Here is a 111,792-nt window from a genome sequence, read left to right as displayed (position 1 = left end):
AAGCCCTTGCGCACCGGCTTGCCGGTTTCTTCCATCAGCTGCTGCACTTCGGCCAGGGTCAGCGAGGCCGGTTCGCGATCCTTGGGGATCTTGCCGTTCATCCTGCCGTCGCTGATATACGGGCCGAAACGGCCGTTCAGCACCTGGATGTCGCTGCCCTCGAACTCCTTGATGATCCGGTTGCGCGCGATCTCTTCCTTCTCTTCGATCAGGAACACGGCGCGCGCCAGGTCGATGGTGTACGGGTCGTCCTCCTTCTTCAGCGAGGCATAGGTGCTGCCGCGCTTGGCGAACGGGCCGAAGCGGCCGATGCCGACGCTGACCGGCTCGCCGTTGTCCTCGCCCAGTGCGCGCGGCATCAGGAACAGCTCCAGCGCGTCTTCCAGGGAAATGGTGTGCATCGACTGGCCGGGGCGCAGCGAAGCGAACTTCGGCTTCTCCTCGGCATCCTCGGCGGTGCTGCCGATGGCGGCATAGGGCCCGAAGCGGCCCAGCCGCACGCTGACCGGCTTGCCGGTCTTGGGGTCGGTGCCGAGCTCGCGCGCGCCACTGGCCTCCGCGCGGTCGACCGATTCCTTCTTGTCTTCGACCAGTTCCTTGAACGGTTCCCAGAAGCGGGCCATCAGCGGGATCCAGTCTTCTTCGCCACGCGAGACGGCATCGAGCTCGTCTTCAAGCTTGGCGGTGAAGTCGTAATCCACGTACCGGGTGAAGTGGCTGGACAGGAACTTGGACACCGCGCGACCCACATCGGACGGGCGGAAGCTGCGGCCTTCCATTTCCACGTACTTGCGGAACAACAGGGTCTGGATGATCGAGGCGTAGGTCGAGGGACGGCCGATGCCGTACTCTTCCAGCGCCTTCACCAGCGCCGCTTCGGTGTAGCGCGGCGGCGGCTGGGTGAAATGCTGTTCGGCCTGGATGCGTTCCAGCGGCACGCGGTCGCCGGGCTTCATCGCCGGCAGCTTGCGGCCTTCGTCCTCGTCCTCGGCACTCTTGTTGTCCTTGCCTTCCTCGTACACGGCCAGGAAGCCGGGCACGACCACGGTGGTGCCGCTGGCACGGAACACGTGTTCGCTGCCGGCCGACAGGTCGACGCTGACCGTGTTGAGCGTGGCCGGAATCATCTGGCAGGCCACTGCACGCTTCCAGATCAGTTCGTACAGGCGGCGCTCGTCGTCGGTGAGGAAGCGGGCGACCTGGGCCGGGGTGCGCAGGGCCGAGGTCGGGCGCACCGCTTCGTGCGCCTCCTGGGCGTTCTTCGACTTGGTCTGGTAGGTGTTGGGCTGGTCCGGCAGCGAGGCGATGCCGTAATCACGGGCGATCACGTCGCGGATCTCGGCCAGCGCATCCTGCGACAGGTTCACCGAGTCGGTACGCATGTACGAGATCAGGCCGACGGTGCCTTCGTCACCAATCGCCACGCCTTCATACAGCTTCTGCGCCACCTGCATGGTCTTGCGGGTGGTGAAGCCGAGCTTGCGCGAGGCTTCCTGCTGCAGGGTGGAGGTGGTGAACGGCGGCGCCGGGCGGCGCTTGCGCTCCTTGCTGGCCACGTCGGTGACGTGCAGCGAGCCCTGCGCGGCCTGCTGGATGCGCATCCGCGCCGCTTCAGCGGTGTCGCCATCGGTGATGGTGAACTGCTCGAACTTCTGCCCGTCCAGCTTGATCAGCTTGGCGTTGAAGTGCTGCGACGGGTGCGCGCACTCGGCGGCGATCGACCAGTACTCGCGGGCGATGAAGGCTTCGATCTCTTCCTCGCGCTCGACGATCATGCGCAGCGCCGGGCTCTGCACGCGGCCGGCGGACAGGCCGCGCTGGACCTTGCGCCACAGCACCGGCGACAGGTTGAACCCGACCAGGTAATCCAGCGCGCGGCGCGCCTGCTGGGCGTCGACCAGGTCGCTGGCGATTGCGCGCGGCTGGCTGATCGCTTCCTTGATGGCGCGCGGGGTGATCTCGGTGAACACCACGCGCTGCATCGGCTTGTCCTTGACCAGCCCGCGTTCCTTCAGGATCTCGGCGATGTGCCAGCTGATCGCTTCACCCTCGCGATCCGGGTCGGTCGCCAGCAGGATGTCGTCGGCGCCCTTGGCGGCCTTGGCGATCGCATCGACATGCTTTTCGTTCTTGTCGATCACGTCGTAGTGCATGGCGAACCCGTTGTCCGGGTCGACTGCGCCTTCCTTCGGGATCAGGTCGCGCACGTGCCCATACGAGGCCAGGACCGTGTAGTCCTTGCCGAGGTATTTGTTGATCGTCTTGGCCTTGGCCGGCGATTCGACGATGAGCAGGTGCTTGGGCATGTCAGGAAAGGTCTGTGGGCGGACCGGGGGAGAGGGGCCGCTAGGGTGGAGCAAACGGCCGCATTAGTGAAGCGGCCACGGGCAAATCCATAAACTGAACGCCCGGTAATGTGCCGGGCGTTCAGGTTTCACCTTATTAGAGGAATCACGCCCGGCCAGCCCATGTCAAGCAGCCAGGCGTGAGGATGGCCGTTCATGAGGCCATCTTGGCGATGAAGCCAACCGCGAACACCATGAGCGCCAGGCCCACCAGCGACAGCAGGCCGGTCAGTACGAGCACCAGCACGGTCACCGTGCCCAGCTCCCGGCGCTGCAGCTGCGGCTGGTCGGTGTAGGCCCAGCGGTCGACCACCAGGGTGTCGCAGATCATGTCGTGCAGGCTCTGCTTGCGCTCGGTGAAGGCGGCCATCAGGAAACCGATGCCGAGGGTGAAGGTGCTGAGCACCGCGGCCCAGTAGCGACCAAATGCGCGGGCCTTGGTCAGGCGCTCGCCATTGCTGCGCACGACCTTGATGCCGACCGCCATCTTGCCCAGCGTGGCACCGCCCTGCGAGGCATGGAACCAGGTGTAGTACGCCATGCCGATGGCCAGGTTGATCAGGGCACTGGCCAGCTGGGCCACGATTTCGATGGCCGATTCGCCGCTGCCCACCGCACCCATGCTGGCACCAAGCATCACACCGAGGATGGCGCCGATGATGCCGCCGGGGATGGCCAGCACGAAGTAGTCGATCATGTAGGCCGCCACGCGCTTCCAGAAGCCCGCGTAGACCACTTCGCCGCCCATCACCGGCTGGGCATGGCCGCCGCCGCCGAGCGCCGCAGGGGCGCTGTAGGGCGAACTGCTGAGGGCGCCGGTGCCAGGCAGTGGCGCCGTACCGTTGTCGATGGCGGCATAGTCGCCACGCAGGTCGAAGCCGCCACTGCCGGTGGCCGTGCTGGCGTCGGCCAGTGTCTGCAGTCCCAGTTCGTCGACCACCTGGCTCAGCGCAGCCCACTGCGCCATGCCTTCGCGCCAGACCAGGGTGTCCAGGTTCAGCTGGCCGCGCTGGAAGCGCTGGCGGATCTCCTGGACCGGCAGCGGGCCCTGGCGTTGCTGTCCTTCGGCGTAGTACCACTCAGTCATTGCATGTTCCCTGTTGAATCATCCTTGGAGGTGCTGGCGTGCGCGTGGCTCAGCCGCGGCACGTCGGCGGCAGGTACTTGTCGTTGCTTTCGCCACTGCATTCCCAGCGGCCGCTGTCGCGATCGTATTCCAGCCACAGCAGGTCGCCATCAAGGCTCTTGCCGGGCAACGCCAGGGTGGCTTCGATGCCGCAGTGGCCATTGTTGAAGCGACCGATGTTCACCGCCGACAGCCCTGCATGGGCGAAGTCACCCGGGGCCGGGAAGCCGGCGTCGTTGGCACCGGGGCAACGGCCTTCGTCATCGGCGAAATGCTGCACCTGGTCCTTCAACGGCTGCAGCGCGGTCACTGCGCCGGCGACCTTGGCGCGCACGGTGTAGTCGTTGTAGGCGGGCAGCGCGATGGCAGCCAGGATGGCCACGATCGGGACCAGCACCAGCAGCAGGCCGCCGCCGATGATGGCGGTCAGGGCGCAGCCGGACAGCTTCTTCTTCGGCGCCGGCAGGGCGGTGGCCGATGCACTGGTGGTGTAGGGCGTGGACGGCGGCAGTACCGGCGGCTGCGGCGGAGGCGGTGCCACCGGTTCCGGATCGGGCTCGGGTTCCACCGGCGGTGCGGCAGCGTCCAGCGCCGGCACGATCAGGCCGAGTTCGTCGACCACGGTGCGCAACGGCTGCCATTGCGGCAGGCCGTCGCGCCAGACCAGGGTGTCCAGGGAGATCTGGTTGTTGCGGAACAACTCGACCAACTGTTCCGCCGGCAGCGGACCCTGCTGCCGGTTGCCTTCTGCATGGAACCACTCGCTCACGGGGACGCTCCTGAATGCGCTATGCCCCCAAGTGTACGGTCAGTGCAGGGGTTCTGGCTCGTCCATGAACATCTGCGTCTCCATCCAGGCGTACGCCGCCTCGGAGCCGGGCTGGTTGAACAGCACCATCAGCACGACCCACTTCAGGTCGTCCAGGTCCAGTTCGTCCTGGTCCAGGGCCATGGCCCGGTCCAGCACCAGCTCGCGCTGGTCGGCGTCGAGGATGCCGTGCTGTTCCAGGTACAGCAGGAAACCACGGCATTCCACGTCCAGCTTGTCCAGCTCGGGGCCGTGGTAGACGCGCACGGGGCCATCGACCCGTGCCTGGGCCACGCTCGGCCGCTGCGCGGCCAGGGCATCGAGCCAGTCGAATGCCTTGTTGATCTCGGTTGGGCTGAAACCGGCCTGGATCAGGCCGTTCTGGAGCGAATCGCGGTCACGGATCAGGTCCGCATCTTCGCTGAAATAGTGTTCAAACAGGTACAGCAGTACGTCCAGGATGCTCTCTTTCATTGCCCCTCGGCCTGCGTCGCGCGACGCTGTGGAGGTGAAGAAACTAGGGAGTTCGACAGTAGCGGCCGTGTACGCACACCACGATTCCCGCCAGTTCCATGGCCAGCAGCATGGAGGACACCTGGGGCGCCGTCAATCCACAGCGCGTGATCAGTGAATCCATACCGCTTGGGTTGTGGTCCAGGGCCCGCCACAAGCACTGGTAGTCAGGGTCGTCGGCCCAGCGCGCCGGCAGGAGTACCGACGGTGCCTGTTCAGTGGGGGGGGCGAGCCGTGATTGCAAGCCCGGCAGCTGCTGGCGAAGGGCGGGCGCCAGCAGTTCAAGGACCTCCTCCGGGCGCTCGACCAGTGCGGCACCCTCGCGGATCAACCGGTGGCAGCCCGCGGCGCGTGGGTTGAGTACCGAACCGGGCAGGGCACAGACCTCGCGGCCGGCCTCGGCGGCCAGGCGTGCGGTGATCAATGCGCCGGAGCGCTGGGCGGCCTCGACCACCACCGTCGCCAGCGCCAGCCCGGCCACCAGGCGGTTGCGGGCTGGAAAGTGACCGGGGCGTGCCGGTGTGCCCGGCAGGTACTCGCTGAGCACCGCGCCTTCGGCGGCGATCCGGGCCTGCAGCCTGGCGTGGCTGTCCGGGTAAGCCCGGTCCGGGCCGGTGCCGATCACCGCCACGGTGCAGCCCCCGGCGTCCAACGTGGCCTGGTGAGCGGCCGCGTCGATGCCTGCCGCCAGGCCGCTGGTCACCGCCAGCCCGGCTTCGACGAAGCAGCCGGCAAACCGGGCGGCCAGGGCGCGTCCGCCTGGCGTCGGCGAGCGGCTGCCGACCAGCGCCACCGACGGGCGCCAGGCCAGGCTGGGGTCGCCGGCGATGAACAGCGCCAGGGGTGGGTTCGGGACATCCAGCAGGGGCGGGGGGAATGCCGGATCGGTGAAGGCCAGCAGGTGCTGGTTGTCGTCTTCCAGCCAGCGCCGTGCCACGGCCCAGGCCCGGGTGTCCGGGCATTCCAGCGCGGCGCACTGCTCGGGCGTGCAGCCGTGCGCGCGCCAGTTCGCGGCGCCCTGCGCGATCGCAATCTCCACGCTGCCTGCGGCCTGCAGCAGGGCCCGCCGTGGCGCCAGCGCGCCGCCTGCCATCAACAGGCGCAGCAGCGCCTCGTCAGCTTGGTTGGTCATCTCCCCACTATCGAGCGCATACAACAAAGGCGCCCTAGGGCGCCTTCGCATGTGGCTGTCAGGTTTTGCCGGAGGTGCCTGCCGGCCAGCGGCCGGCACTACCTGCAGTGGCCGGGCAACACGGGACTGCTTACTTCGCGTCCGGGTGCAGTGCGTTGAACCCCACACGTACCGGCTTCACGCCCTGCATCACCAGCGCGTAGCTGACGTTGTCGAAGGTACGGAACACCATGGCGTGCGCGGCGTATTCGTCCGGCAGCGAAACCCGGCCGGCGCCGGTGCTGAGCGAATCGTCCATGCGCGACGAGGTCGGGTACTTCATGCGGTGCGCCACGTGGCGGCCCGGGCGCCACAGCGAGAACACGGTGCCGTTGTCCACGCCCTGGGCGCGACCTGCGGAAATCGCGATCACATCGCGCGGGCCAGCGGCGGTGAACATGTCGGTGACGGCCAGCACGCGCACATCGACGCCCTCGACACCGGCGGCCGGGACATGGGGGACGAACTGCAGGTCGTACGGCTTGGCCTCGACCGGGACCAGGCGGTCGCCGGCACGCACCTCGCGGCCGCCTTCGTTCTTGTCCAGCACCAGGGTGGACGCCTCGACCTTGCCGCCGGCGACATGGGTGATGGTGCCGGTGGCGACCTGGGCCAGCTCATAGCCGAGTATGCCGCGGCGGTGGTTGGGGGCGTTGTAGGCCCGCCACAGGTTGCCGCTGCCGGGGGTGACGTCGCCGTTGGCGGTCAGGTCCTCGGTCGGCTTGGGCTGGGCGTAGCGCACGGTCGGGCGGACCACGGCCCAGCGCTGGCCCAGCTGGGCGTCGGCCAGGCGCACGTAGACCGCACTGCCGCTGGTGACGCGCAGGCGTTCTTCTTCCAGGCCGGCCACATAGGGTAGCTGCTCGATGCTGTCGACCACGCTCAGCTGCTTCAGGAACGGCTCGACCTGGGCCAGCGGAATGGCATCGATCGGGGCTTCCTGGCGCGGGCCGGGCTTGGCAGCGACGGTCACCCGGTCCAGATAGGCCAGGCTGAGCACGTCACCGGGATAGATCAGGTGCGGATTGGCGATCTGCGGATTGGCCTGCCAGATCTCCGGCCACAGCCACGGCTTCTGCAGGAAACGTGCGGCGATATCCCACAACGTATCCCCTTTTCGGACCACATAGGTGTCCGGGTGCCCGCCATTCACTTCCACGGCGGTAGCATAGGCAGCCACGGTCAGCATCGCCGCGGCGACGACCGTACGAAAACGAAGCAACATAGGTGTGAAGCCCTGATTCCCCAACAGGTCCGCGCACTATAGTCCAGAAACCGGGGCGCAAGGCAAGCGTTGGAGCTAGAATCTGCGACGTATGCCGGCGTGCCGGCCCCCTATCCGGAAACAGCCATGGCCCTTCTCCCCATTCTCGAGTTCCCCGATCCGCGCCTGCGTACCAAGGCTGCGTTGATCGAAGCCGCCGAAGTCACCACGCCGGCCTTCCAGGAACTGATCGACAACATGTTCCTGACCATGTACGACGCCCCGGGCATCGGCCTGGCCGCCACCCAGGTGGACGTGCACAAGCGCTTCATGGTCATCGACGTCAGCGAAGAAAAGAATGAACCGCATGTGTTCATCAACCCGGAAATCGTCGCCAAGGACGGAGGCCGGGTGTACCAGGAGGGTTGCCTGTCGGTTCCGGGCATCTTCGCCGACGTGACCCGCGCCGATACCATCACCGTGAAGTACCTGGACCGCAACGGCCAGGAACAGCAGCTGGAAGCCGGCGAAGTGCTGGCCACCTGCATCCAGCACGAGATGGATCACCTGGACGGCAAGCTGTTCATCGACTATCTGTCGCCGCTCAAGCGCGAGATGGTGCGCAAGAAGCTGGCCAAGCAGCGCAAGCACGTGGCGTGATCGCCAATCCGGGCCGCCCTTCGGGTGGCCCGTGCCTGCGCGACGCGCGCGGGCTGTACGGCGCCGGCCGACGGCGCCGTTTTCTTTCCTGCACGAATCCATCCTGCAAGTGGGGTAGCCATGAGGATTGTCTTTGCCGGTACGCCGGAATTCGCGGTGTCGTCGCTGCGCGCGGCTGCGCGCCACCATGAGGTCGTGGCCGTCTACACCCAGCCTGATCGTCCGGCCGGCCGTGGCCGTGGCCTGGCGCCGTCGCCGGTCAAGCTTGAAGCCGTGGCCCGTGGCATTCCGGTCTACCAGCCCGAATCGCTGAAGGATGAAGCCGCCCAGCAGCAGCTGCGCGACCTGCAGCCGGACCTGATGGTGGTGGTGGCCTATGGCCTGATCCTGCCCAAGGCGGTGCTGGCCATTCCGACCCACGGCTGCTGGAACGTGCATGCCTCGCTGCTGCCGCGCTGGCGCGGTGCCGCGCCGATCCAGCGCGCGATCCAGGCCGGCGATGCAAAGACCGGCGTCTGCCTGATGCAGATGGAGGCCGGCCTGGATACCGGCCCGGTGCTGCTGCACCAGGAGCTGCCGATCGCGGCCACCGATACCGGTGGCCAGCTGCATGACAAGCTGGCGGAACTGGGCGCGCAGGTGCTGTCCGACGGCCTGGGCCTGCTGCGGGCCGGCATCAAGCCGATCGCGCGGCCGCAGCCGGAGCAGGGCGTGACCTATGCGCACAAGCTGGACAAGGCCGAGGCCCGTCTGGACTGGGCGCTGGATGCAGGGGCGCTGGCACGCACCGTGCGCGCCTTCAATCCGTGGCCGATCGCCGAGGCGACGCTGGCTGGCGAGCGGGTGCGCATCCATGGCGCGGTGGCGCTGGATGAGGCCCACGGCCAGGCGCCGGGCACGGTGCTGGCGGCCAGCCGCGATGGCATCGACATCGCCTGTGGCCAGGGCGCCCTGCGCCTGCGTGTGCTGCAGCGGGAAGGTGGCAAGGCGATTACTGCGGCCGACTACCTCAACGCCCGCCGCGATCTGCGCGTGGGGGCATAAGCGGTGTCGAAGCAGAACGATTTCTCCATCGCCAAGGCGGCGCCGGGCGCGGCCACGCGCATGCTGGCCGCACGTGTGCTGGCACAGGTGTTCACCCGTGGCCGTTCGCTGAAGGCCGAACTGGCCTGGGCGCTGCCGAAGCTGGCCGACAGCCGCGACCGCGCGCTGCTGGAAGCCCTGTGTTTCGCCGTCCTGCGCCGCCGCAGCACCTATGACGCGGCGCTGCAGTCGTGGATGCAGAAGCCGCTGTCGGCGCGTGATGCCGATCTGCGCACGCTGCTGATGGTCGGGTTCGCCCAGCTGGACGTGCTGGAGCTGCCGGCGCACGCGGCGCTGTCGGCCACCGTCGATGCCGCGCGTGCACTGGGCCGTGAGCGCCAGGCGGGCCTGGTCAATGCGATCCTGCGCCGCGCGCAGCGCGAAGGTTTCCCGGAGCAGCCAGCGCGCGATGCCTTCCCGGAATGGCTGGCCGATGCGGTGGAACGCGATTGGCCGGCACAGGCCGACGCGATCTTCAGCGCCAGCCTGCAACCGGCGCCACTGTGGCTGCGCGCCAACCGCCAGCAGGGCGGTCGTGACAAGGCACTGGCCGCGCTGGCCGAAGCCGGCATTGCCGCAGAAGCCAGTCCGCTCAGTGCCGACGCGTTGCGCCTGGCCTCTCCGGTTGCCGTGAATCAGCTGCCCGGCTTCGCCGAGGGCGCGATCTCGGTGCAGGACCTGTCGGCGCAGTGTGCCGCCGATGCGCTGGCCCCGGTGGCCGGTGCCCGCGTGCTGGACGCTTGTGCGGCACCCGGCGGCAAGTCGGCGCATCTGCTCGAGCGCGACCCCAGCCTGCGCCTGCTGGCGCTGGATATCGACGCGCGCCGCCTGGCCCGTGCACGCGATACCTACACCCGTACCGGCGTGGGCGAGCATGCGCAGACCCTGGCGGCAGATGCCAGTGATCCGGGCGCCTGGTGGGATGGCGTGCCGTTCGACGCGATCCTGCTTGATGCGCCGTGCTCGGCGACCGGCGTGATCCGCCGCCAGCCGGATGTGATGTTCCACCGTCGCGCCGAAGACATCGATGCACTGGTCGGCGTGCAGGCGCGCCTGCTGGAAGCCTGCTGGTCGATGCTGCGCCCGGGCGGCGTGCTGTTGTATGCCACCTGTTCGATCCTGCGCGCCGAGAACATCGATCAGGTGCGCGCGTTCCTGAAGTGGCATCCGGATGCCGTGGCGCAGCCGCTGGGCGATGCATTCGGCGTGGATTGCGAAGGGGTGGCGCGCCAGCGGCTGCCGGGTGAAAACGATGCTGACGGTTTCTTCTACGCGCGTCTGTTAAAAGCAGCCTGACCCCCGCTGCCGTTTCGAGTCCCATGCTGAAAGCCCACGCGTCGCGCCAGACGTGGTTGTTGGTGGTGATGGCCCTGCTGGTGCTGGGGGCCGGCCTGGGCCTCCGTGATCCGTGGCCCTCGGATGAGCCACGTTTCGCGCTGGTGGCCAAGCAGATGGTCGACAGTGGCTACTGGTTGTTCCCGCATCGCGGCCCCGAGCTCTATTCGGACAAGCCGCCGATGCTGATGTGGTTGCAGGCGGCGATGTACAGCCTGGTCGGCCACTGGCGGGTGGCGTTCCTGCTGCCCTCGCTGCTGGCCGCGCTGGGCACGCTGTGGTGCGTGGTCGATCTCGGCCGCCGCCTGTGGACGCGGCAGGTGGGGCTGTACGCGGGCTGGGCACTGCTGTTCGCGCTGCACTTCACCTTCCAGGCGAAGAAGGCGCAGATCGATCCGCTGGTGGTGCTGTTCATCACCCTGGCCAACTACGGCCTGCTGCGCCATCTGCTGCTGGGTCCGGCCTGGCACTGGTGGTGGCTGGGCTGGTTCTTTGCCGGCGTCGGTGTGATCACCAAGGGCGTAGGCGTGCTGGCGCTGATGATGATCGCGCCGGCGGCAGTCGCATCCGTGCTGCACTGGCCGCGGGTACGCCTGCACGTGCGCGACCTGCGTTTCTGGCTGGCACCGTTGGCCTTCCTGCTGGCGGTGTCGCTGTGGCTGGCGCCGATGCTGCTGGCAGGCTTTGCCACCGGTTCGGAGCCGTACCGCGCCTACATGGACGACATCCTGTTCCGGCAGACCGCGCGGCGCTATACGCAGTCCTGGGACCATCACCAGCCGTGGTGGTACTTCCTGGCGATCATGCCGTCGATGTGGATTCCCGCGTTCCTGCTGCTGCCCTGGGCGCTTCCGGCCTGGTTCCGGCGGCTGCGCCGGCGCGATGCGCGCTACCTGCTGCCGTTGGCCTGGTGGCTGCTGGTCGTGCTGTTCTTCTCCCTTCCGCACGGCAAGCGCGACGTCTACATCCTGCCGGCATTGCCAATGTTCTGCCTGGCGTTGGCGCCGTTGCTGCCCGGGTTGCTGAGGCGGCGCGATGTGCAGCGCGTGCTGGGCGCATTCACCGCGTTGCTGGCACTGGCGCTGGGGCTGGTGGGTGCGCTGGCGCTGCTGGGTGATCCGGATTTCGAAGTGCGCCTTACCCATGGCCGCGGGTTGCTTCCCGGTGCCACCGATTCGCTGGCCTGGGCGGCGCTGGCGATGGCGGTCTGGTCGGCCTTGAGCCTGTGGGTGTGCGGGCGCCAGCGTCGGCACGTTGCCCTGGTCTCTACCCTGGCAGGAGTCTGGGTGCTGTACAGCCTGGTCGGTTATCCGGTGTTGAACGACTCCAGCTCGGCCCGTGGCCTGATGCGCGAAGTGAGTGCACGCATCGGCCCGCAGGCCGAGCTGGGACTGGTGGCATGGAAAGAGCAGAACCTGCTGATGGCCGATCGCCCGGCGGCCACCTTTGGATTCGAAGCACGTTGGCATCAACAGCTGCAGGCGGCCGTGCGCTGGCAGCGGCTGGTTCCGCAGCAACGCTGGCTGCTGGTGAACGAGGATGCGATGCAGGCCTGCATCGATCGTGCGCGGGCCGAGATGGCGGGCATTTCCAATCGTCGCCGCTGGTGGCTGGTGCCTGCCGATGCGGTCGCCGGCGACTGCCGGCCGTCAGTGGCGGAACTCGAGCACGAGCGCCGTCTGCAGGGGCCCGGCATCACCGATTGAGCGTTCGGGGAACGTGGCTCAGGTGCTGGCCAGGGCGGCGTGATAGCTGGCCAGCGTGGCGTCGGCGAATGTCTGCAGGCCGAACTCCCGCTGTGCATGGCGGCGTGCTGCGCGGCCCTGTTCCGGCAGCGCATCGCGCTGTGCGTACAGCGCCTGTACCTGGGCGGCGATGGCGTCGATGTCGCGTGTGGCAACCACCCAGCCATCGACGCCTTGTTCGATGTTCTCCGGCAGGCCCGCGTAGTCGCTGACCAGCATCGGCTTGGCGCTGGCCATCATCTCGCGGCAGGCGAAGGAGATCGTCTCGACGTCATGGGACAGTACGAAGCCAGCATCGCCGGCCGCGATCAGGACACGGGTATCGGCCAGCAGGCCGGTGAAGTGCACCTGCGCGGCCACCTCGCCCAGCGCCTGCACCTGTTCGCGCTGCTGCGCGCTGGGCAGGTGGCCGGCCACGGCCATGTGCACATGCGGACGCACCGCATCGGGCAGCCGTGCGATGGCCCGGGCCAGGTCGATCCAGCCCTTGTAATCGTCGGTGCCGGCGTTGCTGACCAGCACCAGCGCCTGTGGATCCTGCGTCCACTGCTGGCGCAGCGCGCTGCCGGTGCCGGCCGGCTGCGGTGAGTAGCGCTCCAGGTCAACGCCATTGCGGACCACGTCGATCGGGCAGCGACGATACGGGCCCTGTTCCAGCAGGCGCTTGGTGTCGGCCGAGACCGCGATCAGCCGATCGGTGGCGCAGCGTGCGCGCAGCGCATTGCCAAAGGTATTGGTGGGTTTGCTGTTGTGCTTGGTCAGCACGATCGGCGGGCGGCGCATGCCCAGCAGCCCCTGCATCACGAAGCGGTGGTCGCGTGCACCGTTGACATGGATCAGGTCGATGCCTTCATCGTGCACCAGCCTGCGCAGCGCGCGCTGTTCGGACAGCTGCCGGGGCAGCGTTGGCAGGCCGCTGCCGAACGCAATCGGCAGTGTGCGGGCAATGCCTTCAGCGGCCATGGTCCGCAGCAGGCGGCTGTCGGCCGGCGCGGCGACGTGGAGCGTGTGCTGGCCGTGCAGCGCACGCGCCAGCGAGACGATGTACGTGGTGTGGCCGCCACCGTCGCCGTAGTGGAAGTTGGTGTACAGGATTTTCATGGGGGGTCTTCAGGCAACGCCCGCGCAGTGTGACACAGCGTGGTCAAGGCCGGTCCGCGGAAGGCGCCGGGTCGGCCACCGCCTGTCCATTGCCCAGCATCCACAGCATGATGGTCTTCTGCCGCACGTAGTTGGCGCGGACGTAGGCGTAGACCAGACCATGCCAGCCGTCGCGGAAGCCGCCACGGAACAGGAAGCCGCGCCAGAACCGCCAGGCCGGCGCCAGCACCAGCTTGCCCAGCGTGGCCCGCTTGCCGCGTGCGAACTCGTGCTCGGCCATCATCCGCGCGTACTTCTCGGTCTTGGCCAGCTGCTGCTGCAATGACCGGTACGGATAGTGGATCAGGTCGCCGCGCAGGGTGCCCACACTGCCGTCGACACTGGCCGCCTCGTGGATCTCGCGCTTGCCGCGCCAGCCGCCGCGGCGGCGGTCGAACAGGCGCATCACCCGGTCTGGGTAGGCATTGCCATGGCGCAGGAACTTCCCGAAGTACTCCGAGAGGCGGGCGAAGCGGTAGCCGGCCTGGCCGCCGAAGCCACCGTCGCGGGCCTGCTCGATGGCCGTGCGCAGCTCGGGGCTGATGCGCTCGTCGGCGTCCAGGCACAGCACCCAGTCATGGCTGGCCTGCTCGACGCAGAACGCCTTCTGGCTGCGGAAGCCCTCGAACCGGCGCTGCAGCACGCGGGCACCGGCGGACTCGGCGATGGCTACGGTGGCATCGGTGGACTGCGAGTCCACCACCACGATCTCATCGCAGAAGGCCAGCGAGGCCAGGCAGTCGCCGATGCGCCCGGCCTCGTTGAACGCGATAATGCACGCCGAGATGCGAGGCCGTTCGATGGGAGCGGTCGTGGAGGACATGATGGCCGGGTACCTGTTGTTTGCGACGGAGCGCTATGCGCTGCCTATTCTCGCCCCGTTGGCGCAGGCCTTGCACGCGTCCGGGCAGGAGGTGGCGGCCTGGTTCGAGGACGGCGCGGCCGGCAGCAGCCTGCCGGGGGTGCCCAACGTGGGCCTGAAGCAGGCCCTGGCAATGCGTCCGCGGGCGGTGTTCAGCGCGGCCAACTGGGTGCCGACCTTCCTTTCGGGGGCCAAGGTGCAGCTGTTCCATGGCTTCAACGTGGAGAAGCGGGACAGCGCCCGCGGCCACTTCCGGGTGCGCGGCATGTTCGACCTGTACTGCACGCAGGGCCCGGCCACCACCGCGCCGTTCCGCGAGATCGCCAGCCTGCAGGGCCACTTCGCGGTGGCCGAGACCGGCTGGCCGAAGCTGGACCCGCTGTTCCGCGATGACGGTGGCGAGAGTTCCGCGCTGCGCGCACCGGCCGGAGACCGCCCGGTGATCCTGTTCGGCTCGACCTTCACTGAACGGTTGAGTGCGGCCCCACACCTGCATGCGCAGATCGCCGCTGATATCGCTACCGGCGACCACTACTGGCTGCTGACCCTGCACCCGAAGTGCCCACCGGAACTGTTCGAACGCTACCGCGCGCTGGCCGGTGCCAATGCCCGCTTCATCGAGCCGGAGCAGGTGATGGCCGCGCAGCGTGCCGCCGATGTGCTGGTGTCGGACACCTCATCGATCGTTTCGGAGTTCATCGTGCAGCACAAGCCGGTGGTGACCTTCCGCAACCGCGTGCCGAAGCCGCACATGATCGACTTCGATGATCCTGCGCAGCTGCAGGCGATGCTGCAGCGCGCGCTGCACCCGGACGCCGCGCTGCAGGCGGAAATCGTGCGCTACGCCGATGCCATCCACCCTTACCGCGATGGCCGCTCCAGTGAACGGGTGATCGCGGCCACCGAGGATTTCCTGTCCGGTGAAATGGGTGCGTTGCGGCGCAAGCCATTCGGCAGCTGGGTGCGCGATCTGCAGATCCGCAAGGACCTGGGGTATTGGGGCCCGTCGCAGCGCTGATGCCTCGCTGACCCCGCTCGCGGTAGTGCCGGCCGCTGGCCGGCAACCTCGGGAATGGCGGCAGTTGCCGGCCGGCGATCGGCACGACCTGTAGTGCTTACCAGCGCAGCTTGCGCCGCGCCAGCGCCGCGGCCAGTTGATCCATCACCTGTTGGGCCTGTGCCTGCGGCAGATGATGCAGCGTCAGCGCCACATCACCATGCGCGCCGGCGGTATCCAGCTGCAGGCTGCTGGTGCCCAGCAGTTTGTCCAGCGGCGAGCGTTGCAGGCGCAGGCCCTGCACCTTGTCCAGCTCGGCCCAGCGCCACCAGCGCTTCCACCAGCCGCCGCGCACCGCCACATAGTGTTCGTCCAGGTACCAGCCCATGCGTGCCATCTGCCGGTGCGCGACCAGCAGCGCCACCGGTAGCCACGCCAGCACCAGCAGGCCCCATGGGCCCCAGCGCCAGTACGCGGCCGCAGCCAGCAGCGGCACCAGCACCAGTGCGCCCAGGCACAGCCGCCACCAGCCGCGCTGCGGAATGGACTGCCATTGCAGCGGAGGCCACTGCAGCTGCGGCAGCAGGTGCTGCACCAGCTGCTCACAACGTGTACTGGACGCCAGCGGCGCGAGTTCGCGCAGGGCGCGGTCCTCATCGCGCGCGGGGCCACCGGCGGCACTGTCGATGCGCAGCTGACGCAGCCCGAACCAGCGCTGCAAAGTACCTTCGCGCAGCGTCCAGGCCTGGATGCGCCGGCGCGCCACGCTGCTGCGGGTGCGGCTGAGCAGACCGGCCGATACGGTCAGGCGTCGGTCCTGCTCGCTGAGGGTGAAGCCGTGGTAGCGCAGCAGGGTCAGCACCACCGACAGCACGCGCAGCGCCAGCCAGCCCAGCAGCAGCGCGGCAGCCAGCAGCAGAAACGCGCCGGTCACGCCGGGGTGCAGATGGCTGGCGTAGCCAAAGGCTTCGCGTCCACCGCGCTGGAGGGCATCGTCCATCACCGGCCGTGGCACGGTCTGGAACAGCACGCCGAACGCGGCGATCGCCAGCGCCCAGCCGCGGTTGGAGAGCAGGCCCATGCGTACCACGTCCCAACTCGACAGGCGCAGCAGTACCTGCTCGTTCTCAGTCGCGGTGCTGGCAACCGGGTCGGGCTCGGTGATGTCGGCGGCCTGCGGCGCCTGCCCGCGCTGGCGGACCAGCCGTTCCAGCGCCAGCGCCTGGTCCAGCTTCAGCACCCGCATCTCCGCTTCCGGGCGCACGCCACCGGCTGATTCCAGGCGCAGCTCGGCCACACCAAACAGACGGTGCAGCGGGTTCTGTCGCACCTCCACGTTGTGGATGCGCGCGAACGGAATCTCGCGCCGGTTGCGCGCGAGCAGACCGCTGCGCACGGTGATCGCATCACTGCCGATACGGTAGCGGTAGCTGAGGTACTGCAGCACCGACACCAGTACCAGTGCGGCAATTGCCGTCAGCGGAATCAGCTGCGCCCACATCGGGTCGCGGTCGCCGCGCTGGCCGAACACCAGCAGTGCGACCAGCGGCAGGAAGTAATGGCGCAACTGCATCAACAGTACGAACAACCACGACCACGGATGCAGGCGGTGGTCCTCGCCACCGGCGGGCAGTGCTGCAGGCAGAGGCGGTGGCAGGCTCACAGGGCGTCGGCGTCCTGGTCGAGCTGGTGGGACAGGGTATCGCGCAGGCGCTCGGCATCCGCCTCGTCCAGGCCGCTGACGGTCACCGCGCTCATGCGGGTGCCGGCGGTGTGCACGATCAGCGTGGCCAGGCCAGCACGGCGTTCCAGTGGTCCACGGCGCAGGTCCAGGTGCTGCACGCGCGAAATGGGGATGCGGGTTTCCAGCTGCCACATCAGGTCACGGCGCAGGCCCAGGCCCTGTGCGTCCAGCCGCCAGCGGGTGCGGACCAGGCGGCGGTGGCCGAGCCACGCGCCACATGCAGCCCCCACCAGCAGCCCAAGGGCGGCCGTCCACAGGCCGCCGGGCAGGTCGAAGAACCACGCGGTTGCGGCCAGCGGCAGGCCCGGCACAAACAGGCCGCCGAAGGCACCTTCCAGTGCGGCCAGCCGCGCGGCGCGGCGCGGCAGCGACTGCCAGGCATCGGTGGTCGGAGCAGTAAGGGGAACGTCGGTCACGCGGGCTCCGTCAGGTGGCAGGGCGGGCGGTGGCGGCCGTGGCCGCACCGCGCAGACGGTAGCAGGTCGGCTGCGTTACTGGGCAGCCTGGATCAGCGCGTCCACATCCAGCATGTGGCCGGCACGATCAGCCTTGGTGCGCAGGTAGTGCTCGTTCTCGGCGGTGATCTCGCCGGTGACCGGAATGCAGTCCAGCACCTCGATGCCAGCGTTGCGCAGGCGCTGCGCCTTGGTCGGGTTGTTGCTGAGCAGGGCCACGCGCGAAATGCCCAGGCCGCGCAGCATCGCCACCGCGCTGCCGTAGCGCCGTTCGTCGGCGCCGAAGCCGAGCTGTGCATCGGCATCGATGGTGTCCAGGCCGTCATGCTGGTAGCCGTAGGCACGCATCTTGGCCGCGATGCCGGTACCGCGGCCTTCCTGGTCCAGGTACAGCAGCACGCCGCCGCCCAGTTCCTTCAGCTTGCGCAGGCCGCGCCGCAGCTGGTCGCCGCAGTCGCACTTGAGCGAACCGAACAGGTCGCCGGTCAGGCACGAGGAGTGCACGCGTACCGGTACCACCGCCGACAGATCCGGTTCGCCGACGATGATCGCGACCTGGTCACGCTGGGCGACGCCACCACGGAACACCGCGAACGTGGTCATGCCGACATCGCGCAGCGGTACCGGCGAACGCGCCACCAGTTCGTAGTCATGCGCGGCATGTGCTGCGCCCTCGGCCAGGTCGCACAGCGCAACCTCGGCCGCGCCATCGAAGGTGCGGTCTTCGGCGTCCAGGCGCACCGCCACCATCGCCGGCAGCAACAGGCCGAGGCGGGCCAGTTCCACCGCGCCTGCATCGAAGGCGTCACCGGCGCTCCAGCCGTCCGGCATCGGGCCCGGTTCACGCAGGTAGCCCAGCGAGGGCAGGGCATCGAAGGCAACACCGGCCAGCGGCAGGCGCGCACCCTGCGTGGCCTCCACGCCAAGCACGCGGGCGCGGGTGGCGGTCAGGAACAGGTAGTGCCGCTCGCGGGCGGCATTGGCGAAGGCAGCGAAGCTGCTGGCCGTGGCGCTGTCCAGCGCGATCACCGCCAGGCGCTGGCCCTGGCCATCGTGGAGCAGCACCGGGCGACCGGCACGCAGTTCGGCCACCGCGCGCTCGCAGCGGATCGCGGCCGGATCGCCGAACAGGGAAGAAGCAGCAGACATGGCAGGACCGGGGGAGTCGGACATCGCAGTCTCTATGGGGGCGCCGGCGTCGTATTCAACGTGGTGCGGCCGCCGGTCGCAGGGGCCGGATGGGCCTGGGTGCGGCGGCCGTCAGTGCGGATGCTCTTCGGTCGCGTACGGGTCTTCCTCGCCGCTGCCCGGTGGCCGCAGCGTATAGCGCTTGTAGGTCCACTGGTACTGCGCCGGATCGCGGCGGGCAATGCGCTCGATGCCGGCATTGAGCGCGGTGGCGGCCACCTGCGGGTCGGGGTCGGCCACGGCGGCGTCGGTCGGTTCGATGTGCAGGGCGAATTCCATGTCCGGGCCGATGCGCTCGCACCAGCCATACAGCACGGTGGCGCCGGTGCGCTCGGCCAGCCGGTTGACCAGGGTCATGGTCAGCGCCTGCACGCCGAAGAACGGCACGAACACGCCATCGCCGGCCTTGGGCTGCTGGTCGGGCAGGATGCCGGTGGCACCGCCGTCCTTGAGCACCTTGAACAGCTGGCGCACGGCCGGGCCTTCGGCGCGCACCTGCTGTACGTTCTGGCCGCCCCGCACCAGCTGCAGGAAGGCATCGCTGGCCTCGTCCTCCGGTGGCTTGTAGACGATGGCGATCTGCCCGCGCGAGGCCAGCCACTGGTTCAGCAGCTCCCAGTTGCCGAAGTGCGGTGCGGCCACGATCACGCCCTTGCCGCTGGCCAGGGCCGCGTCGTACAGGGCCTCGCCGTGGCGCTGCTTCAGATGCAGGCGCAGGTTGTCCGCCGGCGCCTGGCTCCACAGGCGCAGGGTCTCGATGGCCTGCAGGGCGGTGGAGCGCAGCAGCTCCCGGTGCAGGCGGTCGCGCGTGGCGCGGTCCAGGTCCGGGTAGGCCAGCTCCAGGTTGCGTCGGGTGACGCGGCTCTCACGGGCGTTGAGACTGATCCAGGCCCAGGACAGGGCACGGGCGATTCCCCGCAGCAGCGGCCAGGGCAGGCGGGCGAACAGGGTGGTGGCGCGGTAGACCAGCCGGGCTTTGCGTTGCGGATTCATCTGCGCCAGTTTAGCCAAGGGCGCTGCTATCGTGGCCGGCCCCGTTCATTGGAGCCCACGATGCTCGTCCTTATCCAGCGTGTCAGCCAGGCTGCCGTCCACGTCGATGACGAAGCGGTCGGCCAGATTGGTCCGGGCCTGCTGGCGCTGGTGGGCATGGAACCGGGCGATACCGAGGCCCAGCTGCGGCGCATGGCCGAGCGCCTGCTGGGCTACCGGGTGTTCGCCGACGAGGCCGGGAAGATGAACCGGTCGCTGCGCGATACCGGCGGCGGCCTGCTGCTGGTCAGCCAGTTCACCCTGGCGGCCGATACCCGTTCGGGCATGCGGCCCAGCTTCACCAGCGCCGCACCGCCGGACGAGGCTGAACGCGGGTTCAATCGATTTGTCGAGATCTGTCGTGAAAATCACGCGCCAGGGGTGGAAACGGGCCGATTTGGTGCCCATATGGTCGTCAGCCTGGTCAATGACGGTCCCGTGACCTTCCTTCTCAGGCCCTGAGCCTGCGGGACCACCGCCCGGCAGGCGGGGCCCCGGGCTGGTATAATGCTACGTTCCCTATTTCTCCCTAGCCGGTGGCGCGAGCACTACATGGCCAACGAACGTCCTGCCCAATCCGAAATCAAGCAACTGATCAGCAAGGGCCTGGAACAGGGCTACCTGACCTACGCCGAAGTCAATGACCATCTGCCGGACGACATGGTCGACCCGGAACAGATCGAAGACATCATCGGCATGATCAACGGCATGGGCATCGATGTCCATGAAGTTGCGCCGGATGTGGAAACCCTGCTTCTCAACGATGGCAACACCGGTAACCGCGAAGTCGATGACACCGCGGCCGAAGAAGCTGCCGCCGCGCTGAGCGCTCTCGACACCGAAGGTGGCCGTACCACCGACCCGGTGCGCATGTACATGCGCGAAATGGGCACCGTCGAGCTGCTGACCCGCGAAGGCGAAATCGCCATCGCCAAGCGCATCGAGGAAGGCCTTTCGCAGGTCCAGGCCGCCCTGGGCCAGTTCCCGGTCTCGGTCGAGTCGCTGCTGACCGACTACGAAGCCCACAAGGAAGGCAAGAAGCGCCTGGCCGAAGTGATCGTTGGCTTCAACGACCTGGTCGACGAAGAGCCGGCGCCGCCGGCGGCTGCTGCCGATGACAGCAGCGATGCCGACGCCGAAGGCGACGAGGACGAGGACGATGATGTCGAGGGTGGCGAGGAAGAAGCCGCACCGACCGGTCCGGACCCGGAGGAAGTCGCTGCGCGCATGCAGGCGCTGAGCGATGCCTTCAACGCCTTCAAGAAGGCGGCGACCAAGGGCGACAAGAAGAACCTGCCGCGCCTGCGCGAAGAGATGTCGGCGGTGTTCGTCACCCTGAAGCTGCCGCTGCCGCTGACCGACGTGCTGACCAAGCAGCTGCGCGACACCATGGCGTCGATCAAGGCCCACGAGCGCCGCGTGCTGAACCTGGCCACTGTCACCGCCCGCATGCCGCGCAAGGACTTCATCCGTTCCTGGGAAGGCAACCAGACCAACCTGGAGTGGGTGGAAGACGCACTGAAGCGCAAGCAGAAGTGGTCGTCGGCCCTGCGTGAAGTGAAGGACCAGATCATCGCCGAACAGCAGGCGACGATCGACATCGAGAAGCTGACCCAGCTGGACCTGGAAGAGCTGAAGGAAATCAGCCGTGCCATGGCCTACGGTGAAGCCAAGGCGCGCAAGGCCAAGAAGGAAATGGTCGAGGCCAACCTGCGCCTGGTGATCTCGATCGCCAAGAAGTACACCAACCGCGGCCTGCAGTTCCTCGACCTGATCCAGGAAGGCAACATCGGCCTGATGAAGGCCGTGGACAAGTTCGAGTACCGCCGCGGTTACAAGTTCTCGACCTACGCCACCTGGTGGATCCGCCAGGCGATCACCCGCTCGATCGCCGACCAGGCGCGCACCATCCGTATTCCGGTGCACATGATCGAGACGATCAACAAGTTGAACCGCATTTCCCGCCAGATGCTCCAGCAGTACGGCCGCGAGGCTACGCCGGAGGAGCTGGCCAAGGAAATGGACATGCCGGAAGACAAGATCCGCAAGGTGATGAAGATCGCCAAGGAGCCGATCTCGATGGAAACCCCGATCGGCGACGACGAGGATTCCCATCTGGGCGACTTCATCGAGGACACCAACGTGGAGTCCCCGATCGAGAACACCACCAACATCAATCTGTCTGAAACCGTGCGCGACGTGCTGGCCGGCCTCACCCCGAGGGAAGCCAAGGTGCTGCGCATGCGCTTCGGTATCGATATGAACACCGACCACACCCTTGAGGAAGTCGGCAAGCAGTTCGACGTGACCCGCGAGCGCATCCGCCAGATCGAAGCGAAGGCCCTGCGCAAGCTGCGTCACCCGAGCCGCTCGGAGCAGCTGCGCAGCTTCCTGGATATCGATTGATTTCCAGCGGCTGTTGAAGCGTTGAGAGAAACCCCGCTTCGGCGGGGTTTTTCTTTGCCCACCATATCCCTGTAAAGCCGAGCCTATGCTTGGCTGAGGCTTATGATTACGTAACAAGTAATGTAACGGAAGGCTCGCGTCGAAGCTGGCTCTTCGTGAATATGTCCATTATTTTCAAACTCATAGGTGCACGGCCGCGCTTGCAGCCCCGCTTTTTTGATGCTAATTACGTAACAAATTTCGTATTACGTAATGCACATGCCACGCGCTCAACGCCCACAGGTACTGGATCTGATCGCTCAGCTGGCCCCCGGCCAGCCGCTACCTGCCGCGGCGCTGGCCGAGCGTCTGGGGGTGGGCCGGATGGCGCTCAGCCGGCTGGTGGCCGCCAGTGGCCCGCAGGTGGTGCGCATGGGCAGCACCCGGGCAACCGCCTATGCGCTGCGGCGGCCCACCCGGGCCGGCAGCGAATGGCCGCTGTACCGGCTGCGCGAAGATGCGACGCTGGAGGAGCTGGGGCGGGTAATTGCGCTGGTAGGAGGCGGCTTCCACGTCGATGCCGGGCCTGACTGTCCGAACCTGCGACGCGCGCCCGAAGGTGACGTTGCCGCCTTCTTTCCTGTCTTGCCGTGGTACCTGGATGACCTGCGACCGCAGGGATTTCTTGGTCGCAGCTTCGCCCATGGCCGTGCGCAGGCGCTCGGCCTGCCGAAGGACCTCAAGAGCTGGCAACCGGACGATGTGTTGATGGCCCTGGTAACCGCTGGCGGGACTGAAGCGGGCGACCTGCTGCTCGGTACCGCCGCCGTGGAGGCGGCGATGGAGACGTTGCAGGTGCCGATCGATCGGGTTGCGGCCGACGATCGTCTTGCACAGTATCGCGAGCGTGCGCGTGCTGCGCTGGACGGAGAGGACGTGGGCTCCTCGCCGGGTGGCGAGCAACCCAAGTTCACCGCCACCGTAGAGGCCTACGGCAGGCGCCGCTCGGTCCTGGTCAAGTTCGCGCAGCCCGATGAAGGCGCCGCCGCCCAGCGCTGGAGCGATCTGCTGGTCTGCGAACATCTGGCGCTTGAGGCCCTGCGCGAGTCCGGGCAAGCCGCGGCGTCCAGCGAACTGCTGCAGTCGCCCACGCACACCTTCCTGGAAATCGAGCGCTTCGACCGCACGCCCGATCTGCTGGGGCGGCGAGGCCTGGTCTCGCTGCTGTCGCTATCGTCTGCGTTCACCGGCGAGGTCACCCCAGCGTGGCCGGTTGCAGGCGCCGAACTGCGTGATCAAGGCTGGCTGACGGCCGACACCGTGCAGGCGATGGGCCGACGCCATGCATTCGGGCGGCTGATCGGCAACAGCGACATGCACCACGGCAACATCGCCTTCCACTTCATTGATCGCGGCCCGCTGCCGCTGGCGCCGGTCTACGACATGCTGCCGATGTCGCTGGCGCCGTCAAAGCTGGGCGTGTTGCGCGCGGACGAGCCGCTGTCGCCGGTCGCGCCGCTGGGCAGTGGTGATCTGCAGCATCTGCGCTGGGCGGCACCGGTGGCTGAAGCATTCTGGGAGTGCGTGGCTGTTGACGGGCGGATCCAGTCGCCGGCAATGCGGTCGTTGGCGGGAGCGAACGCCGAGCGGGTGCGGGAGATGGGCGCGCGGTTTGGGTGAGCCAGCTGTTGCGCAAGCCTGGGCGCGTGGCGTTACGCAGCGATGGCTGAGGGTTTTTCAGTGTGTCTTGGCGCCGGCGGGTAGCCGGTTGAGCGCAGGCTCCACTACACTGTGACGCTGCGCAGGGCCTATAGCTCAACGGTTAGAGCAGGGGACTCATAATCCCTTGGTTCCAGGTTCGAATCCTGGTGGGCCCACCAACTGATGATCCTATGTCGTCCTATGAAGGCTGAAATATCCTGAAAAAACAGGGGTTTCGGCCTTTTTTGCGTCCAATTGAGTCCTGCCTGATCCAGCAGAATCCAGACTTCTCTGGCGGTATCTTTGGCGGTAACCTCCACCGCTCCATGCCTGTTACCGCCAACTTAGCTACCGCCAACATGTCATTGACCGATACCGCCATTCGCAAGACCAAGCCAACCGCTGTCGTGCAGAAGCTGCGAGACGGTGGAGGCCTGTACCTCCTGCTGAAACCTGATGGCGCCAGATGGTGGCGCTGGGACTATCGGCGTCCTGTGACCGGCAAGCGCAACACGCTGTCGCTTGGCACCTATCCAGAGGTGAGCCTGGCATCTGTGCGCGAGCGCCATGCTGCTGTGCGAAAGCTGTTGGCGGAAGGTGTTGATCCCGGTGAGCAGCGCAAGGCGCAGAAGGTGGCCAGCCTGGAACTGGCCACCAACACGTTTGAGGCGCTGGCACGAGAACATCTGGCGATGAGAGCCAAGAAGCTGTCTGCCGGGTCGGTGAAGCGAGAGACACGCTTGATCGAAAAGGATCTGACGCCCTACATCGGCCAACGACCCATTGCAGCGATCACAGCACGTGAACTGTTGGAGACGCTGCGCAAGATCGAAGGGCGGGGGGCTGTCGAAACAGCACATCGGGCGCGGATGCTGGTCAGCCAAGTAATCCGATACGCGATAGCGACAGGCCGCGCAGACAGGAATGTGGCAGAAGATCTGAAAGGCGCACTTGCTCCACCCGAGGCGCGCCACTTCGCTAGCATGACGGAGCCCAAACTGATTGCTGACCTGTTGCGCTCAATGGACGGCTACCAAGGTTCGCCGATTGTCATGGCTGCATTGCGCCTGGCGCCCCTGGTCTTCGTGCGTCCCGGTGAGCTTCGTCGTGCGCGATGGGCGGATATCGACCTTGAAAGTTGCGAATGGCGCTTTACGGCAAGCAAGACTGGCCAATCGCACGTTGTTCCTCTGGCTTCGCAGTCTGTAGCGATACTTAGGTCGGTGCACCCGCTGACAGGACGGAAAGAGTTCGTGTTCCCCAGTGTGCGCGGCAAGGGCCGCCCGATGAGCGAGAACACGATCAACGCAGCGCTACGTCGCCTTGGCTACGACTCTGACACGATGACCGGGCACGGCTTCCGCGCTATGGCGCGAACTGTGCTGGATGAGGTGCTGGGTTTCCGTCCGGACTACATCGAGCACCAGCTCGCACACGCCGTGCGTGATCCAAACGGACGGGCATACAACCGTACGGCTCACCTGGTCGAACGGGCGAAAATGATGCAGGCCTGGGCGGACTATCTGGACGGGCTGAGGACCTCCCGCTGACCTCGCATGCTTCCAATTTTCATTTCTGACTTACTGTTCTTGCTGGTTACATTGGTACGCTGGTTACGCCCTTCTCTGCCTCCTTTTACATCAATGACTTACGGATGATCGAGTTGTGTACCGGCCATGGCGTGCTACTGGTTACGGTGGTACACGGGCAAGAGATCAGACGGCATCGGGTGACTTCGGACTGGAAGTTCCAGCCGGTCCGGTAGTCGTGTCGTTGTGCATTCGCCGGGCTCTGACAGACACCTACTGGTGAGTGAAGGCGGTCTCGGCCCGTGAGGGCACTTGCCACCGGGCGCGCTGCTCGATCCACTTCCCGGCCAACGTGGACAACGCCCAGTGAACCTACCTATTGAGTGCACGCGTTATCGCGCGCGGACTTGCCGTGCGCGTCGTTCGGGCGCGATTGGCGCGCCTTGCAATGCAGTAAGCGCGCGGCATTGGGTCTGCTCGCGTCCAATGGCGTCCCGTGCGGTGTTTGTAAGCGGGTTTCTTACACGGCGCGCCGCGTGAGTTCGGCGACGGCCGTCTCTAGCCTCTAACCAAGCCCACAACACAGGGCGGTGGTTGACCCAAGGTCAGCGCCGCGACCTCTCACATGCTTGGTTTCCCAGCCCCTCCGGCGACCGCACCTGGTCAGCCAGCCGATCATTCCCGGCCTGACGCCGCACGTGGTGAGCGCTTCCTGCGCAAGCCAGAAGTGCTCAGCCGCACCGGCATTTCCCGCTCACACCTGTACTGGCTGATGAAGCGCGGCCGGTTCCCTGCATCGATTCCCCTTTCCCCGCGCGTAACCGTCTGGCTGGAGTCTGACGTGGACGCGTGGATTGCCACCCACATCCCCAACACCCACCTGCGAGTGCAGCCATGAAAGACACCCTCACGCTAACCATCTCCAATCAAAAGTTCAGTCTCAGCCCGGCAGAGGCCAAGTTCCTGGCCGAGCATCTGCGCACGGCTGTGGCACAGCCGAACTTGGCGCTGAATTTCTCCCAAAGCCGGACTGCGCAAGGCGGCCGCATTGCACTGTCGCGTGGTGTCGCGGGTAACCGTTCCATCACTGATTGCTGAGGCGTTGCAATGAGCCAATCCAGAGCCTTCCTGCGCTGCCCGCATTGCGATACCGCCGCCATCGTGCGCACCAGCGTGCTGCACTCCAAACTGCTGCGCGAATCCGTGCTCCAGTGCCGCAATGCACTTTGCGGCCACACGTTCTCGGCCTACACCGAAATCGTGCGCACGCATGTGCCAAGCGCCTGCCCGAGCGCCGAGATTTGCCTGCCGCTCAGCGATTCCGCAGAACGCCGCGCGCTCAGTGCGAACGCCACTGAAGCACCGCGCGCCAAGCGCAGCACACGGCGATGACGCGCATGTTGACAGCACCGGCTCATCCGATGCAGCATTGTCCCGTCGCCGCACAATCGGCGACCGGGATTGGCGTCCCGCAACCAAAGGCGCACCAGCGCCCATCGACCGATGCATGGCGCTTTTTTATTGCCTGCTGTGTCGTCGCGGGCGACTGCTTGCCAGTTCTACGGCGGGCGGTGCGCGGGGGTCGCAAGACCCGCCGGACCTTTGGCCGGCACGCCAACCGCGTACCGTCCGCCACCCCAATTGGCGTTGGGGCGGCGGATTCCAACCTTCCAAAGGAATCCTGCCATGTCTCACGACACTCTGGCCGCGCCGTCGCGCTTTGCCGCCCGTCTTGCTCACCACCTCGGCGAAATCGCCGACACCCTGGACTGGGACCATTCTCGCTGGCTGGCGCTGACTGCGCGCCTGGAGGCCACCGGCAAAGCGCCCGAGGCGCTGACGCTGGGCGAAGTGCAGCATGCCATTGTCGCCACCGTCCAGGAGGCCGCGCGATGAACGCTCTCGCCCTGAATGCCGCCGTCGCCAATGACGATGCGACCACGCATGACCTGTTCAGCGCCGTGCGCCAGTTGCAGCGCATCCACACGATGCCGATGGCCGCACTGTCGCAGCTGGTGAACGCGCTGGAACGCCGACCCGGTGCACTGGAAGCCCTATCTGTCGGTCAGCTGCTGGCTATGGTCCGCGACGCGCAGGTGGCTGCATGAACACCGAAACCGTGAGTGTGTCCGGCGTGCCGGGCATGGCCGATGGCGTGCTCAGTGCCACCATCACCGATACCTGGTTCGATGCCGAGCGCACCGCCCATATTGTCGAGGTGGCTCGCCGCATCGAGCGGCTGCACAACAAGGCCTCACGCCGTCTGGCCATCCTCAGTGGCGAACTGGATGAGGCGCTGGAAGGCCACCCGTTGGAGGACCGCCTGCGCGAGCGCCTGCTGTGGCCGTTGGAGCGCGATTGCGTGGAGCTGGCCACCGTCGCGGCGCGGGTGCGCGTGCGCCTGTTGCTGTTCGCCCCTGCACAGTCGCAGGAGCAGTTCGACCGAGGCATGGCCTTGCAGCTGGCCGACCTGCAAGCCGAGCAAGCCGCACCTGTAGCGCCGGCGCAAGCGCCTGCGCCCAGCGCTGCACCCATGCCCTTCGGCTACTGGATCAGCGAGGACAGCTTCAATCGTGTGGAGCGCGCACGCTCGGCGGCACTGCTGCTGGCCAGTGTCGATGAGCGCATGGCGGTGCCCTTTGACGCTGTCGCGTTCAGCGCCGCCTACGTGCATGAGGACCTGGCCGCTGTGGTGGCCAGTGCCCGCCACAGCAGCCAGCTGGAGGCCGACGATGACGCGGCCTGAGGGATTCATTGCGGCACTGCGTGCGGCAGGTCTATGCGTGGCTACGGGTGATGCTGTCCTGGCCAATGGCCGTCTGTGCCGCGTACGTGCAGAGGGCGATGGCAGCGGCCAGCGCAGCGGTTGGTATGTGCTGCACGCAGGCCCGCCACAGGCCGGTGCCTATGGCAACTGGAAGACCGGGCTCAATGAGTCCTGGTGCGAGGGTGGAAGCGAGGCACTGAGCGAGGCCGACCGCGCGATGCTGCGCGAGGCCGTGGTGCGCGCACAGCGCCAGCAGCAGGCCGAACGCGCCCAGCGCCAGGCCGTGGCCCGGCAGCAGGCGCGAGAGCGCTGGCAGCGCGCCAGCGCCGCTGCACCCGATCATCCCTACCTGGTGGCCAAGGGCGTGGGCGTGCACGGCCTGCGACAGCTGGACGGCCTGCTGCTGGTGCCCCTGCGCGATGCGCAGGGGCGGCTGTGGAGCCTGCAAACCATCGCCGCCGATGGCAGCAAGCGCTTCCTGGCCGGTGGCCGTAAACGCGGGCTCTACTACGCCGTAGGCCGTACGGTCAGCGACGTGGTGTGCATCGCCGAAGGCTATGCCACCGCCGCCAGCATCCATGAGGCCACGGGCCACCCCACCGCCGTAGCCTTTGATGCCGGAAACCTGGAGCCGGTGGCCTGTGCCCTGCGCGCCAAGTTCCCCTCGGCGGTGATCGTGGTGTGCGCCGACGACGATGCGGCCACCGCCGCCCGGCTGGGCATCAATCCGGGTGTGGCCAACGCCCAGCGCGCCGCCGATGCCGTGGGCGGGGTGGTGGCCATGCCGCCGCGGCCCAGCCATGAGGCCACCTCCTGATGATTTCTCTCTTTATCCCGAAGGCGCAGCGCGCCGACGCGGCACCGGAGCCCCGTGCATGAGCAACGTCACCTCTGTCGATTTCAATGATGCCGCCAAGGATGCCGGTACTGGCGCCGTACGCGGTTCGATTCAGCGCGCCGTGCGCAAGGGCGCCAAGGGCAAGACCAAGGGCAACAGGGACGCCACCGACAGCGCCAGTGCTGCGCGAGCGCACTATCAGCTCAACGAGAGTGGCGTGTACTACGTCGGCGTCACCGAGGACGGTGACCTGGCCGAACCGGTGTTCGTCTGCTCGCCGTTGAAGGTCGAGGCCAAGACCCGCAACAGCCAGAGCGAGGAATGGGGAAGGTTGCTGACTTGGACCGATGCCGATGGCCATCCCCACCAGTGGGCGGCGCCTGCGGAAATGCTGGTGGGCGATCCGCGCGAGTTCGTGCGGCAGCTGGCAGCGGGTGGTGTGGAAATGTCGGCCCACCGCAACACCATGCAGCGCCTGTTGGCCTACATCATCCAGGAGCGCATCGACACCCGCGCCCGCAACGTCGCCGTGCCGGGCTGGCATGAGGGCCGCTACGTGCTGCCCAATGGTGAAAGCTACGGCACCGGCGACGAACGGCTGGTCTACCAGCACAGCGGCGGATTGCAGCACCACTATGCAGCGGTCGGCTCACTGGACGATTGGCGACGCGACGTGGCCCGGCGCTGCCAGGACAACTCGCGCTTGGTGCTGGCGGTGTCGGCAATGTTCGCAGGGCCCTTACTGCACTTCACCGGCGCTACGGGCGGTGGCTTCCACCTGGTCGGCGGCAGCAGCAGCGGCAAGAGCACCGCGCTGCGCGTGGCGGCCAGCGTGGTCGGCCCCCCGGAATACGCCCGCGAGTGGCGCAGTACGGCCAACGGCCTGGAAGGCGTGGCGGTGCTGCACAACGACGCGACGCTGATTCTGGATGAACTGGCACAGATCGATCCCAAGCAGGCCGGTGATGCGGCCTACCTGCTGGCCAACGGCAACGGCAAGAGCCGCGCCAACCGGGCCGGTGAGGCGCGTGCGGCGGCACGCTGGCGCGTGCTGATCCTGTCAGCCGGTGAGGTCGGGCTGGCGCAGCACATGGCCGAGGTGGGCAAGCAGGCACGGGCGGGCCAGTCCGTGCGCCTGGCCGACGTACCGGCCGAGGCCGAGGGCGGGCACGGCGTGTTCGAGCGCCTGCACGATGCCAGCGACGGCGCGGCGCTGTCGGCTCTGCTCAAGGACGCCGCCGCACGCACCTACGGTGCACCGTGGCCGCTCTGGATGGGCTACCTGACCCAGCAGGACAGCCCGACGCTGACCGCCCAGCTGCGCGAGTCGACCGACCGATTCCTGGCCAGCTACGTACCCGAAGATGCCTCGGGGGAGGTGCGCCGGGTGGCCGAGCGCTTCGCCGTTGTCGCCTTTGCTGGGGAGTTGGCCAGCAGCTGCCGCCACCGCATCACCGGTTGGCCCAAGGGTGAGGCCACACGCGGTGTCGCCGTGTGCTTCCAGGCATGGCTACAACGCCGAGGAGGCTCGGGCAGCGCTGACACCGACGAACTGCTCTCGCGCGTGCGTGCGTTCTTTGAGGCCCATGGCGAAAGCCGTCTTGAGCCGCTGCGCAGCCCTGAGGGCACTGTACCGGTACGCGACCGCGTGGGTTTCCGACGCTTTGATGAAGTCGGATTGACCGAATACCTGGTGTTGCAGGAGGCGTTCAGGCGCGAGCTGTGTGCGGGCTTTGATGTGCGCTTGGCCGCACGCACGCTGGCTGAGGCCGGATGGCTTAAGCGCAGTGCAGACGGTAGGCCCTCCCAAGCCGTACGTGTCCCCGGCTTGGGCGCCATCCGCGTTTTCGTCTTTGACCCTCGCAAGGTTCACGACAGCGGCCTGTGAGCGGCGCTGTCTTTCCCATAGCTCGCCGACACAGTGTCGGGCGAGCCCCCCAATTGTTTCAATGGAGATTCAACATGAGCGACATCCAGAGCATCAACACCACCACCACCGACCTGGCTATTCAATCCGGCGAAGGGAGCAAGGCTGCGTCGGTATCGGAGAACAGGCGGCAGCTGAATGAGTTGGCCCAGCAGTTGGCCAGCGCGGTGCAGCGCAAGCGCGCCCTGGTAGGTAAGGTCGATACGATGCAGCGTGCCAAGCAGGCTGCACAGGGTGATGCCGCCGCTGCTCGCCAGCAGTGGGGTGCCAAGCTGCGCGAGAACGATGGCACGCTAACGCGCGACATTCAGAAGCTGCGCGCCAACGAGCGTTCGGCACTCTCGCTGGCTGAGGAATATGAGGCGATGGAGGGTGAGATTGCAGCCGAACTGCCGCGCCTGGAACTGGAGTTGGTCGAGGTGGCGGACCGTTGCCTCCGCGCTAGGAGCACCGTCACCTGGGAAGTGGCCGATCAGGCCTACGAGCAGTTGCTGGCACAGGCTGGGGACAGCCTAGCCTTCGCATTTGCGTTGTTCTCGAGAGCGGAGAACTCTGGCGATGCAGGCGCACTTGTCAGCCGGTTCTTTGGTCGACTCGGCAATGCGGTGCGCCATCGCCTGGAAGACGCCGCAGTGAAGGGTCAGATAGAAGACGTGTTGGCGCTGCCGTCGATCGACCTGAGCGGGGTGGACATGGAGTTGATGCGTAGCCCGATTCGCCGTTCAAAATTCCGAGAGAAGATCAATGCTGGGGGCGTGGCGTGATGGATCCGCGCGCCGATGCAGCTGTCGGTGAAGTCGTGCCCGCGCGTAGCGCGGGCACTGCCGGAGCTGTCACAACCTTTTCCTTTGGCGATCCAACGCCCGTGCTGGACTCGCGCGGGTTGTTCGATTATCTGGAATGCTGGCGCAACGGTCGCTATTACGAGCCGCCGATCACCCTCAGTGGCCTGTCGCGCACCACGCGCTCCAATCCGTTCCTGCACAGTGGTCTGACCTTCAAGCGCAACATGCTGGTGCGTACCTTCGTCCCGCATCGATCGCTGGACCGCACCGCGTTTTCACAGCTGGCGCTGGATTACCTGGTGTTCGGCATGGCCTACCTGGGGCGGCAAATCTCGCACTCTGGACGGCTGTTGCAGCTGCACCCGTTGATGGCGCAGTACATGCGCCGTGGTGTGCAGCCCGGGGAGTTCTTTCAGGTGCGAGCCGGGCGGGCCGAGAATGAATTTGCGCCTGGCTCGGTGCACCAGTTGCGCGAGGCCGATACCGATCAGGAAATCTACGGGTTGCCGGAGTGGCTGGCCGTTGTGCAGTCGGCGCTGCTGAACGAATCGGCCACGTTGTTCCGCCGCAGGTACTACACCAACGGCTCGCACGCCGGGTTCATCCTCTACATGACCGATCCGCAGCCGGAGGGCATGGACGTGGACGCCTTGCGTGAGGCGCTGCGAGACTCACGTGGGCCGGGCAATTTCCGCAACCTGTTCGTGCATTCGCCCAATGGAAAGAAGGACGGATTGCAGCTAATCCCGATCAGCGAAGTGGCTGCCAAGGATGAATTCACCGGCATCAAGCGCGTGACCCGCGATGACATTCTGGCCGCGCTGCGCATCCCCCCGCAGCTGCTGGGTATCGTCCCGCAGAATGCGGGCGGATTCGGCTCGATTCGGGATGCGGCCACGGTGTGGGCGTCGATGGAACTGGCACCCCTGCAATCGCGCTTGGCCATGGTGAACGAGTGGATCGGCGAGGAGGTTATTACCTTCGCCCCGTTTGACCTGGTGCCTGCAACAAGCTGACGCTCTGTCTGTTGCGCCGATGCCGGCTTCAAAGAGCGGGAGCACAGGCCTGCAGCCGCGATTGCCGCGACCGCGGTGTGCTGGACAGCGGGATGACCCCAAGGTGGCCACAGCGGGCCGCTGACGCGGCCCCATCATCGACGGGATGCCCCCGCCCCCACATTGCTGCTAGCGCTCCACGAAGTTCCCGCTTTTGTCCGGTGCAGCCTTGTTCGGACGCGGCTTCCTGAATCCGTAAAGCGCACAGACCCCTGCGATTACCATCTCATTGCCTTGGCCGTGCGCGTCCCAAGCTGCCTTTGCGGAGCTAGGGGCCTCCGACCATAGGACAAAGTAGCCATTCCGGTCGATCGTGTAGAACGGAATCTGAGTCCACTGCTGGCAATCGATGAGGTTCTTGACGTAAGCCCAGTTGCCGTATGTATTACCTATGGCAATTCGTTCCCACACGTCGATGTGGGGAGGCTTTCCTTGCACAGACGGCTGATGAACTTGGACGCGATCAGACACGCCATGCCAAGCCAAATCGTTCATGAGTTGGATCCCAACGGGATTCTGCGCGCTAAGGGGCGCAGCCAGAGTGGCGCTGAAGAACGGGACTGCCCATATGGCCAGTCTCGTCAAAATCGGGGCTCTAGCGATCATCGTGTCTTCCTTGGTCTGTAGCCCATGCGCTTCTCTGCGGCACTGGCTGTAACCAGTGTAACCAGTCGTGTCCACGAGGTGGTACGAGTCGGTGGTAATCGCAAGTCGTTGATATGCAAGGTGTGCACGAATGGTGTAACCAGCGTACCAATGTAACCAGCAAATACTGTTAGTCAGAAATACCACATGGAAGATGTCGGGCGGCAAGACAGCAGCTAGACCGGCGAAACCCTTGGGAGACAATGGGGTCATAGGGGAAGTGAGACAGCGGTGCCTGCAAGAGGCTTGTAACCAAAAAAGTGTGCCACACCCCCTTTTCATGGCCTTCCTGAAACACTGTAAGCAGTGGGTGTTTCTTCTTGGACGCTATTGGATGCTTGCTTTTTCTCCCTTACTTGGCCGCCCAAGTCTGGCTTCCATCTCGCCGCTCAACGCTCCGTTAGGCCGCCCTTTTGCGCAGGGATTCGCAGGTAGTGGCATGGCCTCTCAATGCCCCTGACAGCCTTGCTGGGCCTGTCAGGGGCCCGCGTGCAGGTAGTGCAGAAAAACCACTCTATGAAGGGTGCAGGCGTGGCGGGGAGACGAGTGCGCGCGCAGAGGGGAGAGGACGGCTTGCAGGCAACCCAAGGGGGCGCCGACTCGCGCGCATCGATGGTCATGCAGCTCGCGTGTGCGATGCTTGCCTCTCTATCTGTAGCCTATGGAAGAGTCGCCTCAAGTACTCACTCAGCGTCGCCAGTCATGAAGTCATATCCGCCCATCAGGTGACTTCCCCACCGGACTAGGTGGCCGGGGGGCAGCTGGGCTAACAAGGCTTCAGCATGACCTTGCGAGCTTGCCACGTCCGCGAGCTGGAAGGTTTCAGAGTTGTAGACGCAGAAGCCCCAGCGACGGCCAGGGTTTGTGTCATCTAGCGTCGGGGCAAGTTGAGGCGCTTCTGGGACCATGGCCAAGCAGGTTGCGTAGCCAAGGCCCGGCGCTCCGTCGCTCGGCTCCCATGAAGAACTGACTATCCCTATCACTTCGCCAAACCTATTGAAAACGGGCCCGCCGCTCATCCCGGACGGCCAATCCGCTTCAACTTCGAAAACTGGTGATGGATGTGCTGCGCCTCGCCCATCGGGGAACAGATCTGTGACGGTTCCGTAGACCCCGAACATTCCCTCTCGCAGATAGCGCGCGATCTCATCCCCGCTCATTGCCTCAAAGTGAAGCTCGGGGTATCCGACCGCGAACACCATCTCACCAACGTTGGGGCGGTAGCCGAAATTCACGGCCACTGTGTGGAACGAAGGAGCGTCAGCATCTAGCAAGATGCTAACGCCGGCGATATCGGGGCCAACTTGAAAGCCGGCATCACCCTGTAGCTCTGATAGCGGATTAGCTCTCTTCTGCGCAACGATGGCGTCCACACGCTGGATAGGGGCCCAACATGGCTCAGGTATGCCCACAGTTCCAAATGCAACCCCATAGCCAAGTAGAACGGTGGAGTGGGGCGACTTGGTAATATCTGCGCTGATTCGGGCATCCGGTTTGATCTGGCGCAGATGCCGGGCGCGGACGCAGTCCACGACGTGGTCCGCAGTCAGTAGTCGGCCCCAGCCGTCAACATGGAAGGCGGTGCCAGCTCCGCGTATAGACCCGTCCACATCGCGCTGGAACACGGGTACGACCGCCCGGCGCAAACCAAAGGGGTCATCTATTGGAAAGAGGGTGCCGTGCTTGGCACCTTGACCGTACGGAAATCGGGGGGCGTGAGTCCGAAAGGCGTCAAAGGTTTTAGGGGCAAAGGTGCCAGACATAGGCCGGAGTCCAGGTCGGTAGTGTGCGTGTAAGGTACTCGGGGCGACTTCTGTATGCAGCCCAGGCTTACACCCGATTGCCGCGCGGCGTCCGTCCTCGGCTCTTAGCCTTTGCTCTCTGACGGTAGCTTTGGCGGTAAGTGTCCCGGCTTACCATATGGAAATACAGTAAAAACAGTATGATAAATGGTTCATGTGGTTCCTGGTGGGCCCACCAACCCAGCATGCATGAACGGCTGCTGGTCTGCCTTCAAGGCAACATCTGATCCACACGCAAGGATCGAACATGCCCGACACCCGCGCCCCGGTGGAAGACTTCACCACTGAAATCGAAGACAGCCGGCATCTGTTCGCCTGGTGCCTGGTGCGCTACGGCCAGATTCCCGAAGCGCTGGCAATCGAACAGGCACGCGAACGCTATCCGGACCAGACCGCCGGCCACGAATACGAGCACGAACTGCTCTTCCACGACGAGCCCTGGCATTGGGCGATGCTGCATGTGCTGGGCGAAGGGTATTGGCACCAGAACCCGGAACTGTTGCAGCCGTCGCTGGAGTACGACACCGAATCGGACGCGCTGTGCCTGGCGCGCGGCGAGCCGATTCCCTTGCTGGATGAGGATGAGTATCTCGGTGCGCTTGCGCACGCGCGCCATATGCATGCGTGGACGTTGATCCATCAGGCAGGGATTGACGAAGAGCAGGCACAGCGGCAGGCGCTTGAGTACTACGCGTACTTTCCGCCGCATCATCGCTGGCGCATGTGCGTCCACGATGCGCGCGCTGCATGGGTCGACGTGATGAGCGTGCTGCACATCAATGACTACTGGAGCCGGCCCGAACTGCAGAGGCCGCCTGAGGCGTACTGGCGCGCGTCACGTGCATTCGCCCTGGCACAGGGGCTCCAGCTGCCGGAAACTCCGCCTCCCTCATGAGAGGGCGCTGCAAGGGTGGCATGATGCGGCTTCCGCCGATCCGTACGACAAGGAGCCCGCATGAAGCGCAGTGCCCGTATGTTCGTCGCCCTGACTGCCCTTGCGGCACTGCCTGCCGCTGCCGAGCCGTCCGACTCACCCAAGCGCCCGTCGGTTGACACCCTGCAACGCCTGATCGTCGACAAGGCACCGCAGACGCGCGTAGCAACACCGGACCACGAGCGCATCACCGCACGGCGCATCGATATCGTCGATGACACGGGGGTGATCCGCATGACGCTGTCCGGAAAGACACCGGCACCGATCATCGATGGCCTGCAGTACAAGCGCGCCTTCAATGTGGCCGGCATGGTGCTGTACGACGACAAGGGCAGCGAACGCGGTGGCTTCGGCACCGCCGATGTCGACGGCGGCATGGCGGTGCTTGCGCTGGACCATCCGGCGATGGATGCGATCGGCTGGCGGGTATCACCCGATGGTGCGGTGAGTTTTTCGATCAACCAGGCGCCGAAACTGATCCGTGAGCCTGCATTGGGCAACAAGCTGATTCCTGGGGTGCAAGCACCGACCCGCATCGGTCTGGTGGTCGGGCCTGACGGCACCCCGGCCATTGCGTTGAATGACAAGGCAGACCGCACGCGACTGCGCCTGACTGTCACTGCGGAAGGCTACGGCGCGATCGAGTTCCTCGATGCGCAGGGCAAGGTGATCCACACATTGGCGCCGGAGGCTGAGCTTCGGCGCTAGCGCGTGCGGGTCGCCGATCGGCGCTTACCCGCGCCGCCCCCTGCCATCAATGCTGTACCGCCCGGCCCCGGTGCAGGCCAGTAGCAGGAAGCCACCGGCCAGCCCCAGGTTCTTCAGGAACATGATCTGTTGGGTCTGGTCGGCGAAGTTGTGATGGAAGATGAAAGCGGTGACCAGGCTGAAACCCACCAGCACGATCGACACCAGCCGGGTCTGGAAGCCAAGCAGGATGCACAGTCCGCTGCCGATCTCGAAGGCGATGGTGGGCCAGAGCAGGATGCCGGGCACGCCCATCGCTTCCATGTAGCCCTGGGTGCCGCTGAGATCACCGAGCTTGCCCAGGCCGGAGATGAGGAACAGCGCCATCAGCAGGATGCGTGCAAGCAGGTAAGCGAGCGAATGGGATGAGTGGCTCACGTCGGTGTCCTCGGAGATGGCCGGCGAAGGCGATCGGAGCCCACCGGCAGTGAAGCCCGTGTCTACGCCAAGGGCAAGGCGCCTTGACAGCTGGCCGTCCGCAGGAGACCTTTCTCCCATGACGATTGATATTGAATCGCTCAGCCTTCGGGAGCTGGGCGCCTTGGTGGTTGCCGCTGAACAGCGGAAACAGCTGATTTCCAGCCGCCGTCCGGCCAGTGCGGTACGGCGGATGTTGAAGGCCGCAGCAGCAGAAGCGGGGTATACCCTCGAAGAGCTGTTCGGCGGAGAGGTGAACGAAGAGGCCGCTCCCCACCGGAAACCGGCACGGCGCAGAACCGGGAAAGTGGCTGCCAAGTACCGTGACCCGGAGTACAAGCGCCTGACCTGGTCCGGCCGCGGGCGCATGCCGCGCTGGCTGGCGTCCAAGGTGCAGAAGGGCCACAAGGTGACCGACTTCCTGATTCCTGGCCTGGCCCGGCCGACGGCGCGCAAGAGGAGCCCGATCGGCAAGCGCACGGTTTTCAAGAAGGATTGAACCTGCCGCGCTGCTACCCTGCCGGGGTCTTTGAACGAAGGAACACGGGATGGCACACGATGGCAGCATGACGATCTCACCCAGAGTCCTCTACATCGCGGCAGGCGCGGCGGTGCTGGTCAGCCTGCTGGCCTGGGCGGTGGAATGGAGTGGGATGGCCTATGTCTGCCCGTACTGCCGCGTGCAGCGCACGGTCATCGGCGTGCTGGGTGTGCTGACGCTGTTTGCACGACCGGGCGGCCTCATCGTGCCGTGGTTGTCGTATGCCGCGGGCGGCTTCGCATTCGTGGTCGCGGCGATGCAGCACTTCAACGGCTGGAAGCGTATTTCCGCCGGAGATTTCAGCTTCAACGCGCAGTGGTATATCGACCCGTGGCTGCTGTCAGGTTGCGCGATGCTGATCCTGGTGGCGCAGCTGATGCTGGTGCAGACCGCATGTCGGCGCAGTCTGCACTGAAGCCTGCCCACGGGCGTAGCGTCAGGCGTTCTGGAACACCGCCAGCTGCGCAGCAAACGCACGCTGGTAGGCGGGGCGCTGCGTTGCACGGCCCACATAGGCCACCACCTGCGGGTACTCATCGAGGAGGCCGCTGCTCTTCAGGCGCAGCAGCACCGAAACCATCATCAGGTCGCCGGCGCTGAACTCGCCCTCCAGCCACAACGCCGACCCCAACCAGGCGGACAGCTGTGACAGCCGCATACGCACGCGCTCATCGAGCATTGGCAGACGCTGCGCATACCAGGGCTGCTCGCGCTCCAGCACCCAGGCCATCGAGCGCTCGACGATGGGCGGCTCCACCGTATTCAATGCAGCGAACACCCACATGATCGCGCGCATGCGTGCATCTGGATCAGCAGGAAGCAGGCCGGCATGCTGCTCGGCCAGGTGCAGCACGATCGCGCCGGATTCGAACAGGATCTGGCCGCCGTCCTGCCAGGTGGGGATCTGCCCGAAGGGGTTGCGGGCCAGGTGCGCGGGCTGCTTCAGCTCGGCAAAGCCGAGCAGCTGCACGTTGTAGGGCACGCCCAGCTCCTCCAGCGCCCAGCGCACGCGCATGTCACGGGCCAGGCCCTGGCCGCGGTCCGGGGAAGTGGCGAAGGCGGTGAGGATCGGGCACATCGTGGCACTCCTGCAGGTCGAAGGGCCTGCCTTTCCTGTTCCGACGAACGACGGGGCGGGAAATCGACACCCTTCCCGGGACGGCGGGCGATACACTGCCCGCCACCCACCACACCTGTGCCTCCTCATGTGGCAGCGCCGCACTTCCCTGGCCGAACTGCAGCAGCAACGCGATGTGCTGCAGGCTGAGATGGATGCGGACGCCCAGCGATGGGTCTCACAGCTTCCGCCGGATGATCTCGTGGCAGCGCTGATGCCGCAGGCGCGCCGGCTTCAGGAGCTCAATCAGCTGATCCTGCGGGCTACACCGCCGCGTGAGCTGATGAAGCGCCTGAAGGCGCTTGAGCGACAGCTGCTCGAACCCGGTACACAGAACGCAGGCGTGCGGAGGGGACTGGAAGATGAACTGCGCGATCTGCACCTCTATTTCAGCAATCCCCGCCGTCGCCCATTGACGGCAAAGGTCATTCTCATCCTGTTCGCCTGCGTTCTGGCCGCCTTGTTCCTGCCGAGGCTGCTTGTGGACCTGCTGATCGCTCTCTAGGCCGCCCTCACCCCGCCCGATGCAGCTTCCGGTACTGATCCGGCGTGCACTGCGCGTGTCGCTTGAACATCTCAGCGAAGGCGCTGACGCCGGAATAGCCCAGCTCCTCGGCGATCCGGCTGATCGGCCGGCGGGTGCACAGCGCCTCGGTGGCGCGCACGAACTTCACCCGTCCACGCCAGTCGCCGAGCGACATGCCCAGCTCGCTGCGTGCCATGCGCTCCAGCTTGCGCACGCTCATATGGTGCCGCTGCGCGATTTCGGCAACCGATTCGGCCACCGACAGGTGTTTCTCCATGTACGCCATCACCTGCTTCAGTGCATCGCTGCTGGCGATCGGCAGGAAGCTGGGCAGAACGGCCGCATTGACGATCTGGTCGATGACCACGGCGGCCATACGCCGCTGGGCCGGGGTCTGCGGATCGGTCACGCCCTGCCGTGCCAGTTCGTGCAGCAGCTCGCGCAGCAGCGGGCTGACTTCCAGTGCACGGCAGCGATCAGGCAAGCGGCGTGACAAGGCCGGCGACAGATAGGCCGAGCGGTAGGCCAGCTGCGAGCGGTTGCGCGAATAGTGGGCCATTCCCGGTGGAATCCAGATCGCGTAGTGCGGCGGGGACACCATCCATTCGCCGTCGATCTTCATCTCCATCACACCCTGCGCGACGAAGTTGAACTGGCCCCACGGATGGCTGTGCGTGCCCCAGTCCGTGGGCTCCATCGCACCCTGCCGGAAGTAGATCGGACCGGGCAGCTGGTGGAAGGTGGGGATTGGCTCCATCGGTTGCCGCAAGCCGGGGTCGGTGTGGCGCATTTTCGGGATGTCCTCGATATGCGCCAAGCGTACGCTGGCCATTCCCCTACGTACACCCGCGTTCCGTGAACTATCTTTTCCCGATCCTCGCCTGCCTGCTGTGGGGCGCGAACACCATCGTTACCAAGCTTGCTTCGGGCTCGGTCGGTCCCATCGACATCGGCTTCTTCCGCTGGCTGGTCGCGGCGCTGGTCCTGCTGCCGTTGGCGCTGCCACGTCTGCGCGAAAACCTGCCGACCGTGCGCGCCAATCTCGGGCGCTTCCTGGTGCTGGGCTGCCTGGGTGGGGTGATGTACCAGTGCCTGGCCTACTATGCGGCGCACTTCACCTCGGCCACCAACATGGGGGTGATCCAGGCACTGATTCCGTTGATCGCGCTGGCGCTGTCGCGCGTGTTCATGGGCCATCCGGTGCGAGGCACTTCCATTCTTGGCGCGGTGATCTCCACTGCCGGTGTGGTGGCGGTGGTCTCGCAGGGCGACCTGGCGCGGTTGGCAGCGCAGGGCCTGAACCGCGGCGACGCGATCATGCTGATCGGTGCATTGGCGTTCGCCGCCTACAACGTGCTGATGCAGCGCTGGAAGATTCCGCTGTCGGTGCTGGAGTCGCTGTTCCTGCAGGCCACCGCTGCATCGCTGATCCTGTTGCCGGTACAGCTGCTGGTCGGCACCGGGGTGAACAACCTCACGGCGGTCGGCTGCATCGGCTTCGCCGCCGTGTGCGCTTCGATCCTGGCGCCGCTGACCTGGATGACCGGACTGTCACGCCTGGGCGCTGCGCGCGTCTCTGGCTTCTTCAACCTGGTGCCGATCGTGACCGCCGCGCTGGCTGTACTGCTGCTGGGAGAATCGCTCAGTGGCTGGGTACTGGGCGGTGGCCTGCTGGCGGTGTCCGGCGTGGTGTTCGCTGAGTACAGCGCCAGGCGCGCCGCCGCAGTGCCGAGCGAGCAGCCCGCATAGGGCTTCGGTCATGCGGGATACGTGTCTCCGCTCAGCGCCTGTTCCACCCGCTGTTGCAGCGCGTCTGCATCATGGCCGCGTTTGCCCTGCAGGCTGAGATACAGCGAAAGCGGGTCCACCACATCGCCAATACTGGTGAATGCCGGCGGATAGGCCCAGATCTGCAGCCGTGCGCTCTGAAGGCAGTCCGGGCCGGGCATGGGAAGTGCGCCCAGCAACCGCCACGCATCGATGTGCAGTGCGCGGGTGCCACCGATCGGGGGCGGTGACGTTTCAGCAAGCGCATCGAGGCCTGCCATCGGCGCCGGATGCCCCGCATCGCGGAGTGCCTCGGCGGTCGGGCCCCAGCAGACATCCACTTCCTTCAGGATGGGGGAACGCAGGAACGGCTGTGCCCTGGCCCAGACCTCGTCGCGGTTGCCGGCCAGCTTCAGGAAGCGCTCGCGGCCACCGGTGGAGCGCTCGACCAGGCCGCGACCGACCAGTTCGGCAGACAGGCGCGACGCCGTCATCGAGGTGTAGCCGGCGACGGCACTGATCTCGCGCGGCGACCACCAGCGCGACTGGCCGCTCAGCAGCACGTGGATCAGTACGGCCTGCGCCGAAGGCAGCAGCGAGATGGCTTTCTTCTCATGATCGGGGTCGTCGCGGAACTCAATGGCCAGGCTCGGCGCGAACAACTGGGTGTGCGGGACCACGAAGTCGATGTGGTTCTCGACCAGGAAGCGGCGCTGGGTCGGCGTGAGATAGGGCGAGACGTACAGCACCAGTGCATTCGCTGCAGAGCGCAGGCAGCGCACATCCTGGATCACGCGGGTGCTGGATTCGCCCGGCTCGCGGGCCACGGCGAGCATGGCGGGGGTTTCCCCGTACAGCATCAGCCCGGCGAGGTGGTAGCGCGATGCCATCGCGTGGGGAATGGCATGCAATGAAGCAAGTGGATGCACTGCCGAGGCGAGCCCGGGAAGAATCCTGCGCAGGTACCGCTGCGCGTCAGCGACCAGGTCGGTCAGGCCGGTGCGAACTGCCGTCGTCATCTCGTACTTCCCTTGCAGCGGCATGTCCGGAAGATCGGAACCCGGCCACACCGTCACATTCAGTGGTGAACCTGGAGACGGGTGTGCAGTGTCGGGGCGCGTGGCGATCCATGCGGTCCTGCTCCTTAGCCGTCATGACATCAAGTGTTGCCGGGAACCTTGGAGATTCCGTCGAAAAACGATGGAGATTGGGTGGAGGCGGTGTGCATCGTGGCCGGCGGACTCCCCTTCCGCCGGCCACGAGCACGGACCTGCCCGTCAGAAGCGCTGCGAGTACTTCACGTACACGGTGCGGCCGATATCGAAGCCGCCGTAATAGGGGAAGGAGCTGGACGGCTTGGAGAACATGATCGGGCCCTGGTGGTTGAACACGTTGTTCGAACCCAGCGCCACGGTGCCGTCCCACGGCAGCTTGTAGCTGACCTGGATATCGTGGAATGCATTGGAGCCGACCTTGCGCAGGGCATCCGGTTCACCGTAGGCGTAGCGGTCGGGCAGGGTGCACGGACGGTTCGGTACGCAGTTTTCAACCATGCCGGAGTAGTAGCGCACGGTGTACTGCGTGCTGAAGTTGCCGAGCTGCCAGTTCACACCCAGGTTCGAGCGCAGGCGGGAAATGCCCGGCTGGCCGATCCGGCCCATCATGATCGTATCGCCGGCCGAGTTCTGGTTCTCCTCGTCGTACTTGGAGACATAGCTGTTCTGCAGGTCGATGGTGAAGCGGCCGAACGAGAACTCGGGCAGGCGGTAGCGGATACCCAGGTCCCAGCCTTCGGTTTCCATCGAGCCCAGATTGGCCAGACCGTAGAACATGCTGGTGATGTGGCCATCGCCAGCGCGCTTGACGCTGCCACAACGCGAAGCGTTGCCGAGCACGTAGCAGTCACGCAGGATGCGGTCGACACTGTCCTGGATGATCATGTTGGTGATCTTGTAGCTGTACCAGTCGAGGTTGATGTCCAGCCCGTCCACCCAGCGCGGGCTCCAGACCACGCCCACGGTCTTGCTCTTGGACTCTTCCGGGCGCAGCTTCGGATCGGAGCCGGTGGTGAACTCGTCAGGCGTGGCGCACGGATAGCTGGCGCAGGGCTTCAGGCTCTGGTTCAGCTGCTGGTAGCCCAGCGGGACGCCGGCGGCGTTGCAGGCGGCATTGCCGTTGACGCTGTTGGTGGCGCCGATGCCGCACGGGTCGACATAGGTTTCGAAGCTGGTGCCCAGGCCGCCATACAGATCGGAGATGCTCGGTGCGCGGAAGCCTTCGGCGAAGGTGCCACGGATCATGAGCTCTTCGATCGGACGCCAGGCGAAGCTCGCCTTGGAGTTGGTGGTGCTGCCGAAGTTGCTGTAGTCGGAGTAGCGCGTAGCCAGGTTCACGGTCAGTTCCTTGGCGAACGGCAGGTCGCGCAGGATCGGCACGTTCACTTCGGCGAAGAACTCGTTGAGGCTGTAGTCACCGGCGGTGGTGGATGCGCCCAGTGCAGTGCTCTGGCGCGACTGGGCGAAGGCATCGGGCACGAAGCGGCCTTCTTCCTTGCGGTACTGATACCCCAGGGCGACGGACAGGTCACCGGCAGGCAGTTCGATCACCGGGCCGGAGATGTTGGCGAAGTAACTGCGGGTCTTGGTGATGCCGGTATCGTTGAACGTCGGGAACAAGAAGCGCTGCAGTTCGGGATCGGAGAGAGAGCCAGCCCCCGCGACCCCGAACGGCAGCAAAGGATTCCAGGCCAGGCAACCCGAGACCGGCGATGCCGCCGTGCCACACCGGGCCACACCGTTGGCATCGAGGTAGGAGGGCCCCAATGCCTGCCGGGAAGCGATCAGGCTCATGTCGCCACGGCCTGTTTTTGTAACTTCATTGCGGTTGAACAACGCGCCGACTTCCCAGTCGTACGTCTTGGTGCCCAGCTCGAAGTAGCCGGACAGACTGGGTGCAACCCGCAGCGACTTCAGCTTGCTTTCGGTCGTGCGCGGCACTTCCCACAGGCGGCGATTGAACGCGATGCCGTGGTCGAGCGGGTTGAATACGCTGGCCGCGTCCAGCGGCGTGCCGAACTTGGTCGACTGGTACGGGTAGCCCGCGATCTGCTGGTCGGTGGTGCGCTCGTTGTAGCCGATGTCGGCAGTGAACTTGATCTGGTCGGTCAGCGCATAGTCCGTGCTCAGGAACAGCGAGCGGCGCTCGATGCCGGTCTGCAGGTGCATCTGGTCGTTGCCGTTGGCGAACTCGGCCGGCGTGATCGGGTGGTAGTCGTTCGGGTTCTTCGGATCGCCGCCACGATTGAGGGTCTTGAATACGGCATCACCGGTATTGCACTTGTAGAGCGCCGGGTCGCACCACGAACCGTTCTGGCTGATGTTGCTCCAGTCCGCGCCCGGGTAGTTGGGGCCGGCGCCGCCGTACCGGGAGAACTCGCGGTCGCGGGCAAACACTGGATCGGACTTCTGGTATTCCAGCGCAAGGGTGTAACCGCCGCGCTCGCCGCGAGCGCCGGTGACCAGCGAGAACGTGCTGTCCTTGCCATCGCCCTGGCTGAACTGCCCGTGCTGCATGGACACTTCCAGGCCTTCGTAGTTCTTGCGGGTGATGATGTTGACCACGCCAGCGATTGCATCCGAGCCGTACAGCGAGGAGGCGCCGTCCTTCAGCACGTCGATGCGTTCCACCGCGCTCATCGGAATCTGGCTGAGATCCTGCAGGCCGCTGGTGGTGGCGCCGAGCCGCTTGCCGTTGACCAGAACCAGGGTGCGCGTGGCACCCAGATTGCGGATGTTGACGTAGTAGCCGCCAACGTTCTCGCCGGACGCCAACGCGCGCGCACGCGAAATGGTCGGCGCGCCGGTGGAGGTCAGGTTCTGCAGCAGGTCGGCGATGGTGGTGAAGCCCTGCTGCTCGATCATCGCGCGGGTGATGGCGATGATCGGCTGCTGCGTTTCGATATCCACGCTGCGGATGGCCGAACCGGTAACCTGGATGCGATCGAGGTTCTTCGGTGTTTTATCGCTGTCATCCTGCGCATGCGCGGCCGGTGACCAGGCAGCGGCCAAGGCCGTGCCCACTGCCAGGGAAAGCAGGGTGTACTTGTAGTGCATTTGGCTCTCTCCAAATCCAGTTGAATGGGTTTCCGCATCGCTGCGTGGAAACCGATCTGAAATCCCGCTGTGCGGAATCGGAAGGAACCTAACACTCCGTTTACAACTCGATTACGTTATGGACGCGTTATCGTCGCGCGCCGGATACAGCGTTCATGCACAGGCCATGCACGAAACCGCGACGCGCACCAAGGGTGCTCTGCTTCAGTCTGGCTGCGGGCTGATGACAGACTCCAGGAGACATCCGATGAATACCCCCGGCAAACCAAGACCCACGTGGAAGCAGTGGCATGTGCTGTTGCTGGTGCTTGCCATCGCACTGTTGGTGACGCTGATCATCGTCATCGCGCCATGGTGAGTCGTCGGCGTTCTGCTCAGGTACCGTGAACGCGGAAATGCGACGGGATGAAGGAGTCAGGGCGCGTTGAGGGTGGTGATGCATGCATCAATTCGTACTCACCCAATCGGCACATTCAAACCTCCACAGTGGTCCCGAAGGCAACGCACTCGCGCTGTCATTCTCCATAGACCATCGAGCACACAGGAGCGATTCCATGAGCACCCAGTCCACCATCGAACACCGCCTCAACGATCTGATCGAGATCGCCCGCGACGGAAAGTCGTTCTACGAGGAAGCTGCGACCAAGGTGAAGGATGCCGAACTGTCGGCCCTGTTCACTCGTATTGCCGGCGTCAAGGGCCGCATCGTCGCCGCACTGAGTGGCTCCGTTGCTGCCAGCGGTGGCAAGCCGGCCGAGCACGGCACCGTGGTCGGTTCGATGCAGCAGTTCTATGGCAAGGTCCGCGCTGCATTCGGCGACACCAACTATGGTTACGTGGCCGAGCTGGAAGAGTCCGAAGACCGGCTGCTTGGCGCGTTCAAGGACGTGCTGAAGGACAACGAACTGCCGCCGGCCGTGCGCCAGGAAGTCACCCAGCTTCTGCCTGAAGTGCAGGAGTGCCATAACGTGATGCGTGCTCGCAAGCACGCCATGAAGGCGGCCTGACGATCATCGGCGGCCTTCTCCCCGGGGCCGCCACGGTCGGGGCAGCGTGGCTGCCCCGGCCATCTCAGCAACCAACGCCGCAGCATCATTGCTGCATGGGGCTACGGCCCAGCAGCAACACCGCAAGGCTGGCCAGCAGCGCGGCGATGGCCGACGTCCACAGTGCACTGGCAAATCCATGGCTGTAGATCGCCTGTGCGAAGGCGGCGGTGCGCGTATCGGCGAAGGTGCCGGTAGCGATCGCATCGGCCATGGGCAGTACGTTGCGCGCGGGAACCGCCGCGGACAGTGCGCTGCGGATGCCCAGGCTCAAGGCACTGGACAGTACGGTGAATCCGAGCAGGATGCCGACAAAGCGCGTGGTCGCGCTGATGCCGGAGGCCATGCCGGCGCGCTCGCGCGGTGCCGCGCCGATGATGGCTTTGGATGTCTCGCCATTGAGGATGCCGCCGCCGGCACCGATCACCACCATTGCGACGAGTGCCAGCCACGGCAGGTGCTGCCACGCGGCCAGTCCGGCCACGGCATTGCCCGCGGCGGTGACCGACAGCCCGATCGCCAGCACCGCCGGACTGGTCAGATGGCGACCGAGCCGCCGGCCCACGCTGGGAAACAGCAGCATCGCCGCAGCGAACGGAAGCATGCCAGCACCGGCAGCCAGTACGCTCAGGCCGATGCCGTTCTGCAGGTACTGCGGCAGCATCGATGCCATCACCTGTGCGCTGACCGAATAGCCAACCATGGCAATGAGTGCGCCGACGAAACGCGGACTGGCCAGCAGCCCGAGATCGACCATGGGATGTGACCGTGCCCGTTCAACGATGACGAAGGCAACAGCCATGATGATGGCCAGGCCCAGCCCAATCAGCGCCGGGGCCGATGTCCATCCTTCTGCCAGTCCTTCCACCAGGAAGAACACGATGCCGAAGATGGCAGCGCTGAACGTGATGATGCCGGGCGGATCGAGCGGGCGGACCACGCTGTCTGACGACTCGGGTATCCAGCGCAGAGTGCCGTAGCCGAGCAGGCCCAGGAACGGCAGGATCGCGACGAACACCGCGCGCCAGCCCCAGAGTGCGGACAGCACGCCGCCGATCAGCGGTGAGAGCACCATCATCACGCCCATGGCTGTGCCCCAGAACGCCCATGCAGTGTCCTTGGCGGCCCCCTCGTGGTACGTGTGGCCGATGATCGACAGCGAGGGTGCCAGCAGAAAGGCTGCACCAATGCCCTGCAGAGCCCGCGCCAGGTAGAGCAGGGCAGCACCGTGCGCCAGTGCGCAGAGCAGAGAGGTGAGGGCGAACAGGCTGATGCCGATCAGCAGCACCCGGCGGCGGCCGTAGCGGTCGGCGACAGCACCGGCGGGCAGCAGCAGTGAGGTGAAGGACAGGATGTAGGCACTGATCACCCACTCGATATCCGCGAATCCAGCGTGCAGGTCACGTGCGATGCTGGGCAATGCGACCGCGACGGCATTGGTCTCCAGCACGGTCATCGTGCAGCCCAGCGAGGCCACCAGCAGGACCGCGTCAGGCAGCGTGTGCCGTGCAGGCGAAGGGGGAGGAGAGGGCGGCACCGGTCACTCGCAGGAAGGGGAGGACGGCCATTCCATCAATGATCGGTGTTTGTTTCATTCTCGGTGTTTTCTGGTTACGTTAGCTTGAACCTAACGAAATGCCGCCCATGGAACGCCGTCACCTGGAGTACTTCGTCACCCTGGCCGAGGAGCTGCACTTCGGTCGTGCGGCCCTGCGCCTGGGAATTGCCACTCCCACGCTGAGCGTGCAGATCCAGGACATCGAGCGTCGGCTCGGCACGCGCCTGTTCGACCGCGGCCGGCGCGAGGTGCTGCTGACCTCGGCAGGCGAGGTGTTCCTGGCGGAAGCCCGTGATGTGCTGCGCCGGTTCGAACAGGCCGAAACCCTGGGCCGGCGCGCGGGGCGGGGTGAGATCGGCAAGATCGAGATCGGCTACGTCGGCTCGGCGCTGTATGCCGGAGCATTGCAGGATCAGCTCAGCCGGTTCCGCAGCCGCTACCCGGGCGTGGAACTGCAGGTGAGCGAATGGCCGATGGGCGAGCTCCCGCAGCTGCTGCAGGAAGGACGGGTGGATGTGGTGTTCTGCCGGCCTCCGATGGATGTGCCCGACAGTTTCGGCGAACACACCCTAGTCGAAGACCAGTTCTGCGTGGCCCTGCCGGAAACCCATCCGCTGGCGCAGGCCCGGTCGCCGGTACAGCCGGCATCATTGGCCCGGGAGGGCTTCGTCATGCCGGAGCAGCCGGTGGGCGCAATGGAAGTCGGGCGCCGCGGCGGGTTCATTCCACGTATCCGTTCCCAGCCCGGACATCTTGCGGCGGTGTTGGCCGAGGTGTCGGTCGGCGTTGGTTCGGTGGCGATCGTGCCATCGGTACTGCAACGCACGCTGGTGCTGCCCGGAATGATCTATCTGCCACTGGCGGGCCCCACCATCGTCTCGACCATCGCTGTGCAGTACCGGCGGGCAGAGACTTCGCCAGTGGTGCGGCGGCTGATCGAGCAGGTGAAGGAGACACCGTGCAGGCGCATCGACATGTTGCCCCTGGCCTGAGCGCCGCGCGGCAGGTGGACGATTGCTACACTGGTGCCACCTGCATTCGCATTCGATGGACACCATGAACAACGGGAACGGTCCGCAGACAGTTCGCTGAGCCGCAACAACGATGCAGACGTTGTTGCGGTGATCATCCCTGCGATGCACGCGAATTGGATGGATCACCGCCGGATTCACTCTGGGCGGAGACTCCCCATGTTCAATCGACAGGCCCCGCGTTGGGCCCACCCGCTGCCATCGGCCATTGTGCTGATGGCGCCGTTCGACCTCCTGGCCTCGCTGGCCATGGACATCTATCTTCCTGTGGTGCCGGTGATGCCGCAGGCATTGCAGACATCACCGACGCTGGTGCAGCTCACATTGAGCATCTACCTGCTGGTACTTGGCCTCGGCCAGTTGCTGTTCGGCCCGTTGTCCGACCGCATCGGGCGGCGGCCGGTCCTGTTGCTGGGGGCGTTGCTGTTCGCGCTTTCGTCGTTCGCGCTGGCCATGTCCAGCAGTGGCGCGGCATTCCTGGCCTGGCGAGCCGTGCAGGCGGTGGGAGCGTCGGCGGCACTGGTGGCGACCTTTGCCACGGTGCGTGATGTGTATGCTGATACAGCCGAAGGCGCGTCGCTGTACGGGCTGTTTGCCTCGATGCTGGCCTTCGTGCCGGCGCTGGGACCGATCCTCGGCGCCCTGCTGGCAGGCGCCTTCGGCTGGCGCGCGATCTTCGTTCTGCTCGGCGTACTGGGCATGATCGCCGGCATGCGCGCGGTACGGCATTGGCAGGAAACCCGCCCGCAGTGCCGGGACGCGTCGCGACCCGCGCTACGACGCATCCTCGGCAGCGGCGCGTTCTGGGTCTACACGCTGGGCTTCAGTGCGGGCATGGGCACGTTCTTCGTGTTCTTCTCGGTCGCGCCCCGGCTGCTGGTCGGGCGCATGCAGTACTCGCCGCTGTCGTTCAGCCTGGCCTTCGCCACGGTGGCGCTGGTGATGATCGTCACGGCGCGGATGGCGAACGTGTGCATTGCCCGCTGGAACCTGCGCGGTACCTTCCTGCGTGGCCTGTGGGTGATGGTGGCCGGGGTACTGCTGATGGCGTTGGCCGCAGCGTGGCCTCCCTCGTTCGTCGGAGTGGTGCTGCCCATGTGGGGCATCGCGGTGGGGCTGGTGATGGTGGTTTCGGTGGCTGCAAGCGGCGCGCTGCGTGATTTCGCCGATGCGTCAGGTACGGCGGTGGCCCTGTACTACGCCGTGCAGAGCCTGATCGTGGCAGGCATCGGCACGCTGGTTACCCTCGTGCTGCCCGGCGATACCGTGTGGCCGCTGGTGGCCTATGGGTTGCTGTTGCCACTTGCCAGCCTGGCAGGTGCCGCCGCGCTGCGGCATCGCGCATAACGCTGGGTGGCGGGCAAAAAAGGGGGCGGCCGCAAGGCCGCCCCAACCCGTCAAGAGAGCACGTGTTTAGAAGCGCACAGACCAGCGTGCGGTGGCGCCATGGTCGCGGCTTTCACTGCCGAACTGGCCGCTGTAGCCCAGCTCCAGCTGCTGCCGCGGGGTCAGCCATGCCGACAGGCCCAGCTCGGCCACCACGGCGTTGTCGGCAATTGGTGCGCCCTCGACCGCGAAGGTGCTGCTGCTGTTGGCGAAAGCCAGGTTGGCCACCTGGCTGCGGTCGCCAGAGGCGCGGCGATAGCCCACGCCACCGCGCAGGTGCAGCCAGCTGTCCTGCTGGAACGAGGCCTTCAGGCCCTTGTCGAAGCGCAGGCCAGCGGTGGCGATGGTGGTGCCAGTGTCGTCCACCTTGCCGTGCAGTGCGGCCGCGCCGCCACGCTCGTTGATCTGCTTCAGGTCCACTTCCACGCGGGCGACCTGCAGGTACGGCTCCAGCCCGCCTTCCGCATTGCCGAAGCGGTAGCCCGCTTCGATGAAGGCCTGGCGCGTACGTGCGTTGTAGCGCGCGCTGAGGCTGTCGCTGAAGCCGGCGAAGGCAACATCACGCGTGCTCTTCACTTCGTTGCGGCTCCATGCCACGCCACCACGCAGGCCGAAGCCGCCCCAGGTGTGGCTGGCATAGGCGCCGAAGTGCGTGTTGTCGATCTTCGACTTGGCACGACGCTCCTGCTGCTTCACGTCGGTGCGGCCTGTACCGGCCAGCACGCCGATCTGCCAGCCACCGAACTCGCGGTCGATGCCGACCAGCAGGCCGTTGCTGTTGGCGTCGGTGCGCGCGGTGTTGCTGTTGCCATCCAGCTTGCTGTTGCCGCCCAGTGCCTGCACCCAGGCGCCGGTGGCATCACCCGCATCGGCACCGGGTGCGGTGGCACCGGCACGACGTGACAGTGCGGCATCGCGCACATAGCGGCTGCCCTCGACCAGGGCCAGCGCCGTGGCCGGATGCAGCTCGCCGCTGAGGCCATCGAGCACGCCACCCACCTGTTGCGGGAACAGTTGGGTCAGCGGCTTGGGCAGGCCCTGGTTGATCGCCAGTCCATCGGCCACCGCCGCGGCCGCACGCTGGTTCGGCGTGGTGGCGGCGCTGGCGAGCGAGGCACCCCGGGTCACGTCGATGCGGGTGCCATTGGCGCCGTAGGCCAGGCTGAACTGCAGGAACGGCGAGAACGCGCTGAAGTCGGTTTTCGCGAACTGGCCGCTGACACCGCCGTCGGCGCGGATGAAATTGAACTGCTCGCCGAGGTAGTAGGTACCCGGCTCCGGCAGTGCGACCAGGGTGCCGCCGAGAGTGGCGGTGCCGGTTACGTGCAACTGGTCACTGCGGCCGCCCGGGGCAAGTTCGGCGGCATAGACGCCGGTTGCACCCTGCACGTAGTTGCCGTTGATGGTCAGCGTGCCGATCGAATTGCCGGGCGCGATGATGCCGTCCACACGGGTGTTGCCCAGCGTGCCGATGCCCTTCAGCAGGCCGTTGGCACCGACCGTGGTGGTGCCGCCGGTCTGCGTGCCGTTGAAGGACACCACGCCACCGTTGACCGTCAGGTTGCTGTCCTTCAGCAGGCCGCTGCTGCTGACCGTGCTCACGCCTCCGGTGGTGTTCAGGGCGGTGGAGACCAGCGAACCGTTGAGCAGGAACTGGCCACCCTGGACCTCGACCGCTGACGTGAGTGTGTTGGTGCCGTTCAATTCCAGCGTGCCGTCCTGCAGCACTGCGCCGTTGAAGGTGTTGCCACCACTCAGGCGCAGCCAGCCGATGCCGGACTTGGTCAGCTTGCCGGGGCCGCCGATGTCGTTGGTCCAGTCATCCCAGGCATCGCCTTCCCACACCTTCAGGCCACCGGCCTTCTGGTTCATCACCACGTTGGTGTCCACGCGCAGCGAGCCGTAGCCTTCGATGGCCTTGCGCAGGTCCATCAGGCCCCAGCCATAGATCTCATCGATGCCTGGTGCGCCGATATCACGCGCGGTGGTCAGCAGGACGTCACGGACCTGCGCGCTGTCCAGGTAGGGGAAGCGCTCGAACAGAAGACCGAGCGCGCCGGTGACATGCGGGGCGGCCATCGAGGTGCCGCTGAGCAATCCATAGTTGTAGGTCGGCACACGCTGGGTGACATCGAGGGAGAGGTTGCCGTTGGCATCCACACCCAGCGACGCGGCCAGGGTGGAATCATCGCCGTAGACCGTGGAGTTGATGTTCGAACCGGGGGCCGCCAGACACCAGTTGGCGCTGAGGGCGCACTTGTTGGAGGTTCGGCTGAGCGTGAAGTCCTGACCAACATTGACCACGCTGAGCCAGTACTTTTCGATATCGGCAAAGGCGCGCGGCAGGGTGGCGTACATGCCTGCGATCGGGCTGGCCGACACGGGCGCAGTGACTGCTCGGGCAGGCGAGTTTCCTGCGGCCCAGACTTGGATCATGCCATTGGCGCGCGAACCGTCGGCATAGGTGGCGAGATAGGCGCGATCATCCGGATCGTTGTAGATCTGGTCCATCAGTACCGCATTGGGCTCTTTGCTCAGGCCCCAGCTGTGGTTGATCGCGCGCACACCTTGGGCATTCATCTGCGCGTACATGTCGACCACGGCGGACGGATCGGGACCGACGCTGCCCAGCGAAACTACGGAATAGCTGGTCCCCACGGGCTGCCACTCTCTGGCGCTGTTGAAGAACAGGCGAGCGACGCTGAGATCGGCACCGAACGCCACGCCGTGCATGCCATTGCCATCGCGGTTGGCGGCGATGGTGCCGGCCACGTGGGTGCCATGCACCTCGAACTCGAGGCCGGGCTGCACGTAGTTGCCGGCCCGGATCAGGTCGCGGATGTTCTGCGGGACGTTGGCGTTGAAACCGACGTAGCTCACCTGCACGTCGTCACCATCGGAGGAGAAGCAGGCGCCGGATCCGGTGAGCTGGCTGGTGTTGGTGCAGCGGGTGCCATCGGCAAGCAAATCAGCGATATGGATGCTGCGGTGGTTCTTGCCGGCGAACTCCGGATGGTCCAGGCCAGTGCCGCTGTCGAACACACCGAGGCGGATTCCGGTGCCGGTCAGGCCGCGCGCGTAGGCGTGGTCCGCGTTGGTTGCCGCCAGGCCCCAGTCGGCGTTGAATTCATCGCTGCGCCAGCTGGCCGCATCGCCGGAGTTGCCGAGGATCGAGGTGCTGCTGGTTGCGGCGGACGACAACGGCGCCGACAGGTTCGCGGTGCTGGCCGTGCTGGCCAGGCTGGGGGGTTGCGCCCAGGCGGCCTGCAACTGGCGCTGTTGCTGCCAGGTGTCGAGTGATTCGCTGGCGATGGCGGGCGTAGCAGCCAGCAGCAGGGAACTGGCTACAGCCAGTGCGAGGCGGCTATGCATCGGAGAACGGGAGTGGGACGAACGGCCGTGCAGCGGGTGATTCATCGGACAACTTCCTTGGATGACGGACTACAAAGCCGTTAACGCCAAGGCACGGCGATACCCCCCAGCTATGTGGCAGGAATTTTATGAACACGTTAATTGGGCGTGACGCTGGCGTTCACTCCATCTCCCGGAGGCCTCGCTACCGTGGCCCGGCCTGGGCTCACCAGGCTTATCAAGGAGTGATGTCGATGCGTACTTTCAGGAAAATGATCGCGGGTGCGGTGTTCGCCTTGGCCTGCAGCGGTTCGGTTGCTGTGGCTGGGCCGATTCCGCCATGTGATCTTCCCTGTTGGAAGGCTTACCAGGCGTGTCTGTCCGGTGGCGGTGATGCGATGGAATGCCAGTACGAATACGATCGTTGCGTCATGGATCGCTGCGGCGCTGTGTAAGCAGTGGCAATGCAGGACTGATGACGAGCCCCGTCCCTGACGGGGCTCTTCTGTTTCAGCGCCGCCCGCTTGCAGGCCATGCACGCAGCGGCGAGGATGGGGAATCGCATCGGAGCCGCCGCACATGGCCGTCAAACGTGTCGTCGCCAACATCGCCACGCCTGACCCTGCGCGTGCTGCAGCGTTTTATGGCGAGCTGCTGGGCATGCCGGTGGTGATGGACCACGGCTGGATCGTCACCCATGGCGGCGAGGGCAGCGCGCTGGCGCAGGTCAGCTTTGCCACTGAAGGGGGATCCGGCACGGCGGTGCCGGATCTGTCGATAGAAGTCGACAATCTGCAACAGGTACTGGAGCGCATGCGCGCGGCCGGCATCCCGCTGGAATATGGCCCCGCCGATGAGCCCTGGGGTGTGCGCCGCTTCTTCGTCCGTGACCCGTTCGGGCGGCTGTTGAACATCCTCGCCCACATCTGAGCAGCAGAAAGCCCGTCAGCGACGTTTGGCACCGGTTGGTGGCACGCCGACCATGCGCAGGCAATCATCCACCACGGCGGCGATGAAGGCATCGGCATCCTGTGCGGGTATGGCGATCAGGTCGTCGGTGGCGCCGTGCACGCCGGCATAGATCAACGAGGCGGTGACTTTGGGCGCTGGAAGCTGCCACAGAGCTGCGGCATTGCCTGCTTCGAGGATGCCCAGCAGTTGCTGCTGGATCGCATTGCGTTCGGCGTTGCCACGCTGGTGGTGATGATGGTTGGCGTACACCACGTCGTGCAGTGCATGGGTGCGCACATAAAGTTCGATGTTGGCGCGGATCCAGGCGCGCAGGCGTGCTACGCCATCGCTGGCCGGGTAGCGCTGCACGGCGTGGTCGACGTCTTCCATGAAACGCTGGGTATAGCGCTGCGCCAGCGCCTGCAGAATCTCGGTGCGCGAGGCGAAGTAGGTATAGAAGGTGCCCTTGGCAACGTCCGCTGCGGCGACGATGTCGCTGATGGTTGTGGCATCCACTCCCTTTGACAGGAACAGCGCCTGCGCGGCGTCCATCAGTTCTTCCTGGCGGGTTTCCGCAGGTTTGGTGCGAGGCCTGGCGACAGCTGGGGTCTGCATGTGGGAGGGATCCGGGTGCGACGGGACCCATTCTAGCTGGCCTGTGGCACCGACTGACCGTCAGTCATTGACTGACGGTCAGTCAGTGGCTACGATGCGTACACATCCTTCCCCCGGGAACCGTACATGCGACGTTTCCAGCGGCCGGCCCTGTTGCTGGCGGCCTACCTCGGCACATTCCTCGCCTCGCTGGACATCAGCATCGTCAACGTCGCCCTGCCGACCCTGCAGCAGGCGTTGAATACCGACATGGCCGGCCTGCAGTGGGTGATCAATGCGTATGCAATCGCGCTGTCGGCGTTGATGCTGTCGGCGGGGCCGCTTGGGGACCGTTACGGTCATCGGCGGATGTGGCTGCTCAGCGTCGCCACCTTCACGCTGGGGTCGCTGCTGTGCGCCTGTGCCGGCAATCTTGCGACCCTGGTAGCCGGGCGTGCAGTGCAGGGCATCGCGGGCGCCTTGTTGATTCCCGCCGCAATGCCGATCCTCAGCCACGCGTTTCCCGATGCGCGCCAACGTGCACGTGCGATCGGTGGCTGGTCGGCGTTCAGTGCGCTGGCCCTGGTGCTTGGCCCGCTGCTGGGCGGCGTACTGGTACAGCGCGTCGGATGGCCCAGCATCTTCCTGATCAACCTGCCGTTGGGCCTGCTCGCGCTGGCGCTGGGCGCCTGGGGAATTCCGGAGCGGCGGCATCCGCAGCACGCTGCGCTGGACCCTGCCGGGCAGCTGCTCAGCGTCGTCGCGCTGGGTACGCTGAGCTATGGCCTGATCGCGATCGGCGCGCATGGCCTGCTGGCCCCGGTGACGCTGCTGGCGCTGGGCGTGGCAGCTGCCGGGTTGATCCTGTTCGGCATCGTCGAACGCCGGGTGGCACGCCCATTGCTGCCGCTGGACCTGTTTGCCGACCGCCGCTTCGGCATGTTCAACCTGGCCTCGTTCGTGCTGGGCTTCACTGCCTATGCCAGCCTGTTCTTCCTGTCGCTGTTCTTCCAGCAGGCACAGGGGCATAACGCTGCGCTGGCAGGCTCCCAGTTGGCCCCGCAGTTCCTGTTGATGGGTGCCGTGTCGCTGTTGTTCGGGCGTCTGGTCGCCCACCTCGGGCTGCACGCCGCGCTGGTGCTGGGCTATTCCCTGGCCGGGGCGGCGCTGTGCGCGATGGCCACGTTCGAACCGGCTACTTCGCACGCCTATTCCAGTGCTGTGCTGGTGCTGCTTGGCATTGGAATGGGGCTGGCAGTGCCGGCGACCGGCATGGCGGTCATGGCCAGCGCGCCGGTCGAGCGCGCGGGTATTGCCTCAGCCACGATGAACGCGTTACGTCAGGCAGGCATGAGCCTGGGCATCGCGCTGCTGGGCAGCCTGATGGGCCAGCGCGCCGTGCAGCAGTTCGCCGCGTCCGCGCAGGCGGCCGGGCAGCGGGAGCTGGCGGCACAGGCGCGCGAACTGATTCTGCAACCGGGCTCGATGCACGCCACGCCACAGATGCTGACGTGGTATCGCAGTGCGATGGCCAGTGGTTTCGGATGGGCGATGGCTGTGGCCGGTGCGCTGGCCCTGCTTGCGGCGCTCGGGCTGTATCGGCAGCGCGCACCGGCCTGACGCGCTGCATTCAGCCCTGCTGGCGTTGCGGACCCGCTGCCGTGCGTTCGATCTCCTGAGGCTGTTGTTGCTGCTGGCGCGCATTGGCGTGGCGAGCGTGTCCACCTTCACGACCGATCTCGGCCATGTGATGGCGGTTGCGGCTGATCGCCTCGCCGCCTTTGCGGCCTGCGACACGTGCCTCGGCCGGACTGAATTCATGCGCGTTGCCGGAGGCATGTGCGGCGCGCCCGCCCTTGGCAGCGATCGCGCGCTGCTTTTCCTGGTCCATTGATGCGAAACCCCGGTTGGAGCTGCGCGGGTTCTGCTCAGTCATGTGAAATCTCCTGCGGTGTGGGCGTCGCCTTCGTAGACGACGGCATCCATGCTTGGCCATCGCACGCTAAGTCCAGGTCGCCATCTTCGCCCCGGTTTTCACGCGCCCTGCGCACGGGGCTGATCAGGCAGCCATTCAGGCGGGCGCTGCCTTCGCTGCCGCCAGTGCCATGCCACTGACCACCGACCCGATCGTCTCTACGTCTGCCAAGGGAGCTCCCTGGTTCAGTCGCGCCTGCAGAGCTCCGTGGGAGACGGCGAAGACGATCGCTTGGCCGAGCAGGGCGTGGGTACGCAGCACCGTCTCGGCGCTGGATGGTTCGCTGCCGCGCAGGCACGCTACGCACGCGGCCAACGTGGAGTGCAGGGGTTCGAACAGCGTACGGTGGGCACTGGCGAACGCCGCCGTCGGTTGGATCTGTTCGCGCGCCAACAGCAGCGTGCGTGGACCTGCATCCGGCGCCGAAAGCAAGGCATGGACGAATGCCCGCATCAACTGCTGCAGCTGCTGCGCGGCCTGCCGCGCGCCGTTGGGTGGCGTTGCCGGCAGCGGCAATCGCTCGGCAATGGCTTGAGCGCAGCGCTGCAGTACGGCGGCATACAGTTCCTGCTTGCCACCGAAGTGATAGGGAATGGCTGACTGGCTGCAGCCGGCCATGTCCACCAGCTGGCGGGTACGCACACCCTCCACGCCGAACGCGCTGAACAGCTGCAGCCCCGCGTGCAGCAGTCGGGCTCGGGTCTGCCCGCTGCGCGTCTCGGCCGCGCGCCGCCGTGCCGGTGTCTGCAGATGGGCGATGAACTCAGGCATCGGCCTGCATCAGCCGTGTCGAGTTTTCATTGAGCGCGGTACCCGCGTCCGCGCCGACGATGACCGTACCGCCGATGTTGGCCATGTGCCGGCCGAATGCACAGTTCGGTTCGAAGGCGAAGCACATGCCGGCCTGGAGGGGCAGTTCGCGCCCGACAGTCGGCAGCGGCGCGATGTGCGCATAGCGCGCGGCCTCCGGCAGCGCTTCGATGCCCGGTGCACGGCCAAAGCCAATCGGTCCATAGGGGTTGAGGCTGTGGACCAGCGGGTGCACGTGCCAGCCGCCCGCCTCCAGCAGGGGCGCTTCCATCGCGTCGACGACATCGCCGAAGGTATTGCCCACGCGCAGTGCGGACAGGCCTGCTTCGTAGCTGCTGCGGGCGACGGCAGCGGCGCGATGGATGTCGTCGTGCACCTCGCCAATGGCAACCGCGGCCTGATGCTGGGTTTCCATCAGCCCGTACAGTGCGAAGATCTCCGACAGCACCAGGTCACCATCGCGCAGAATGCGCGGCGGCTGCGCACGATACTGCCAGGCGGGTGGTCCCCAGCCCACATACTCGGGACCCGAGCCGAGCAACACCTCGGCGGTATAGCCCCCCAGCGAGAAACAGGCGGCGGTCACTGCGGCAACCAGTTCGGCTTCCGAAACACCGGGGCGAGCAGTGGCACGCAGCGCCTCGCTCATGGATTCACCGATCCAGGCGGCATGCGCAATCAGCGCCAGTTCCTCCTGGCTCTTTACCGAGGCGCGCTGGAAGAACGCACGATATACCGGTACGAATTCCGCGTTCGGCACCGCCGCCTGCATGCCCTGCAGGGTGCGCGCGGGCATCGCGCCGTCGAAGTAGAACGGTGGATAGGGCTCCAGCCCCAGCACGCCGATACGTGCCGTGTGCAGGCCACATTGCTGCAGCCAGCGGCCAACCTCCAGACCGGATTTTCCAACCCACAGCTGTTCGGGTGCGATCCACTGCAGGTCGCCGCGCAGGCAGGCCTGCAGGTGGTCGGCAATCATCAGCGAGGCAAAGGTGAACACCCGTGGCGGCTGGTCGCCGACGAACACCACGATCGAGCCGGGCCGGTCATTGGTGAAGTAGCAGTCCGGCGAGAACCCGGCCGGTGCGGCGGCTTCCCGGTCGCCATGCACAACCAGGGCATCGAGGCGTTCACTGGCCATGAGGTCGCGGGCCAGGGCCCAGCGGCGGTCGCGTTCCATCAGGCTGAGCGGTGCGGGCGGCGTGCGCATGAGGAGTATTCCAGGGGAAGGAGCGCGCAGGCTCGATCACGCAGTTGAATGAATCAACCGCTTGAATCGGCATTGCACGTGCGCTGCTGCGGGGGCAGCTGAAGTCGGCGATTGCGCAGCGTTGTCGATGATCGTGATGGGGCCACCGTCGCTGTTGATAGGATGCGCAACAACGCCACTCGCCTGGCCACGACAGGGACGTAGAACATGAACAGGATTGGATTGATCGCAGTGCTGGCCTGTACCGCCCCCGTCCATGCGGCCAGCCCCCTGTTGTCCGGCAGCTTTGTCCACGTCGGCTATTCGGCTACCGACGAACAACTACCGGCTGCGCAGTTGCCGCTGTTCCTGGATGAGCTGCAGGACCTGGGCAACGACACGATCATCCTCGGTCAGGTGCGTGCCACCCGTGCCGGCGTCGGCTGCGCCAGCGGCGTGCAGGATTTCGAATGGATTGCCGGCTTTCCCGGCAAGCTCGGCACCGTGCTCGATGCGGCGGCCGCGCGCGGCATGAAGGTCGTGGTCGGCACCACCTACAGCTCGGGGCAGTGCGCCACCTTCTGGCAGGGGCAGAACGCAACGGCCGTGGCACAGGATGCGGCGCAGTCGCTGGCCCAGCTGGGCCAACAGTACGGATCGCATCCGGCGTTCGCTGGCTGGTACATCACCGACGAGCCAGCACAGGTGCCGGCTTATCGCGCGCCGTTCTACCGTGCGATCGTGACGGCGCTCAAAGGCAGTACACCCTCGCGGCCGGTGATGGTGGCCCCCTACCTGGCGTCATCCAGCGTGGATCCGGCCAGCGTGGGCCGGGCTGCTGCACAGTTCCGTACGGCCACCGGCGTGGATGTGCAGATCTGGCAGGACGGAATCGGCGCCGCCTCGCATGCACGCCTGTTCCAGTGGGATCGCCCGGGTCATTCGACCGAGGCGTATTACGAGGCGCTGTCGGTGGCGCTGGGGGCCAGCGGCCTGTGGGCCGACATCGAACTGTTCAACCATGGCAGTCCTTTATTCCTGGAAACCGGCAACGGATTGTCCGGTGCCTATCGCTCCGCGTCGGTGCAGCGCATCAACCAGCAGTTGTGGAGCGCGCGTTCGGCCGGCAAGCGCGTTGCCTGGCTCAACCAGTACCACATGTCCGAGGTGGTCGGCCCCGGCCAGGGCTATGCCGAATCTCCGCGGTTGATGAACACCTATCGCGGGCTGTATGGGCTCGGCGCGTCCTACCTCGTCGATCCGGTGCAGACCACGTACAGCTACAGCGTGGCACCGGATGCGAACTATCCGGACAGCAGTGGCCACGAGCTGTTCGATCGTCGGGTGGGGGATCCGCGCAACCCGATGGATGCAGGCTGGGTAGGCGTGCATGGCAACGCCAGCATGACCATCGACCTGGGCCAGCGCCGGCGGGTGGACTGGATCGGCCTGCATACGATGACCCGCCCGGCGTGGGGCATCGTCACGCCGACAGCTGTGGAGGTGATGTGTGCCGAGCCGGGCGCCGCTGCGGTGAAGATCGGTGTGCTGTCGGCGCCATTCACCCAGGCCGGACTGAGCGGTTCGACCGAAGAGGAATACGTGCTGGGCAACGCCGCGCCGCTGGCCGCGCAGTGCCGCACGCTGGAGCTGCGGTTGGCCAATGGCAGCTGGACGTTCCTCAGCGAAATCGAGATGGCGGCCGAGCAGTAAGCGCCTCAGCGTTGGGGCGTGCCGCGCAGTCGCTGCGCGAACGGCCGCTGTTCAAGTGCCTGCAGTGCGTCGCGCAGCACCTGCTCCAATGACTGTCCAAGATCGGCATCGAGGCTGCGCGCCGCGCGTGCCGTGGCCTGCCACTGCGCCTGCAGCGCCGGCAACGCCTGCAGCGCGCGCGGGCTCAGCTGCAGGATGCGCTCGCGGCTGTCTTCACCGACCGCAGCGTGCAGCCAGCCGTCGCGCACCATTGCTGAAACCGTCTGGCTGAGCGCCGAATGGCTGAGCCCGCAGGCCAGTGCGAGATCCTTGATGCGGCAGGGTCCCTGCGCCATCAGCGTGCGCAGCACCGGGGTGTAGCGCGGCCGGTAGTCCAGTTTCAGGTCGCGGTAGGCCTGCTCGACCGCCGGGTCCAGCTGGTCGAGCAGGGCCCGCAGCAGTGTTCCCAGGGGGGCATGTTGGAGATCCATGGTGGCGATGATATATAAGCACTTACATATCATCAACATGGGGTGCGGTCATGGCGGTTTCGTGGATCCTGGGCGCGCTGCTGGCGGCGTCCTGCCCGGCCCAGGACGCGGTGCTGCAGGCGGCGGCCACGGCGATACAGGCGCAGTACCTGGACGTGGCCGAAGGCGCGCACATTGCCGAGGCCGTGCGCGGCTGGTCCACCCAGCAGCGCTATGTGGACAGCTGCGCGGACCCCAAGGCGTTCAGCGCACGCTTGAACCAGGATCTGGACGTGTTCGATGGCCACTTCCATGTCGAGCGGGTGGATGCCCGCGCCGGCCAGGATGACTGGCTGATGGCCTGGCGCGCGGATGCGCGCAGCAATGGTGCGGGCGTGCGCGAGGTGCGGGTGCTGGAAGGCAACATCGGTTACCTGCGCCTGAGCACCTTCTATCCGCTCGATCTGGCCCGGCCGAAGCTGGCTGCTGCCTTCACCCTGCTGGCCGACACCGATGGCCTGGTGCTGGACCTGCGCCAGAACGGTGGTGGCGATGACGGCAGTGCGGACCTGCTGGTGCGGACCCTGCTGGCGGCGGAGATCACCCAGGTGCAGTCACTGCAACGCCGTGGCCAGCGCAGTCCGGTACCGTTGCCACCGGCGAGCCTGGGGCTGTACCTGAAGCCGCTGGTGGTGCTGATCGACCGCCGCACCGGGTCGGCCGCCGAATTCGTCGCGTACTCGCTGCAGGCGCAGGGGCGGGCACGTGTCGTTGGTAGTCGAAGTGGCGGTGCGGCACATATGTTCGATGATCCTGTGCTGCTGCCGGATGGCTATCAGATCAGCATTCCCGACCGGCAGCCGATCAACCTCCGTACCGGAACCAACTGGGAACGCACCGGCGTCACGCCTGATGCAGCAGGCGGTGACGATCCGCTGTTCGTCGCCCGGCAGCTGCTCGCCCGATCGGCATCGCCAGAATGAACGCACAATTGCAACCGCGCCCTATCGCAGACGACATGCAGCGTGCCTAGAATCGATGCATCCCGGTAGTTCCCGGGCGCTTCGAGTGAATGGACTCAATGAAGATTCTGTTGACCGGCAGTTCCGGGCGGATCGGGCGTGCGATCTTCGGCGCGCTGGCGGCGGCCCACGAAGTGGTGGGGCTGGATCGCAGCCCATTCGCCACCACCCGCATCATTGCCGATGTCACCGATCGTCAGGCCGTGATCCGGGCAGTGCAGGGCGTCGACGCGGTGATCCATACCGCCGCCCTGCACGCACCCCATGTCGGCCTGGTGCCGGATGCGGTATTCCAGCAGATCAATGTGGAGGCGACTGCACACCTGTTGCAGGCTGCCCGCGAGGCCGGTGCACGCCGCTTCGTGCTGACCAGCACCACGGCGCTGTATGGCCATGCGGTGGTGGCGGGCGGTTGTCGCTGGATCGATGAAGATACCGAGCCGCTGCCACGCACCATCTACCATCGCAGCAAGCTGCAGGCCGAGGCGTTGGCTGAAGCCGCTGCGGCGCCGGGCTTCAGCGTGCGCGTGCTGCGCATGGCCCGCTGTTTCCCCGAGCCACCGGAGCGGATGGCGATGTTCCGCCTGCACCGCGGTATCGACGCGCGCGACGTGGCCAGCGCACATGCCGCGCTGCTGCACGATGAGGGCGCTGCCTTCGCACGCTACATTGCCTGCGCACCGACGCCGTTCCTGCGTGAGGATTGCCTGGAACTGGCGACCCAGCCCCGCAGGGTGCTGGCCCGCCGCGCCCCGCAGTTGCTGGCCGAGTTCGAGCGCCGTGGCTGGCCGCTGCCGCTGAGCATTGACCGCGTCTACGACAGTGCACTGATGCGCAGCACACTGGGCTGGCAGCCGCGCTTCGGCCCGGACGACGTGCTGCAGCAGTACGCGGTTGGCAGCATCGAGGTGCTGCCGCGGGCGGAATGGATCAAGGACCGCGTGGCCGAATAGGGCGGCAGCGGGGCGGGTTCCTGACCCGACCCTGAGCAGGTTCAGGAATGTGCAGATGGACCGCCTCAACCTCGTTCGCAGGCGGCCGCTAACCCGGTGCGCTTCCAGCGCCGGGCGTGTCCCGGCGGCCGGTGGCCTGCGCGACGGATCGCGCACCTGCGCGGTGCCCTCGCGGTGCCGGTCGTCCTGAACTGCCTTGCGGATCCTTCCATGCCTTCTCCCCGCTCCGCCGCTGCCCGCCGCCCGGGCAGCATCGCCCACAAGCTGATGCTGGGCACCGCTGCGATCGCGCTGCTGTGCTTCGGCCTGACTGCGTTCCTGATCTACCGCCAGGCCAGCGCCAGCCTGATCGACGCCTCGCGCCAGACCATGGCCAGCGAAGCCACCGCCGAAGCCCGCCAGGTCGCGGCCGATCTGGGCACCGCCTTTGCCAGCAACGACGCCATGGTCGAGGCCGTGCTCGCCCAGCGCGCGCGCGGCGATGTTCCGGACCGTGCCAGCCTGGCTGCCGTGCTGGGCGAGCAGCTGCGCACCCACCCCGAGTGGCTGGGCAAGAGCACCATGTGGGAGGCCGACGCCTTCGATGGCAAGGATGCCGAGTTCGTCAACACCGAAGCGCACGATGCCACCGGTCGTTACATGAGCTACTGGGCCTGGCACGACGGCAAGCCGCAGCAGTCGACGATGACCGACTACACCGAGACGGCCAGTGGCTCCGGTGACTGGTACATGGTGCCCAGCCGCGACAAGCTGGCGAAGGTAAGCGAGCCCTACGCCTACGACATCGGTGGCCAGCAGGTGCTGATGAGCACGCTGAGCACGCCGATCATCGAAAACGGCCGGTTCCTCGGTGTATTCACTGTGGACTTCTCGCTGGCGGCGCTGCAGAAGCACCTGGCCACGCTCAAGCCGATGGGCGCCGGGCGCGTCGAACTGCTCTCGCCCAATGGCGTGGTGCTGGCCTCGGCCAATGCCGCCGAAATCGGCAAGCCACGTGGCGACGCATTGACCCGCAGCATGCTGGCAGACATCGCCGCCGACCGCCGGTTCGAAGCCTTCACTCCGGATGCCGCCGGCAACGTGCGCGTATACGTGCCGCTGCGTGTGGGCGATGCGCCGCAGCGCTTTGCACTGGGTGTGGTGATGCCGCACGCGGTGATCGTGGCCGAGGCGCGCCAGCTGCTGTGGCTGACCCTGCTGGTTGGTGTGGTGGCCGCGCTGACGCTGAGTGCCGGTGTCTATGTGCTGCTGCGCCGGTTGGCGATCCGCCCACTGGCCGAAGCCGTGCGCGTGGCCGGCGATGTCGCCGCGGGCAAGCTGGACAGCACCCTGCCGGCACGCAGCAACGACGAAGTAGGCCGCCTGCTGGACGCGATGCAGGGCATGCGGGGGCAGCTGCAGTCGGTGATGGCGGCGCAGGCGGAAATGGCGCGTCGCCATGACGCCGGTGAAATCAGCTACCGCATGGACGCCACGGCGTTCCCGGGTGAGTACGGCCGGATGGTGGCTGACAGCAACCAGCTGGTGGCCTCCAGCAACGCCGTCACCCAGCGCTTGGTCGACGTGATGCAGCGCTATGCGGTGGGTGACCTGAGCGTGGACATGGAAGCGCTGCCGGGCGAGAAGGCGGTGTTCACCGCTGCAATGGCCACCACCAAGAGCAACCTGGCGGCGATCAACGATCAGATCCAGCAGCTGGCCGCCGCCGCAGCGGCCGGCGATTTCGCGGTGCGCGGCGACACGCTGCGCTTCGACCACGACTTCCGCCGCATGGTGGAAACCCTCAACACCATGATGCAGGTCAGCGACCACAACCTGGCCGAGCTGTCGACGCTGCTGCGCGCGATTGCCGCAGGCGACCTCAGCGCGCGCATGCAGGGCGACTTCCACGGCGTGTTCGCGGTGATGCGCGACGATGCCAACAGCACCGTGCAGCAGCTGACCCAGATCGTTGGCCAGATCCAGCAGTCGGCGGCCAGCATCCGCCTGGCGGCGGGTGAGATTGCCGCCGGCAACAGTGACCTGTCGCGCCGCACTGAGCAGCAGGCGGCGAACCTGGAAGAGACCGCGGCCTCGATGGAAGAGCTGACCTCCACGGTGCGCCAGAATGCCGACCACGCGCTGCAGGCCAACACCCTGGCCGGCTCCGCAGCGGGCGTGGCCAGCGAAGGCGGGCAGGTGGTCAGCCAGGTGGTGCAGACCATGGAACAGATCGAGGCCTCCTCGCAGCGCATTGCCGAGATCATTTCGGTAATCGATGGCATCGCGTTCCAGACCAACATCCTGGCGTTGAACGCGGCGGTGGAAGCGGCGCGTGCCGGCGAACAGGGCCGCGGATTCGCCGTGGTCGCCAGCGAAGTGCGTGCGCTGGCCCAGCGCTCGGCAGGCGCGGCCAAGGAGATCAAGGAGCTGATCGACGCCTCGGTGGCGCAGGTCGGTGCCGGTGCGCAGCTGGTGCACGGCGCGGGCCGCACCATGCAGGAAATCGTCGGCCAGGTCGGCCGAGTGAACGAGATCATGGCCGAGATCTCGGCAGCCTCGCGCGAGCAGTCGGCGGGCATCGAGCAGGTCAACCAGACCGTGGTGCAGATGGACGAGACCACCCAGCAGAACGCCGCACTGGTGGAAGAGGCCAGTGCCGCCGCGCGTGCGATGGAAGAACAGGCCGAGCAGCTGGCGGTGGCGGTCTCGCGCTTCCGCCTGCAGGCCGAGCCGGTGGCTACGGTCCGCCGCGCGGCCTGATCCTGTTGCGCGCACATGAAGACGCCCGGCCAAGGCCGGGCGTCTTCATGTCTGCTTGATGCTATGCCAGGCCGGAGTGCGGCGGCAGCATCGCGTCAGAACATGCCTTCGAAGGGATTCCAGCTGGCTTTGCCCTTCACCTGCTCCAGGTAGTAGCTGTAGTTGGTGCTGGCGGCAACCAGGAAGTTCATGGCGATGAACAGCGGGCGCGCGATGATGTCCGGCAGGAACAGGGACACGATGCCCAGCACGAGGCCGATGCCGATCACCACCAGCGCCTTGCGCCACATGCCCAGAATGAACAGGTAGATGAAGCCGAAGAAGAAGGCGAAGAAGTTGATGTTGATCTTGAGGCGGTCGCCGAAGGACAGCGCCTTCCAGGCTTCCTTGAAGCGCGGCTCCTTCGGAGCGCCGTGCTGCTGGAAGAAATTGAAGCGGAACTGCCACTTCGGGCTGAAGCGGGAGAGGTCGACGGTGTTCATTGACGATTACGTCCTTGTAGGAAAACGGTTACATGATACGAGGCCGACGGTTCAGGAAACTACCCTCAACCGTCAAAAATGTGACGCGCCCGGCATGTGCAGGCCTGCGGCGGGGCGCCGCACCGTCACCCATCCGCCTTGTTTTTAGGATAGGGTGCGCAGTTCCGCTGCCGCCCCAGCTGAACCCGGGCGGCGGCGGGATGTCCATGGAGGTTGCATGACCACACCTGCTATACCGGAAAACGCACCGGGACCGGTGCTCCTGCCGACACCTGAAGTGGTGCAGGCACAACAACTGCTCGCACGCCAGCAACTGGCGGTAGCGATGGACCGTGCACGCACGGCCGCTACGCAGAACGCGGCCGCGGCCGCGCTGGAAAGCGAGTAATCCGCAACACCGCCGATCGCGCTGGCGTGCTGCCAGCGCGATCGCGGCGCGCGCCGCCGGTCAGAACCGCGCGGTCATGCTCATGAAGTAGCTGCGCCCGGCCACGAAGTAGTCGGTGGAGCCTTCCGCATACAGCTTCTTGTCGGCCAGGTTGCTGACGCCGCCGCGCAGGGTCAGTACCTCGTTGACGTTCCAGGCTGCGGTCAGGTCATACAGGGTGTAGGCCTTGAGGAAGGTCGTGGCGGTACCGGTCTGCTTGCCGGTGTACTGCGCCGACAGGCTGCTGGAAAACACCGTGTTGGGCGTCCAGTCCAGCGACGAATAGCCGGAAAACTCCGGCGTATCGATCAGGTTCCTGCCGGTGGTCAGGTTCTTGGCTTCCTTCATCCAGGTGGCCGAGGTGCGCCAGCGCCACTGCTCGCCGAAGCGGACATTGAAGTTGCCTTCCATGCCACTGGTGCGCGCGCGCTGCACGTTGCTCATGCGCGTCCACCAGATGCCGTTGAACTTGCCCAGGGGCGCGTACTCGATCTTGTTCTTGAAGTCGGTATGGAAGTAGGTCAGGCCGGCATCGAACAGGTCATTGTCGAAGCTGATGCCGATCTCTCGGTTGGTGCTGGTTTCAGGGTCCAGGTCCGGGTTGCCGGCCATGTAGCAGCCACCGCGGGTATAGCCCAGCGGGATCAGCGAGGTGCAGCCGCGGCCGCCGGACTGGGTGGCCGCGCTGGGCGAGTTCTCGGTCAGGCTGGGCGCGCGGAAGCCCTTGGAAACACCACCACGTATCGTCCACTGTTCGGCCGGGTGCCAGACCAGGTACGCACGCGGGCTGACGTGGCTGCCGAACTTCTCATGATGATCCAGGCGTGCGCCCAGGGTCAGCGCCAGCGTGCGGTGCAGCTTCAGTTCGTCCTCGACAAACAATGCCCAGGTATCCACTTCCAGGTTGGAGCCGCTGACGGCATTGCCGGCATAGTCGATCGGCGCGCGGCCGATGGTATCGGTATTGGTCAGTTCCTGGCGCTTCCACTGGCCACCGACGGCGAACTGGTGTTCAACGCCCAGCGTGAACGGCGTGGTCAGGCTGCCTTCGATGATGGTATCGGTGGCCTCGGAGCGGCCGGTGGCACCGATGTCGTTCTTGTACTCGGTCCAGTACGCGCTGAGCTTCGAGTTGCCGAAGCTCCACTTGCCATCGTGGTTGAGTGCCAGCGAGCTGCGCTTGAGTTCGCTGGCACCCCAGGCGCCTTCGTCCTGCTTTTCCAGCGACGCGTCGATGAAGGCCTGCTGCACGCCGTGGCCGGCTTCCAGCGACAGTTCCTGCGCATCGCTGAGCTTCCACTGCAGCAGCGCGTCGACATTGCGGTCCTTCTCGCCGGCGTAGGCATTGCCATAGACACCACCGTTGGAGCGGTCCGAGTCGCGGCGCATGCTGTTGGCACCGATGCGCAGGCCGAAGCGCTCGCCGAGCGGGCCGGAGAACGTCGCACCGATCTGCTGGGTATCACCGCGCTTGCCATCACCCGGGCGGGTATAGCTGTGGGTGGCGCTGCCGTTCCAGTCATCACCGATGCGCTTGGTGATGATGTTGATCACGCCGCCCATGGCGTCGGAGCCGTACAGCGACGACATTGGTCCGCGCACCACCTCGATGCGTTCGATCTGGTCGGGCGAGATCCAGTTCAGATCCTGGCGGCCGAGGTCGGGCCGGTAGTTGGTCGAGGCCGAGCTGCCCATGCGCTTGCCGTCCACCAGCACCAGCGTGTAATTGGACGGCATGCCACGCAGCTTGATCTTGGACTGCTCGCCGACCGCGCTGAGGCCACCGGTCACGCCCGGCACGCGGCTGAGCAGGGTGGCCAGGTCGTGCACCGGCTGGCGCTCGATGTCCTCGCGGCTGATCACGCTGATGCTGGCCGGTGCATCCTTGATCCACTGCTGGTTGCCCGAGGCGGTGACCACCACGGTATCCAGATCCTTGGTGGAGGCATCGGCGCTGGCCTCTGCGGCGGCCAGGCCGGGCAGGGCCAGCAGGCAGGCGGTGGCCAGAGCGCAGGCCAGGCGGGTGCGCGGCAGGCGCGCGGAAGGGGTACGGAACGACAGGGACATGACGGCTTCCATCGGAGGAGGGGGACCCGGTGGAAGCAGCAGGCGCACGCAGACAGCAGGCAGCCCCCTTCCATGGGTCGTTGGGCGCTGGGTTGGAACCGGCGCAGCTGGGTGGGTCTCGGCCGTGCGGAAGACGGTGACCTGCCTGGTTAATGAAATGATAACCGTTCGCGTTTGTTACGATCCAGTACCTGGGGCGACCAAGTGACATCCGTTCCCCTGTAAGCGGACAGTCACTCTGCGAAATCGGGACACGGGGTTTGCAGAATCCCCAGCTCTGGCCAGTCAGGGCTGAATCGACCTTGTGAGCCCCCTTTGCCTGACCGTTCGATAGCCCCTCAAACGGGGTTAGAACCCCGCCTCAAGCGGGGCTCAAATCGGGGGGAGCTCATCGGCGACCCAACCGCCGCTGCGGAACTGGTTGCCGCCAGCGTGCCCAGCGGACCCGGCCACCACCGTGCCATACAGTGCCGTCCGATGGAGCTCCTCCGTGTCCAGGGCGCCATCCCTTCCCCAGCGCGGCACCAGTGACATCCGCGCGCCACCTGCAGCCGCCATAGCCAGTCGCTCCCAGTCCATCCCGCCCCCCAGGCCGCCCTGGCGGGCGACCTGCAGACGGTCGGTCTGAGGGGTAAAGCGGAGGCGCCGGTAGGTGCGCCGAGCCACCACGTTGACGCCTGCGCCCAAGGTGCGCTCCACAATGCTTGGGTCGATGCGCTCAGTCTCTGAGCCGGGCTCAATGGGTAGGTCTACCGCCTGGTGGGCAAACAGCTCGCCCACGTCAAGGCCCGCCACCCCAATCTCGACCTGGATACCTACCAGGGCCACGGTGCCCGCTGGAAGCACCCACCAGGCCGCCCGGCTTCCATCCACCAGCTCGACTACCTTTTGTGTGATCGAGGCCCCACCGAGGGCCTGGCCATAGGTGGCATCGCCAGCCTTGCGCCCCGTGAGCTTGAGGGAGGTGCCAACCGGGCAGGACAAACCGAGCATGCCAACGACACGGACGCCAGCGGCGGCTGGCCAGGTCAACCGCAGTCGGACGGCCGACGCACCGCCGCTGAGTCGAGTGATGCTGGTGGGCCGCCCATCGACCAGGGCGGCGATGTTTGCGGCAGTGGCGCCGTCAGCGGCAGCGGTAACACTCGCAGGGGAGAATCCGATAAGCATGTGGCAGTCCTTATGCGCCCCAGAATTTCAGGGTCTGTTCGCCAGTGATGGGGTTGCTGGTCACCGCCGTGACGATCACCTTTCGACCGGCTGCGAGGCCATAGCGTGGGTAGCGGATGCGCCCGACCTGGCCCGGTCGCAGCTGCAGGTCAGGCCGCGCGGTCATTCGGCCGGCGTAGAAGTTGCGGGGCACTGCGTAGAGCTTCACGACACGATCAATCTCTGCCTGAGCGTCAGCGCGGCTATCGAAGCAAGACTCCACCGCTGGCGCAGCCTCCGCGTGCTGGTAGCAGGCAGGCAGATCCCCGGTGGCGTAGACCTGGCCACGGTGGCTGGCGGACAGTTCCTTGCGGATGCTGGGCGGCACCTGGTCCAGGCCGGTGGCCATATCGCCGTCTGCCAGGACTACCGCGTTGGGCCGATAGCCCATGCGTCGGGTAAGGCCTGGGGCCAGATCCGGCAGCACAACCAGCGGAGCGGCGAGCTCGACCAGGTCGAGCTCAAATGCCAGGTTCGCATCGGCAACGCTCTCAGGGTCGATCAATCGCGCCAGGCGCAGCACGCCATCCCCGTCCTGCCACCAGTCGGCGCAGTAGCTGCCCAGGATCGCAGCCAAGGCCTCGCGCGGCGTGCTGTTTCCGTCCGCAAAGTAGCCCACCCCGGCATAGCCCGTAGCCTGGTCGATGGCGAGCGCGTCGGCGCTCTGCCACGCGGCTTTCCCAATACGGCCGAACACGTCTGAAAGCGCCTGTTGAAGCGTTGCCGGCCGGTCCGCGCCGATGGTCGAAACGTCAGCCGTCAGCGGCCCGAGAGGCGGTGACTGCAGGGAGAGCTGCTGTCCACCAGCAACCAGGCTGTACGCGGTGCCGGCTACCAGTTCTACTGCGCGGTCACGGACATTCATCACTGATTGCAGGCGCGAATCGCAGATCCACTGCAGCGAACCATCACTGTTTACCGCCGTGGTCGGTACGCTTCGCACCAGCCCGATCACCACGGGCTGGGGCTGCCAGGCAATGCTCTCGCCGTGGGTCGGGAGAAATACGGCCCTGCTCAGCGGCCCATCCAGGTCACTGTGCGCGTCCTTGAACGTCAGGCGCTTGTAGCTGTCGTCTTCGACCTCGATTCGATCCAGAACATACCGGGCGACCGGCACCGCACCGGCCATCGACTGTCCTTGCTCGACCTGGCGCACCGTGACTGGCACGTCACGAATAGCGGACAGCGCAGCGGCATCCAGCATCCCTGCGGCGTCCTGTACGCGGACCTGGGCGCTGCCGGCACGCGACTCGTTCCCCCACATCCAGAACGAAACTGCGCTGATCGTGCTCAGGCCCTCGGTAGCTATGACTCCAGCAAATGCGGTGTTCGCTGGCGAGTCGCTGGCCGCGCTCATGTAGTCCTCACTTGCGACGCGGATCGCGGGGATCGCATCGGCAGCCTGCGCCCATCCCGCCAGTGCGGCCGGACTGAGCCCTTGCCACTGGCCAGCGTTCACGATACAGCGCAGGCCGCGCGCTTTCGTAGCGGCGATGGACACGGCGAAGTAGTACGGGCCACCCGCTGAGACATCAACGCTGGCCACCTGCTGGCCATCACGATAGAACTGAGCCTGCGCGGGTGTGCCAGGCAGCACGCGCACGCCCAGCGCTTCTCCCTTGGCGGGAATTGGCAGGCCGCTGGCAATCACCGTGCCGTTGCGAACCACTTGGCCGGTGTGCAGCTTCCAACCCACCCCGTTGGATGCGCCCAGTTCGGATGACAACGGCGCTGCGGCATTGCAGAGGCCGATGATCGCAGTGAGAGGATCATCACCCCACAGCATGAACTCAGCGCCGGCAGGACCGGTAAGCGGAAAGGTGCTCCTGGCGATGCGAGCAAGAACAACGGCCCCCGGTGAGGCTACGGTCAATCCGCCATCCTCTACCAGTAGACCAGCACCGAGCGGAGACGCCGCCCAACGGCCAAAGGTACGCACGACTGGTCAACCCTCCTGGGTGATTTCAGTTGCCTCAAAGCGGTAGACAGCACCAACCTTCAGCGCGGCGGCGTCGGCCGTATCGACCGTGAGATTGATCTGGGGCATATTCGGCTGACTGACTGGACGGAACTGCAGAGTCACGCCGGGCTGGTCAGCAGACTCGGTGCGAAGGTACAGGCGAGCATCAAAGCGCATGGGTGTTTCCTCTTATTGGATGAGCGGCATTGCCCGGCCGCTGGAGCGGGTCACTCCTCAATGGAGACGATGGAAAGGCTGGCGGTGATGTCTAGGCCGGTGAAACTTCCAGTCTGATGGCTAACGTCCTGTTCGCTGAACCCGACGATCTCTGCACGGTAGGTGCGGTCCTGCGTGCCTTCGCTGTCGTTCAATGTTACCGATCCAGACCAGAACGAAATCGCCATATCTGGGCCATCGGACTCGTTCGTAATCGACACGCCGCCGCTGGCTTCAAAGCTCGTCCAGAACTGCTCCGCGTTGCTGCCCAGTTTCCTGTAGACATTCACCGCGCAGGCGTTCCTGTTTCCGCCTGCGACGAAGCCCTGGCGATCCATTCGGTTGTTGGTTCGCACGACAGTTCGCTGGTAGCTGACAACGACGTTCTTGTTCCGGCCGCTTGTGCTGAACGGGCCGACGACAATGGAAGCGCCAATGGTCTGCGTAGTGGTTGTCTGCATCGCATTGCGGCGGACACCGGCCGCAATGGCACCACCCCAGTACGCACCACCATTTACGTCCATCCACACGGTTGCGTTACGCTTCGTTGCACCCGCAGCGCCGACGTTAGGGCCGAAATAGTCGATCAGGCCATCAGGCCCGAAGCCGTTACCGATGATGCGTTGTACGTTGCCACGCCAGACGCGCAGATAGCCGTCTTGGATCTCCATGCCGTCTGGTGTGCCAGGACTTATCAGGCGCAGGATCTTGGAGAGAATTTTTAGCTCACTCTTTGCCCCGGTCGCTTCCATCTCCATGCCGGAGACATTGCCATTCACGTCGAGCGCAAAGCCCCACTTGGCACTACTCTCTGAACCGCCGGCATTCCACGGGGGTGGCAGCGTCGCATCCGGCTCAACCCGCGAGAACATTGGGCGGAACATCCAGAAATACGGCCACGCCTCACCGTTGGGCTTGACGATGATCCTGAACCGAGCGAGAGCAGCTCTAGGAGGTGCGACGGTCTTGATGCTTGGGCGTGGCATCTCGGAAAGCAGTGGCGGGCCACTGTTCCCCGTGTGCCCTGTTTCCGGTGAGCCCCATTGCGCAAGCCAGTTCCCTGTCTTGTCCCAGTAACTGATCTCGATGTAGCAAGAGCAGCGGTGAGTGTTGAACCAGGCGGAAGCCATGTAGGTTTGGCCGGCTTCGACAGGGATGCCGTACTCAGTTCCCCACCAGACAATTTGCGTTGAGGTAGTGCCACCGGAGGTCGAGCCGACTCCATAGATGCCAGGGGGATGGAAACTGTCGTTGCCGGGAGTCGGATCGCCAAGCTCTACCCATGCTGCACCAGGGTTCGAGCCCCAACCCCAGCCGTTGCGCTGATACTTCGGGAACGTCGAATTGATGAGCAGATTCCCGCCGCTGCCCTGGTTGTTGACCTTTGCCTCAAGCGTCTGAACGACAGAGGCGCTGGCTTTTCCCTTCACCTCGGCCTGGACGCCAGTCACCGACTGGCCCAGCGCCGTGATCTGCTGCCCCTGCTGGGTAACAGTCGAAGTAAGGCCCGCCGTCGCTGCAGCGTTTGCCATGGCCGCTGCAGCAGATTCCATGCTGCTTGGGGCGTACTCGGTAGCCACTAGACCGCGCTGAAACTGCACGTTGTCGATTTCGATGGCGTGCGGGCCAGGTTGCTGCGCGAACAGGCGGCCCGCGTAAACGCGGGCGAGCACGGCATCGCCGCGAGAGCGAGCAGGGAGGAGCAGGCGCTGCCACTTGCCGGTCATAGTCACCTCCGGCAGGGTCACAGTGCCCAATACCGTGCCACCAGTGGCATTCATCCACTGCACGTAGAGCTGCGCCCGCGCGTCAGGCGTACCGCGCACCCAGGAGGACAAGGTGTAGTCGGTGTTAGGGTCCACCTTTACATAGTTGGAGCCCGGACCTGCTCGATTCAGGCCCACCCAATCCTTCGCATTGATGGCGTTCCAGTCGATGCGCACCGCTTTCCCGCCACCGCTCAGCGGGGACTCTATGAAGGAGAAAGTGCCTCCCACGTCGCTTCGGATGCGCTCCAGGTTCCAGCCGGTTGGTGCTGCGGTAGCCACGGGGGCGTCTTCCATACTGCTGTTCCACAGCAGGTTGTCACCACCGATTGCGTCGATCCTCGCATTGACGCTGGTGAGTGACTGACCCAACGAGGTAACGCTGCTTTCGTTGGCCAAGGTGCGTGCTTCCAAGCTGGAATTCGCAGCAGCATTTGCCTGTGTGGCCCGCTCCAACGCGGACACGTCCAGGCTGCCCTGCGGCCGCCCATTGACGAATTCCACGATGAGCTCAACCCATTGGTCGGCGCGTCCAGTGGAGGCCGGAGGCGACAGCCGCTGCATTCCGGCACCCTCTCCAGCGCGTTTGCGCCCGACCAGGATGAACATGCGCGTTCCGGTTAATGCTTCCACGTTGCGACGGGTGGCGCCCGCATCAACGAGGCGGTCCCTGGTCCCGACGGTGTCCGTGCCGGTGTCGCTATTTAGTGAGCCGGTGTGGTCGCTGGTGAACAGGATGAAATACTGATTGTCTGCCAGAGCGTTGTCGTACCAATCGTTGAAGCTGGCGCAGGCTGACCGACCGTTGCCATACGTGTCAAAGGTCTGCCGCTGGCCAAGAGTGCTGTCGGCGTTGACTACCTGCACATTGAGGCCGCGCCCGGCACCACCCACAGCCGCACCCGCCGCGTTTCGTGCTCCAGACGAGCGCGGGCCTCCAGTGGGCTGACTGGTGATGATTGCGTTGGCGGTGACTTCGTAGACCGTAGCGTTGCCAATGCCAGCACGAACGGCAGTGAGTGCTGTGCCTTGCGACAGCAGCTGTCCCTCCGCGTTGGTGACGCGCACGTCCAAAGCACTGTTCGCCTTCGCATTTGCGCTTGTTTGAGCGGCAATCTCCGTTGCGCTTGGAGCCCAGTTTGTGGCCACCTCGCCCTGCTGGAACATCGCATTATCCAGCGCTACCGATACGTTCTGGCCAACTGCGCCTGAAGCCGCGCGGAAGAAGATGCGAACGCTTACCGCAGCTGCCGGCGCAGTGAAGGTCCCGGTGTGGCGCGTCATCGCCGACGCTAGTTCGGAAATCGGGGCGTACTGGGCGGAGCCGATACCTGCATTGTTGTTGTCCAGCCACTGCACCAGAAGCTGCATGCGAGCGGCGTCGGTGTTGATGCGGCAGGCCCACACGGAGAGCGTGTACTTGGCGCCCGGCACTGGCTTCGGGCGGTTTGCGGTAGCTACTTCAACGCCAACGTACTGGCCAACAGCAGTGGCCGCAGCGGTGCCTACGATCTGAATGGCGCGGCTTGAACCTGTGACCGCGTAGGTGCCGGAATAGCTCACTGCCTGCGGGATTGTGTTCGATGCGAACCAATCAGGCAGGGTGCTGTTGTCCGCGTTGCTGGTCTCGAACCCACTATTCGGCAACAGGTTGTCGCCACCGATGTTCTCGAGCGATGCAGTTACGCTGGTGACCGCGTTGCCCAGGCTAGTGATGCTGTTTCCCTGGAGCGTTACCTGGGACTGCAGGGCCTGGAGAGCGCTGTTGGTTGCTTTCCCGTCCACGTCAGTGCGCAGGGCGCTGATGAGGCCAGACTGTGCATTGATGAGGCCAGCCTGCTGGGTGACCGTCCCGCTCAGCGAACTGAGCCCATCGGCAACTGCCAGGATCTCGGTCACTTCTTCAACGGCAACATCGTCCACCCATAGCGTGCCTGCAGTGTTATTGCATGCAACTGATAGGCGCAGGCCTAGAACGTTGGCGGCCGGGACGGTATAGACGAACTCCAGGTACGTCCAATCGGCCTTGTTCGCAAGGAACGGTCGGTCTGCAAGCCAGGCGGATGCCTGGTCAGCAAGCCTGAGCTTGGAGTCGCCTGCGGTGCCGTTGAACGTAGCGCTGGTCTTGTACCAGCAACTGATGCGGTACTTCTTTGCAGGCGCGGTGGCCATGGTCATGCCTGCGTTCGCAAGCGCGACAGTTGTACGGGCGGAGCCCGTGCCATCGATGCGCAGCGCTGCGCTGCCGCTTCGACCCTCTGCAGCCGGCCACGAGACACCGGCCAGCTGCGAGCCGCCCTGATACGTCCAACCCACGTCCTTGCCGGCGTTCCAGCCGCCATTGAGGATCATGTTGGCGCCCTGGGAAATCATCGCGGGCAACGTTGCATTGACCTGGTCAATACGTTGGCCGATGGCTTCGTCGCGAGTGAGGCTGGCCTGCTCGACGGAGTTGACCTTGGCCTCAGACGCGAGTGCACCTGTTCCTGCAGGCAGGCGAACCTCCACGGCCGACTGGCGCTGGCTAAGCGCTTCGTCCGCGCCGACACGCGCCCTCATTTCGTTGTAGGCCAGGCCGCCCGTCAGCTTCGCTGGATCGTTTCCGGTGTAGTCGCCGCGCAGCTGCACGGCCAGCGTGTTGCGCTGGCCGGCCTCAGCCGCCAGGGCGGCGGTGCGCGCCTCGCTTTCCTGCTGCACCATCGCGACGGATGCGCCAGGCGACGGGCGGCCCACGGCAATCCAGTCGTACTCAATGTAGGCGCTGGCCGTCTGCGCACCCGTAAGTGCCAGGCGGATGGCGCGCAGTGGCGAGGGGCCATTCCAAGGCAGGCGGTCAACGTCCAGCACGGCGACGCCGTTGGCGTCGAATGCGGGCGCAGGGATGGAAATCGACTTGGCGTCGTTCCACTCCCGGTCGGCCTCAGTGATCCAACGGATCAACCCCATCCAGGCGGGATTGCCAACCTTGCGCATGCGCAGCTTGATGAAGCGATAGGCGGCGCCGTCGATGTTGAGCGGCGCCGGGGACTGGATGCCGGAGTTGTTGGTGGTGTTGATCGGCCGCAGCATGCCGTCTGCGATAGTCGGCGTGCCATACACACCCGTCCAGCCTTCCAGCCCGGCGTTGAAGTGCCAGATGCCGGCAGAGTCAAACTGCGTGCCGCTCCCTGCGGCGACCTCGGCCAAAGAGCGGGCCATCGAATCCAGTCCGTTCTGGACCTTCGTGTTGACCGCGCTGATGTCGGCGGTGCGTTCGGTCTTTTCGTTCAGCACGCTTTGAATACGGGCGCGCTCTTCGTTGGCCAGGTTGGTGGCCAGATCCTCGGCACGCTTGGCCACTTCGCCCACTGCGGCCGCACTCTTCTGACTCTCGGCCAGGATCTGTGCCTGCGCAGCCTGGAAGTCTGCCAAACGCTGCTGTGCCTCGGCAGCATCTGCCAGTGCCAGATCACGCAGGCCCTGGTCCACCTTGCCCTGCAGCTGGACCAGCTCCGCCGTAGTCGGTGGCACCACGGGGGCCTGAGCCTTGGGCGTGGAGTCTGCAGACGACACGCCGTTGACCTGGACAGTGACCTTCCACCAGCTCACAACGCCACTGGCCTCGGTATAGGTGTAGCGCGTGTCTGAGGTTTTGGTGACGTACTTCCATTCGCCCGGCTTACCGCCTGCGTCGGCCGCGCGCCAGAGGACATAGACAGCACCAGCCAGCGGCGAAGCGTTCCAGGTAATGGTGACGCTATCCGCTGCTGGCTTGGTCTCCACGCCTTCGGCCGGAGGAACCACAACGGCCGGCTTGGCCGACGCCACCCAGTTGGAGGGCTGCCGGGTCACTGGCGTGACTGCAGGCAGTCCCTGACCACCGATTTCAACGAGCAATACTTTCCGGTTCATAGCGCCATCAAAGCGTTGTGTTCACCCTGGCGTGCCAGGGACTGGATGCCGTCCCGGACCTGCAGCAGCACCTCGTAAGAGGGATCGACGTAGCCACGCCCCGGTGTGACTGGCGCAGCTGGTGCTGCAGGCGTGTTGCTACCGCCAGGCGCGGCCGACGCCGGGACGGGAACGCGGCTGTCGGTCAGCACCGTGACCATCTCCTGGGCGATGCGCTTGGGCAGATCGAACAGGATCTCTGCCAGGTCGGTGATGTCGGTCTGCTGGTTCTGCAGGTACTTGGCCAGCTCGTCCGTGGTCAGGCCCAGATCCTTGGCCAGCGCCTCAGCGCTGATGCCAGTGACGTTGCGCAGGATCTCCAGCGGATCGCCGCCACGGGCGCCAGCCAGATCGGCCACGCCCTGGGCGATGCGCTGAGCGCGCTCCAGGCGGGCGGCGGCTTCCTGCTGCTGTTCCAAGGCAGCCTTTTGCGCGTAAAGCTGCTGCAGCGACGCGGCGGTGCCATCACCGCCAAAGCGCTTGGCGAGCTCCAGCACCTGGGCATAGTCCACCTGATAGCCCTGGCCGCTGGCATTGAGTTTGCGGCTGACTTCCAGGAACTGCTGGGCGTACTGGGTGAAGCTCTCCAGGTTGCCGGCGCTGGCGGCGCTCTGCATCAGATCCGATGCCGTGGAACGCTTCTGCGTGTCGGTGTCCGGTGACAGCGTGCTGCTCAGCTTGAGCGAGTTGATGAAGTCCTGCAGCTTGCTGCTGGTTCCGTCGATGGAACCGCCCAGGCGTTCGATTTCATCGTTGACGCGATTGAGCGCCAGGCCTACCAGCTCCGACTCCAGCGACCTGGCCAGTGCGTCGGCCTTGAGCTGGGCGGCCTGGCGGACGGTGGCCAGATCCTGCTCGCGGGCTGCCAGGCCACCCAGGGCCTTGGCCTGCTGCTGCAGCGTGCGGATGCGCTCCTGCTCCTCCTGGCGCACAGCCAGGAGCGACTTGGCGAAGCCACTGAATCCATCCGTCGCGATCTCCTGCTGCGCGTTGCCCACTACGCTGCCGTAGGAGGAGGCGGCAGTAGTGATTGCCTTGACCTGTTCCTCCATGGTGGTGCCGGCAGCCTTGGCCATCTGCTGGAACATTGTTGTCGTGCGCTTGACCAGGTCGATTTCCTGGGCATTGAGCGCGCGACCAAGCTCCTGGGCGTTGCCGGTCATCAGCTCGATGGACGCCGCCAGGCTGTTCATCACGTCGCCGGCTTCAAACCCCTTGTTGAGGAAGTCGCCGAATCCGAGGATCGACACGCCACGTCCGGTCAGGTTCTTGGCCGCGCCGGAAATCAGTTGCTCCAGCTGCGCTTGGGCCTTGTCCGGGTCCGCATCGAGCTGAACCTTGCCGAGGTCTACGCGGACGGAGGACAGCTGGCTGTTGATGTCAACGCCCAGTTGCTCGGCCAGGCTGATGACGCCTGCGCGCGCGCGCCCAGTTGCCTGGCTGAAAGCGTCGGTGATCGTGGTATCGACCTTGCCATACTCGGTCCACTTCTTGTCGCTGCGGAACAGGCCGCCCTTGGCCTTGATGTCGGCGTAGGACTGGCCAGCGAACCCGTCGAAGCCATACGAGCCAGTCAGGCCCTGCGCCTGGATCTGCGGCTTCTTGCGGCCGAACAGGGCAGCATGGATCGAGGAGCCAGACAGAATGGAGGCGGCTTTGGCGTTGAGGCCGAGCTTGCGCGCCATCTTATCGACGAGACCCACGGCGCCCAGGGTGGCGATCTTGCCCGCCCAGCTTTCGCCATTGGCGATGTCCCAGCCCTGATCGAACAACTCGGCATTCTTCATCATGGCCGCGACCACCCAGCCGATGATCGGCACGGCCATAGATGCGGACGCCGCGCCGCCACCAGCAGCCCCGGTGCCAATGAAACCGCCGACGTTGTTGCCAAAGCCCATCATCTTGCCTGGCGCAGCCACCCCGGCACGCCAGCCGCCACCGGCCAGCATGGCGTTGGTGCCAGTGAGGTTGCGGCCGCCACCGATCATGTTGGCCAGGCTGCTCATCCAGCCCGAGCCCGCGCCGCCCTGGCTGCCGCCACCGAACATGCCGGCGATCTTCGACAACCAGTTGCCATCGGCCTGGCCACGCGACACACCAGCCAGCGCGCCATTCATGGCGTTAGTGAGCGCATCCTGGAACGGGCGCACCAGGTTCTGCTCAAGCATGGTGCGCACGATGTCGCGCCAACCACGCTTGAAGATGTCCTTGAGGCGGCTGAAGAAGCTCTCAGACTTGTCCAGCCCGCCGCTGAACATATCGGCCAGCATATCGGCGACATCCGCGACACCGCGTGTTCCGACGTTGGCCCATTCCTCCAGGTCGGCGGTCTGCTGTTCGATGCGAATAGAGGCATTGGCCCAGGCCCGTGCCTGGGCCATCAGGCCTGCGGTTGCCTCTGCGTTGATGCCGGCGCCGGCCTTGTTGGCCTCGTTGATCGCCTGGAGCATGTCCTGCTCGTTGCGCAGTTGGCGGGCGCGGCGCTCGCGCTCGATCCCGACCATGCCCAGCAGTTGCACCTCGCCGCTCAGCGTGTCGAGCAATGCCGTGGGCGCCTGCTGCTGCTTGGTGACCTCGGCGGCATTCTTGGCCAGCTCGGCCGCTGACGACTTCACCAGGCTGGCGTATGCCTCCTGGGTGATGAGGTGCTTGGCCAGTTCGCGGTCGAGCTCGGCAATGCGTTGCTTGTGCTGCTCCTGGGCAGCGGCCATCGGCCCGGAGAGCTCGGCAGCGGCCAACGCGGCCTGGCGGGTGTACTTGGCCTGGGAGTCGGCCTGTTGCTCTGCCAGCCGCGCAGCCTGCTCGCCGGAGCGCTTGGCCTCGGTCTGGGTTCGCGTCAGATCACGGGTGGCCGCATTCTGCTTGTCCAGCGTCAGGGTGAGCTGGATAAGCTGCTCGTTCTTGGCCCGCGCCAGTTGATAGTCGGCGCTGGTCGGGTCCAGACCCTTCTGCGCGCTTTCCGTGATGAACTGCGCGCGCATGCGGGCTGCCTTGCCCTGGGTCTTCTCGATCAGGTCCAGCTGGACGCTCTGGATCTGCTTATCCAGGCCTTCGTTGACCGACTGGAGAGCAGCCTTGATCGCGGCGCCAGAGCTGCGCGCTGCGGACGCCACGGCATCGAAGCTGGCGGCAGCGATGCGGTTGGCGCTTTCGACGCCGACCTGGCCCTTGGCCCACTGCTCCAGCAGTGGCCGGGTTTGCTCCAATGTCTGACCCTGGTTGGCCTGGCGCTTGAGCAACTCCTCCAGGGAGCGGCGTTGGGCGTCCGTGGCATCGGTGACGTTGGCGGTGCGCAGCACAACGCCAGCCGAAACCGAGATGGCCCTGTCATACCCCTTGGTCAGGTTGTCCAGGCGAAGGCGCGCCGACTCCATGGCCGCCGAGGCGCTTTCCAGTTCCTTGTCGAGTCCGAAAGGCAGGGCGCGGTCGCGCGCCTGAAACGCGCGGCGCTTCGCCGCCAGACGTTCATATTCATCGCCAAAATTCTTGAGCTCTTGCCGCGCCGTATCAATGGTTTCAACGGTGTTTGCGAGCTCCGCGAATGATGTGTTCGCAGTCTCCTGATTGAACTCCTGCAGCACCCGCATAGCCGGCTGGAACCCAGCAGTGACCGCCTTCGACAGCTCCTGCGCCTTCTGGCTGCTGTTCATCGCCCAGGCCACGAATAGCGACAGTGCGGTGATCGCAAGGCCTGCAGGGCCGCCAAACGCGCCCATCGCCACGTTGAGGCCTCGCATGGCGGCAGCCTTTGCGGTAAGCGCAACGGACGCGGCCTGGGCAGCAGCGGCGGTGCGCAGCTGGGCGGCGGCCAGAGCCTGCTCAGCCGCGGCTACGCCACCTGCCACGCTCATGCCGGCGCGAGCGGCCGATAGACGGCCTGCCGCCTGCTGCTCGGCAATACGGGCTGCAGCCAGCTCCTCGCGGGCCAGCGCTCGCGATGCGGCGGCGGCCGTGATCTTCTCGGCGGTAGCCTTGGCCAGGCTGACGACCAGGCGGCTTCCCAGGGCGACGGCCAGGACACCGGCGATCTGGTCCAGGTGCTGCATGTTGTTGGCCAGGAACGCGATGCCCTGGGCGATCCCACCGCTGGCGCCCAGCTCCTGGGAGGACTCGCCGACGAACTTCGTGACGCTGTTGCGCAGCAGCTCCATGGCGCGCCCGACCGTGAGCGGGATCTGCTCAAACTCGGCGGCGATGACGGAGGACTGGTTCTCAAGCGCGGCCACCATCTGATCGACGGTCACCTTGCCGTCGTTGACGTGCTTGCGCAGCTCGCCCATCGACAGGCCCATACCGTCGGCCAGCGCTTTGGCCAGACGCGGCGAGTTTTCCACGACAGAGTTGAATTCCTCTGCGCGCAGCACGCCCCCAGCCAGGGCCTGGCTGAGCTGGACAATGGTGTTGGCGGTGGCGACGTTGCTGGCGCCTGAGATAGCGAACGTCTTGTTGATGGACTCGGTGAGCGCCAGCTGCCGTTGCTGGGTGATCCCATACTCGGCGGTGGACTGCGACAAGCGCGCGTAGAGGGTGGCGGTACTGTCGAGCGCGGTGGCGGTGCGCTGGGAGATGTTGAACACCTGGGCCGATGCGGTGGCATAGGCCTTGTGTCCATCTGTTGCCAGCTTGAGCCGCGCTGAAATGTTGGCGTAGTTGTCCGCAACGGAAATGAGGGCGCCGGCCGTCTGCGCGCCAATGTAGGTGGCCACCGTCGCCCGCGCCGATGCCAGTGCGCTGGACACAGCAGAGACACGGCGAGCAGTGGAATCCGCCGCCGTGCCGATGCTGGAAATGCCGGCAGCACCACGCCGTGCCTGGTCGCCGGTTGTGCCCGCCGTCGCGCCCAGTCGCTTGAGCTCCGCATCCGATGCCCGAACGGCTGGCACCAGGCGGCTGTTGTCGGCATCGAGGCGGAGGGTGACGGTTGGGTTCACGGGCTATCCGAGGCTTCGCGATGGGCCATAGCCGTGGTGCCAATCAGCACGTCCAGCGATGGCATCAGGTCTGGCAATAGGTGCGGGGCAATGCCCTGGAGGCAGGCAGCGGCTTGGATCTCGCGGGCTTCAATGCCGTCGTAAACCGGTGCGTGCATGCCGGTGATCCAGCGGGCCTTGCAGCGCACGAACAGTTGGACGACTTCCCAGTTCTCATCCAGGACCGGGATAACGCTCGGCGGCTCCTCGCCGCCGCCCCCGTCGCGCAGAAAGTCCGCCGCGCTGACGGCGCCGTCAGGTTCATGGTTCCTGTCAGCGCCGTCAGTGCGTGGACCCTTCCCAATCAGCGCCCGCGCGACGGCTTCGAGTTTTTTACGTGCGCCCGGCCGAACTGGTCGAAGTAGGCGCCGATGATGGCCGGCTGCAGGAAGGCGTAGAACGGGCCATCGAAAACTTCCTTGATCGCGGCTTCGCCCTCGATGGGCTTGCCGTCTGCATCACCCAGGCCAGCGACGCTGACCAGGATCTTGCGCAGGTACTCCTCATCCTCAACGGGGTTGTCCTGGATGGCTTTGATTTCTTCGCGTGCCAGGATCTTGACCTGGCACTGGATGGTGCCGGTGGCGAAAACGTTGGGCTGGTCGGTGGGGATGCGCAGTTCCACCGGCAGGTGCACGGTGTTGGTTCGGGCGAGACGGAGCATGGGAAAGTCCTTGGGAAGTGGTTTAACAGCCCCTTGATCGGGGACAGGTCCACTTTGCCCAGGCACAGCTGCCGTTCGGGACTAAAGCGCTTCACTGAAAAAGAAAGGCCCCGCACAGTGGCGGGGCCGTTGGGAGTGTAGCGCAGTGCCTGCGAATTACGGCGGCGTGCTGTCGCCGAATTCGATATACAGCTCATCGCCGCCAGCGTCGCTGGCAACGCAGGGGCCGGTGAGCTCCCAGCCATAGTCGCCATCAATCTCGACTTCATTGATGTTCTCGATCTGGCCGCGAATGCCCAGCTCGCTGTAGAGCTTGCTCTTTTCGGTCAGGCGCAGCCCAACCTCCAGGACGCCGGCCGCGTCGCGTACTGCCCAGGGATTGAAGTCAGCCAGGGCCGTCTTGGCCAGGCGCAGCGTCCAGGTCGGCGCGCGGTCGCTGATGCCGCTTTCCTTATGGCTGGTGTACTCCTTCGACGTGATCGTGTTGCCCACGTCCACCGAGAGGGACTTGGCCCACACGACCAGGCCCGCTCCGCCATCAACCGTGATCGTGGTGCGGGTGTTGTCCGCGCGCGCGACGGTCGGCACCACGGCGGTGGTGGTGATGTTGGGCAGAGCGTCCTCGGCGATGGTGTCGTAGTCGCCCTGGATGCGGATGTTGCCCTTGAAGCGCTCGCCAACGGCCAGTGCCAGGTTGGTGAGGTTGTGACGTGCGGCGCCGATCTGCTTGACCGTGCCGGCATGCCAGAACTTGGCATCAGAGATCGGGATGTTCGCGCTGATCGGGTTGTAGCGCGTGGTTTTCGCAACAGCGTCCTTGACGGCGGTCATGCCAGCGGGCAGCAACAGCGGCGCACAGACGGCATCGGAGTCAGCCGCTGCACCCGGCTTGGTCGGCGGGAACAACTCAAACTCGCCCTCAATGAAGGCGCGCTTGGCACCGACTGCGAAGGGCTGGCCAGTCAGAAACGAGCGATCCACCGGGCGTTCGATCTTGTCGAACTCGGTGCCGCTGCTGCCGTTGAACAGCAACACGCCATCGGCGCTGGCGGTGGGAACAATCGGCACCGAGGCCGATGCGCGCAGCGCCAGGGCCAGGCCGCGACGCTTGAAGGATTCCAGGTTGGGCTGGGCCATGGTCAGTTCTCGGGTGAGGTTGCAGAGGAGCGGCGCGAGCGGTTCTGGCTCGATGCCGGCGGTTGCGGCGGCTCGGGTGCTGGAGCGGGTTCGGCGGGCAGTACGGACTCATCCACGAGCTGGCCATCGATCACGCGCCAGGCACCGCCGCTGGTGGGGGTGTGCTTGGTAGTCATGGGGGCGGTGTGTGTTGCATGCGGTAGTTGGTGACGAATACCTGCTGGCTGACCAGCCAGCCGGCGCGGAACTTCTCATCACGACCAGCCTGGAAGCTGAGCGCGTCGAACGCATCGACAGGAGTCCAGCCGGCCAGCGCCTTGCGGACGCCTGGAATGACTTGCTCATCCATCTGGCGGCGCGCGCCGCTGCCACTGGCCTGGCCGCTGAAGTTGCGCACCATCAGGACCACGCGCAACGTGACATCCACGTTCTGGATGTGCTGATCGCCCGTGTACTTCGGGCGTCCACCCACCTCGGCGGCCGTCACATACGCGGCGCAGTCCTTTGCCGGCTGCTGGTCCAAGGCGGTGTCCAGGTCGGCGGCATCACCGACCAGGAGCAACGCCTGGACGTGTTCCCGCAAGCGCTCCAGGACGGGCGTGACTGGGAACGGCCCTACAGTCACGGCCGGCCCTCGCGCCCGAACACCTTGTTGCCGGCATGGAAGATGAATTCCCCTGCAGAGCCGGTGGACGTGGTCGGATCTTCGATGCCCAGGTGGAACTTTTCCTGTGCCGTCTCCTGCAGCAGGCGAATCGCGTCACGGTAGTCACGCACGATGGGATCGGTGCGCTCATCCGTCTGGCGATCAGGGTGCAGCAGGTAGCGCGTGATGCTGCGCGACCAAACGGCCAGCAGCGGCACGACCTTGGCCAGCGGCAACCTGTAGCGCCGTGCCAGGTAGCCGTCGATGATCGCATCTGCCTGACGGGTGGCCTCCTTGATGCGCTCCAGGGCCGCATCCGCCTTGGCCACCTCGCTTGGCGGGAAGGCGCTGCGATCACCCCCACGCAACGTGGCATCCATCAGCTCGGAGGCAACCGGGCGCTCATCGCGCCCACCCGCCACCTGGGACAGTTCCAGTGCCCCTGGGAGCTCGGCCAGTTGCGTGAGGGTGACGTAGGCCATTACGCGCCGGCCTCCAGCGCTGCCTCGATCAAGCCTACGCGATCAGCCGCCGGCTGGTTCGCCCAGGCTTCCTCGGCCAGGCCAGAGGCAGTGCGGGCACGAGTCTCGGCGTCTTCCCACTTGCGCTTGGCATTGCCGGACTTGGTTGCCTTGCGTTCGCGGGCCAGAGCCAGCTCGTTGGGGTCGCCCGACGCTGGCAGCTCCGTCACGATCAGCTCGGGGTCGCTGTTGATCGCGTCAAGCTGTTTCTTGTCCAGGTCATCCACATGCACTGTCCGGCCCTGCCGGGTGAAGTGCATGCCGGCACGCCAGCGGCCACGCTCCAGGCGGGCCTTTACCAGGATCTGTTCGGCCATGGGCCGCTCCTTCTGTATTCGGGAAAGTTACGACCGGCACCCTGCGGTGCCGGTCAGTGGTCGAGGGTCAGATCAACCAGGCGCTGTCCATCGCCTCAACAACGCCCTTCATCACGTTGTCAGTGCCGGCGATCTGATTGGCGGTGAGGATCTTGGCGGCCTTGAACTTGTCGTTCGGCACGCACACCAGCAGATCCGGCACCAGGCCCAGCGGACGGCCGTGGTCGCCCGTGCGCGAGGTGAAGGCGGTATAGGCTGCCTGCAGGCTCTCCTCGGTCAGCGGCTTGTTGCAGGCGTAGGCCATCTGCCAGAAACCGAAACCGACGTTGCGGCGGCAATCGGCGCCGTAGCGGAATTCCTTCTTGTTGAACACGCCCTCATCGGTATCCGTGTCCATGGAAACGAACTGCGGCGGCTTCCGGTTCTGGAAGATGATCGGCTTGAGTGCGCGCTTGGTGCACAGCAGATACCAGTAGGCACCATTGCCGCCCGAGTCCACGTTGCTCTGGACCGTTTCCTTGCCGTCCTTGTCCAGCACCGGGTGATCGGTGTCGAAGAAATTCTGGCCGTCGTAACAGGCGGTGGAGATGCCGTTCTTCAGCAGCTCGAACGTCAGCTGGTCCGGCTGTGCGCCGACCGACTCGCCCATGCTCTGCATGAGCGGGCTGTAGATGCCGAGGTTGTCATCCTCGATGTCATCCTTGTCCACGCCGACAGTCAGCTCATACGGCTTGTTCTTGATGGTGTAGCCATGGTTCTGCAGGCCATGCACCACACGTTCGCCGATCCATTCGCGCACGTTGGGCAGCTTGCCCAACCAGCCGTACTCGTTGGACTTGGTGGTGGACGGCACCACCGTGGCAATGCGCTGGAACTGGGACGGTGCCTGGCCGAGGCCAGCGTTGAATGCTGCGTTGAAGGCGACGTACAGCGTGGAAAGATTGCCGCGATTGACGATCATGGGATTGTCCTGGTGATAGGGGAACGGATGGGCCGGCTCAGCCGACCACGATCCACACGCCGGCCGCATCCACGTCCAGGACGACACCAGCGCGCTTGCGGGCGCCGCTGTTGTCAGTCTTGGCCACGGTCTGGTCATCGACGATGTAGGCAGTTGCACCGATGTCGGCGCGGGCGATGGCATCAGCGCCAGCACTGTTGTCGAAACGGAAGCCGGTGCCGCGCTCGCATTCGACGGTCTCGCCTGCGGCAGTGCCGGTGACGGAGCGGAGTGCAACGCCGACTGCGTCACCGGAGCCGGCAGTGCCTGCCGGCACCGCGTTGCCGTTGGACGCCAGCAGCGCAATCAGCGTGCCCGCATGGAGCGCGGTGCCGGGGTTGGAGGGGTGGCCGACACGATGTGCGTCCCGGCGCGGGGTGTTGCGAGCCTGGGTGGCTGCGCTCATAGCGGACTCCGGTGAGAGGTGGGGGGTAGTGCTCAGGCCTGCGCCTGGGCGGTGTCCTTCTTGGATTTCGCGAAGGCTTCGGGGGTGACGCCGGTAGCGCTGCAGACGGCCATTTCAGCCGCGTCCAGGCCATGCTCGTTGGTCGCGCCGGCCGGCTTCTGGCCACCGGTCTGCGTACCGCCCAGGGCAGCGATCGGAGCGGCCTTGTCCAAGTAGGACGACAGCGCGGCCAGGTTCTGCTTGCCCAGGTCGGTGGCCCAGTCCTTCATGCTCGGCAGGATGCGGCCATCAGCCAGGCCAGCCTCGACCAGGGCACTGACTTTCTCGGCGGTGCGCTCGGCGGACAGAGCGGCGACCTGGCCGCGCACTTCCTCCAGGGCGGCGATGGGGACGAACTTGGTCGGGTCCGGGGTGGCGGTGGCCTTGGTCTTGAGGGCGCTGCAGGCCGCAACGGCCGGCTCGCCCTCGGCGCCCAGCTCGGCCTGCAGTCGGCGCAGCACGCCCAAGCTGGTGGTCAGGGAACTGCATGCAGCGATGGCGTCCGCTTCGGAGGTGGTTTCGGGCAGGCCCAGGGCAGCCAGGAAGGCTTTGAGCAACGGGTTCATGGAGTTTTCCTTGTCAGGATCGATGTCGTGGGCAAAGCAAGCCGCTGCGCGCAGCTCCATGGCCTGCATGCCGTCGATGGCGGGGTCATTGGTGAAGGCGGCCATCTGCATGGCCAGCACCTCCCCGGTGGTCTTGTCGTAGAGGAACACCGGGGAGACGTAGCGATAGGCGCCGGTTCGGATCTGCTCCGCAGCCTGGGGAGTCAGCTCGGTGGTGGCCCAGAGGCCAGATCCCTCGCGCCATTGCAGCGCACGCATCCAGGCAGCGGCCGGCGCGGGCTGCCCGTTGGTTTCTTTGTGCAGGGTCTGGTGTTCGTAATCGACCACTGCCGGGTTGACGCGAGCGTTGAAGCGCTCGATCACGCGAGCCGCCACCGAGGCGTCGATGTACCAGGCGGGGACATCCATCTCTCGCCCGTCACTGGGCTTGAAGTGACCGGCAGGGGTCAGCTGGATGGAGATGATGCGGTCATCGCCCACGGCGTCGGCCTGCAGCTGGAAGCTGCAGGCAGCCAGGGCAACGGCGGTATGGAGGCGGCGGGCGGGCTGATTCATCCCCGCCAGATTCGCCGCCCTCGATCAGGCGGCGGGACTAAAGCCCTTCACTGCTTTTCGGGTGCGGCCCGATGGGTGGGATGTCGGCAGGGACTCTACACCGGACCGGGCGATTTTTGTCCCTCGCCGGGGTGGTCACTTGAACAGCCGCCTTCAAGGGCGTTTGAAAGGCGTTTAAATCGACCGCCGCTGCCCGTTGGGGGTGGACCATGGACGGTGGCCGCGCCCAGGGGTCCTCCACGGGCCGTACAGGCCGTTTTAGGCGGGGGGCGATCCAGCGGGGTCCGCGTCCAGTTCCAGCCACGCGACGGCGAGGCGTTCGATGCTCTGCTCATCCTCGGCGCTCAAGCCCATGAAGGGACGGGCCGGCAATCCAGGATGATTCACTTTGGCCACGAACGCGGGTCCGTCCTGGCCATCCTTTCCTGAGCGCGTCTGCATGCCGGGCCAGTAAAGCGCCTTTCCGTTCTTTGCTCGGATCTCGTATGGCTTGGTGCCTTCCTGGTGCCAGCGCGCCTGCTTGGAATCGGCGCGGATCTCCACCCAGTCAGCGCCCGACAACGGGTGGATGCCGTCACGGGTGCGGCGAGTATCGTTGAGCGGGGTCCGGCCCGATCCATCCGCCAGCGGCTGCCAGGCAACGCCGTCAGGTCCAATGCCGGTATCGAATCGGGCCTGGGTGCTTTCAGTCAGATCCTCGCCAACCTGGGCCATCAGGCCCGACAGGTTGACGCTGCGCTCCAGGAGACGGGCGAACCACTGTTCGGCCTGCCGCGCATCGATAGTGAGAATCAGGGGTTCATTGGCCATGGTATTCTCCGCAAACGGGCCGGGGCCAAGCCGCCCCCGGCGTAGCGGCTCCGCCGCAATCCTTCCACAGGGTGGGCCAGCCCCCGAGGCCCTGCAGGAAGCGCCGCAGAGCGGACTGGCGCGTCTGTAGGCAAAGGCTCATTCCTCCGACCGTCCCCATACCAACAGCCCCTGCCGCGAACGCGGCTGAGCCTTGCTGCCACGGAAGAAGTCGAACGATCCCCACACTCCGCCTGGCAGCACCTCGGCAATCACTGTCAGGGCGTAGCGCTTCTGCGCGCCGCCTTCGGACTCGGTGACCTCGATCCGCTTGACGTAGTAGCGGCGCAGGCCCAGCTGGCCAGCCTCGTTGCGGGCGAAGTTGGCCCAGACCTCAAACGGGCTCTGGATCGTCTCGGCCAGCAGCGGCAGATACTTCTCCCGACCATCCAGGCGTGACGGCTTCTCCAGCCAGTGCTCAATAACCTGGTCAGTAAGCAACACCTCGGCCCCGGATGGATCGGTGAGCGTGGCAGTGCGGCCGTACAGTTCCTGCCAGGCCTGGCGCACCTGTTGAGGATCACGAATACCCGTGGGCAGCGGCCGCGCAATCGCAGCGTCCAGCGGAACCTGAGCGGGACGCCCGTAGTCCTCGGCGCTTCGCCCTGGCACCTCCGACCACTTGGCCGCTGCATCCTTGGCAAGCGTGCTGTCGGCGATGTGGCGGCCGCTGGCGGCGTGGCCGACGTGATAGGCCCACTCCGGTGGCGGGTCGCCCTGGATGGGCACTGGCGGCTCGCTGACCTTCCAGCCCATGGCCTTCATCTTGGCGGCCGATACGCCCAGCACCGTGCAGCGACAGCCCCAGCCATTGGGCGTGTAGTGGGTGTCCCACCAGGGATGGTCGGACGGCAGGATGACGCCATCCCATGCCTTGTGCTGCTCGCGCGGGTTGCGCACGGTGTTGTGCTTGTAACGCAGGAACGGGAAATTCTTGAGCGTCTCCCAGCGGCCGGCCTGGTACGCCGTTCGCAGGTTGGTGTGATAGATGGTCGCCGTGCGCCAGGCTTGCCCGCCTGGGCTACCTTCGCCGGTCCAGCCATGCCATCCGTTGCGCTGGACGATGTCCTGGAAGCGAGCGCGGAAATCCTCCAGCGTTTCGCCCTGGGTAATGGCTGCATCCACCGCTTCGCGCAGATCGGTCAACAGCGCATCGCGGGTGGCGCCGGCAACGACAAACGCCCGAGCGTGTTGCCCGTGCATCAGGTCATTCCACCGCCGCGTCGGAAGGTTCACCTTCCCGCGAAAGTAGCGCTCCGCCTCGGGCATGCTCCCGAAGTTGCCCCGGATCTCAGCCACGGCTTTCGTCCAGGGCATCGAGCATGCCCGCTGCACCGGCAATAGCCAGGGCGTGCTGCATGGCCTGGCCGAACTGCGCCACACTCAGGTTGGGCAGCAGGGCAAGCAGGCCATCGCGGATCTGCTCCAGATCCTGTGCCCGATCCACCAACTCGCGGATCGCGCCCACCCACTCGGCCACCACAGGGTCGAGCTCGGTGGCCACCAGCCGCGCCAACTGGTCCTCGCGGTCGCGCGACGACACCGAGACGGGCTGGGCGGCCGTTGCCGCAGTCCGCACACTGCTCAACGCCACCTGATCCGTTACTGCGGGGGCTTGCCCCAGCATCGGCTCATCTTCGCCGGCTTCGGGGATGCCCAACTCGGTATGCGCCCAGGCGCATGGGATCTTCATACCCATGGCGACCAGCGGGGGCAGTGCCGTGGCGTAAGTGCCGATGTCCTTGATCTCGGCCAGGTCGAACACCAGGCGCGGGCAACGGCGGTAGTCGCCGGGTCGCACCAGCCCGTTGAGCACTGCCAGCGGGTAGATCAGGTCACGCGACAGCGTGCTGGCCAGCTGGCCAGCATCGGCATCCTTGATTTCCTTGCGCACTTCGTTGTGCACCGTTCCCAGCGCATTGGTGCTGGTCTTGCCATCGGCCTGGCTGGTCAGCGTGCCGCCCAGGATGGCCTTGCTCTGGCTGCGCTCGCACCAGTTCATCATCAGCTCAAAGGCCTGGGGATCACCCTCAGCAACAGCGGGGAACTCCATGCTCATCCCCTCGGGGATGATGCCGGCCGCGTTGTGGCCGATTTCCATCAACGCGCGCAGCAGTGACATTTTCTCGCGGTCGGACGCTCCTGGCGGGTACTTGCCGATCCGCATCGGGATGCCGTAGACCTCCAGGAACTCGGCCAGGTCGCCGACGGCGTAGTTCTTGAACAGGTACGGCCACACCAGCACGCGGAACAGCGCAGCGCGCTCCAGATAGCCGCTCTTGGCCTTGTGGGTGTGGGTGATCCAGCCGAACTGGCGCAACGGTTCGCCCTCGCCGGTTCCGTTGCGTAGACGGATCTCCTGGCGATAGCCGCGGTGCAGCTGGAACCAGGACTGCGGTCGATGGGTGATGGACTTCGGCAGCCACTCCTGGGAGCTGCGGTCCCATTCGATTTCCAGGTTGGCAAAACCCTTGCCGATGGCGTCGGTGGTATCGAACACAACCCCGTCGAAGTCATCGATAGCAAGCACCATCGCCTGCAGCTGCTCGGCCGCCTTCTTCTCGGCCGCACTGGGGTTGGGCGGTGCGCTGATCTTAAACGGCAATCCGGAGACGGCACGGCGGCGCTTGGACATCTCCGAGAAAACGTGAGCGTCGCGCTCTTCGATGTCTTCAAACAGCTCGTACTGGCGGATCAAATCGCCCTGTTCGGCCGCCAGGAGGATTGAGGCCAGCCGGCTGGGCGTGAGGCCGCGCGAGGGGTGCCCCTGGAACTCGCGCTGCAGCGAATTCGCGTGCGCGGTCTGAGGCTGTGCCAGGTCGGCCACGGTGAAGGGCTTGCCATCAGGGCCAAGAATGCGGGTTTGGGTCACCATGCTTGCGGTTCCGGCAGATTGAAATCGTCGTCCTCTGGACGCTCGTGCCCGTGGTTGGCCACGGAATCAAAGCCGCGCACTGAGCGCGGCACAGGGGTCCAGTCCATCTCTGCGCCTGGATGGCGGCTGGCGTAGTACATGAGGGCAACTGCGATAGCCGAGTCGCCATGGCGCTGGCCACCATCGCGCCCAGTGGTCCGCTCGGGCACCCTGGCCACACCCTTGATGACTCGCACCACGCGAAGGTCTGCCATCGTGTCCTTGTCGCGCGGCAGCGAAATGGTGTTGTCCTCAAATGCCTTCTTGACTGGCGGCATGTGCTCGCGATACCAGCCCTCGGTGGCCATGACCAACTCGACACGGCTATAGCCGAACTCCTGGGCGAGGAACTCTGCGAGTGCATGACCATTACCGCGCGCATCCACTGCAGCTTTCACGAACCGAGGCAAACGGTGGATAACGTACTTGGCTACCTGTTCCTGCTGGCGGTGCGGCATGTTCCGCAGTTCCAGGATGAACGGCGCTTTGCGCTTGAGCGTCTGGGTGATCTGCGCTGGCACCATCACCGACAAGTCACCTGACCGGCCGAAGTCCTGGCCATAGACGCTCTGTAGATCAGGGTCCAGCTTGTCCAGGTGCGGTCCGACTTCGTCATCCAACCAGGTCTGCACGGCCTCCCATCGGACGTGGTCGCTTTGCTGCTCAAAGCCCTTGGGACAGGTGTAGCGCAGCACCGGGGCATCGGTCATGCGCGCCTCGATCAACGCTGCACTGAGCCATGCGCCACTGCCCTGCGACGGAATGCAGTCCAGCTCCTCGGCGGCGGCATCGCCATAGGTGCCGTACACCTCGGCGATAAACTCCTCCTCGGCTTCCTGTGACCAGGTCTTGCCCAGGCGCATGCAGACACGGCGGTAAAGGCCTTCTTCGACCGCCTCACGGAAAGGCACGCGATGGATCGAACCGCGACGACCACCCGCGCGGATCTCCTCGATCAGCTCATTGAATGCGTTGTCATGGCCATCATGGGTGGAGATGAGGCGAACTTTTCCGCCCCACACCAGGAACGCAACAGCTGCCTTGAGCAGCTCCTGCAGATCATCGACGAATGCGGCTTCGTCGCCCACCAGTACGCCCTGGCGACCACGTAACTTGCGCGGCCGGCTGGCCAGTGCCGTGATCTTGAATCCACTTTCCGGAAAGCGAATGGTGAAGGTCTTGATGTGCTTGTCATCTTCCTCCTCATCCCAAAAGCCTTCCTCCACCAGCCCGGCCGCATAGTTGAAGGCCTTGGCCCACATGGCGCAGGCCTGGATGTATTCCTCGGTCATTTCCTTGTCGGTGCCGAGGTAGTACACGTTCTGACCACCCGCACCCTTTGCACTGGCGGCAATCAGCACGTCGTCAGCAGCCTCCGCCCAGGTGATGCCGGTACGGCGTCCCTTTTCCATAACCTTGAGGTTGGCGGGATCGGCGATCCAGCGCTGCTGATACGGCATCAGTGCCGCAGGCACGTCGGCGGCGGCAGTGTTCGGAACAAGCTGGCGTGCGTTCTCACTCATTCGGTGCGGATTCCCAGGATCTGAGAGCGAATGTCGGCGGCGGCAGCGGCGGACAGCCCGCCGCTCTTGACGACCTTCTCCAGCTTGGCGGCCTGCTCGCGCACCATGGCATCGCGCGCTTCCTGCATGATTGCGCGCCGCACATTGACGCTGACGCGCTGGGTGTCCATCGCGTCCTTGGCAGCGCGGGCCAGCTTGCGGATCTCATCAATGCTCACGTCCTCCTTTTCGTGAGCCCGCAGCGCCGCATTGGTGGCCAGGGTGGTAATGGCTTGGCCGAGGAGCGCGCCAGCCTTCTCGCCCACACCTTCGCCCAGCTCGCCGACCACAGCCTGGGACACTGCCTCAATCTCCCGCATGCGAGCCGTCAGCTCAGCAAACCCCGCACCATAGCGATGCAGGGCGGAGCGCGAGATGTCGGCCGCAGGCTGTCCTGGGAACTGCTGTTGCAGTGCCTCGATCATCTCGGCCAGCGTGAGCCGATCTTCCCGCAGCAGCTTCTCGATGAACGTACGTTGTTCTGCAGGCAGGCGCTGAATGCTGGACTTGCCGCGACGGCGTGGCGTGGTGCTCATCGTCGTTACCGGGGGCTGGGGCGGCTGACACCGGGCACACTGGCCATGCCACGCGAAACGTCGTGACCGCGAGCGCTCAGCTCAGCAACCATCACGCCCGGCACGGGCTCATCAACGCGCACCAGCGATTGCTCGCTCAGCCAGGTCAGGTCGGTCAGCACGTCATCGCGGCTGGCGGCCACGGCCAGGACGTTGAGGCCGGCATGCAGGACCGAACTGTTGGCGCGGTAGCCGTTCTGTTCCGAGAGCAGCCGCAGCAACACCAGGCGGCGGTCCTCGCGGTGGCGCTCCGCAAAGGTCTTGTGGGACATCAGTCTTTCTCCATGAGGTGTTCTTGGACGGTTTCGAGCATGCGATTGGTGGCGGCTGCCATGCCCTCCAATCGGGCAATTCGGTCAAACAGTTCGCCGGTTTCCTTGTGGGTCAGGTGGTGTGCGTGCTGAACCTCTAGTTTCGTGACTCGATCAGCCAGGCCGGAGTGGCGCCACCACAGCACCACACCGACCAGGAGGTTGAGCGCGACCAGTCCAGCAACCAGCACCAACAGCCCAATCACGATGGACGCATCCCATGCGGCGGCGGCGATCATGGGCGGAATCCCACGCCTGCGCAGGCGGTGCAATGGCGAGTGCCTGGCACTGCCTGCAGGCGACCGACTGGAACGATGGCGCCGCACTCCTCGCATTCGGTATCGCGCATCGGCTTGGGCGTTGGTTGAGGGTTGAACTGCGGGCGGCTGAGCCTGAAACGATCCCAGGCGCGTTCGGTTACTACGTCGGCCTGGTCAGCGTCGTCTGCCACTCGGGTGCCTCTTGCCTTGGATGATTTCAGTCAGGTCCACCGCCACGGCACGAAGCGTGGCCACGCGCCCTCGGTTGATGAGCCCTGCGTTGCCCGGCTGCCTGCTGCCGCTTTCGGCATCGCGAGCCATCTGCTCGTACTCGTTCCGCAAGCGGGTCAGGTCAGCGACCTTGATCGTGGGTTCCGCCTTCACGGGCACAGGCCTCCACGGGCAACTGCAGCTGGGTGACCGCTGTGCAGTACCAGCCCCAGGCGGTCGCCTCCCAGTCCGACACTGCCTGCGTCAGCCTTCGCTGCTGGTTGCGGCAGTCGTGGTACAGCGCCGCGACCTGGTCGTGATTCCCCAGCAGGGTTTCCCAGAGATCGTCCTTGGCTGCTGGCAGCTCCGGGCACTCGGCCTTGAGCGCTGCCGGCATCGGCGGGGCGGGCGGCTGGGGGAGCGGCGCCTGCGTTACTGCGGTTCCAGTGCTGCAGGACATCAGCCCCGGCGCGACCAGTGCGCAGATCAGGGCGATTACGCAGGAGCGAAGCGAGCGCCTCTTGCTGCTGCAGGTTGAATTGACGTTGGTTCTCACGGTCCAGCTCCTGGAGCTCGGCAATGTGGTTGAGGCGCTGGGTTGCGCGGTAGTAATTGGCGGTTGCCTGGGCCGATTGGGTCTGCAGCGTCTTGGCCGACTGCTGCAGCTGCCGCAGCTGCAGCTCCAGGCCCTCGCGCTGCTCGATGGCCGCCGATCCGGCTGCCCAGCGATGCCCCGTCGCAAACCCGAGGCCGAGCAACGCGGCAACGGTCAGGCACAGCACCAACAGCAACGAGAGATAGCGATAGGGGCGGGTTGGGTCTGCGATCAGGGGCATGTGGCCACCCCCGTCCAACCGGCCGCGAGATATGCCGGCTCCAGTGTCAGCAGGATGCGTTTCGGGTAGCCGGTGTTCTCTCTGTGCGCCCACTCTGCTCGGGCGCGGTACGGCTCGACAGCCCGCCAGTCGTTTGCATCCGCTCCCTTGGTATACGCCAGCGCTCGCTCGCGGTTGAGCGCCTTTTCACCGCCGTTGTACGCGCGGAACGTAAAGGCCCACCGGCTGCAGCTGCTCATACGTCCCTGGCTGTACTCGGCGACCCGGTCGAACAGCCAGCGGTCATAGAGGGCGGCAGCCAGGATGGCCTGCTGCGGGTTCCAGGGATCGAATCCCGCCAGGTCGGTCGGATAGATCGTGGCGATCCAGCGCGCCGTGGACGGCATGAACTGGGCGATCCCCTGGGCACCCACAGGGGAGCGCGCATCTGCCCGAAATGCGGACTCCTGGTGCAGCTGTGCGGCCAGGCGCGCCGAGCTCGCGTTGACGCCCCAAGCGCGGGACGCTGCCTGTTCCACGCGATGCCGATACAAGGCGGATGCGGGGGCAACCTTGACGGTGGCGCGGGCGGGTGCAGCTTCTGCCTTGCCGCAGATGGCCCACGTTACGATGGCCACAAGCACCAGGCAGAGCGCGATGGCCAAGCGCAGGCCGGGATCGGGGCGGCCGTGCCGGGTCATCCGATCAGCCCTGCCGCAATCATGGCCGCAGCGATCAGGGTCACACGCCGGGTTTGCGCCATGGATTTCTCGATGCCATCGAGATACCTGGGATCAGCGCCACGGAACAGGGTCAGGTCAACGCCGTGGCCGATTACCGCCGCCATCGTCAGCTTGGCGGCCGCCCAGGCGTAGGACGCCACCAGGATGGGATTGAGGATGGCCACGCTGGCCAGCAGGAACAGGCTCAGTGCCAGCCACAGCCAGATGTAGCCGATGCGGTCGAACAGCGAGCCAAGGTAAGCGATGGCTCGGGTACGGCGATTGTTGGGTTCCATGTGCACTCCGCTGTATGGGTAAGCGGGGTGCGTCCGTGCTGCGCACGTTGACCGTCCCCCGGTACACACAGCTTCCGCGCGCGCGAAAGTGGACAGGGACTAAAGTGCTTCAATGAAAACGCCCCGCAAGGCGGGGCGTTTGTCAGGGATGAGAGCCGGGAAACTGCTACTTGACCAGGTTGCCCGCACAAAGTTCTTGAATTGCGCCGTCAAGCGTAACCTCATCTGTACCCGGGAACGCAGCCTTCGTCAGCAGCGTTCCGTCCGGGTGCCAGGCGAAGGGCTCGAATCCAGCAAACCCGCCGAATCCATTCTTTGCATTGAATTCACCGCAAACGATGGGAGCTGGGCCGGCCGGCGTGCGCAGCTGAACAATAGAGACTTTGCGAAACTCCGCAGATCCTGGATCTTTCAGTAGCTTCTTCACCGCGTCCTGAGCTTCAGCTACCAGCGCCTTGTCCTTGCTGCCACACGCCGTGCCGGAAGCCAAGACAAGGCCCAATGCCGCCGCACCCATCCACTTAATCACGCTGCCGCTCCTTAGAAGTCGAAATTCCGCTGCACTCTGGCAAGGTGCAGCTGGCGTTGCTGACGAATGATCTCGTAGACCCGAACCTCAGTAAGGCCATACTCGGTCACCAGCTGCGCAATGTTACCTCGCTTGGCCCGGCGGTAGATTTCCGCGTCCCGCAGGGCATTGCGAAGGCGCATACCCTGGGGGATGTATATCTGGCGCCCCCCGGCATACTCGGCTTGCGCCAGCATGCCGGCAAGGGCCAGCCTGGTGGCCTGTTCTTCATCCAGACCGGCGCGACGGAACGCAGCTTCCATGACCGCGACCAACGCGACCAGGGTGCCCTCCCATTGCTTTTCGGTCAGATCCAGCGGTGCGGCCGCGATCAGCTCGGCGGCTGCATCGGCGTCCGGTGTTCCGACCCAATCGCGTTGCTCGATCATCAGTGTTCTCCGTACTTCTCGCGCGCCTCTGCGCGCTCGCGCTCGGCATCGTCGTCGGACATCTGGCCCAGCGACACCATCTGGCTGATCCAGGCCAAGCGCTGATCCAGCCTGGATTCGCCAGCACCAGGATTGACGCGTGCCGTGGTGCCCAGGTGCCGGCCTGCGCGGGCGTGTTCTTCTCGTTCACGCTCAGCGGCTGCATCGGCCTGGTCGGCCAAGCCGAACACGACCGCACGCAGGTAGCCGTGCGACTCCAGCGGGAGGGTCAGGTTCGGTCGTGCCACCAGCATTTGATCGATGCCTGCCACCCAGTGACGAACCTGCGCCGGGCGGCGGATGCCGCCGCGTTCGTCCTTGCAGACCGTGCCAGAGGCGACGAGTTCGGCCACTTCCTGGGCGAGCTTCACCGCGCGCCCCATTCGCAGGCCCTGTTTGGCCGGTTTGAACAGGCCCAGATAGGCCAGCACTGCTCGGCCAAGCTCGGGCGGCATTGCCGCCACAGCAACCGCCAGGCGCTTGCCTTCCTCCTCCAGGAGAAACGCATTGATGTGGCCCTGGCAGCCACAATCGGGACATGTGGCTCTCATTGGTGCGTCCGCAGATCCTTCAACGTGAAGATGGGCGGGGCATCCAGGGCGGCCAGGGCTCCCTCCAGAAGCTCCCTTACATACGCATCCTCTCGTCCATTGGCGCGCAGCAGTTCGATTCCGACCAGCGCAACGCTGGTCAGATACTGAATCACCTGCGTCGGCGGGAGCGTCTTGATACGCTCGAAGGTTACGCGCAGGGCTTCGCCGGTGGCCTTCTCCCGCTCCTGTTCCCGCTCGGCGTCGCTTACGGTATTGCTCATCCTTCCCTCCGGTTGCAGTCGATCTGTAGCGCAGCAATCAGGCTGTGCAGCTGGTCATGCTTGAGAAACTCCAGGCGGTCCACCTGAAACATGCGCACTGACATTGCGTGCGCGTAGCTCCAGGGGCGTTTGGCGCTGGCCAGCAGTGCCTCCACCTTTCGCAGCATCGGCACCTGGTCGGTGTTCTTCGGGCGGTCCGGGTGAGGCTTGCCCGGCTTGGCCTTCCAGCCAAGCCGGGTCAGCTCAGCCAGCACCGCATCGCGCTCGCTCGGCGACATCTGCGTGGATGACTGCTTGCCGGTCACGCGCTGCAAGAGCGCGCGATAACCCGCTTCATCCATGCCGAGCTCCTTCTGCGCAACCTTGATCTTGGCGATCTGCGCGCGGCGCAGCGGGTCGGTTGCAGGCTTCATAGGTGACCCTCCGGCACCCGTGCTGACCATCCAGCGCGGATCAGCTCGATGCTTGTGCAGGTGCGGTTGAGGTGACGGCGCAGGGCAGCTGCCGAAGGCCAGCCGGGATCGTAGAACGTTCCCGTTCCCTGCTTGACCATAGCGGCAGTGCGACGCTTGCCCAGGCTCTTGACCATCCGCGCTTGCTGAGCCCTGCTATAGATGCAGATTTTAGAGGGGCGGTAGAACTTGGCGCCGATGGGGCTGCTTTCCTGCATGTACTCCTGCTTTATCTTCCCATCAACGAACACGACAACCGCGTATCGCAGCGTCTTGATCTGCTGGACCTGGATCACCAGCCGGTGTTCATCAGCGATCAGTTCCACGTCACCGCCGTAGGGCGTCGCAAGTGCCTTCTCGACTTGCGCCCACTGTTCTTTGCTCAGTGGTGATTTCTTATGCGCTGACATCGCGAGGGTCCTTATCGCGGAAGCAAACGAGGGTCGGGGCGCTGATGTGGCGCACCAGGCGCCAGGGAAACACGTCGCCGCGTGCCTCGATGTAGGCGGCTGCCCGCTGGATGTAGCCCATGGCCTCCGGTGAACGTGGATCATCGGCACAGCTCAGGTCATAGAACATCAGGCCTTCGATGTCCTGCTGGCGGGCAAACAGCTCGATGTCGGCGCGCACGGTCGCATCGGCCACGGCGAGTGCCAGCTCGGCGAGGTCGGCAGGAATGCGCGCGGTCACAGTGCCACCGCCGACAGGTCCAGGGTGATGGGCTGATAGGCGCCATCCTTGTCCCGCTGGTACAAGCGGACGTAGGACTTACTGCCCATGACCTGGACGGCTTCACCGATGGCGCGCATGGCTTCCTGCCAGCGCGGATCGTCAATCTCCAGGCGCCGCAGCTGCAGCACCTGCCCGGTGCGGATGTTGCCCTGCTGATCGACACGGAACGCATCGTTGATGATGGTGCGGATCTCGGTGCGTGCGCCTTCGGTCCACTCTGCCAGACACTGGTCGATGAGTGCCTTGGCAGCGAGCAGACGTTCGTCAAACTTGATCGTCTCCTGGAATTGGCGGATCACCTTGTATCGGCCATCGTAGGCCACCAGCGTGACGTTGCCCTTCTTGCCACCGATGTGGACGCGGTACTGCTCTGCGCTGAGGGACACGAACGCGGCAATGCTGTTGAAGGCATGGCGCTTGAAGTCGGCCATGCGCTTGTGCAGATCCTGAGCACGCTCAGCGAGCTCCTGCACCAGCTCATCGCGCAGCTTGTCGATCTCCTTGATGTGCTGTTCCGGGACCAGGTGCCCCTTGGCGTCTTGTCGGTAGCCTTCGGGAATCGCGTTCGCTTGCATGGGTGAGATTTCCTTGTTCATCACGGGGTGAGGTGGTTACGGGCTTCGCTGAGGGCGCCATCGCACTGCATCAGCAGTCGCACCAGGGGCGCTGGCAGCCCGGCAGCGCGGGCATCCAGTGCCGTGTCCAGAACGTCCTGGGCAATGGCTTCCAGGCGTCGATCCACGGCGAGCGCTCGGGCGTTGTGCAGTGACCGCTCGCAACCGGCCGGCGTGGGCTCCGGCACGGCAGCAAACTCGGTGCCCGTGGAGCCACGGACCAGCCAGAGCATCTGCGGATCATTGCCTTGGCGTTCGACCTGGTTGCGGTCGATCAGCTCCTCCAAGGTGTCGTCGATGTCCAGCGGGCGCGCATCGTGCAGGGTGGTGGCCAGCTGGACGCGCGTCATGCAGCCACCTGCCTGGTCGATTGCCTCCAGGATTCGCTGCAGCAGCTGCTGCAGCGACTTGGGGAACGGAACATGCTTCGTCATGGTGTCTTGCTCAATGCAGCCCACTGGTGGGGGTGGATTGGCACACGTCCCACTCCACTTGGCAGCCGTGGAATGGGGTCGCCATCTTCGTGCGGGTCACCAGCTGGCCCTTGCGCTCGCGGATGTGCTGGGCGCCCACCAGCGAATCGCCGCGCGGGCGGTCGATCACGATCACGGGCCGAGCGCCAGTGATCGAGACGGAACGAGCCGTGAGTCCCTTGTCGGCCAGGGCATTGATGGCCTCCAGCGCGGCGGTCAGCTGGTGCTGGATGGCGGTGCGGTTCTTGTCGGTGGTGGTCACGGGAGACGCTCCTGGTTGTCGATTGGTGCCGTTTGAGCGGCGCTTGCGATGGCTTCATTGCTCCACTGCAGCAACTGGCCGATGGTCAGCGAATCGAATGGGGTGGCCAGCGCATAGCAGCGCTGGACGATCAGGCAGCGCGCCGGAAGTGCATCCGGTGATGCCAGCCTGGCGATGCCGCCCACAGCCGACACCAGGTCGGCCGTGAGATGGGAAATGGACGTGGTCACACCAGCACGCCCAGTTCTTTGGCCGCGTAGCGGATGGACTCGCAGCAGATCCGCTCGTTCTTCGCCTGTGAGTAGATCGAGGCAAGGCGCAACACCTTATTCAGGACGCGGAGTGCGCCCGGAAGGTCGGCGATCTGCCGGATCTGATCGCGGCAACCGGCATCGGCGATGTTCCAGGCGTCAATGATCGCGTCGGCGTCACCCTTGACCACCTTGTGAATGACCAGTCGCTTGCCGACCCGGCTATACAGGCGATCAAGGAACGGAGCGCGATTGCCGCCCGTCATCTGCGTGATGACACGATCATTGCCACACAGCACAAGGCCGATGCTGGTCTGATCGTTGATGGCACGGACCATGTCCAGCGCCTGCACGGTCAGATGCTGTGCTTCATCCAAGATCAGCAGGCCGCTGGTGTTGCGCACCTTCTGGAAGATGGCCCGCTGGATGTAGGCGGCGGAGTTGACCAGGTCGCGCAGGCCCATGACTGCGGCAATTTCCTGCAGGCAGGTAAGGACGCCACCCGTGGCCGGGGTCAACTCGACGTGCCAGACGTTCGGGCTCACGGCTGCATAGCGCTTGTTCGTGACGGTCTTGCCCAGGCCTGCACCGCCAGCGATCACTGCGATGTCGCCAGCCATGTGGGCGTACTGCAGCACGGCGCGCAGCTTCTCGCTGGTGGGCGTGGTGACGAACTCGGGCCCCTCGGGCAGCTTGCCGCTGCTGATGCGCTCATCGCGGACATTGAGCCAACCGGCCAGCTTGCGAGCCACGTTTTGCTGGTTGCCCGCATAGGTGCCGCCCAAGAACTGCGACAGCGTGGCGCTGCTGATGTCCGATTCCTTTGCCAAGCGGGCCTGGCTCAGGTTCTTGTCTTCTTCCAGGGTGATACGCAGACGGTCGCGCAGATCGGCGAGCTGCTCCGGTGACAGTTCTTCGGGGGTGATCGGGGTGACGGCCAGATTCATCGTGTTGGGTTCCTTGGATTGGTGCGGGTGCAGCGGGGCAACGGGTGGAAGGGGCGGACGTTTGAGGGCGGCAAGCTTCGATCTGCGGCGGGCGATGCCACCGCCTGCTGCTGTTGCTTTCGGGTTGGTCCGGGTGTCTACGCCGGATCTGAAACGGGCTTGTGCCTGGTGGCGAAGTGGGTGCGAACCTTCATTGCGAATGCGCTGGAGGTAGGCCTGCCGACGCTGGTAGCCGGTGGCTGGGTTGCTTTGCATCAGGCCTCCCCGTCAGGCGTGGTCCACAGGCTGTTCCGGCGCTGCTGGGCCTGCATGCGATCCATCAGCGACACGAACGCGCTTTCGTTGTCGTCAGTGCCGGTGCGCAGCCGTTCGGCGGGCTCGGCTTCCTGTACACGCGGCGGCTGCCGACGACCGAACAGCGGCGCGATCACGCCTGCAGGCGGCAGCGATTCGGGCATCGGCGACGGCAGCTGGTTGGCCACGCTGGCCGCTTCCATCCGGCGCTCCGCGTCCAGCTGCTTGCGTGTTGCCTGGCGGTATTGCTTCTTCGCCCTGGCGTGTTCGCGGGCGGCGCCTGTATCGGCGAAGCCAACGGCGGCGATGCAGTCCAGTTGGCCGATGTAGACGTTGGCCAAGGTGTACGCATGCACAGCCTGGTGCAGATGCTCGGGATCAAAGCGAAGCATCACCTTCTGACCTGCAAACGGGGCGATGGCGTCGCTCCAGTACCGATTGCCGGACAGGCGAACGCTGCTATCACGGCGGTCACAGGTGACCACGTCCGTGGGCAGGAGCATTTCCCGCAACTGCTCAGGCGATGCCTTGCGGATCGTGGACTGCGCATAGCTGGACTCAAACGCGGAATCAAAGCTCCGGCCTGCAGCGGTGCGAGTGCGCCGGCCCTCGCGAGCGTTGTGGGCCGCGATTTCCTCATTCAGGACACGCACGAACTCATCCAGCGGAATGGCCTTGCTGCCGTAGTTCTCGGGCTTTGCGTCGGGCTTGTTACCCGTGTAGGCGCCGGCGAATGCCGGGTGCTTGGCAACGCGGTCGCACAGGTCACGCCAGGCGCGCTCGATGGGCTTGGCCTGGCCGTGATATGGCGTCGCCCAGTGGATCTCGCAGCCCATTGCCGTCAGGAGGCCGGTCGGATCGTCTTCTTTCACCTTGAATCGGAAGCGATTTGCGGTGCCGCCGGTCAGCATCTTGGATGCGAAGCCGCGACCGTTGTCCAGCCAGACCTTGCCGGGAATGCCATAGCGCTCGATCACGTCACGGAACGCGAAGCGCGCAAGGTCCGACGACTCGGTTTCGGCGATGCGGTAGCCCAGCAGTTTGCCGCTGTAGAGATCCTGGACGCCCACCATGATGGGGCGCGCAACCGTGCCGTCCGGCCAACGTGCGAACACGTCGAATTTGTGACCGTCGCTGTTCACTGCCTCCAGCGCGTGGAACACGCTGCGGTCGCGCTCCTGGGCCGGGAACGTCTGATTGAACCGTTCCTGGCCTTGGCGGGCCATCACCAGGACGGCGCGCGGCAGTTCTGCCTCAACACGGCGGATGAACGTCTTGGCACAAGGAAGTGCGGGCCAATCCTTGGTGGCGGCGATGCGCTGCAGCCGGTCATAGCAGCTTTGCGCGCTCGGAGCCTCGACCCGCAGATAGTCGGCCTTGAACAGATCCCAAGCCTCGGCGTGAATCTCGGCCTTGGCCTTGGTCGCGGCGTATGCCGGCACCAACAGCGCCAGGCGGTGCTGCTTCTCGGCTTTGGCCACCAGCGCGGCCCAGCGGCCCAGGCTGGCCACGCTCACGCCGCCGACCTGGTCGCGCTGCATCTGGCTGGCGACGATCTGACGCGCTGCCATCAGCGGATGGCCGGCAGCCTGCAGCGCCTCAACGGCCTGCAGGGCGCGCAGGCGGCGTGCAGCCTCGTCCTTCAAATGCTGCGGGACGGCCTCGTAGCGCTTCCACGCGGACGCGATGGAATCGACGTTGGCCTGGCGAACCGCCACGGCCCGCTGCGGCGTCTCGCTGACCTGACCGGCGATGACTGCTGCGGCCTGTACGTCTGGCGGTAGCGCATCAACGGCATACAGTCGGCGACGACCACCGCGAGTGGCCTTTTCCTCAAACGCCCAGCCTTCGCGCTTTGCGCGAATCTCGACGGCTCGCTTGGTCTTGCCCAGGCTGCTGGCCAAGGTGGCCAGGTCCAGCATCGAACGGGGGGACATGTTGCCGTCCGCCATTAGGATGCCCTCACGCTCAGGCGGTGCAGCTGGCGTAGGCGCTGGCTTGCGACGACACGCTCACGGTGGGCGCGACCGATTTCAACGTCCAAGGTTTCGGCGCCCAGCAACAGCTGGCCACCGATAACCTGGGCCTGCCACTCGGCGAGTAGCGTCCCGCCGCAGATCACTTCCAGCACGGGGGCAACCCACAGCGGAATGTTGAACGTCTCGCGGCTGGGCGCGGTGTAGCCGTCGAGCATCGCCTTGGATACGTTCTGGCCAGTCAGGCGACTGGCGCGTGCGGCCACTTCATGCCGGTCCAGGCCTGCAGCGTGCGCGGCCTCCAGCATCTGGCCGACCAGCATGCTGACGGACTTGCGGTAATCCATGGTGCCGTTGACCGGCGCCGAGGGGCGTGGGGTCAAGAAGAAGTCATAGGGCTGGCTGGGCTGACGATTCATCCTTGCGTCTCCTGCTCGGTGGGGGCGCCTGTGCGCCGGGGGGAAGCGGTAGATAGAGGCGCTGTTCATTGCGGGGCGCCAATTTGTGGATTGCGGCCTGTCCGCAGGCTGCTAGGCTTTGCATCGGGGGGCAGCAGCGGTTTGCGGCCTCCTGGGCCACGGTTCGGCTTACCGTCGGCGCCGTACCGGCTGGGCCAGATGGCCTGGGGTTCCATTCCGAGTGCCTCTGCAATCAGGGCCTCGGCTTGGGGGTACGGCCGACGGAGAGCGGGATTCAGGCTCGCCCCGTTGGTGTAGCCATTCAGTAGCGCGATCTGCCGCAGAGAGATTTCCTTGCGATGCAGCGCCGCTACGATGTCGGCGGCATGCCAGTCCTTAGCGGGACTGGCTTTTCTCGGGGTATTCGTTGCTGACATTTCGTACCTGTCATTTGAGCGATGACTACGGGGCAGATGCTAAACCCATTTGGGTGCTTGTCAACACCCAAACGTGTTTCGCACTTGGTCGGCGACGACACAAATGGGTGTTTTCGGGATTCTGTCTTTATGAAACAAATACTTACGGGAAGTGCGAAACGATGAATCACGCAGAGAACTTGATTCGCACTTCCGGCGAGGAAAGAGCGAAACCCGAATGGGTGTCGATAGGTGCGCGTCTGACCACCGTTCGGGGGTCGAGGACGCAAGGGGAGATGGCCACCCTGATCGGGGTGTCAAAGAACACCTATGGGCGCTTTGAGCGCGGCCTAAGAGAGATTGGAGCGGAGTGCTTGGCTGCGCTGGTGCAGCAGGGCTGGAACGCCAATTGGCTGCTGACAGGCTCGGGCGATGAACGCCTGGATTCCGGCACGATTTCGCGTCAAAACAATGACTTGCGGCAGTCTCAGGTAGTGAGCCAGTCGTCTGTGAAGATCGCCGCGCAACTGCTCCAGGAGGCGCTTGATGACGCGGATGCTGTACTGGCCCCGGCCCAGTATGGCGAGGCGCTTGTTCTGCTGGCTCAGCTGCTGGAAAAGGGACTGCCGGAAGCGGACGTAAGGCCGTTTGCCCGGCAGACAGTCGGGATGATCGTTACAGGGGCAAAGGATGCAGGAACAGCGGCAACTGGTAGGTAGATTGAGGGCGATTCTGCGGGACGCGATCCCTCGGAATCATTGGGAGACAAGGCTTTCAGACCCCGTGCTGGCAATGCCAGTGCATCTGCGTCGCGCTCGCGCGCGCTATGAGATCCAGGATCTCGCCGCCCGCTATGGTTGGCAGCGGGAAGTGGAACGGGATCTGTTCCGCCTCGGCGTTCCTTCCCTCAAATATCTGAGCCAGGAGCAGCTCGACCAGGTGCTGGTCAGGCTCAAGGGCCTGGAGGATTGCCTGCAGAACATCTGCGATCCGCCCGATGGACCGCCAGCCCGTTGAAGCCCCTTTAAACACAAATCAAACGGCCGCCAGTGATGGCGGCCGTTTTGCATTTCTGGTGTCCAATCGGGTCAGATGAGGCTGGTTTCGCAAACCGAGCTCTATCTATCAATAGATGTCACTCGGCGGGTGAAACGCTTGTCGCGCGGGGCTTTCGTCCCATTTCATCCCGTTTCATCCCGTTTTTTCCCCGTTCTCAATCTCTAAGTCCCCCAACATCCCCTGCCCCGGCACTCGCCTGCTGTTTGCTGAATGGGGACAAATCCCGGCGTAGACCTTCGCACTCGGCTTACATCCGGCGCCCTAGACTGAGCCGCATTTTCGATTCCGCCCCGTTGGAGATCGTGTGGGTTCCGGTAGTGACAGACAGCGACTGCGTGGCGTGACGCCGACGCAGCCAGGACAAGTGCGGGCGCCGGGAAAGCGCGCCGGGAACCTTGGTGCATGCAGCCCGGCCGGGATGGCCGGCCGTGCCGACTGCGCGGAGTAGGCGGCAATGGAGGTGCAGACCATCCATGCGGAAGCAGATACGTCCCGGCTTGATGCCGGCTGGACGCTGCTGCCGGCCGAATCGCCGTTGCAGATGCCTGAGCAGACCCTGCGCGAAGGCCAGCTGAAGGTTCGCCGCCACCGCACCTCGCCGCGGCTGATCGGCCTGCGCCGGTTCTATATCTTCGGCGGCACGCTGGCGATGACCGCCATCGCTACCCGGATGATGTGGCGGGTGCTGTCGGCCAATGGCATCAGCGTGCTCGAGGCCTGCCTGCTGGTGCTGTTTGTCGGCCTGTTCGCCTGGATCGCGCTGTCTTTCGCCAGCGCCGTGGCCGGCTTCCTGACTGCCGTGTTCGACCGGGGGTATCGCCTCGGCATCGACCCGGACAAGCCACTGCCGACAGTGCACAGCCGCACCGCGCTGCTGATGCCGACCTACAACGAAGATCCGCGCCGGCTGCTGGCCGGCCTGCAGGCGATTTACGAGTCGGTGGCCGCCACCGGCCAGCTCGACCGGTTCGACTTCTTCGTGCTCAGTGATACCCGGCGCGAAGACATCGCGCGGGCCGAGGAGCAGGTGTTCGCCGAACTGCGCGAGCGCGTGCCCGATGGCCAGGCGCGGCTGTTCTACCGCCGCCGTGGCGACAACAGCGGGCGCAAGGCCGGCAACATCGCCGACTGGGTCCGCCGCTTCGGCGGCGCCTACCCGCAGATGCTGATCCTGGACGCCGACAGCCTGATGACCGGCGACAGCATCGTGCGCCTGGTAGCGGGCATGGAGCACAACGCCGATGTCGGTCTGATCCAGACCCTGCCGTCGGTGATCGGCGGGCGCACCCTGTTCGCGCGCATGCAGCAGTTCGGCGGCCGTGTGTACGGTCCGGTGATCGCCCGTGGCGTGGCCTGGTGGCACGGTGCCGAGAGCAATTACTGGGGCCACAACGCCATCATCCGCACCCGCGCCTTCGCCGATCAGGCCGGGCTGCCGGCGCTGCCGGGGCGCAAGCCGTTCGGTGGCCACGTGCTCAGTCATGACTTCGTCGAAGCGGCACTGATGCGTCGGGGGGGCTGGGCCGCGCACATGGTGCCGTACCTGGGCGGCAGCTATGAAGAAGGTCCGCCGACCCTGACCGACCTGCTGGTGCGCGACCGCCGCTGGTGCCAGGGCAACCTGCAGCACGGCAAGGTGGTCGGCAGCCGTGGCCTGCACTGGATCAGCCGCATGCACATGCTGATCGGCATCGGTCATTACTTCACCGCGCCGATGTGGGCGATGCTGATGCTGATCGGCATCGCCATCCCGCTGTTCCAGGAAGGCATCGATTTCAACGCGCTGCTGCACCTGTCGCCCAGCGTGTACTGGCGGGCCCAGGACGAGGAACAGGTGGTGCGCCTGTTCGCGGCGACCATGGCGGTGCTGCTGCTGCCCAAGGTGCTGGGTTACCTGGCGATGCTGCTGGACCCGGTCGACCGCCGGGGGTGTGGCGGTGCCCTGCGCGCGTTCGTCTCGATGCTGGTGGAAACCGTATTGGCCGCGCTGATGGCGCCGGTGGTGATGTACGTGCAGTCGCGCGGCGTGGCCGAAGTGCTGTCCGGCCGCGATTCGGGGTGGGACGCGCAGCAGCGTGACGATGGTGGCATTTCGTGGCTGGCGCTGATCCGTGGCTACGGTGGGCTGGGGGTGTTCGGCGCCTTCATGGGCATGCTGGCCTGGGCGGTGTCGCCATCGCTGGCCGCGTGGATGGCGCCGGTGGTGATCGGCATGGTGCTGGCGGTACCGGTGGTGGCACTGACGTCTTCGCGTGGCCCCGGTGCCTTCCTGCACCGTCTTGGCCTGCTTGATATCCCCGAGGAGAACATCCCGCCGCCGGTGCTGGTACGCGCCGCGCAGCTGCGCCGGGAAGCGGCCGAACAACCGCCGCTGTACTGATCGTCCCGCGGCAGCGGCATAATGCGGCTCGAACTTGAAGGAGCCGCATCATGCTGCAAACGGTGGAACAGGAGACCGGCGCCTCGCCGCAGTGGTCGGTGATCTGGCTGCACGGCCTCGGTGCCGATGGCCACGACTTCGCGCCGATCGTGCCGGAGCTGGTGCGTCCGCATTGGCCGGCGCTGCGCTTCGTGTTCCCGCATGCACCGGTGCGGCCGATCACGATCAACAACGGCGTGCCGATGCGCGGCTGGTACGACATCGTCGGCATGGATTTCCGTTCGCGCGCCGACATGGTGGGCGTGCATGAATCGGTGGTGCAGCTGGATGCGCTGATCGCGCGCGAGATCGAGCGTGGCATCGCGCCGGAGAAGATCTTCCTGGCCGGTTTCTCGCAGGGGGGCGCGATCATCCTGACCGCCGCGCTGTCACGCACTGCGCCGCTGGCCGGCCTGATCGCGCTGTCCACCTACCTGCCCGAAGCCGACGGCGCAAAGCGCGCTGAAGGCGCCGTGCAGGTGCCGGTGTTCATGGCCCATGGCAGCAGCGATCCGGTGATTCCGCAGGCGGTGGCCGCACACAGTGCGCAGGCACTGCAGGCGCTGGGCCTGGAGGTGGAATGGCACAGTTACCCGATGGCCCACCAGGTCTGCGCCGAAGAGATCCAGGCGCTGGGTGACTGGTTGCAGGAACGCCTGGGCGCTGCCTGACCCATGCCGCCGGCCAGCGCCCCGCCCTGGATGCCGGAACTGTGCCGCCTGCCGCGGCTGGCGGCGATGCTCGGCCTGGCCGAACTGGTGGTGGTGGTGCTGGCCCTGGCCCCGGATGGCAGCCGCCACTGGACTGTGGGCGAACTGCTGTCGGCCAGTGGTTTCGCGTTGTGGCTGGCGCTGGCCGTAACGGCCAGCCTGTGCCTGCTGCGGAACGCGTTGTCGAGGTTGCCACAGGTTCTGGGGGCGGTCTCGGCCATCGCACTGGCGACGCTGATCGCGGTGGTCTGCGCGGGCATCGTGCATGCCCTGTACGCGGTGCTTGGCGACAGCTTCGCCCGCGGCATCAGCTTCTGGCGCTTCACGCTGGGCAGCGCGGCGACGACGGCGCTGATCACTGCCTTGGCCCTGCGCTACTTCTATGTGAGTGATCGCTGGGCCGCGCAGGTACAGGCCAACGCACGCGCACAGGCCGATGCCCTGCAGGCGCGGATCCGCCCGCACTTCCTGTTCAACAGCATGAACCTGATCGCCAGCCTGCTGCATCGCGACCCGGTCGTGGCCGAGCGTGCGGTGCTGGACCTGTCCGATCTGTTCCGTGCCGCGCTGGGGGCGGGCGAGGGTGATTCCACCCTGCGTGACGAATGCGAGCTGGCCGAGCGCTACCTGTCGATCGAATCACTGCGCCTGGGCGAGCGCCTGCAGGTGCGCTGGCAGCGCGACGAACCGCTGCCCTGGGATCTTCCCCTGCCTCGCCTGGTACTGCAGCCGCTGGTGGAGAACGCCGTGCTGCATGGCATCTCGCGGCTGCCCGAGGGTGGCACCATCGAGCTGCAGCTGATGCGCCAGGGCAATGAACTGCAGATCTGCGTGCGCAATCCGGCGCCCGACCCGCAGGCCCCCGGGCTGGCCCTGGCGCGCGGTGCCGGCCATGCCCAGCACAGCATCGGCCATCGGCTGGCCTGGCGCTTCGGCAGCGCCGCGCGGATGACGGCTGGCTGGAGCGAGGGCTACTATGCCTGCCAGGTGACAGTGCCGATCCAGTGAGGGAGCGATCGTGAGGGTAGTCATCGCCGATGACGAACCGCTGGCGCGTGAGCGCCTGCGCAGCCTTTTGGCCGCGCAGGACGGCGTGGATGTGGTGGCCGAGGCCGGCAACGGCGAGCAGGCCCTGCACGCGTGCGCGGAGCTGCAGCCGGACCTGGTCCTGCTGGATATCGCCATGCCCGGGCTGGATGGCCTGGAAGCCGCCCGCCACCTGGCCAGCTTCGAGCCACGGCCGGCGGTGGTGTTCTGCACCGCTTACGATGCGCATGCGCTGTCGGCGTTCGAGGCGGCCGCGATTGATTACCTGATGAAGCCGGTACGTGCCGAGCGTCTGGCCGCGGCCATCGCGCGCGCGCGCACGTTCCTGGCCGGCCGTGATGGCCAGCCACAGGACCACCGCGGGCAGCAGGCGCGCAGCATGCTGTGCGCGCGCCTGCGCGGCAGCCTGCGCTTGATTCCGCTGGACGACATCCATTACCTGCAGGCCGAAGAGAAGTACGTGGTGGTGCACCACGCGCGCGGCGAGGACCTGATCGAGGAGTCGTTGAAGTCGCTGGAAGAAGAGTTCGCCAGCCGCTTCATCCGCATCCATCGCAACTGCCTGGTGGCGCGCCATGAGCTGGTGGAGCTGCGTCGTGGCACGGGTGGGCAGGTGCAGGCGATGTTGCGCCATGGCAAGCAACCGCTGGAAGTCAGCCGCCGCTGCGTGGCGACGCTGAAGCAGGAACTGCGGCATCTGTGAGTGTTCCGCGCGGCCTGCGGCCGCGACTGCTTCGAAATCAATATCAAGATCAACAGCAACAGCA

At 65.6% G+C, this 111,792-nt stretch carries 110 protein-coding genes and 1 tRNA gene (1 of these 111 only partly in view); 43 read left to right on the top strand and 68 right to left on the bottom strand.

The genetic code is table 11. From position 1 onward, the window contains the following. From N7573_RS03435 to N7573_RS03410, 6 genes are all read right to left on the bottom strand, one after another. On the bottom strand, window positions 1–2,306 hold the 5' portion of the coding sequence (locus N7573_RS03435) for a DNA topoisomerase I (RefSeq protein ID WP_279912493.1). It extends 181 nt beyond the left edge of the window; the window shows 2,306 of its 2,487 coding nt (coding positions 1–2,306); it begins with the start codon at window positions 2,304–2,306; the stop codon falls past the left edge of the window. Between the two features lie 193 nt (window positions 2,307–2,499). Then, window positions 2,500–3,432 (bottom strand): RDD family protein, encoded by a 933-nt coding sequence (locus N7573_RS03430; protein WP_279912494.1) that lies wholly within the window; start codon window positions 3,430–3,432, stop codon window positions 2,500–2,502. 49 nt (window positions 3,433–3,481) lie between these two features. Then, complete coding sequence (locus N7573_RS03425) at window positions 3,482–4,240, bottom strand: pilin (RefSeq protein ID WP_049423390.1); 759 nt, start codon at window positions 4,238–4,240, stop codon at window positions 3,482–3,484. A 39-nt stretch (window positions 4,241–4,279) separates the two neighbouring features. Next, window positions 4,280–4,753 (bottom strand): DUF494 family protein, encoded by a 474-nt coding sequence (locus tag N7573_RS03420; protein WP_005411195.1) that lies wholly within the window; start codon window positions 4,751–4,753, stop codon window positions 4,280–4,282. Between the two features lie 43 nt (window positions 4,754–4,796). After that, window positions 4,797–5,924, bottom strand: coding sequence for a DNA-processing protein DprA (gene dprA, locus N7573_RS03415; RefSeq protein ID WP_279912495.1), 1,128 nt, complete (start codon window positions 5,922–5,924; stop codon window positions 4,797–4,799). Between the two features lie 130 nt (window positions 5,925–6,054). Beyond that, window positions 6,055–7,188, bottom strand: coding sequence for a LysM peptidoglycan-binding domain-containing protein (locus N7573_RS03410; RefSeq protein ID WP_032128553.1), 1,134 nt, complete (start codon window positions 7,186–7,188; stop codon window positions 6,055–6,057). A 126-nt stretch (window positions 7,189–7,314) separates the two neighbouring features. Between N7573_RS03410 and def the strand changes: the two genes are divergently transcribed. From def to N7573_RS03390, 4 genes are all read left to right on the top strand, one after another. Beyond that, the gene (gene def, locus N7573_RS03405; protein WP_008267110.1) at window positions 7,315–7,827 is read left to right on the top strand and encodes a peptide deformylase; all 513 of its coding nucleotides are present in this window, start codon (window positions 7,315–7,317) and stop codon (window positions 7,825–7,827) included. Window positions 7,828–7,947: 120 nt separating this feature from the next. Next, window positions 7,948–8,871: a methionyl-tRNA formyltransferase gene (gene fmt, locus N7573_RS03400; RefSeq protein WP_032128555.1), complete on the top strand. Its 924-nt coding sequence runs from the start codon at window positions 7,948–7,950 to the stop codon at window positions 8,869–8,871. Between the two features lie 3 nt (window positions 8,872–8,874). Then, window positions 8,875–10,206 (top strand): 16S rRNA (cytosine(967)-C(5))-methyltransferase RsmB, encoded by a 1,332-nt coding sequence (rsmB, locus tag N7573_RS03395; protein WP_279912496.1) that lies wholly within the window; start codon window positions 8,875–8,877, stop codon window positions 10,204–10,206. Between the two features lie 23 nt (window positions 10,207–10,229). Continuing rightward, window positions 10,230–11,951, top strand: a complete 1,722-nt coding sequence (locus N7573_RS03390) for a glycosyltransferase family 39 protein (RefSeq protein WP_279912497.1) — start codon at window positions 10,230–10,232, stop codon at window positions 11,949–11,951. An 18-nt stretch (window positions 11,952–11,969) separates the two neighbouring features. Here the strand turns inward: N7573_RS03390 and N7573_RS03385 are convergent, their stop codons facing one another. Together N7573_RS03385 and N7573_RS03380 are read right to left on the bottom strand one after the other, a co-directional pair. Further along, window positions 11,970–13,091, bottom strand: a complete 1,122-nt coding sequence (locus tag N7573_RS03385) for a glycosyltransferase family 4 protein (protein ID WP_279912498.1) — start codon at window positions 13,089–13,091, stop codon at window positions 11,970–11,972. A gap of 43 nt (window positions 13,092–13,134) precedes the next feature. Further along, window positions 13,135–13,953, bottom strand: coding sequence for a glycosyltransferase family 2 protein (locus N7573_RS03380; RefSeq protein WP_049401006.1), 819 nt, complete (start codon window positions 13,951–13,953; stop codon window positions 13,135–13,137). Between N7573_RS03380 and N7573_RS03375 the strand changes: the two genes are divergently transcribed. Continuing rightward, window positions 13,952–15,010: a CDP-glycerol glycerophosphotransferase family protein gene (locus N7573_RS03375; RefSeq protein ID WP_279912499.1), complete on the top strand. Its 1,059-nt coding sequence runs from the start codon at window positions 13,952–13,954 to the stop codon at window positions 15,008–15,010. The two genes, N7573_RS03380 and N7573_RS03375, sit on opposite strands and share 2 nt — an antisense overlap. 97 nt (window positions 15,011–15,107) lie before the next feature. Here N7573_RS03375 and N7573_RS03370 read toward each other — a convergent pair whose 3' ends face one another. The 4 genes from N7573_RS03370 to N7573_RS03355 all read right to left on the bottom strand — a co-directional run bounded on the left by N7573_RS03370 (window position 15,108) and on the right by N7573_RS03355 (window position 19,369). Beyond that, on the bottom strand, window positions 15,108–16,652 hold the full coding sequence (locus N7573_RS03370; protein ID WP_279912500.1) for a PH domain-containing protein: 1,545 nt from the start codon (window positions 16,650–16,652) through the stop codon (window positions 15,108–15,110). Beyond that, window positions 16,649–17,149, bottom strand: coding sequence for a PH domain-containing protein (locus tag N7573_RS03365; protein WP_279912501.1), 501 nt, complete (start codon window positions 17,147–17,149; stop codon window positions 16,649–16,651). Before N7573_RS03365 ends, N7573_RS03370 begins: the two co-directional genes overlap by 4 nt. 75 nt (window positions 17,150–17,224) lie before the next feature. Beyond that, window positions 17,225–18,361 (bottom strand): GTP cyclohydrolase II RibA, encoded by a 1,137-nt coding sequence (gene ribA / locus N7573_RS03360; RefSeq protein ID WP_201117433.1) that lies wholly within the window; start codon window positions 18,359–18,361, stop codon window positions 17,225–17,227. A gap of 87 nt (window positions 18,362–18,448) precedes the next feature. Next, entirely contained in the window at window positions 18,449–19,369 is a 921-nt protein-coding gene (locus N7573_RS03355) for a lauroyl acyltransferase (RefSeq protein ID WP_279912502.1), read from the bottom strand. A 60-nt stretch (window positions 19,370–19,429) separates the two neighbouring features. Here N7573_RS03355 and dtd point away from each other — a divergent pair, with 60 nt between their 5' ends. The 15 genes from dtd to N7573_RS03280 all read left to right on the top strand — a co-directional run bounded on the left by dtd (window position 19,430) and on the right by N7573_RS03280 (window position 32,356). Beyond that, window positions 19,430–19,870, top strand: a complete 441-nt coding sequence (gene dtd / locus N7573_RS03350) for a D-aminoacyl-tRNA deacylase (protein ID WP_049401012.1) — start codon at window positions 19,430–19,432, stop codon at window positions 19,868–19,870. Window positions 19,871–19,960: 90 nt separating this feature from the next. Further along, the gene (gene rpoD, locus N7573_RS03345; RefSeq protein ID WP_279912503.1) at window positions 19,961–21,814 is read left to right on the top strand and encodes an RNA polymerase sigma factor RpoD; all 1,854 of its coding nucleotides are present in this window, start codon (window positions 19,961–19,963) and stop codon (window positions 21,812–21,814) included. A gap of 258 nt (window positions 21,815–22,072) precedes the next feature. Continuing rightward, window positions 22,073–23,473, top strand: a complete 1,401-nt coding sequence (yjjJ, locus tag N7573_RS03340) for a type II toxin-antitoxin system HipA family toxin YjjJ (RefSeq protein WP_279912504.1) — start codon at window positions 22,073–22,075, stop codon at window positions 23,471–23,473. A gap of 124 nt (window positions 23,474–23,597) precedes the next feature. Further along, window positions 23,598–23,673, top strand: a tRNA-Ile gene (locus tag N7573_RS03335). 180 nt (window positions 23,674–23,853) lie between these two features. Next, window positions 23,854–25,044, top strand: coding sequence for an integrase arm-type DNA-binding domain-containing protein (locus N7573_RS03330; RefSeq protein WP_279912505.1), 1,191 nt, complete (start codon window positions 23,854–23,856; stop codon window positions 25,042–25,044). A gap of 604 nt (window positions 25,045–25,648) precedes the next feature. Then, on the top strand, window positions 25,649–25,921 hold the full coding sequence (locus N7573_RS03325) for an AlpA family transcriptional regulator (protein ID WP_279912507.1): 273 nt from the start codon (window positions 25,649–25,651) through the stop codon (window positions 25,919–25,921). Further along, window positions 25,918–26,121, top strand: a complete 204-nt coding sequence (locus N7573_RS03320) for a hypothetical protein (protein ID WP_279912508.1) — start codon at window positions 25,918–25,920, stop codon at window positions 26,119–26,121. Before N7573_RS03325 ends, N7573_RS03320 begins: the two co-directional genes overlap by 4 nt. 9 nt (window positions 26,122–26,130) lie before the next feature. Next, entirely contained in the window at window positions 26,131–26,415 is a 285-nt protein-coding gene (locus N7573_RS03315) for an ogr/Delta-like zinc finger family protein (protein ID WP_279912509.1), read from the top strand. Between the two features lie 294 nt (window positions 26,416–26,709). After that, complete coding sequence (locus tag N7573_RS03310) at window positions 26,710–26,919, top strand: hypothetical protein (RefSeq protein WP_279912510.1); 210 nt, start codon at window positions 26,710–26,712, stop codon at window positions 26,917–26,919. Further along, window positions 26,916–27,131: a hypothetical protein gene (locus N7573_RS03305; protein WP_279912511.1), complete on the top strand. Its 216-nt coding sequence runs from the start codon at window positions 26,916–26,918 to the stop codon at window positions 27,129–27,131. Before N7573_RS03310 ends, N7573_RS03305 begins: the two co-directional genes overlap by 4 nt. Continuing rightward, window positions 27,128–27,769 (top strand): hypothetical protein, encoded by a 642-nt coding sequence (locus N7573_RS03300; RefSeq protein WP_279912512.1) that lies wholly within the window; start codon window positions 27,128–27,130, stop codon window positions 27,767–27,769. Before N7573_RS03305 ends, N7573_RS03300 begins: the two co-directional genes overlap by 4 nt. After that, window positions 27,756–28,607: a toprim domain-containing protein gene (locus N7573_RS03295; protein ID WP_279912513.1), complete on the top strand. Its 852-nt coding sequence runs from the start codon at window positions 27,756–27,758 to the stop codon at window positions 28,605–28,607. Before N7573_RS03300 ends, N7573_RS03295 begins: the two co-directional genes overlap by 14 nt. 58 nt (window positions 28,608–28,665) lie before the next feature. Further along, on the top strand, window positions 28,666–30,516 hold the full coding sequence (locus tag N7573_RS03290; RefSeq protein WP_279912514.1) for a DUF927 domain-containing protein: 1,851 nt from the start codon (window positions 28,666–28,668) through the stop codon (window positions 30,514–30,516). A 74-nt stretch (window positions 30,517–30,590) separates the two neighbouring features. Beyond that, a complete protein-coding gene (locus tag N7573_RS03285; RefSeq protein ID WP_279943074.1) occupies window positions 30,591–31,319 on the top strand; it encodes a hypothetical protein in 729 nt (242 codons plus the stop codon). Then, on the top strand, window positions 31,319–32,356 hold the full coding sequence (locus N7573_RS03280) for a phage portal protein (protein WP_279943073.1): 1,038 nt from the start codon (window positions 31,319–31,321) through the stop codon (window positions 32,354–32,356). Before N7573_RS03285 ends, N7573_RS03280 begins: the two co-directional genes overlap by 1 nt. Window positions 32,357–32,524: 168 nt before the next feature. Here the strand turns inward: N7573_RS03280 and N7573_RS03275 are convergent, their stop codons facing one another. Together N7573_RS03275 and N7573_RS03270 are read right to left on the bottom strand one after the other, a co-directional pair. Beyond that, window positions 32,525–32,890 carry a hypothetical protein gene (locus N7573_RS03275; RefSeq protein WP_279912461.1) on the bottom strand — a complete coding sequence of 122 codons (366 nt, stop codon included), beginning with the start codon at window positions 32,888–32,890 and terminating at the stop codon, window positions 32,525–32,527. Between the two features lie 833 nt (window positions 32,891–33,723). Beyond that, a complete protein-coding gene (locus N7573_RS03270; RefSeq protein ID WP_279912460.1) occupies window positions 33,724–34,803 on the bottom strand; it encodes a serine protease in 1,080 nt (359 codons plus the stop codon). 286 nt (window positions 34,804–35,089) lie between these two features. On the opposite strand from N7573_RS03270, the gene N7573_RS03265 reads away from it, so the two are divergent. Beyond that, window positions 35,090–35,737 (top strand): hypothetical protein, encoded by a 648-nt coding sequence (locus N7573_RS03265; RefSeq protein WP_279912459.1) that lies wholly within the window; start codon window positions 35,090–35,092, stop codon window positions 35,735–35,737. A 60-nt stretch (window positions 35,738–35,797) separates the two neighbouring features. Continuing rightward, the gene (locus N7573_RS03260) at window positions 35,798–36,484 is read left to right on the top strand and encodes a hypothetical protein (RefSeq protein ID WP_279912458.1); all 687 of its coding nucleotides are present in this window, start codon (window positions 35,798–35,800) and stop codon (window positions 36,482–36,484) included. Window positions 36,485–36,508: 24 nt separating this feature from the next. Here N7573_RS03260 and N7573_RS03255 read toward each other — a convergent pair whose 3' ends face one another. Continuing rightward, window positions 36,509–36,901 carry a DoxX family protein gene (locus tag N7573_RS03255; RefSeq protein WP_121504312.1) on the bottom strand — a complete coding sequence of 131 codons (393 nt, stop codon included), beginning with the start codon at window positions 36,899–36,901 and terminating at the stop codon, window positions 36,509–36,511. A 118-nt stretch (window positions 36,902–37,019) separates the two neighbouring features. On the opposite strand from N7573_RS03255, the gene N7573_RS03250 reads away from it, so the two are divergent. Beyond that, window positions 37,020–37,439 carry an H-NS histone family protein gene (locus N7573_RS03250; RefSeq protein WP_279912457.1) on the top strand — a complete coding sequence of 140 codons (420 nt, stop codon included), beginning with the start codon at window positions 37,020–37,022 and terminating at the stop codon, window positions 37,437–37,439. Between the two features lie 49 nt (window positions 37,440–37,488). Beyond that, on the top strand, window positions 37,489–37,896 hold the full coding sequence (locus tag N7573_RS03245; RefSeq protein ID WP_279912456.1) for a hypothetical protein: 408 nt from the start codon (window positions 37,489–37,491) through the stop codon (window positions 37,894–37,896). A 21-nt stretch (window positions 37,897–37,917) separates the two neighbouring features. On the opposite strand, the gene N7573_RS03240 is transcribed toward N7573_RS03245, so the two are convergent. Beyond that, complete coding sequence (locus tag N7573_RS03240; RefSeq protein ID WP_071227820.1) at window positions 37,918–38,559, bottom strand: glutathione S-transferase family protein; 642 nt, start codon at window positions 38,557–38,559, stop codon at window positions 37,918–37,920. 127 nt (window positions 38,560–38,686) lie between these two features. On the opposite strand from N7573_RS03240, the gene N7573_RS03235 reads away from it, so the two are divergent. Continuing rightward, window positions 38,687–39,103, top strand: a complete 417-nt coding sequence (locus N7573_RS03235; protein ID WP_032128572.1) for a hypothetical protein — start codon at window positions 38,687–38,689, stop codon at window positions 39,101–39,103. 7 nt (window positions 39,104–39,110) lie between these two features. On the opposite strand, the gene N7573_RS03230 is transcribed toward N7573_RS03235, so the two are convergent. Then, window positions 39,111–39,914 (bottom strand): helix-turn-helix transcriptional regulator, encoded by an 804-nt coding sequence (locus N7573_RS03230; RefSeq protein ID WP_279912463.1) that lies wholly within the window; start codon window positions 39,912–39,914, stop codon window positions 39,111–39,113. Between the two features lie 65 nt (window positions 39,915–39,979). Here N7573_RS03230 and N7573_RS03225 point away from each other — a divergent pair, with 65 nt between their 5' ends. Then, complete coding sequence (locus N7573_RS03225; protein ID WP_279912455.1) at window positions 39,980–40,873, top strand: DMT family transporter; 894 nt, start codon at window positions 39,980–39,982, stop codon at window positions 40,871–40,873. A gap of 8 nt (window positions 40,874–40,881) precedes the next feature. Here the strand turns inward: N7573_RS03225 and N7573_RS03220 are convergent, their stop codons facing one another. Next, window positions 40,882–41,910: a hypothetical protein gene (locus tag N7573_RS03220; RefSeq protein WP_049423782.1), complete on the bottom strand. Its 1,029-nt coding sequence runs from the start codon at window positions 41,908–41,910 to the stop codon at window positions 40,882–40,884. A gap of 258 nt (window positions 41,911–42,168) precedes the next feature. Then, window positions 42,169–45,003 carry a TonB-dependent receptor gene (locus N7573_RS03215; protein WP_032128574.1) on the bottom strand — a complete coding sequence of 945 codons (2,835 nt, stop codon included), beginning with the start codon at window positions 45,001–45,003 and terminating at the stop codon, window positions 42,169–42,171. A 554-nt stretch (window positions 45,004–45,557) separates the two neighbouring features. On the opposite strand from N7573_RS03215, the gene N7573_RS03210 reads away from it, so the two are divergent. Further along, window positions 45,558–46,010: a PA2169 family four-helix-bundle protein gene (locus N7573_RS03210; RefSeq protein WP_005419568.1), complete on the top strand. Its 453-nt coding sequence runs from the start codon at window positions 45,558–45,560 to the stop codon at window positions 46,008–46,010. Window positions 46,011–46,095: 85 nt separating this feature from the next. On the opposite strand, the gene N7573_RS03205 is transcribed toward N7573_RS03210, so the two are convergent. Continuing rightward, window positions 46,096–47,586 (bottom strand): MFS transporter, encoded by a 1,491-nt coding sequence (locus N7573_RS03205; protein ID WP_279912454.1) that lies wholly within the window; start codon window positions 47,584–47,586, stop codon window positions 46,096–46,098. A gap of 107 nt (window positions 47,587–47,693) precedes the next feature. Between N7573_RS03205 and N7573_RS03200 the strand changes: the two genes are divergently transcribed. Together N7573_RS03200 and cml are read left to right on the top strand one after the other, a co-directional pair. Further along, window positions 47,694–48,599 carry a LysR substrate-binding domain-containing protein gene (locus tag N7573_RS03200; protein ID WP_032128595.1) on the top strand — a complete coding sequence of 302 codons (906 nt, stop codon included), beginning with the start codon at window positions 47,694–47,696 and terminating at the stop codon, window positions 48,597–48,599. 198 nt (window positions 48,600–48,797) lie between these two features. Beyond that, window positions 48,798–49,985, top strand: coding sequence for a CmlA/FloR family chloramphenicol efflux MFS transporter (gene cml / locus N7573_RS03195; RefSeq protein ID WP_279912453.1), 1,188 nt, complete (start codon window positions 48,798–48,800; stop codon window positions 49,983–49,985). Window positions 49,986–50,051: 66 nt separating this feature from the next. Here cml and N7573_RS03190 read toward each other — a convergent pair whose 3' ends face one another. Then, window positions 50,052–53,441, bottom strand: coding sequence for an autotransporter serine protease (locus tag N7573_RS03190; RefSeq protein ID WP_279912452.1), 3,390 nt, complete (start codon window positions 53,439–53,441; stop codon window positions 50,052–50,054). A gap of 188 nt (window positions 53,442–53,629) precedes the next feature. Here N7573_RS03190 and N7573_RS22295 point away from each other — a divergent pair, with 188 nt between their 5' ends. Beyond that, window positions 53,630–53,830 carry a hypothetical protein gene (locus N7573_RS22295; protein ID WP_080355439.1) on the top strand — a complete coding sequence of 67 codons (201 nt, stop codon included), beginning with the start codon at window positions 53,630–53,632 and terminating at the stop codon, window positions 53,828–53,830. 124 nt (window positions 53,831–53,954) lie between these two features. Then, window positions 53,955–54,305: a VOC family protein gene (locus tag N7573_RS03185; RefSeq protein ID WP_049423747.1), complete on the top strand. Its 351-nt coding sequence runs from the start codon at window positions 53,955–53,957 to the stop codon at window positions 54,303–54,305. Between the two features lie 15 nt (window positions 54,306–54,320). On the opposite strand, the gene N7573_RS03180 is transcribed toward N7573_RS03185, so the two are convergent. Beyond that, complete coding sequence (locus N7573_RS03180) at window positions 54,321–54,941, bottom strand: TetR/AcrR family transcriptional regulator (protein WP_279912451.1); 621 nt, start codon at window positions 54,939–54,941, stop codon at window positions 54,321–54,323. 126 nt (window positions 54,942–55,067) lie between these two features. Between N7573_RS03180 and N7573_RS03175 the strand changes: the two genes are divergently transcribed. Continuing rightward, the gene (locus N7573_RS03175; RefSeq protein ID WP_107433278.1) at window positions 55,068–56,540 is read left to right on the top strand and encodes an MFS transporter; all 1,473 of its coding nucleotides are present in this window, start codon (window positions 55,068–55,070) and stop codon (window positions 56,538–56,540) included. Between the two features lie 10 nt (window positions 56,541–56,550). On the opposite strand, the gene N7573_RS03170 is transcribed toward N7573_RS03175, so the two are convergent. The 3 genes from N7573_RS03170 to N7573_RS03160 form a co-directional block, all read right to left on the bottom strand. Next, a complete protein-coding gene (locus N7573_RS03170) occupies window positions 56,551–56,856 on the bottom strand; it encodes a KGG domain-containing protein (RefSeq protein WP_279912450.1) in 306 nt (101 codons plus the stop codon). A gap of 135 nt (window positions 56,857–56,991) precedes the next feature. Continuing rightward, window positions 56,992–57,666, bottom strand: a complete 675-nt coding sequence (locus N7573_RS03165; RefSeq protein WP_049401068.1) for a CerR family C-terminal domain-containing protein — start codon at window positions 57,664–57,666, stop codon at window positions 56,992–56,994. Next, window positions 57,659–58,915, bottom strand: a complete 1,257-nt coding sequence (locus N7573_RS03160; protein ID WP_049423757.1) for a M24 family metallopeptidase — start codon at window positions 58,913–58,915, stop codon at window positions 57,659–57,661. The genes N7573_RS03165 and N7573_RS03160 overlap by 8 nt, the downstream gene beginning before the upstream one ends. A 207-nt stretch (window positions 58,916–59,122) precedes the next feature. Between N7573_RS03160 and N7573_RS03155 the strand changes: the two genes are divergently transcribed. Then, entirely contained in the window at window positions 59,123–60,607 is a 1,485-nt protein-coding gene (locus N7573_RS03155; protein WP_279912449.1) for a DUF4434 domain-containing protein, read from the top strand. A gap of 5 nt (window positions 60,608–60,612) precedes the next feature. Here N7573_RS03155 and N7573_RS03150 read toward each other — a convergent pair whose 3' ends face one another. Beyond that, a complete protein-coding gene (locus tag N7573_RS03150; RefSeq protein WP_279912448.1) occupies window positions 60,613–61,077 on the bottom strand; it encodes a MarR family transcriptional regulator in 465 nt (154 codons plus the stop codon). Window positions 61,078–61,127: 50 nt separating this feature from the next. On the opposite strand from N7573_RS03150, the gene N7573_RS03145 reads away from it, so the two are divergent. The 3 genes from N7573_RS03145 (at window position 61,128) to N7573_RS03135 (ending at window position 65,773) form a co-directional block, all read left to right on the top strand. Further along, window positions 61,128–62,039 carry a S41 family peptidase gene (locus N7573_RS03145; protein ID WP_032128585.1) on the top strand — a complete coding sequence of 304 codons (912 nt, stop codon included), beginning with the start codon at window positions 61,128–61,130 and terminating at the stop codon, window positions 62,037–62,039. A 98-nt stretch (window positions 62,040–62,137) separates the two neighbouring features. After that, on the top strand, window positions 62,138–63,031 hold the full coding sequence (locus N7573_RS03140) for an NAD(P)-dependent oxidoreductase (RefSeq protein WP_164080613.1): 894 nt from the start codon (window positions 62,138–62,140) through the stop codon (window positions 63,029–63,031). Window positions 63,032–63,241: 210 nt separating this feature from the next. After that, a complete protein-coding gene (locus N7573_RS03135) occupies window positions 63,242–65,773 on the top strand; it encodes a methyl-accepting chemotaxis protein (protein ID WP_134950801.1) in 2,532 nt (843 codons plus the stop codon). Between the two features lie 95 nt (window positions 65,774–65,868). Here N7573_RS03135 and N7573_RS03130 read toward each other — a convergent pair whose 3' ends face one another. Next, window positions 65,869–66,255 carry a DUF2628 domain-containing protein gene (locus N7573_RS03130; protein WP_049423770.1) on the bottom strand — a complete coding sequence of 129 codons (387 nt, stop codon included), beginning with the start codon at window positions 66,253–66,255 and terminating at the stop codon, window positions 65,869–65,871. Between the two features lie 217 nt (window positions 66,256–66,472). On the opposite strand from N7573_RS03130, the gene N7573_RS03125 reads away from it, so the two are divergent. Beyond that, window positions 66,473–66,643 (top strand): hypothetical protein, encoded by a 171-nt coding sequence (locus N7573_RS03125; RefSeq protein WP_165929944.1) that lies wholly within the window; start codon window positions 66,473–66,475, stop codon window positions 66,641–66,643. A gap of 60 nt (window positions 66,644–66,703) precedes the next feature. Here N7573_RS03125 and N7573_RS03120 read toward each other — a convergent pair whose 3' ends face one another. The 41 genes from N7573_RS03120 to N7573_RS02920 form a co-directional block, all read right to left on the bottom strand. Next, the gene (locus N7573_RS03120) at window positions 66,704–68,749 is read right to left on the bottom strand and encodes a TonB-dependent receptor (RefSeq protein ID WP_164080612.1); all 2,046 of its coding nucleotides are present in this window, start codon (window positions 68,747–68,749) and stop codon (window positions 66,704–66,706) included. 372 nt (window positions 68,750–69,121) lie between these two features. Then, a complete protein-coding gene (locus N7573_RS03115) occupies window positions 69,122–69,919 on the bottom strand; it encodes a hypothetical protein (RefSeq protein ID WP_154263125.1) in 798 nt (265 codons plus the stop codon). Between the two features lie 10 nt (window positions 69,920–69,929). Next, window positions 69,930–71,897 carry a hypothetical protein gene (locus N7573_RS03110; RefSeq protein ID WP_154263126.1) on the bottom strand — a complete coding sequence of 656 codons (1,968 nt, stop codon included), beginning with the start codon at window positions 71,895–71,897 and terminating at the stop codon, window positions 69,930–69,932. Between the two features lie 6 nt (window positions 71,898–71,903). Beyond that, window positions 71,904–72,095, bottom strand: a complete 192-nt coding sequence (locus tag N7573_RS03105) for a hypothetical protein (RefSeq protein WP_154263128.1) — start codon at window positions 72,093–72,095, stop codon at window positions 71,904–71,906. Window positions 72,096–72,145: 50 nt separating this feature from the next. Continuing rightward, complete coding sequence (locus tag N7573_RS03100; protein WP_154263129.1) at window positions 72,146–77,791, bottom strand: carbohydrate binding domain-containing protein; 5,646 nt, start codon at window positions 77,789–77,791, stop codon at window positions 72,146–72,148. Then, the gene (locus N7573_RS03095; RefSeq protein ID WP_154263131.1) at window positions 77,788–82,761 is read right to left on the bottom strand and encodes a tape measure protein; all 4,974 of its coding nucleotides are present in this window, start codon (window positions 82,759–82,761) and stop codon (window positions 77,788–77,790) included. The genes N7573_RS03100 and N7573_RS03095 overlap by 4 nt, the downstream gene beginning before the upstream one ends. Then, window positions 82,758–82,919 (bottom strand): hypothetical protein, encoded by a 162-nt coding sequence (locus tag N7573_RS03090; protein ID WP_311069193.1) that lies wholly within the window; start codon window positions 82,917–82,919, stop codon window positions 82,758–82,760. Before N7573_RS03090 ends, N7573_RS03095 begins: the two co-directional genes overlap by 4 nt. A 185-nt stretch (window positions 82,920–83,104) precedes the next feature. Continuing rightward, window positions 83,105–83,464 carry a hypothetical protein gene (locus tag N7573_RS03085; protein ID WP_154263133.1) on the bottom strand — a complete coding sequence of 120 codons (360 nt, stop codon included), beginning with the start codon at window positions 83,462–83,464 and terminating at the stop codon, window positions 83,105–83,107. A gap of 156 nt (window positions 83,465–83,620) precedes the next feature. Next, the gene (locus N7573_RS03080; RefSeq protein ID WP_154263134.1) at window positions 83,621–84,601 is read right to left on the bottom strand and encodes a hypothetical protein; all 981 of its coding nucleotides are present in this window, start codon (window positions 84,599–84,601) and stop codon (window positions 83,621–83,623) included. Between the two features lie 2 nt (window positions 84,602–84,603). Then, window positions 84,604–84,777 carry a hypothetical protein gene (locus N7573_RS03075; protein ID WP_154263135.1) on the bottom strand — a complete coding sequence of 58 codons (174 nt, stop codon included), beginning with the start codon at window positions 84,775–84,777 and terminating at the stop codon, window positions 84,604–84,606. After that, window positions 84,774–85,184, bottom strand: coding sequence for a hypothetical protein (locus N7573_RS03070; protein WP_154263136.1), 411 nt, complete (start codon window positions 85,182–85,184; stop codon window positions 84,774–84,776). Before N7573_RS03070 ends, N7573_RS03075 begins: the two co-directional genes overlap by 4 nt. A 38-nt stretch (window positions 85,185–85,222) precedes the next feature. Continuing rightward, window positions 85,223–85,729, bottom strand: coding sequence for a DUF1320 domain-containing protein (locus N7573_RS03065; protein ID WP_154263137.1), 507 nt, complete (start codon window positions 85,727–85,729; stop codon window positions 85,223–85,225). Beyond that, window positions 85,729–86,085, bottom strand: coding sequence for a hypothetical protein (locus N7573_RS03060; RefSeq protein WP_154263138.1), 357 nt, complete (start codon window positions 86,083–86,085; stop codon window positions 85,729–85,731). Before N7573_RS03060 ends, N7573_RS03065 begins: the two co-directional genes overlap by 1 nt. 67 nt (window positions 86,086–86,152) lie before the next feature. Then, window positions 86,153–87,046, bottom strand: a complete 894-nt coding sequence (locus tag N7573_RS03055) for a Mu-like prophage major head subunit gpT family protein (protein ID WP_154263140.1) — start codon at window positions 87,044–87,046, stop codon at window positions 86,153–86,155. A 37-nt stretch (window positions 87,047–87,083) separates the two neighbouring features. Next, complete coding sequence (locus N7573_RS03050) at window positions 87,084–87,491, bottom strand: hypothetical protein (RefSeq protein WP_154263141.1); 408 nt, start codon at window positions 87,489–87,491, stop codon at window positions 87,084–87,086. 32 nt (window positions 87,492–87,523) lie between these two features. Then, window positions 87,524–88,651, bottom strand: a complete 1,128-nt coding sequence (locus N7573_RS03045) for a phage protease (RefSeq protein ID WP_154263143.1) — start codon at window positions 88,649–88,651, stop codon at window positions 87,524–87,526. Between the two features lie 258 nt (window positions 88,652–88,909). Continuing rightward, window positions 88,910–89,461 carry a phage virion morphogenesis protein gene (locus N7573_RS03040; protein ID WP_154263144.1) on the bottom strand — a complete coding sequence of 184 codons (552 nt, stop codon included), beginning with the start codon at window positions 89,459–89,461 and terminating at the stop codon, window positions 88,910–88,912. Window positions 89,462–89,599: 138 nt separating this feature from the next. Further along, window positions 89,600–90,799, bottom strand: a complete 1,200-nt coding sequence (locus N7573_RS03035; RefSeq protein WP_279912285.1) for a PBECR2 nuclease fold domain-containing protein — start codon at window positions 90,797–90,799, stop codon at window positions 89,600–89,602. Continuing rightward, window positions 90,792–92,375 carry a DUF935 domain-containing protein gene (locus N7573_RS03030; RefSeq protein WP_154263147.1) on the bottom strand — a complete coding sequence of 528 codons (1,584 nt, stop codon included), beginning with the start codon at window positions 92,373–92,375 and terminating at the stop codon, window positions 90,792–90,794. Before N7573_RS03030 ends, N7573_RS03035 begins: the two co-directional genes overlap by 8 nt. Further along, on the bottom strand, window positions 92,369–93,937 hold the full coding sequence (locus tag N7573_RS03025; RefSeq protein ID WP_154263148.1) for a hypothetical protein: 1,569 nt from the start codon (window positions 93,935–93,937) through the stop codon (window positions 92,369–92,371). Before N7573_RS03025 ends, N7573_RS03030 begins: the two co-directional genes overlap by 7 nt. After that, window positions 93,934–94,512, bottom strand: a complete 579-nt coding sequence (locus tag N7573_RS03020) for a phage protein Gp27 family protein (RefSeq protein ID WP_100552825.1) — start codon at window positions 94,510–94,512, stop codon at window positions 93,934–93,936. The genes N7573_RS03025 and N7573_RS03020 overlap by 4 nt, the downstream gene beginning before the upstream one ends. Before the next feature lie 5 nt (window positions 94,513–94,517). After that, a complete protein-coding gene (locus tag N7573_RS03015) occupies window positions 94,518–94,823 on the bottom strand; it encodes a hypothetical protein (protein ID WP_049436663.1) in 306 nt (101 codons plus the stop codon). Beyond that, complete coding sequence (locus tag N7573_RS03010; RefSeq protein WP_049436662.1) at window positions 94,823–95,101, bottom strand: hypothetical protein; 279 nt, start codon at window positions 95,099–95,101, stop codon at window positions 94,823–94,825. The genes N7573_RS03015 and N7573_RS03010 overlap by 1 nt, the downstream gene beginning before the upstream one ends. Before the next feature lie 401 nt (window positions 95,102–95,502). After that, complete coding sequence (locus N7573_RS03005; protein WP_279912286.1) at window positions 95,503–96,168, bottom strand: hypothetical protein; 666 nt, start codon at window positions 96,166–96,168, stop codon at window positions 95,503–95,505. Then, window positions 96,159–96,812, bottom strand: coding sequence for a transglycosylase SLT domain-containing protein (locus tag N7573_RS03000; protein ID WP_195763246.1), 654 nt, complete (start codon window positions 96,810–96,812; stop codon window positions 96,159–96,161). The genes N7573_RS03005 and N7573_RS03000 overlap by 10 nt, the downstream gene beginning before the upstream one ends. A 32-nt stretch (window positions 96,813–96,844) precedes the next feature. Continuing rightward, a complete protein-coding gene (locus tag N7573_RS02995) occupies window positions 96,845–97,165 on the bottom strand; it encodes a hypothetical protein (protein WP_049436660.1) in 321 nt (106 codons plus the stop codon). A gap of 166 nt (window positions 97,166–97,331) precedes the next feature. Further along, on the bottom strand, window positions 97,332–97,694 hold the full coding sequence (locus tag N7573_RS02990) for a hypothetical protein (protein ID WP_154263155.1): 363 nt from the start codon (window positions 97,692–97,694) through the stop codon (window positions 97,332–97,334). 11 nt (window positions 97,695–97,705) lie between these two features. Then, window positions 97,706–98,122 carry a Mor transcription activator family protein gene (locus N7573_RS02985; protein ID WP_049436658.1) on the bottom strand — a complete coding sequence of 139 codons (417 nt, stop codon included), beginning with the start codon at window positions 98,120–98,122 and terminating at the stop codon, window positions 97,706–97,708. Beyond that, the gene (locus N7573_RS02980) at window positions 98,122–98,712 is read right to left on the bottom strand and encodes a hypothetical protein (protein ID WP_154263156.1); all 591 of its coding nucleotides are present in this window, start codon (window positions 98,710–98,712) and stop codon (window positions 98,122–98,124) included. Before N7573_RS02980 ends, N7573_RS02985 begins: the two co-directional genes overlap by 1 nt. Then, complete coding sequence (locus tag N7573_RS02975) at window positions 98,709–98,975, bottom strand: hypothetical protein (protein ID WP_154263158.1); 267 nt, start codon at window positions 98,973–98,975, stop codon at window positions 98,709–98,711. Before N7573_RS02975 ends, N7573_RS02980 begins: the two co-directional genes overlap by 4 nt. Next, the gene (locus N7573_RS02970; RefSeq protein ID WP_197572984.1) at window positions 98,972–99,388 is read right to left on the bottom strand and encodes a regulatory protein GemA; all 417 of its coding nucleotides are present in this window, start codon (window positions 99,386–99,388) and stop codon (window positions 98,972–98,974) included. Before N7573_RS02970 ends, N7573_RS02975 begins: the two co-directional genes overlap by 4 nt. Beyond that, window positions 99,385–99,837, bottom strand: coding sequence for a hypothetical protein (locus tag N7573_RS02965; protein ID WP_154263159.1), 453 nt, complete (start codon window positions 99,835–99,837; stop codon window positions 99,385–99,387). Before N7573_RS02965 ends, N7573_RS02970 begins: the two co-directional genes overlap by 4 nt. Beyond that, the gene (locus N7573_RS02960; protein WP_154263160.1) at window positions 99,824–100,117 is read right to left on the bottom strand and encodes a hypothetical protein; all 294 of its coding nucleotides are present in this window, start codon (window positions 100,115–100,117) and stop codon (window positions 99,824–99,826) included. The genes N7573_RS02965 and N7573_RS02960 overlap by 14 nt, the downstream gene beginning before the upstream one ends. Beyond that, the gene (locus N7573_RS02955) at window positions 100,114–100,755 is read right to left on the bottom strand and encodes a DUF3164 family protein (protein ID WP_154263161.1); all 642 of its coding nucleotides are present in this window, start codon (window positions 100,753–100,755) and stop codon (window positions 100,114–100,116) included. Before N7573_RS02955 ends, N7573_RS02960 begins: the two co-directional genes overlap by 4 nt. After that, window positions 100,755–101,207: a hypothetical protein gene (locus N7573_RS02950; protein WP_154263162.1), complete on the bottom strand. Its 453-nt coding sequence runs from the start codon at window positions 101,205–101,207 to the stop codon at window positions 100,755–100,757. Before N7573_RS02950 ends, N7573_RS02955 begins: the two co-directional genes overlap by 1 nt. Before the next feature lie 10 nt (window positions 101,208–101,217). After that, a complete protein-coding gene (locus N7573_RS02945; protein WP_049436652.1) occupies window positions 101,218–101,508 on the bottom strand; it encodes a hypothetical protein in 291 nt (96 codons plus the stop codon). Continuing rightward, the gene (locus N7573_RS02940) at window positions 101,505–101,738 is read right to left on the bottom strand and encodes a hypothetical protein (protein ID WP_049436651.1); all 234 of its coding nucleotides are present in this window, start codon (window positions 101,736–101,738) and stop codon (window positions 101,505–101,507) included. Before N7573_RS02940 ends, N7573_RS02945 begins: the two co-directional genes overlap by 4 nt. Continuing rightward, complete coding sequence (locus N7573_RS02935) at window positions 101,735–102,961, bottom strand: AAA family ATPase (RefSeq protein WP_154263164.1); 1,227 nt, start codon at window positions 102,959–102,961, stop codon at window positions 101,735–101,737. Before N7573_RS02935 ends, N7573_RS02940 begins: the two co-directional genes overlap by 4 nt. Beyond that, window positions 102,961–104,922 (bottom strand): transposase domain-containing protein, encoded by a 1,962-nt coding sequence (locus N7573_RS02930; protein WP_195763247.1) that lies wholly within the window; start codon window positions 104,920–104,922, stop codon window positions 102,961–102,963. Before N7573_RS02930 ends, N7573_RS02935 begins: the two co-directional genes overlap by 1 nt. A 29-nt stretch (window positions 104,923–104,951) precedes the next feature. Further along, on the bottom strand, window positions 104,952–105,395 hold the full coding sequence (locus tag N7573_RS02925) for a hypothetical protein (RefSeq protein ID WP_049436648.1): 444 nt from the start codon (window positions 105,393–105,395) through the stop codon (window positions 104,952–104,954). A gap of 65 nt (window positions 105,396–105,460) precedes the next feature. Then, complete coding sequence (locus N7573_RS02920) at window positions 105,461–105,811, bottom strand: helix-turn-helix domain-containing protein (protein ID WP_154263167.1); 351 nt, start codon at window positions 105,809–105,811, stop codon at window positions 105,461–105,463. Window positions 105,812–106,086: 275 nt separating this feature from the next. Between N7573_RS02920 and N7573_RS02915 the strand changes: the two genes are divergently transcribed. The 6 genes from N7573_RS02915 to N7573_RS02890 all read left to right on the top strand — a co-directional run bounded on the left by N7573_RS02915 (window position 106,087) and on the right by N7573_RS02890 (window position 111,728). Then, window positions 106,087–106,509 carry a hypothetical protein gene (locus N7573_RS02915; RefSeq protein ID WP_154263168.1) on the top strand — a complete coding sequence of 141 codons (423 nt, stop codon included), beginning with the start codon at window positions 106,087–106,089 and terminating at the stop codon, window positions 106,507–106,509. 79 nt (window positions 106,510–106,588) lie between these two features. After that, window positions 106,589–106,807, top strand: a complete 219-nt coding sequence (locus tag N7573_RS02910) for a hypothetical protein (RefSeq protein ID WP_154263170.1) — start codon at window positions 106,589–106,591, stop codon at window positions 106,805–106,807. A 496-nt stretch (window positions 106,808–107,303) separates the two neighbouring features. Beyond that, window positions 107,304–109,229, top strand: coding sequence for a glucans biosynthesis glucosyltransferase MdoH (mdoH, locus tag N7573_RS02905; RefSeq protein ID WP_032128590.1), 1,926 nt, complete (start codon window positions 107,304–107,306; stop codon window positions 109,227–109,229). Between the two features lie 50 nt (window positions 109,230–109,279). Then, window positions 109,280–109,939, top strand: coding sequence for an alpha/beta hydrolase (locus N7573_RS02900; RefSeq protein WP_279912288.1), 660 nt, complete (start codon window positions 109,280–109,282; stop codon window positions 109,937–109,939). A gap of 3 nt (window positions 109,940–109,942) precedes the next feature. Then, window positions 109,943–110,986, top strand: coding sequence for a sensor histidine kinase (locus N7573_RS02895; RefSeq protein ID WP_279912289.1), 1,044 nt, complete (start codon window positions 109,943–109,945; stop codon window positions 110,984–110,986). Between the two features lie 10 nt (window positions 110,987–110,996). Further along, a complete protein-coding gene (locus tag N7573_RS02890; RefSeq protein ID WP_010481294.1) occupies window positions 110,997–111,728 on the top strand; it encodes a LytTR family DNA-binding domain-containing protein in 732 nt (243 codons plus the stop codon). Window positions 111,729–111,792 lie beyond the last annotated feature (64 nt).

Origin of the sequence: Stenotrophomonas sp. GD04054 (assembly GCF_029836955.1) — a bacterium.
Classification (GTDB): Bacteria; Pseudomonadota; Gammaproteobacteria; order Xanthomonadales; family Xanthomonadaceae; genus Stenotrophomonas; species Stenotrophomonas maltophilia_A.
The sequence above is the reverse complement of the archived record's forward strand: the minus strand, read 5'-3'. Positions and strand labels throughout refer to the sequence as shown.

Bases quoted from the DNA above. Each gene is read 5' to 3' on its own strand.
- N7573_RS03430 (WP_279912494.1), bottom strand. From the start codon at position 3,432: ATGACTGAGTGGTACTACGCCGAAGGACAGCAACGCCAGGGCCCGCTG.
- N7573_RS03420 (WP_005411195.1), bottom strand. From the start codon at position 4,753: ATGAAAGAGAGCATCCTGGACGTACTGCTGTACCTGTTTGAACACTAT.
- dprA (WP_279912495.1), bottom strand. From the start codon at position 5,924: ATGACCAACCAAGCTGACGAGGCGCTGCTGCGCCTGTTGATGGCAGGC.
- N7573_RS03410 (WP_032128553.1), bottom strand. From the start codon at position 7,188: ATGTTGCTTCGTTTTCGTACGGTCGTCGCCGCGGCGATGCTGACCGTG.
- def (WP_008267110.1), top strand. From the start codon at position 7,315: ATGGCCCTTCTCCCCATTCTCGAGTTCCCCGATCCGCGCCTGCGTACC.
- fmt (WP_032128555.1), top strand. From the start codon at position 7,948: ATGAGGATTGTCTTTGCCGGTACGCCGGAATTCGCGGTGTCGTCGCTG.
- N7573_RS03390 (WP_279912497.1), top strand. From the start codon at position 10,230: ATGCTGAAAGCCCACGCGTCGCGCCAGACGTGGTTGTTGGTGGTGATG.
- N7573_RS03385 (WP_279912498.1), bottom strand. From the start codon at position 13,091: ATGAAAATCCTGTACACCAACTTCCACTACGGCGACGGTGGCGGCCAC.
- N7573_RS03375 (WP_279912499.1), top strand. From the start codon at position 13,952: ATGATGGCCGGGTACCTGTTGTTTGCGACGGAGCGCTATGCGCTGCCT.
- N7573_RS03380 (WP_049401006.1), bottom strand. From the start codon at position 13,953: ATGTCCTCCACGACCGCTCCCATCGAACGGCCTCGCATCTCGGCGTGC.
- ribA (WP_201117433.1), bottom strand. From the start codon at position 18,361: ATGTCCGACTCCCCCGGTCCTGCCATGTCTGCTGCTTCTTCCCTGTTC.
- N7573_RS03355 (WP_279912502.1), bottom strand. From the start codon at position 19,369: ATGAATCCGCAACGCAAAGCCCGGCTGGTCTACCGCGCCACCACCCTG.
- dtd (WP_049401012.1), top strand. From the start codon at position 19,430: ATGCTCGTCCTTATCCAGCGTGTCAGCCAGGCTGCCGTCCACGTCGAT.
- rpoD (WP_279912503.1), top strand. From the start codon at position 19,961: ATGGCCAACGAACGTCCTGCCCAATCCGAAATCAAGCAACTGATCAGC.
- yjjJ (WP_279912504.1), top strand. From the start codon at position 22,073: ATGCCACGCGCTCAACGCCCACAGGTACTGGATCTGATCGCTCAGCTG.
- N7573_RS03330 (WP_279912505.1), top strand. From the start codon at position 23,854: ATGTCATTGACCGATACCGCCATTCGCAAGACCAAGCCAACCGCTGTC.
- N7573_RS03325 (WP_279912507.1), top strand. From the start codon at position 25,649: ATGCTTGGTTTCCCAGCCCCTCCGGCGACCGCACCTGGTCAGCCAGCC.
- N7573_RS03320 (WP_279912508.1), top strand. From the start codon at position 25,918: ATGAAAGACACCCTCACGCTAACCATCTCCAATCAAAAGTTCAGTCTC.
- N7573_RS03315 (WP_279912509.1), top strand. From the start codon at position 26,131: ATGAGCCAATCCAGAGCCTTCCTGCGCTGCCCGCATTGCGATACCGCC.
- N7573_RS03310 (WP_279912510.1), top strand. From the start codon at position 26,710: ATGTCTCACGACACTCTGGCCGCGCCGTCGCGCTTTGCCGCCCGTCTT.
- N7573_RS03305 (WP_279912511.1), top strand. From the start codon at position 26,916: ATGAACGCTCTCGCCCTGAATGCCGCCGTCGCCAATGACGATGCGACC.
- N7573_RS03300 (WP_279912512.1), top strand. From the start codon at position 27,128: ATGAACACCGAAACCGTGAGTGTGTCCGGCGTGCCGGGCATGGCCGAT.
- N7573_RS03295 (WP_279912513.1), top strand. From the start codon at position 27,756: ATGACGCGGCCTGAGGGATTCATTGCGGCACTGCGTGCGGCAGGTCTA.
- N7573_RS03290 (WP_279912514.1), top strand. From the start codon at position 28,666: ATGAGCAACGTCACCTCTGTCGATTTCAATGATGCCGCCAAGGATGCC.
- N7573_RS03285 (WP_279943074.1), top strand. From the start codon at position 30,591: ATGAGCGACATCCAGAGCATCAACACCACCACCACCGACCTGGCTATT.
- N7573_RS03280 (WP_279943073.1), top strand. From the start codon at position 31,319: ATGGATCCGCGCGCCGATGCAGCTGTCGGTGAAGTCGTGCCCGCGCGT.
- N7573_RS03275 (WP_279912461.1), bottom strand. From the start codon at position 32,890: ATGAACGATTTGGCTTGGCATGGCGTGTCTGATCGCGTCCAAGTTCAT.
- N7573_RS03270 (WP_279912460.1), bottom strand. From the start codon at position 34,803: ATGTCTGGCACCTTTGCCCCTAAAACCTTTGACGCCTTTCGGACTCAC.
- N7573_RS03265 (WP_279912459.1), top strand. From the start codon at position 35,090: ATGCCCGACACCCGCGCCCCGGTGGAAGACTTCACCACTGAAATCGAA.
- N7573_RS03260 (WP_279912458.1), top strand. From the start codon at position 35,798: ATGAAGCGCAGTGCCCGTATGTTCGTCGCCCTGACTGCCCTTGCGGCA.
- N7573_RS03250 (WP_279912457.1), top strand. From the start codon at position 37,020: ATGACGATTGATATTGAATCGCTCAGCCTTCGGGAGCTGGGCGCCTTG.
- N7573_RS03245 (WP_279912456.1), top strand. From the start codon at position 37,489: ATGGCACACGATGGCAGCATGACGATCTCACCCAGAGTCCTCTACATC.
- N7573_RS03240 (WP_071227820.1), bottom strand. From the start codon at position 38,559: ATGTGCCCGATCCTCACCGCCTTCGCCACTTCCCCGGACCGCGGCCAG.
- N7573_RS03235 (WP_032128572.1), top strand. From the start codon at position 38,687: ATGTGGCAGCGCCGCACTTCCCTGGCCGAACTGCAGCAGCAACGCGAT.
- N7573_RS03230 (WP_279912463.1), bottom strand. From the start codon at position 39,914: ATGCGCCACACCGACCCCGGCTTGCGGCAACCGATGGAGCCAATCCCC.
- N7573_RS03220 (WP_049423782.1), bottom strand. From the start codon at position 41,910: ATGACGACGGCAGTTCGCACCGGCCTGACCGACCTGGTCGCTGACGCG.
- N7573_RS03215 (WP_032128574.1), bottom strand. From the start codon at position 45,003: ATGCACTACAAGTACACCCTGCTTTCCCTGGCAGTGGGCACGGCCTTG.
- N7573_RS03210 (WP_005419568.1), top strand. From the start codon at position 45,558: ATGAGCACCCAGTCCACCATCGAACACCGCCTCAACGATCTGATCGAG.
- N7573_RS03200 (WP_032128595.1), top strand. From the start codon at position 47,694: ATGGAACGCCGTCACCTGGAGTACTTCGTCACCCTGGCCGAGGAGCTG.
- cml (WP_279912453.1), top strand. From the start codon at position 48,798: ATGTTCAATCGACAGGCCCCGCGTTGGGCCCACCCGCTGCCATCGGCC.
- N7573_RS03190 (WP_279912452.1), bottom strand. From the start codon at position 53,441: ATGAATCACCCGCTGCACGGCCGTTCGTCCCACTCCCGTTCTCCGATG.
- N7573_RS22295 (WP_080355439.1), top strand. From the start codon at position 53,630: ATGCGTACTTTCAGGAAAATGATCGCGGGTGCGGTGTTCGCCTTGGCC.
- N7573_RS03185 (WP_049423747.1), top strand. From the start codon at position 53,955: ATGGCCGTCAAACGTGTCGTCGCCAACATCGCCACGCCTGACCCTGCG.
- N7573_RS03180 (WP_279912451.1), bottom strand. From the start codon at position 54,941: ATGCAGACCCCAGCTGTCGCCAGGCCTCGCACCAAACCTGCGGAAACC.
- N7573_RS03175 (WP_107433278.1), top strand. From the start codon at position 55,068: ATGCGACGTTTCCAGCGGCCGGCCCTGTTGCTGGCGGCCTACCTCGGC.
- N7573_RS03170 (WP_279912450.1), bottom strand. From the start codon at position 56,856: ATGACTGAGCAGAACCCGCGCAGCTCCAACCGGGGTTTCGCATCAATG.
- N7573_RS03165 (WP_049401068.1), bottom strand. From the start codon at position 57,666: ATGCCTGAGTTCATCGCCCATCTGCAGACACCGGCACGGCGGCGCGCG.
- N7573_RS03160 (WP_049423757.1), bottom strand. From the start codon at position 58,915: ATGCGCACGCCGCCCGCACCGCTCAGCCTGATGGAACGCGACCGCCGC.
- N7573_RS03155 (WP_279912449.1), top strand. From the start codon at position 59,123: ATGAACAGGATTGGATTGATCGCAGTGCTGGCCTGTACCGCCCCCGTC.
- N7573_RS03150 (WP_279912448.1), bottom strand. From the start codon at position 61,077: ATGGATCTCCAACATGCCCCCCTGGGAACACTGCTGCGGGCCCTGCTC.
- N7573_RS03145 (WP_032128585.1), top strand. From the start codon at position 61,128: ATGGCGGTTTCGTGGATCCTGGGCGCGCTGCTGGCGGCGTCCTGCCCG.
- N7573_RS03140 (WP_164080613.1), top strand. From the start codon at position 62,138: ATGAAGATTCTGTTGACCGGCAGTTCCGGGCGGATCGGGCGTGCGATC.
- N7573_RS03135 (WP_134950801.1), top strand. From the start codon at position 63,242: ATGCCTTCTCCCCGCTCCGCCGCTGCCCGCCGCCCGGGCAGCATCGCC.
- N7573_RS03130 (WP_049423770.1), bottom strand. From the start codon at position 66,255: ATGAACACCGTCGACCTCTCCCGCTTCAGCCCGAAGTGGCAGTTCCGC.
- N7573_RS03125 (WP_165929944.1), top strand. From the start codon at position 66,473: ATGACCACACCTGCTATACCGGAAAACGCACCGGGACCGGTGCTCCTG.
- N7573_RS03120 (WP_164080612.1), bottom strand. From the start codon at position 68,749: ATGTCCCTGTCGTTCCGTACCCCTTCCGCGCGCCTGCCGCGCACCCGC.
- N7573_RS03115 (WP_154263125.1), bottom strand. From the start codon at position 69,919: ATGCTTATCGGATTCTCCCCTGCGAGTGTTACCGCTGCCGCTGACGGC.
- N7573_RS03105 (WP_154263128.1), bottom strand. From the start codon at position 72,095: ATGCGCTTTGATGCTCGCCTGTACCTTCGCACCGAGTCTGCTGACCAG.
- N7573_RS03100 (WP_154263129.1), bottom strand. From the start codon at position 77,791: ATGAACCGGAAAGTATTGCTCGTTGAAATCGGTGGTCAGGGACTGCCT.
- N7573_RS03090 (WP_311069193.1), bottom strand. From the start codon at position 82,919: ATGCACGCACCGGTTTACGACGGCATTGAAGCCCGCGAGATCCAAGCC.
- N7573_RS03085 (WP_154263133.1), bottom strand. From the start codon at position 83,464: ATGCTCCGTCTCGCCCGAACCAACACCGTGCACCTGCCGGTGGAACTG.
- N7573_RS03080 (WP_154263134.1), bottom strand. From the start codon at position 84,601: ATGGCCCAGCCCAACCTGGAATCCTTCAAGCGTCGCGGCCTGGCCCTG.
- N7573_RS03075 (WP_154263135.1), bottom strand. From the start codon at position 84,777: ATGACTACCAAGCACACCCCCACCAGCGGCGGTGCCTGGCGCGTGATC.
- N7573_RS03065 (WP_154263137.1), bottom strand. From the start codon at position 85,729: ATGGCCTACGTCACCCTCACGCAACTGGCCGAGCTCCCAGGGGCACTG.
- N7573_RS03060 (WP_154263138.1), bottom strand. From the start codon at position 86,085: ATGGCCGAACAGATCCTGGTAAAGGCCCGCCTGGAGCGTGGCCGCTGG.
- N7573_RS03055 (WP_154263140.1), bottom strand. From the start codon at position 87,046: ATGATCGTCAATCGCGGCAATCTTTCCACGCTGTACGTCGCCTTCAAC.
- N7573_RS03050 (WP_154263141.1), bottom strand. From the start codon at position 87,491: ATGAGCGCAGCCACCCAGGCTCGCAACACCCCGCGCCGGGACGCACAT.
- N7573_RS03045 (WP_154263143.1), bottom strand. From the start codon at position 88,651: ATGAATCAGCCCGCCCGCCGCCTCCATACCGCCGTTGCCCTGGCTGCC.
- N7573_RS03040 (WP_154263144.1), bottom strand. From the start codon at position 89,461: ATGGCCAATGAACCCCTGATTCTCACTATCGATGCGCGGCAGGCCGAA.
- N7573_RS03030 (WP_154263147.1), bottom strand. From the start codon at position 92,375: ATGGTGACCCAAACCCGCATTCTTGGCCCTGATGGCAAGCCCTTCACC.
- N7573_RS03025 (WP_154263148.1), bottom strand. From the start codon at position 93,937: ATGAGTGAGAACGCACGCCAGCTTGTTCCGAACACTGCCGCCGCCGAC.
- N7573_RS03020 (WP_100552825.1), bottom strand. From the start codon at position 94,512: ATGAGCACCACGCCACGCCGTCGCGGCAAGTCCAGCATTCAGCGCCTG.
- N7573_RS03015 (WP_049436663.1), bottom strand. From the start codon at position 94,823: ATGTCCCACAAGACCTTTGCGGAGCGCCACCGCGAGGACCGCCGCCTG.
- N7573_RS03010 (WP_049436662.1), bottom strand. From the start codon at position 95,101: ATGATCGCCGCCGCCGCATGGGATGCGTCCATCGTGATTGGGCTGTTG.
- N7573_RS03005 (WP_279912286.1), bottom strand. From the start codon at position 96,168: ATGCCCCTGATCGCAGACCCAACCCGCCCCTATCGCTATCTCTCGTTG.
- N7573_RS02995 (WP_049436660.1), bottom strand. From the start codon at position 97,165: ATGGAACCCAACAATCGCCGTACCCGAGCCATCGCTTACCTTGGCTCG.
- N7573_RS02985 (WP_049436658.1), bottom strand. From the start codon at position 98,122: ATGATCGAGCAACGCGATTGGGTCGGAACACCGGACGCCGATGCAGCC.
- N7573_RS02980 (WP_154263156.1), bottom strand. From the start codon at position 98,712: ATGAGAGCCACATGTCCCGATTGTGGCTGCCAGGGCCACATCAATGCG.
- N7573_RS02975 (WP_154263158.1), bottom strand. From the start codon at position 98,975: ATGAGCAATACCGTAAGCGACGCCGAGCGGGAACAGGAGCGGGAGAAG.
- N7573_RS02970 (WP_197572984.1), bottom strand. From the start codon at position 99,388: ATGAAGCCTGCAACCGACCCGCTGCGCCGCGCGCAGATCGCCAAGATC.
- N7573_RS02965 (WP_154263159.1), bottom strand. From the start codon at position 99,837: ATGTCAGCGCATAAGAAATCACCACTGAGCAAAGAACAGTGGGCGCAA.
- N7573_RS02955 (WP_154263161.1), bottom strand. From the start codon at position 100,755: ATGAACAAGGAAATCTCACCCATGCAAGCGAACGCGATTCCCGAAGGC.
- N7573_RS02950 (WP_154263162.1), bottom strand. From the start codon at position 101,207: ATGACGAAGCATGTTCCGTTCCCCAAGTCGCTGCAGCAGCTGCTGCAG.
- N7573_RS02935 (WP_154263164.1), bottom strand. From the start codon at position 102,961: ATGCAAAGCAACCCAGCCACCGGCTACCAGCGTCGGCAGGCCTACCTC.
- N7573_RS02930 (WP_195763247.1), bottom strand. From the start codon at position 104,922: ATGCTGGACCTGGCCACCTTGGCCAGCAGCCTGGGCAAGACCAAGCGA.
- N7573_RS02925 (WP_049436648.1), bottom strand. From the start codon at position 105,395: ATGAATCGTCAGCCCAGCCAGCCCTATGACTTCTTCTTGACCCCACGC.
- N7573_RS02920 (WP_154263167.1), bottom strand. From the start codon at position 105,811: ATGTCAGCAACGAATACCCCGAGAAAAGCCAGTCCCGCTAAGGACTGG.
- N7573_RS02915 (WP_154263168.1), top strand. From the start codon at position 106,087: ATGGCCACCCTGATCGGGGTGTCAAAGAACACCTATGGGCGCTTTGAG.
- mdoH (WP_032128590.1), top strand. From the start codon at position 107,304: ATGGAGGTGCAGACCATCCATGCGGAAGCAGATACGTCCCGGCTTGAT.
- N7573_RS02900 (WP_279912288.1), top strand. From the start codon at position 109,280: ATGCTGCAAACGGTGGAACAGGAGACCGGCGCCTCGCCGCAGTGGTCG.
- N7573_RS02895 (WP_279912289.1), top strand. From the start codon at position 109,943: ATGCCGCCGGCCAGCGCCCCGCCCTGGATGCCGGAACTGTGCCGCCTG.